The sequence below is a fragment of the Streptomyces lomondensis genome (assembly GCF_014651035.1).
GTDB classification, from domain to species: Bacteria; Actinomycetota; Actinomycetes; order Streptomycetales; family Streptomycetaceae; genus Streptomyces; species Streptomyces lomondensis.
In genome coordinates this window covers 1,134,595-1,247,928 of the sequence record NZ_BMWC01000001.1, presented here as the reverse complement: position 1 = coordinate 1,247,928, position 113,334 = coordinate 1,134,595, and the positions used below count along the sequence as shown (strand labels likewise).

At 71.8% G+C, this 113,334-nt stretch carries 104 protein-coding genes, 1 pseudogene and 2 riboswitches (2 of these 107 cut by a window edge); of the genes and pseudogenes, 49 read left to right on the top strand and 56 right to left on the bottom strand.

The features are described 5' to 3' along the window. A riboswitch (TPP riboswitch) is annotated at positions 1-71 on the top strand (it extends 41 nt beyond the left edge of the window). The 5 genes from thiO to IE255_RS05370 all read left to right on the top strand — a co-directional run bounded on the left by thiO (position 69) and on the right by IE255_RS05370 (position 5,184). Further along, positions 69-1,238, top strand: a complete 1,170-nt coding sequence (gene thiO, locus IE255_RS05390) for a glycine oxidase ThiO (RefSeq protein ID WP_190048933.1) — start codon at positions 69-71, stop codon at positions 1,236-1,238. Its footprint overlaps the riboswitch before it by 3 nt. Beyond that, positions 1,235-1,435, top strand: coding sequence for a sulfur carrier protein ThiS (thiS, locus tag IE255_RS05385; RefSeq protein ID WP_190048932.1), 201 nt, complete (start codon positions 1,235-1,237; stop codon positions 1,433-1,435). Before thiO ends, thiS begins: the two co-directional genes overlap by 4 nt. Positions 1,436-1,437: 2 nt before the next feature. Further along, complete coding sequence (locus tag IE255_RS05380) at positions 1,438-2,235, top strand: thiazole synthase (RefSeq protein WP_190048931.1); 798 nt, start codon at positions 1,438-1,440, stop codon at positions 2,233-2,235. An 85-nt stretch (positions 2,236-2,320) separates the two neighbouring features. After that, positions 2,321-4,246, top strand: a complete 1,926-nt coding sequence (pknB, locus tag IE255_RS05375; RefSeq protein ID WP_190048930.1) for a Stk1 family PASTA domain-containing Ser/Thr kinase — start codon at positions 2,321-2,323, stop codon at positions 4,244-4,246. A gap of 59 nt (positions 4,247-4,305) precedes the next feature. Then, positions 4,306-5,184 (top strand): deoxyribonuclease IV, encoded by an 879-nt coding sequence (locus IE255_RS05370; protein ID WP_190048929.1) that lies wholly within the window; start codon positions 4,306-4,308, stop codon positions 5,182-5,184. A gap of 36 nt (positions 5,185-5,220) precedes the next feature. Here IE255_RS05370 and IE255_RS05365 read toward each other — a convergent pair whose 3' ends face one another. The 6 genes from IE255_RS05365 to IE255_RS05340 all read right to left on the bottom strand — a co-directional run bounded on the left by IE255_RS05365 (position 5,221) and on the right by IE255_RS05340 (position 11,482). After that, complete coding sequence (locus IE255_RS05365; protein ID WP_229906283.1) at positions 5,221-5,724, bottom strand: Pycsar system effector family protein; 504 nt, start codon at positions 5,722-5,724, stop codon at positions 5,221-5,223. Beyond that, complete coding sequence (locus tag IE255_RS05360; RefSeq protein ID WP_190048928.1) at positions 5,721-6,818, bottom strand: SPFH domain-containing protein; 1,098 nt, start codon at positions 6,816-6,818, stop codon at positions 5,721-5,723. Before IE255_RS05360 ends, IE255_RS05365 begins: the two co-directional genes overlap by 4 nt. Continuing rightward, entirely contained in the window at positions 6,815-9,025 is a 2,211-nt protein-coding gene (locus tag IE255_RS05355; protein ID WP_190048927.1) for a hypothetical protein, read from the bottom strand. The genes IE255_RS05360 and IE255_RS05355 overlap by 4 nt, the downstream gene beginning before the upstream one ends. Beyond that, positions 9,022-9,831 carry a nucleotidyl cyclase domain-containing protein gene (locus IE255_RS05350; RefSeq protein ID WP_190048926.1) on the bottom strand — a complete coding sequence of 270 codons (810 nt, stop codon included), beginning with the start codon at positions 9,829-9,831 and terminating at the stop codon, positions 9,022-9,024. Before IE255_RS05350 ends, IE255_RS05355 begins: the two co-directional genes overlap by 4 nt. Positions 9,832-9,939: 108 nt before the next feature. Further along, complete coding sequence (locus IE255_RS05345; RefSeq protein WP_190048925.1) at positions 9,940-10,638, bottom strand: Crp/Fnr family transcriptional regulator; 699 nt, start codon at positions 10,636-10,638, stop codon at positions 9,940-9,942. 193 nt (positions 10,639-10,831) lie between these two features. Continuing rightward, positions 10,832-11,482 (bottom strand): sulfite oxidase-like oxidoreductase, encoded by a 651-nt coding sequence (locus tag IE255_RS05340; protein ID WP_190048924.1) that lies wholly within the window; start codon positions 11,480-11,482, stop codon positions 10,832-10,834. Between the two features lie 173 nt (positions 11,483-11,655). Here IE255_RS05340 and bfr point away from each other — a divergent pair, with 173 nt between their 5' ends. Continuing rightward, on the top strand, positions 11,656-12,132 hold the full coding sequence (gene bfr, locus IE255_RS05335) for a bacterioferritin (RefSeq protein WP_190048923.1): 477 nt from the start codon (positions 11,656-11,658) through the stop codon (positions 12,130-12,132). A 5-nt stretch (positions 12,133-12,137) separates the two neighbouring features. On the opposite strand, the gene IE255_RS05330 is transcribed toward bfr, so the two are convergent. Next, a complete protein-coding gene (locus tag IE255_RS05330; RefSeq protein WP_190048922.1) occupies positions 12,138-12,371 on the bottom strand; it encodes a (2Fe-2S)-binding protein in 234 nt (77 codons plus the stop codon). Positions 12,372-12,520: 149 nt separating this feature from the next. Further along, a complete protein-coding gene (locus tag IE255_RS05325) occupies positions 12,521-13,873 on the bottom strand; it encodes a class II 3-deoxy-7-phosphoheptulonate synthase (RefSeq protein WP_190048921.1) in 1,353 nt (450 codons plus the stop codon). A 96-nt stretch (positions 13,874-13,969) separates the two neighbouring features. On the opposite strand from IE255_RS05325, the gene IE255_RS40310 reads away from it, so the two are divergent. Together IE255_RS40310 and IE255_RS05315 are read left to right on the top strand one after the other, a co-directional pair. Further along, complete coding sequence (locus IE255_RS40310) at positions 13,970-14,026, top strand: trp operon leader peptide (RefSeq protein ID WP_078625594.1); 57 nt, start codon at positions 13,970-13,972, stop codon at positions 14,024-14,026. Positions 14,027-14,129: 103 nt separating this feature from the next. Then, positions 14,130-15,995 (top strand): anthranilate synthase family protein, encoded by a 1,866-nt coding sequence (locus IE255_RS05315; protein WP_190048920.1) that lies wholly within the window; start codon positions 14,130-14,132, stop codon positions 15,993-15,995. A gap of 52 nt (positions 15,996-16,047) precedes the next feature. Here the strand turns inward: IE255_RS05315 and IE255_RS05310 are convergent, their stop codons facing one another. Genes IE255_RS05310 through IE255_RS05295 form a run of 4 tightly spaced genes read right to left on the bottom strand, consistent with a single transcriptional unit; the run spans position 16,048 to position 19,837 of the window. Beyond that, positions 16,048-17,076, bottom strand: coding sequence for a 6-phosphofructokinase (locus IE255_RS05310; RefSeq protein ID WP_190048919.1), 1,029 nt, complete (start codon positions 17,074-17,076; stop codon positions 16,048-16,050). 53 nt (positions 17,077-17,129) lie between these two features. After that, complete coding sequence (locus IE255_RS05305) at positions 17,130-17,819, bottom strand: response regulator (protein WP_190048918.1); 690 nt, start codon at positions 17,817-17,819, stop codon at positions 17,130-17,132. Then, the gene (gene macS / locus IE255_RS05300) at positions 17,816-19,042 is read right to left on the bottom strand and encodes a MacS family sensor histidine kinase (protein WP_190048917.1); all 1,227 of its coding nucleotides are present in this window, start codon (positions 19,040-19,042) and stop codon (positions 17,816-17,818) included. Before macS ends, IE255_RS05305 begins: the two co-directional genes overlap by 4 nt. Positions 19,043-19,069: 27 nt before the next feature. Then, complete coding sequence (locus IE255_RS05295; RefSeq protein WP_190048916.1) at positions 19,070-19,837, bottom strand: lysophospholipid acyltransferase family protein; 768 nt, start codon at positions 19,835-19,837, stop codon at positions 19,070-19,072. A gap of 202 nt (positions 19,838-20,039) precedes the next feature. On the opposite strand from IE255_RS05295, the gene IE255_RS05290 reads away from it, so the two are divergent. Continuing rightward, complete coding sequence (locus tag IE255_RS05290) at positions 20,040-20,837, top strand: alpha/beta hydrolase (RefSeq protein WP_190048915.1); 798 nt, start codon at positions 20,040-20,042, stop codon at positions 20,835-20,837. After that, entirely contained in the window at positions 20,830-21,447 is a 618-nt protein-coding gene (locus tag IE255_RS05285; RefSeq protein ID WP_190048914.1) for a hypothetical protein, read from the top strand. Before IE255_RS05290 ends, IE255_RS05285 begins: the two co-directional genes overlap by 8 nt. A 14-nt stretch (positions 21,448-21,461) precedes the next feature. On the opposite strand, the gene IE255_RS05280 is transcribed toward IE255_RS05285, so the two are convergent. The 6 genes from IE255_RS05280 to IE255_RS05255 all read right to left on the bottom strand — a co-directional run bounded on the left by IE255_RS05280 (position 21,462) and on the right by IE255_RS05255 (position 26,578). Beyond that, positions 21,462-22,208 (bottom strand): endonuclease/exonuclease/phosphatase family protein, encoded by a 747-nt coding sequence (locus tag IE255_RS05280; RefSeq protein WP_190048913.1) that lies wholly within the window; start codon positions 22,206-22,208, stop codon positions 21,462-21,464. Between the two features lie 111 nt (positions 22,209-22,319). Beyond that, entirely contained in the window at positions 22,320-23,273 is a 954-nt protein-coding gene (locus tag IE255_RS05275) for an ROK family glucokinase (RefSeq protein ID WP_190048912.1), read from the bottom strand. 133 nt (positions 23,274-23,406) lie between these two features. Continuing rightward, complete coding sequence (locus IE255_RS05270; RefSeq protein WP_190048911.1) at positions 23,407-23,907, bottom strand: DUF5304 domain-containing protein; 501 nt, start codon at positions 23,905-23,907, stop codon at positions 23,407-23,409. 44 nt (positions 23,908-23,951) lie between these two features. After that, entirely contained in the window at positions 23,952-25,121 is a 1,170-nt protein-coding gene (locus tag IE255_RS05265) for an ArsA family ATPase (RefSeq protein WP_190048910.1), read from the bottom strand. A 109-nt stretch (positions 25,122-25,230) separates the two neighbouring features. Then, positions 25,231-25,671 carry an SRPBCC family protein gene (locus IE255_RS05260; protein ID WP_190048909.1) on the bottom strand — a complete coding sequence of 147 codons (441 nt, stop codon included), beginning with the start codon at positions 25,669-25,671 and terminating at the stop codon, positions 25,231-25,233. A gap of 109 nt (positions 25,672-25,780) precedes the next feature. Beyond that, complete coding sequence (locus IE255_RS05255; protein WP_190048908.1) at positions 25,781-26,578, bottom strand: metallophosphoesterase family protein; 798 nt, start codon at positions 26,576-26,578, stop codon at positions 25,781-25,783. 296 nt (positions 26,579-26,874) lie between these two features. On the opposite strand from IE255_RS05255, the gene IE255_RS05250 reads away from it, so the two are divergent. Then, on the top strand, positions 26,875-28,671 hold the full coding sequence (locus tag IE255_RS05250) for an AMP-dependent synthetase/ligase (protein ID WP_190048907.1): 1,797 nt from the start codon (positions 26,875-26,877) through the stop codon (positions 28,669-28,671). Between the two features lie 13 nt (positions 28,672-28,684). Here the strand turns inward: IE255_RS05250 and IE255_RS05245 are convergent, their stop codons facing one another. Then, positions 28,685-30,322: a GMC oxidoreductase gene (locus tag IE255_RS05245; RefSeq protein WP_505016474.1), complete on the bottom strand. Its 1,638-nt coding sequence runs from the start codon at positions 30,320-30,322 to the stop codon at positions 28,685-28,687. A 115-nt stretch (positions 30,323-30,437) separates the two neighbouring features. Continuing rightward, the gene (locus tag IE255_RS05240) at positions 30,438-31,580 is read right to left on the bottom strand and encodes a glycosyltransferase family 4 protein (protein ID WP_190048905.1); all 1,143 of its coding nucleotides are present in this window, start codon (positions 31,578-31,580) and stop codon (positions 30,438-30,440) included. Positions 31,581-31,699: 119 nt separating this feature from the next. On the opposite strand from IE255_RS05240, the gene IE255_RS05235 reads away from it, so the two are divergent. Beyond that, on the top strand, positions 31,700-32,938 hold the full coding sequence (locus tag IE255_RS05235) for a glycosyltransferase 87 family protein (RefSeq protein WP_190048904.1): 1,239 nt from the start codon (positions 31,700-31,702) through the stop codon (positions 32,936-32,938). Here the strand turns inward: IE255_RS05235 and IE255_RS05230 are convergent. Further along, positions 32,896-34,221 carry an MATE family efflux transporter gene (locus IE255_RS05230; RefSeq protein ID WP_190048903.1) on the bottom strand — a complete coding sequence of 442 codons (1,326 nt, stop codon included), beginning with the start codon at positions 34,219-34,221 and terminating at the stop codon, positions 32,896-32,898. The two genes, IE255_RS05235 and IE255_RS05230, sit on opposite strands and share 43 nt — an antisense overlap. 104 nt (positions 34,222-34,325) lie before the next feature. On the opposite strand from IE255_RS05230, the gene IE255_RS05225 reads away from it, so the two are divergent. Beyond that, on the top strand, positions 34,326-34,856 hold the full coding sequence (locus IE255_RS05225; protein WP_190048902.1) for a PadR family transcriptional regulator: 531 nt from the start codon (positions 34,326-34,328) through the stop codon (positions 34,854-34,856). Here IE255_RS05225 and IE255_RS05220 read toward each other — a convergent pair. From IE255_RS05220 to IE255_RS05200, 5 genes are all read right to left on the bottom strand, one after another. After that, a complete protein-coding gene (locus tag IE255_RS05220; protein WP_190048901.1) occupies positions 34,844-36,028 on the bottom strand; it encodes a hypothetical protein in 1,185 nt (394 codons plus the stop codon). The two genes, IE255_RS05225 and IE255_RS05220, sit on opposite strands and share 13 nt — an antisense overlap. 33 nt (positions 36,029-36,061) lie before the next feature. Continuing rightward, entirely contained in the window at positions 36,062-37,075 is a 1,014-nt protein-coding gene (locus IE255_RS05215; protein WP_190048900.1) for a C40 family peptidase, read from the bottom strand. A 210-nt stretch (positions 37,076-37,285) separates the two neighbouring features. After that, the gene (locus IE255_RS05210; protein WP_190048899.1) at positions 37,286-38,326 is read right to left on the bottom strand and encodes a C40 family peptidase; all 1,041 of its coding nucleotides are present in this window, start codon (positions 38,324-38,326) and stop codon (positions 37,286-37,288) included. Between the two features lie 247 nt (positions 38,327-38,573). Continuing rightward, positions 38,574-39,923, bottom strand: coding sequence for an NYN domain-containing protein (locus IE255_RS05205; protein ID WP_190048898.1), 1,350 nt, complete (start codon positions 39,921-39,923; stop codon positions 38,574-38,576). A gap of 37 nt (positions 39,924-39,960) precedes the next feature. Next, complete coding sequence (locus tag IE255_RS05200; RefSeq protein WP_190048897.1) at positions 39,961-40,200, bottom strand: hypothetical protein; 240 nt, start codon at positions 40,198-40,200, stop codon at positions 39,961-39,963. A 159-nt stretch (positions 40,201-40,359) separates the two neighbouring features. Here IE255_RS05200 and IE255_RS05195 point away from each other — a divergent pair, with 159 nt between their 5' ends. The 7 genes from IE255_RS05195 to IE255_RS05165 all read left to right on the top strand — a co-directional run bounded on the left by IE255_RS05195 (position 40,360) and on the right by IE255_RS05165 (position 46,686). Further along, entirely contained in the window at positions 40,360-41,112 is a 753-nt protein-coding gene (locus IE255_RS05195) for a rhomboid family intramembrane serine protease (RefSeq protein ID WP_190048896.1), read from the top strand. Then, a complete protein-coding gene (locus tag IE255_RS05190; RefSeq protein WP_031115814.1) occupies positions 41,109-41,390 on the top strand; it encodes an Lrp/AsnC family transcriptional regulator in 282 nt (93 codons plus the stop codon). The genes IE255_RS05195 and IE255_RS05190 overlap by 4 nt, the downstream gene beginning before the upstream one ends. A 99-nt stretch (positions 41,391-41,489) precedes the next feature. After that, complete coding sequence (locus IE255_RS05185) at positions 41,490-41,807, top strand: small secreted hydrophilic protein (RefSeq protein ID WP_190048895.1); 318 nt, start codon at positions 41,490-41,492, stop codon at positions 41,805-41,807. After that, the gene (locus IE255_RS05180) at positions 41,740-43,248 is read left to right on the top strand and encodes a sensor histidine kinase (protein WP_190048894.1); all 1,509 of its coding nucleotides are present in this window, start codon (positions 41,740-41,742) and stop codon (positions 43,246-43,248) included. Before IE255_RS05185 ends, IE255_RS05180 begins: the two co-directional genes overlap by 68 nt. Beyond that, entirely contained in the window at positions 43,245-43,910 is a 666-nt protein-coding gene (locus IE255_RS05175; RefSeq protein WP_190048893.1) for a response regulator transcription factor, read from the top strand. Before IE255_RS05180 ends, IE255_RS05175 begins: the two co-directional genes overlap by 4 nt. A gap of 57 nt (positions 43,911-43,967) precedes the next feature. After that, positions 43,968-45,383: an SLC13 family permease gene (locus tag IE255_RS05170; RefSeq protein ID WP_190048892.1), complete on the top strand. Its 1,416-nt coding sequence runs from the start codon at positions 43,968-43,970 to the stop codon at positions 45,381-45,383. A gap of 10 nt (positions 45,384-45,393) precedes the next feature. Next, a complete protein-coding gene (locus IE255_RS05165) occupies positions 45,394-46,686 on the top strand; it encodes a glycerate kinase family protein (RefSeq protein WP_190048891.1) in 1,293 nt (430 codons plus the stop codon). Here IE255_RS05165 and IE255_RS05160 read toward each other — a convergent pair. The 6 genes from IE255_RS05160 to ctaE all read right to left on the bottom strand — a co-directional run bounded on the left by IE255_RS05160 (position 46,641) and on the right by ctaE (position 53,727). Then, the gene (locus IE255_RS05160) at positions 46,641-48,008 is read right to left on the bottom strand and encodes an aminotransferase class V-fold PLP-dependent enzyme (RefSeq protein WP_190048890.1); all 1,368 of its coding nucleotides are present in this window, start codon (positions 48,006-48,008) and stop codon (positions 46,641-46,643) included. The genes IE255_RS05165 and IE255_RS05160 overlap by 46 nt on opposite strands. 131 nt (positions 48,009-48,139) lie before the next feature. Continuing rightward, positions 48,140-48,256, bottom strand: a riboswitch (SAM riboswitch). 64 nt (positions 48,257-48,320) lie between these two features. Then, a complete protein-coding gene (gene trpD, locus IE255_RS05155) occupies positions 48,321-49,385 on the bottom strand; it encodes an anthranilate phosphoribosyltransferase (protein ID WP_190048889.1) in 1,065 nt (354 codons plus the stop codon). A gap of 138 nt (positions 49,386-49,523) precedes the next feature. Next, the gene (gene qcrB, locus IE255_RS05150) at positions 49,524-51,146 is read right to left on the bottom strand and encodes a cytochrome bc1 complex cytochrome b subunit (RefSeq protein ID WP_190048888.1); all 1,623 of its coding nucleotides are present in this window, start codon (positions 51,144-51,146) and stop codon (positions 49,524-49,526) included. Beyond that, on the bottom strand, positions 51,143-52,216 hold the full coding sequence (qcrA, locus tag IE255_RS05145) for a cytochrome bc1 complex Rieske iron-sulfur subunit (protein ID WP_190048887.1): 1,074 nt from the start codon (positions 52,214-52,216) through the stop codon (positions 51,143-51,145). Before qcrA ends, qcrB begins: the two co-directional genes overlap by 4 nt. Further along, positions 52,213-53,025, bottom strand: coding sequence for a cytochrome bc1 complex diheme cytochrome c subunit (gene qcrC / locus IE255_RS05140; RefSeq protein ID WP_190048886.1), 813 nt, complete (start codon positions 53,023-53,025; stop codon positions 52,213-52,215). Before qcrC ends, qcrA begins: the two co-directional genes overlap by 4 nt. Before the next feature lie 81 nt (positions 53,026-53,106). Then, positions 53,107-53,727: an aa3-type cytochrome oxidase subunit III gene (gene ctaE / locus IE255_RS05135; protein ID WP_114251608.1), complete on the bottom strand. Its 621-nt coding sequence runs from the start codon at positions 53,725-53,727 to the stop codon at positions 53,107-53,109. 144 nt (positions 53,728-53,871) lie between these two features. On the opposite strand from ctaE, the gene IE255_RS05130 reads away from it, so the two are divergent. After that, positions 53,872-54,273, top strand: a complete 402-nt coding sequence (locus tag IE255_RS05130) for a response regulator (protein WP_190048885.1) — start codon at positions 53,872-53,874, stop codon at positions 54,271-54,273. A 77-nt stretch (positions 54,274-54,350) separates the two neighbouring features. On the opposite strand, the gene IE255_RS05125 is transcribed toward IE255_RS05130, so the two are convergent. The 4 genes from IE255_RS05125 to ctaC form a co-directional block, all read right to left on the bottom strand. Then, positions 54,351-55,607 carry a L,D-transpeptidase gene (locus IE255_RS05125; RefSeq protein ID WP_190048884.1) on the bottom strand — a complete coding sequence of 419 codons (1,257 nt, stop codon included), beginning with the start codon at positions 55,605-55,607 and terminating at the stop codon, positions 54,351-54,353. A 131-nt stretch (positions 55,608-55,738) separates the two neighbouring features. Further along, positions 55,739-56,137, bottom strand: coding sequence for a cytochrome c oxidase subunit 4 (locus IE255_RS05120; protein WP_190048883.1), 399 nt, complete (start codon positions 56,135-56,137; stop codon positions 55,739-55,741). After that, the gene (gene ctaD / locus IE255_RS05115) at positions 56,134-57,870 is read right to left on the bottom strand and encodes an aa3-type cytochrome oxidase subunit I (protein WP_190048882.1); all 1,737 of its coding nucleotides are present in this window, start codon (positions 57,868-57,870) and stop codon (positions 56,134-56,136) included. Before ctaD ends, IE255_RS05120 begins: the two co-directional genes overlap by 4 nt. Then, positions 57,867-58,832: an aa3-type cytochrome oxidase subunit II gene (gene ctaC / locus IE255_RS05110; RefSeq protein WP_190048881.1), complete on the bottom strand. Its 966-nt coding sequence runs from the start codon at positions 58,830-58,832 to the stop codon at positions 57,867-57,869. Before ctaC ends, ctaD begins: the two co-directional genes overlap by 4 nt. Before the next feature lie 264 nt (positions 58,833-59,096). Between ctaC and IE255_RS05105 the strand changes: the two genes are divergently transcribed. Further along, complete coding sequence (locus IE255_RS05105; RefSeq protein WP_190048880.1) at positions 59,097-60,476, top strand: cysteine desulfurase/sulfurtransferase TusA family protein; 1,380 nt, start codon at positions 59,097-59,099, stop codon at positions 60,474-60,476. Positions 60,477-60,532: 56 nt separating this feature from the next. On the opposite strand, the gene IE255_RS05100 is transcribed toward IE255_RS05105, so the two are convergent. Then, a complete protein-coding gene (locus tag IE255_RS05100) occupies positions 60,533-61,507 on the bottom strand; it encodes a carbohydrate kinase family protein (RefSeq protein WP_190048879.1) in 975 nt (324 codons plus the stop codon). A 132-nt stretch (positions 61,508-61,639) separates the two neighbouring features. Here IE255_RS05100 and IE255_RS05095 point away from each other — a divergent pair, with 132 nt between their 5' ends. Then, a complete protein-coding gene (locus tag IE255_RS05095; protein ID WP_190048878.1) occupies positions 61,640-61,849 on the top strand; it encodes a hypothetical protein in 210 nt (69 codons plus the stop codon). A gap of 146 nt (positions 61,850-61,995) precedes the next feature. Beyond that, complete coding sequence (locus tag IE255_RS05090) at positions 61,996-63,966, top strand: hypothetical protein (RefSeq protein WP_190048877.1); 1,971 nt, start codon at positions 61,996-61,998, stop codon at positions 63,964-63,966. 89 nt (positions 63,967-64,055) lie between these two features. Here the strand turns inward: IE255_RS05090 and IE255_RS05085 are convergent, their stop codons facing one another. Continuing rightward, positions 64,056-64,412, bottom strand: coding sequence for a HesB/IscA family protein (locus tag IE255_RS05085; protein WP_010037217.1), 357 nt, complete (start codon positions 64,410-64,412; stop codon positions 64,056-64,058). A 284-nt stretch (positions 64,413-64,696) separates the two neighbouring features. Between IE255_RS05085 and nadA the strand changes: the two genes are divergently transcribed. Continuing rightward, on the top strand, positions 64,697-65,881 hold the full coding sequence (gene nadA, locus IE255_RS05080; protein ID WP_190048876.1) for a quinolinate synthase NadA: 1,185 nt from the start codon (positions 64,697-64,699) through the stop codon (positions 65,879-65,881). 64 nt (positions 65,882-65,945) lie between these two features. Here nadA and IE255_RS05075 read toward each other — a convergent pair whose 3' ends face one another. The 5 genes from IE255_RS05075 to IE255_RS05055 form a co-directional block, all read right to left on the bottom strand. After that, positions 65,946-69,062 (bottom strand): efflux RND transporter permease subunit, encoded by a 3,117-nt coding sequence (locus IE255_RS05075; protein WP_190048875.1) that lies wholly within the window; start codon positions 69,060-69,062, stop codon positions 65,946-65,948. A 159-nt stretch (positions 69,063-69,221) separates the two neighbouring features. Next, positions 69,222-69,905: a response regulator gene (locus IE255_RS05070; RefSeq protein ID WP_190048874.1), complete on the bottom strand. Its 684-nt coding sequence runs from the start codon at positions 69,903-69,905 to the stop codon at positions 69,222-69,224. Further along, positions 69,902-71,122, bottom strand: a complete 1,221-nt coding sequence (locus IE255_RS05065) for a sensor histidine kinase (protein ID WP_190048873.1) — start codon at positions 71,120-71,122, stop codon at positions 69,902-69,904. Before IE255_RS05065 ends, IE255_RS05070 begins: the two co-directional genes overlap by 4 nt. A 115-nt stretch (positions 71,123-71,237) precedes the next feature. Next, positions 71,238-71,516, bottom strand: coding sequence for a PspA-associated protein PspAA (gene pspAA, locus IE255_RS05060; protein WP_190048872.1), 279 nt, complete (start codon positions 71,514-71,516; stop codon positions 71,238-71,240). Between the two features lie 23 nt (positions 71,517-71,539). Continuing rightward, on the bottom strand, positions 71,540-72,325 hold the full coding sequence (locus tag IE255_RS05055; RefSeq protein ID WP_190048871.1) for a PspA/IM30 family protein: 786 nt from the start codon (positions 72,323-72,325) through the stop codon (positions 71,540-71,542). A gap of 318 nt (positions 72,326-72,643) precedes the next feature. Here IE255_RS05055 and IE255_RS05050 point away from each other — a divergent pair, with 318 nt between their 5' ends. Together IE255_RS05050 and IE255_RS05045 are read left to right on the top strand one after the other, a co-directional pair. Beyond that, complete coding sequence (locus tag IE255_RS05050; protein WP_190048870.1) at positions 72,644-73,243, top strand: DUF3043 domain-containing protein; 600 nt, start codon at positions 72,644-72,646, stop codon at positions 73,241-73,243. 83 nt (positions 73,244-73,326) lie between these two features. Further along, the gene (locus IE255_RS05045) at positions 73,327-74,028 is read left to right on the top strand and encodes a class I SAM-dependent methyltransferase (protein WP_190048869.1); all 702 of its coding nucleotides are present in this window, start codon (positions 73,327-73,329) and stop codon (positions 74,026-74,028) included. 57 nt (positions 74,029-74,085) lie between these two features. Here IE255_RS05045 and IE255_RS05040 read toward each other — a convergent pair whose 3' ends face one another. Next, positions 74,086-74,298, bottom strand: coding sequence for a hypothetical protein (locus IE255_RS05040; protein ID WP_190048868.1), 213 nt, complete (start codon positions 74,296-74,298; stop codon positions 74,086-74,088). A 248-nt stretch (positions 74,299-74,546) separates the two neighbouring features. On the opposite strand from IE255_RS05040, the gene IE255_RS05035 reads away from it, so the two are divergent. Next, complete coding sequence (locus IE255_RS05035; protein WP_190048867.1) at positions 74,547-75,746, top strand: bifunctional adenosylcobinamide kinase/adenosylcobinamide-phosphate guanylyltransferase; 1,200 nt, start codon at positions 74,547-74,549, stop codon at positions 75,744-75,746. 549 nt (positions 75,747-76,295) lie between these two features. Here the strand turns inward: IE255_RS05035 and IE255_RS05030 are convergent. Then, on the bottom strand, positions 76,296-77,345 hold the full coding sequence (locus tag IE255_RS05030; RefSeq protein ID WP_190048866.1) for a class I SAM-dependent methyltransferase: 1,050 nt from the start codon (positions 77,343-77,345) through the stop codon (positions 76,296-76,298). 178 nt (positions 77,346-77,523) lie between these two features. On the opposite strand from IE255_RS05030, the gene cobT reads away from it, so the two are divergent. Continuing rightward, complete coding sequence (gene cobT, locus IE255_RS05025; protein WP_190048865.1) at positions 77,524-78,642, top strand: nicotinate-nucleotide--dimethylbenzimidazole phosphoribosyltransferase; 1,119 nt, start codon at positions 77,524-77,526, stop codon at positions 78,640-78,642. A 129-nt stretch (positions 78,643-78,771) separates the two neighbouring features. Next, a complete protein-coding gene (locus IE255_RS05020) occupies positions 78,772-79,506 on the top strand; it encodes a hypothetical protein (RefSeq protein ID WP_190048864.1) in 735 nt (244 codons plus the stop codon). On the opposite strand, the gene IE255_RS05015 is transcribed toward IE255_RS05020, so the two are convergent. Continuing rightward, positions 79,410-80,174 (bottom strand): hypothetical protein, encoded by a 765-nt coding sequence (locus IE255_RS05015; protein WP_190048863.1) that lies wholly within the window; start codon positions 80,172-80,174, stop codon positions 79,410-79,412. The two genes, IE255_RS05020 and IE255_RS05015, sit on opposite strands and share 97 nt — an antisense overlap. A 60-nt stretch (positions 80,175-80,234) precedes the next feature. On the opposite strand from IE255_RS05015, the gene IE255_RS05010 reads away from it, so the two are divergent. Next, entirely contained in the window at positions 80,235-81,017 is a 783-nt protein-coding gene (locus IE255_RS05010; protein WP_190048862.1) for an adenosylcobinamide-GDP ribazoletransferase, read from the top strand. A gap of 35 nt (positions 81,018-81,052) precedes the next feature. Here IE255_RS05010 and IE255_RS05005 read toward each other — a convergent pair whose 3' ends face one another. The 5 genes from IE255_RS05005 to IE255_RS04985 form a co-directional block, all read right to left on the bottom strand. Beyond that, positions 81,053-81,832 (bottom strand): endo alpha-1,4 polygalactosaminidase, encoded by a 780-nt coding sequence (locus IE255_RS05005; protein ID WP_190048861.1) that lies wholly within the window; start codon positions 81,830-81,832, stop codon positions 81,053-81,055. Then, entirely contained in the window at positions 81,829-82,479 is a 651-nt protein-coding gene (locus IE255_RS05000) for a spherulation-specific family 4 protein (RefSeq protein WP_190048860.1), read from the bottom strand. Before IE255_RS05000 ends, IE255_RS05005 begins: the two co-directional genes overlap by 4 nt. Then, positions 82,476-83,984 (bottom strand): hypothetical protein, encoded by a 1,509-nt coding sequence (locus IE255_RS04995; protein ID WP_190048859.1) that lies wholly within the window; start codon positions 83,982-83,984, stop codon positions 82,476-82,478. Before IE255_RS04995 ends, IE255_RS05000 begins: the two co-directional genes overlap by 4 nt. Then, a complete protein-coding gene (gene pelF, locus IE255_RS04990) occupies positions 83,981-85,504 on the bottom strand; it encodes a GT4 family glycosyltransferase PelF (protein ID WP_190048858.1) in 1,524 nt (507 codons plus the stop codon). Before pelF ends, IE255_RS04995 begins: the two co-directional genes overlap by 4 nt. Positions 85,505-85,603: 99 nt before the next feature. Next, a complete protein-coding gene (locus IE255_RS04985; RefSeq protein ID WP_190048857.1) occupies positions 85,604-87,637 on the bottom strand; it encodes a hypothetical protein in 2,034 nt (677 codons plus the stop codon). 346 nt (positions 87,638-87,983) lie between these two features. On the opposite strand from IE255_RS04985, the gene IE255_RS04980 reads away from it, so the two are divergent. The 7 genes from IE255_RS04980 (at position 87,984) to IE255_RS04950 (ending at position 98,621) form a co-directional block, all read left to right on the top strand. Continuing rightward, positions 87,984-89,510, top strand: a complete 1,527-nt coding sequence (locus tag IE255_RS04980) for a leucyl aminopeptidase (protein ID WP_190048856.1) — start codon at positions 87,984-87,986, stop codon at positions 89,508-89,510. A gap of 353 nt (positions 89,511-89,863) precedes the next feature. Further along, positions 89,864-91,252, top strand: coding sequence for a dihydrolipoyl dehydrogenase (lpdA, locus tag IE255_RS04975; RefSeq protein WP_190048855.1), 1,389 nt, complete (start codon positions 89,864-89,866; stop codon positions 91,250-91,252). A gap of 63 nt (positions 91,253-91,315) precedes the next feature. Then, a complete protein-coding gene (sucB, locus tag IE255_RS04970; RefSeq protein WP_190048854.1) occupies positions 91,316-93,145 on the top strand; it encodes a 2-oxoglutarate dehydrogenase, E2 component, dihydrolipoamide succinyltransferase in 1,830 nt (609 codons plus the stop codon). A 260-nt stretch (positions 93,146-93,405) separates the two neighbouring features. Further along, positions 93,406-94,029, top strand: a complete 624-nt coding sequence (locus IE255_RS04965; RefSeq protein WP_190048853.1) for a GntR family transcriptional regulator — start codon at positions 93,406-93,408, stop codon at positions 94,027-94,029. 268 nt (positions 94,030-94,297) lie between these two features. Then, positions 94,298-97,000 carry a pyruvate dehydrogenase (acetyl-transferring), homodimeric type gene (gene aceE / locus IE255_RS04960; protein ID WP_190048852.1) on the top strand — a complete coding sequence of 901 codons (2,703 nt, stop codon included), beginning with the start codon at positions 94,298-94,300 and terminating at the stop codon, positions 96,998-97,000. 59 nt (positions 97,001-97,059) lie between these two features. Beyond that, positions 97,060-98,046, top strand: coding sequence for a helix-turn-helix transcriptional regulator (locus tag IE255_RS04955; RefSeq protein ID WP_190048851.1), 987 nt, complete (start codon positions 97,060-97,062; stop codon positions 98,044-98,046). Between the two features lie 53 nt (positions 98,047-98,099). Then, the gene (locus IE255_RS04950; protein ID WP_190048850.1) at positions 98,100-98,621 is read left to right on the top strand and encodes a DUF4240 domain-containing protein; all 522 of its coding nucleotides are present in this window, start codon (positions 98,100-98,102) and stop codon (positions 98,619-98,621) included. Here the strand turns inward: IE255_RS04950 and IE255_RS04945 are convergent, their stop codons facing one another. Together IE255_RS04945 and IE255_RS04940 are read right to left on the bottom strand one after the other, a co-directional pair. Further along, a complete protein-coding gene (locus tag IE255_RS04945) occupies positions 98,622-98,837 on the bottom strand; it encodes a hypothetical protein (protein ID WP_190048849.1) in 216 nt (71 codons plus the stop codon). Continuing rightward, a complete protein-coding gene (locus IE255_RS04940) occupies positions 98,834-99,664 on the bottom strand; it encodes a peptidoglycan recognition protein family protein (protein WP_229906313.1) in 831 nt (276 codons plus the stop codon). The genes IE255_RS04945 and IE255_RS04940 overlap by 4 nt, the downstream gene beginning before the upstream one ends. Before the next feature lie 293 nt (positions 99,665-99,957). Here IE255_RS04940 and IE255_RS04935 point away from each other — a divergent pair, with 293 nt between their 5' ends. Next, positions 99,958-101,142 carry a MarP family serine protease gene (locus IE255_RS04935; RefSeq protein ID WP_190048848.1) on the top strand — a complete coding sequence of 395 codons (1,185 nt, stop codon included), beginning with the start codon at positions 99,958-99,960 and terminating at the stop codon, positions 101,140-101,142. A gap of 7 nt (positions 101,143-101,149) precedes the next feature. Here IE255_RS04935 and IE255_RS04930 read toward each other — a convergent pair whose 3' ends face one another. After that, entirely contained in the window at positions 101,150-101,638 is a 489-nt protein-coding gene (locus tag IE255_RS04930; RefSeq protein ID WP_190048847.1) for a GNAT family N-acetyltransferase, read from the bottom strand. Between the two features lie 71 nt (positions 101,639-101,709). Between IE255_RS04930 and IE255_RS04925 the strand changes: the two genes are divergently transcribed. Continuing rightward, a complete protein-coding gene (locus tag IE255_RS04925; RefSeq protein ID WP_190048846.1) occupies positions 101,710-102,606 on the top strand; it encodes a TIGR01777 family oxidoreductase in 897 nt (298 codons plus the stop codon). Between the two features lie 216 nt (positions 102,607-102,822). Continuing rightward, positions 102,823-104,229 carry an NAD(P)/FAD-dependent oxidoreductase gene (locus IE255_RS04920; protein ID WP_190048845.1) on the top strand — a complete coding sequence of 469 codons (1,407 nt, stop codon included), beginning with the start codon at positions 102,823-102,825 and terminating at the stop codon, positions 104,227-104,229. 63 nt (positions 104,230-104,292) lie between these two features. On the opposite strand, the gene IE255_RS04915 is transcribed toward IE255_RS04920, so the two are convergent. After that, a complete protein-coding gene (locus IE255_RS04915; RefSeq protein WP_190048844.1) occupies positions 104,293-105,765 on the bottom strand; it encodes an NsdA family TPR-like regulatory protein in 1,473 nt (490 codons plus the stop codon). A 238-nt stretch (positions 105,766-106,003) separates the two neighbouring features. On the opposite strand from IE255_RS04915, the gene lipB reads away from it, so the two are divergent. The 4 genes from lipB to IE255_RS04895 all read left to right on the top strand — a co-directional run bounded on the left by lipB (position 106,004) and on the right by IE255_RS04895 (position 109,116). Further along, on the top strand, positions 106,004-106,804 hold the full coding sequence (lipB, locus tag IE255_RS04910) for a lipoyl(octanoyl) transferase LipB (RefSeq protein WP_190048843.1): 801 nt from the start codon (positions 106,004-106,006) through the stop codon (positions 106,802-106,804). A 95-nt stretch (positions 106,805-106,899) separates the two neighbouring features. After that, positions 106,900-107,865 (top strand): lipoyl synthase, encoded by a 966-nt coding sequence (gene lipA / locus IE255_RS04905; protein ID WP_190048842.1) that lies wholly within the window; start codon positions 106,900-106,902, stop codon positions 107,863-107,865. 261 nt (positions 107,866-108,126) lie between these two features. Beyond that, a complete protein-coding gene (locus IE255_RS04900; RefSeq protein ID WP_031114009.1) occupies positions 108,127-108,339 on the top strand; it encodes an SCO2195 family GlnR-regulated protein in 213 nt (70 codons plus the stop codon). Positions 108,340-108,414: 75 nt separating this feature from the next. Then, a complete protein-coding gene (locus IE255_RS04895) occupies positions 108,415-109,116 on the top strand; it encodes a DUF4191 domain-containing protein (RefSeq protein ID WP_190048841.1) in 702 nt (233 codons plus the stop codon). A 67-nt stretch (positions 109,117-109,183) separates the two neighbouring features. Here IE255_RS04895 and IE255_RS04890 read toward each other — a convergent pair whose 3' ends face one another. Then, on the bottom strand, positions 109,184-109,651 hold the full coding sequence (locus IE255_RS04890) for an RDD family protein (protein ID WP_190048840.1): 468 nt from the start codon (positions 109,649-109,651) through the stop codon (positions 109,184-109,186). 210 nt (positions 109,652-109,861) lie between these two features. On the opposite strand from IE255_RS04890, the gene glnA reads away from it, so the two are divergent. The 4 genes and pseudogenes from glnA to htpX form a co-directional block, all read left to right on the top strand. Then, entirely contained in the window at positions 109,862-111,271 is a 1,410-nt protein-coding gene (glnA, locus tag IE255_RS04885; protein ID WP_031114004.1) for a type I glutamate--ammonia ligase, read from the top strand. Positions 111,272-111,414: 143 nt separating this feature from the next. Then, positions 111,415-111,675: an SCO2583/SCO2584 N-terminal domain-containing protein gene (locus IE255_RS04880; protein ID WP_190048839.1), complete on the top strand. Its 261-nt coding sequence runs from the start codon at positions 111,415-111,417 to the stop codon at positions 111,673-111,675. Positions 111,676-111,977: 302 nt separating this feature from the next. Beyond that, a pseudogene (locus IE255_RS04875) lies at positions 111,978-112,348 on the top strand (cupin domain-containing protein). Positions 112,349-112,446: 98 nt separating this feature from the next. Continuing rightward, on the top strand, positions 112,447-113,334 hold the 5' portion of the coding sequence (gene htpX, locus IE255_RS04870; RefSeq protein WP_190048838.1) for a zinc metalloprotease HtpX. It continues 30 nt past the right edge of the window; only the first 888 of its 918 coding nucleotides appear in the window; its start codon is at positions 112,447-112,449; its stop codon lies off the right edge, out of view.

The following is a 113,334-nucleotide window of genomic DNA, read 5'->3' as shown; positions in this document are numbered from 1 at the left end:
AGGCTGGCGGCCTCCGACCGTACGAACCTGATCCGGGTCATGCCGGCGAAGGGAGGGGCTGGACGCCCATGTCGCGTACGCGAACGTCAGACGTCCTCGTCATCGGGGGCGGGATCATCGGCCTGGTCACCGCGTGGCGGGCCGCGCAGCGCGGGTTCGCCACGGCCGTCGTGGACCCCGAGCCGGGCGGCGGAGCCGCGCAGGTGGCCGCCGGCATGCTGGCCGCCGTCACGGAGCTGCACTACGGCGAGCAGACCCTGCTCGGCCTGAACCTCGCCTCCGCACGGCGCTACCCGGACTTCGCGGCCGAGCTCACCGAGCTGACCGGCCACGACCTCGGCTACCGGCGGTGCGGCACGCTCGCCGTCGCGCTGGACGCCGACGACCGGGCCCATCTGCGCGAACTGCACGCACTTCAGCAGCAGTCGGGCCTGGAGTCGCAGTGGCTGTCGGGGCGGGAGTGCCGCCGCCTGGAGCCGATGCTCGCGCCGGGCGTGCGCGGCGGGCTGCGGGTCGACGGCGACCACCAGATCGACCCGCGGCGGCTGGCCGGGGCGCTGGTGGCCGCGTGCGAGCGGGAAGGCGTGGTCTTCCACCGCGCGTGGGCGGAGCGGCTGACCGTCGTGGCGGACCGGGCCGCCGGTGTCGTCACCGCCGACGGGACCGGGCTGGGCGCCGGGCAGGTCGTGCTGGCCGGGGGCAGCCTCAGCGGGCGGCTCGCCGGCGTCCCGGAGGACGTGCTGCCGCCCGTGCGGCCGGTGAAGGGGCAGGTCGTACGGCTGACCATGCCGCGGCGGCACGGGCCCTTCCTCAGCCGGACCGTGCGCGCGGTCGTGCGCGGCAGCCACGTCTATCTGGTGCCGCGCGAGAGCGGCGAGCTGGTCATCGGGGCGACCAGCGAGGAGCTGGGCTGGGACACCACCGTGACCGCGGGCGGCGTGTACGAGCTGCTGCGCGACGCCCACGAGCTGGTCCCGGGCATCACCGAGCTGCCCCTCACCGAGACCCGGGCCGGGCTGCGCCCCGGCTCCCCCGACAACGCGCCGCTGCTCGGCCCGACCGGGCTGGAGGGACTGCTGCTGGCCACCGGGCACTACCGCAACGGCGTCCTGCTCACGCCGGTCACCGGCGACTCCATGGCGCACGTGCTGGCGACGGGCGAACTCCCGGAGGAGGCCCGCCCCTTCACCCCGAAGCGCTTCAGCACCGCCACCGCACTCACGGAGCAGCCCGCATGATCATCTCCGTCAACGGGGAGCCCCGGGACGTCCGGCCCGGCACGGCTCTCGACGCCGTCGTGAACTCGCTGACCACCTCGCCCTCAGGAGTGGCCGCCGCCCTCAACGAAACCGTCGTCCCGCGCACGCAGTGGCCGTCCACGCCCCTCTCCGAGGGGGACCGCGTGGAGGTCCTCACCGCCGTCCAAGGAGGCTGACCATGGCCGACGATCCGTTCGTCCTCGGGGGTACGTCCTTCACGTCCCGCCTGATCATGGGCACGGGCGGGGCGCCCAGCCTCGACGTGCTGGAGCGGTCGCTGGTCGCCTCCGGGACGGAGCTGACGACCGTCGCGATGCGCCGCGTGAACCCCTCGGTGCACGGCTCGGTGCTGTCCGTCCTCGACAGGCTGGGCATTCGCGTCCTGCCCAACACGGCGGGCTGTTTCACCGCCGGCGAGGCCGTCCTCACGGCCCGCCTCGCGCGCGAGGCCCTCGGCACGGACCTGATCAAGCTGGAGGTCATCGCCGACGAGCGCACCCTGCTGCCGGACCCGATCGAGCTGCTGGAGGCGGCCGAGACGCTGGTCGACGACGGGTTCACGGTGCTGCCGTACACCAACGACGACCCGGTGCTGGCGCGCAGGCTGGAGGACGTGGGCTGCGCCGCGGTCATGCCGCTCGGCTCGCCCATCGGCTCCGGGCTCGGCATCCGCAACCCGCACAACTTCCAGCTGATCGTCGAGCACGCGCGCGTGCCGGTGATCCTGGACGCGGGCGCCGGCACGGCGTCCGACGCGGCGCTGGCGATGGAGCTGGGCTGCGCGGGTGTGATGCTCGCCTCAGCGGTGACGCGGGCGCAGGAGCCGGTGCTGATGGCCGACGCCATGCGGCATGCCGTGGAGGCGGGGCGGCTGGCGTACCGGGCGGGGCGGATTCCGCGGCGGCACTTCGCGGAGGCGTCGTCACCGGCCGAGGGCCTGGCCGTGCTGGATCCGGAGCGCCCCGCCTTCCGGTAGGGGACACGTCACAGGACGGCTGCAGTCCCACCCCGAATCCGCCGGGGGGACGGGGCTGTCGGTCACGACTCGTACACTCGCCTGCGTGGACACGACCCTTCAGGACCCCTTGGTCGGGCAGGTGCTCGACGGCCGGTACCGCATCGACGCGCGGATCGCGGTCGGCGGGATGGCCACGGTCTACCGGGCCGTGGACACCCGGCTCGACCGGGTCCTCGCGCTCAAGGTGATGCACCCCTCCCTCGCGGTCGACGCCTCGTTCGTCGAGCGGTTCATCCGCGAGGCGAAGTCGGTCGCCCGGCTGGCCCACCCGAACGTGGTGCAGGTCTTCGACCAGGGCACCGACGGCTCGTACGTGTACCTGGCCATGGAGTACGTCGCGGGCTGCACCCTCCGGGACGTGCTGCGCGAGCGCGGGGCGCTCCAGCCGCGCGCCGCCCTGGACATCCTGGAGCCGGTGCTGGCCGCCCTGGGCGCCGCCCACCGCGCCGGGTTCGTGCACCGGGACATGAAGCCCGAGAACGTCCTGATAGGGGACGACGGCCGGGTCAAGGTCGCCGACTTCGGCCTGGTCCGGGCCGTGGACACGGTGACGAACACCACGGGCACCGTGCTCGGCACGGTCTCGTACCTCGCCCCCGAGCAGATAGAGAACGGCACCGCCGACCCCCGCGTCGACGTGTACGCGTGCGGGGTGATGCTCTACGAGATGCTCACCGGCGACAAGCCGCACGACGGGGACTCCCCCGCCGTCATCCTCTACAAGCACCTGCACGAGGACGTCCCGCCGCCCTCGGCCGCCGTGCCCGGCCTGGCGTACGAGCTGGACGAGATGGTGGCCTCGGCGACGGCCCGCACCCCGGAGATCCGCCCGTACGACGCGGTCGCGCTGCTCGCGCAGGTCCGTGACGGGCGCAGCCGGCTGAGCGCGGACCAGCTGGACGTGGTGCCGCCGCAGGCGCTCACGGCGGAGCACGACAACGCCGACGACCGGACGAGCGTGATCCCGCGTGCACTGACGACACCGCGTCCGTTGCCCGTCAACGAGGACGACGAGGCGGTGCTCAACCGCACCAGCCGCTTCCGGTCGCCGCCGCCCCCGCCGTCCCGGCGCCGCCCTGGGTCCCGGCGCCGCCCGGTGGCGATCGTCGTCGCCGTCCTGCTCGTGCTCGGCCTGGGCACCGGCGTCTGGTACATCAACTCCGGCCAGTTCACCGAGGTCCCGCCGCTGCTGGCGAAGACCCAGGACCAGGCCGAGGACCGGCTGCGGGAGGCCGGTCTGGAGCTCGGCGAGGTCGAGCACGCCTACAGCGACACCGTGCGGCGCGGCCAGGTCATCAGCAGCGACCCGAAGGCCGGGACGCGCATCCGCGGCAACGACTCGGTGAGCATCACCGTCTCCGACGGCCCCGAGACGGTGCGCGTGCCCGCCCTGGAGGGCCAGCGGCTGGACCGGGCGCGGGCCCAGCTGAAGCAGGACGGGCTGGAGCCGGGCATGGTCACCCGGGAGTTCAGCGAGGACGTGCCGCGCGGCTCGGTGATCTCCGCGCAGCCGGCGGACGGCACGAAGGTGCGTGCGGGCACGGCAGTCGCGCTCGTCGTCAGCAAGGGCAGCCCCGTCGACATCCCGGACGTCACCGGCTCGGACCTGGCGGACGCGAGGTCCGAGCTCCAGGACGCCGGTCTCAAGGTGGAGATCGCCACCGAGCGGGTCACCTCCTCCGAGTTCGACAAGGGCCAGGTCGCCCGGCAGACCCCGAACGCGGGCGGTCAGGCGGCCGAAGGCGACACGGTCACGCTGACGCTGTCGAAGGGCCCGGAGATGGTCGAGGTGCCGGACGTGGTCGGCGACAGCGTCGACGACGCCAAGCGGAAGCTGGAAGGCGCCGGGTTCCAGGTCGACGAGGACCGCGGTCTGCTCGGCCTGTTCGGCGACACCGTCGAGAGCCAGTCCGTCGCCGGCGGGGAGCCGGCGCCCAAGGGCTCGACGATCACCATCAAGATCAGGTGACGGTCGCGGGCAGGGAGCCCGTGGACGGGGCAGGGCCGGACGCATGACACCCTGAACAGGTGAACCCTCAGCTGTCCGGCCCCTCCCGCAATCCCGTGGGCGGCCACGTCCCCGTGGCCGGCGGGCTCCACTCCGTCGGCCTGTCGTACGCCCGTGACCTCGAGGCGGAGACCGTCCAGGTCTTCGTCGCCAACCCGCGCGGCTGGGCCACTCCGCTCGGGAACCCGAAGCAGGACGAGGCGTTCCGCGCCGCGTGCGAGGCCGAGTCGATCCCGGCGTACGTGCACGCCCCCTACCTGATCAACTTCGGCTCGCACACCGAGGCGACCGTGGAGCGGTCGGTGGAGTCGCTGCGGCACTCGCTGCGGCGCGGGCGGGAGATCGGGGCGCTGGGCGTGGTGGTGCACACCGGCAGCGCGACCGGCGGCCGGGAGCGGTCCGTGGCGCTGAAGCAGGTCCGGGAGCACCTGCTGCCGCTGCTCGACGAGCTGACCCACGACGACGACCCGTACCTGCTGCTGGAGTCGACCGCCGGCCAGGGCGCCTCCCTGTGCTCGCGGACGTGGGACTTCGGCCCGTACTTCGAGGCGCTGGACGCCCACCCGATGCTCGGCGTCTGCCTGGACACCTGCCACATCTTCGCGGCCGGGCACGACCTGACCGGCCCCGGCGGCATGCACCGGACGCTGGACCTGCTGGTGGAAACGGTCGGCGAGGGCCGGCTGAAGCTGATCCACGCCAACGACTCCAAGGACGTGGTGGGCGCGCACAAGGACCGGCACGAGAACATCGGCGCCGGCCACATCGGCGAGGACCCGTTCCGGGCGCTGATGACGCACCCCGCCACCGAGGGCGTGCCGCTGATCATCGAGACGCCGGGCGGCAAGGAGGGGCACGCGGCGGACGTGGAGCGGCTGAAGAAGCTGCGCGACGGCTGACGCGCCGCCGGCGGGACCGGGAGACGGTCCCGCCGGTCAGCCCACGGCGACCCCGACGGCCGCCAGCAGCAGCCCCGCGCCGAGCAGGGCCATGGAGCAGCGCAGCCAGCGGTACTTCGCCGCCAGGATCGCGCTGACGTCCTGGAACTGGACCAGCAGCCAGGCCACCCGGTCCTGTCCGGCCCGGGTGACCGCGGCACGCAGCGCCTCCGCGTCCGGGGCGCCGAGCGCGTCGCCGTAGAACGTCGCACCGGGTGCCGTCCGGAGGGTGCCGGTGCGCGGGGCGATCACCGCGAGCAGCAGCAGCGTCCCGGCCGCCCACAGCGCTCCGCCGGCCACCAGGAATCCCAGAGCGGCCCCGGAGGCGGGGAGCGCCCCGCCCCGGCCGAGGACCAGCGCCGGTGCCGCCACGGCGCCCGAGAGCAGGATGGACGCCTTCACGTCCGCACGGCCCAGGTCCTCGCGTACGGTCACCAGCAGCCGTTCGGCGACGTAGTGGTCGGCCGTGTCCGACTGCGGCACGGGCTGGGCCGCCGTCACGCGCGCCCTCCGACACCGGTGTCGTCCTGAGGGGTGTCCGTCTCCTCGGCGGCGTCCGCCGGGGCGGCGGGCGGCGGGATCGGCGGGGCGTCGGACGGGGCCGCCGGGGGCAGCGGCGGATGCGGCGGCACGGGCGGGGCCGGCAGCGCGGTCGGCGCCGGCGGTACTCCGTTCTGGAACACGGTCGAGGAGGCCGTGCGGCTGAATTCGATGAGCGCCCGTACCTGGTCGTCGATCTGGTGGCGCTGGACCACGCCCTGGTTGATCAGGTTGGTCAGGTAGTCGAGCGCGCCCTGCCGCTGGGCGCGTGCCTGCCGCTGGAGCTCGGCCAGGATGTCTTGGGCGCGGCTGGGGTCCTGCGCGAGCAGATGCGCGTACTGGGTCGCCTCGCCCGCACTGATGAGTTTCTGCGCGTCCTCCATGTTCGCCATGACCCGCGCCTTCTGGGCGGTGTCCATGGCCTGCTGGACCTCGGTGCTCTTCTCCACCGCCACCATCTGGGCGTGGTGGTCGGCGGCGGCCTGGCCGAGGTCGATGCGGATGAACACCTGGGTGACCAGGCCGAGGTCGGCGCCGAAGTCGTTCCACCGGCCGCTGGCCAGCTCGTCCTGGATGGCCTCGTCCACCTGCTGCGCGGAGTCCAGGCCGTAGCGCCGGCTGACGCCGCGCAGCCGGCTCTCCAGCGGCGGGCGCAGCATGCGCTCCACGTCCACCACCCGCTTCTCGGCCGCCAGATGGAAGTCCCGCACCTCCCAGTTGACGTCCGCGCCGGCCTTGAACCGGGACCGGTCGCCGGAGGTGGGCAGTTCCAGCTGGAAGGAGACCTGGTGCTGGCCGCGGGCGATCCAGCACACGGAGGTGGGCTTGCCCATCAGCGGCTTGTTGTGGTGCTCGGCGCCGCGGACCGTGACCACGCTGTGCCCGCCGTTGCGGTAGTAGAGCACCGAGGCCACCTGGCTGTGCAGATGCCGGTAGCCGCCCTGCGGGGTGAACTCCCTGATGAAGGGCCCTCTCAGATCGTGCGGCAGGGCGAACTCCGCCTGCCAGTTCTGCGGTTGCTGGGGCCACTGCTGGCCCCATCCGTTCTGCGTCATCGTGTACCCGCTCCCTGGACCGCCGTGTGGAAGCGGCGGACCTGCTGGTCGTTCAGTGGTTGGTCGGGGTCTTCGGACAGTTCCTTGAGCAGGGCGAGCAGCCGGTCCCGGTCGTCCTGGCCGTGCACCAGCAGGGGCAGGAACGACTCCAGCCGCGACGCCCAGGGCTGGTCGGCGCTCCGGCGCAGCCAGTCCGACACCGTGTCCAGGGCCGCCTCGTAGGACCGGCCGGTCTGGAGGGCCGTCCACAGCAGCCCCGCGAGCTCCCTGGCGAGCTCGGGACGGGCCTCGGCGAGGGCCAGCATGAGGGGCCAGTCGCCGCGGTCGGCGAGGTCCGGGTGCTGGTTCCACAGGTCTGTCGCGGAGACGGAGGCGAGGAAGACGGTGCTCTGCAGGCCGAGGTCCTGCTGGGGCCGTCGCGCGTCGGACAGCCAGGCCCGGATGCGCCGGAGGACGAGCGGATCGCAGTGGGCTCCGGCGAGGTGGGCGACCTGGACCCCCGCGGCGGCCCGCAGCGTGCCGTCCTCCCAGACGCCGATGCGGCCCAGGAGGTCCAGGGTGTCGGCGACCGTGGCCGTGGCCCGTCCCCGGCCGAGCACGGCGCCCGCGGTCCAGCGCAGGTGCTCGTCGCCCTGGGTCGCCCAGTGCCGGACCAGGGCGCGGACGGCCGTACCGACCTCCGGGGTGGTGACGGCCACGTCGAGGACGGTCGCGGCGAACAGGCGGCGGCGGGCCTGCGGGGCCTGGGCCATGGGCTGCACGAGTTCCTGGACGGTGTGCGAGCAGTCGAGCCCGCACAGGAGACCGGCGGCCATGGCGGCGCGGACCCACACCTGCGGGCGGGAGTCCTCGCACAGTCCGGCCAGCCAGCGCAGGACGGGTCCGCGCACGTTGTGCCGGTGCTGCCACAGGTGGCCGAGGACGGCGGGGCCGAGCGCCTCGCCCCGGAAGCGCACGGTACGCACCGGCACGTCCTCGTCCCCGACCTGCTCCACGCCGGTGTCCGCCACCGCGCGGGCCGAGGCCAGCCGGGCGTCGACGCCGTCGCTGAAGAGCGGGCGGCCGGGGTTGGCCTCCGGGTCGGCCGTGACGGCGAGTTCCCAGGCGAGGATCTCCGCGGCCTCGGCGACGGCGCTGAGGGAGGCGCGGCCCAGCACGGCCACGGCGATGCGGTAGGCCGCGTCCCGCAAGCGCTGCGGACTCTCCGCGAGCGCACCGCCGGCGAACCAGTCGGCGGCCTGTTCCTCGGCGAACCGGCGGCAGCGGGCGAGGAGTTCGTCGTGGGTCAGGTCACCGCGCACCTGCCGGGCGAGGAGGGCGGCGAACCGCTTGGCCTCCGCGGGCAGCAACTCGTCGAGTCCGGTGGCTTCGAGCACCGCGGCGTCGGTCGCCAGTTCGCGGGCCCGCTCGTACAGGTCGCCGGGATCCTCCTCGAGTTCCGTGGCGAGGTGGCCGTCGACGACGTCGGCGGCGGACGCGGGGGTGTGCCGGCAGTAGTAGCGGCCGCGCCGGGAGAGGACGTCGCCCGGTTCGGGGGTGGCGAGCAGCACCGCGTACGACTCCTGCTTGCCGAGGAGTTCGCACAGCCGGTCGAGGCCGGTCTCGTCCGGCAGGCCCGAGTCCGCGGGCTCCAGGGCGTACCCGTGGCCCGGTTCGATCTGGCTCTCCTCCAGTTCGGCGAGGTCGGACCGGGGGTCGAGCCGGGAGACATGGCCCCGGGTCACGTCGTCCAGCAGGGACAGGGCGGTGTAGGCGCGGCCGGTGCCGGGCTGCCCGCACAGCACGATCAGCCGGTCGGACCGCAGCCGTGCCTTCCACGCGCCGTACTCCTCCGGTTCCTGGAACACCCGGCGCAGGGTGCGCAGTTCGTCGGCGGGGAGCGGGCCCGCGCGCAGCTGGCCGGCGGCCTCGGGCATGCCGAGCACGGTGATGGACTCGAAGGTGCCGCTGAAGAGGTTGCCGGATCCGTGGGAGGACGCCCGGTAGACGCGGGAGGCGGCGGCCGAGGTGCCCGGCAGCCCGTCCTCGGCGAGTGCGTCGGCGGCGGCGCCGATGACGTCGTTCTGGTCGGGGCCGGCCGCCGCCTGGTCGGGCTGGGGCGCCTGGTCGGCCCGCTGGGCGCCCGCCGCCGGCTTGACGTTGCCGGGCTGCCCGGGCTGCGCGCCGCCCGGCGCGGGACCGGCGGGTGCGGCGTTGTCCGCGCTCACCGGTCACTCCCGCCGGTCCCGGGGCGGCCGATGTTGATGTTCTCGAAGTTGCCGGACCACAACTGCCCGTTGCCGTGCTGGTGGACCTCCTGGACGACCTTCGCGTGCTGCGCCGCCGGCCCCTTGGGCGCCGCGGCGGGATCCCGGGGCGCGGGCGTGCCGCCCGGCCCGGACGGGGTGTCCTCACGACCACCCGGGCCGTCGGTCTCGTCGGCGGGCTCGGGTTCCGGCGGCTGGGGCAGCCCGGGCACGATGAACCAGGCCGAGCTGCCGCCCTCCTTCAGTTCCACGTCGTAGCGGCGGTAATGATCCGGTTCCACCCAGCGGCCGCCGGACAGCACGGCCTCCTCGTGGAGCCGGTCGGAGACCACCGCCACCAGCGGGGACTTCTGGGGAGCGGCCGCGAGGACCGCCTTCGCCGTGGCGCAGTCGCACAGCCGGCAGGCCAGGTCGACGGCGCGGCCGGAGCGGCCGTGGGCGTCGGCCCTGACCGGACCGATGTGCATGCCCACCCTCAGGCGCAGCGGGGTGCGCAGGTCGCGGTTGACCTCCCGCAGGTTCTGGTGGAGGTACTCCAGCCACTCCCCCACCACCCTGCGGCGCACACAGGTCGGCACGAAGCTGAGGACGCCGTCCCCGCGGTCCTCCTGGTACAGGCGTGGCGGGCGGAGGCCGGCCTTCTCGAAGGCCTGCCCCGTGACCTCGTAGAGTCTGGCGCGCATCCGGTCCTTCTCGGGATCGGTCAGTCTGCCCGACCCCTCGGCGTCCACGCTGATGATGACGTTGTACTCGTCTTCCGCTTCCATCGGCCTCTCCTCGTGCTCCCCGACATCCCGACGGCCGTACCCCCGATGCTGGCGGTGCCGGCGGGGCCGCGCTGTAGCCGTTTACACAGCGGGGGCAAGTCGGTGTGATCAGGTGTCTCTGCCGTGCTGCGCCCCGCCCGCGAGCAGGCGCAGGGGTTCGAGGTCGGCGACGGCGAGCGTGCCCGGGCCGGTCCGCACCAGGCCCTGCTCACGCAGCAGGCGCAGCGCCTTCGCCACGGCCTCGCGGGTGGATCCGACCGACGCGGCCAGCTCGTGCTGGGCGAGGGGCAGCCGGATGGTGACGCCCTCGCGCTCCACCCGCCCGGTGCGGTCGGCGAGTTCGACGAGCCGCTCGGACAGCCGCTGGAGGACGGTCATGGAGGCCAGGGCACGGCGCTCGTGGTCGGCGCTGCGCAGCCGCTCGGTGAGCTGGCTCATGATCAGCGCGTTGGCGCGGGGGCGGGCGGCCAGGAAGCGACGGAACCGCTCCCCCGGGACGACCAGCCCCGTCAAGGGCCCGAGGGCGCTCACCGAGGCGCTGCGCGGACGTCCGTCGAGGGCCGCCATGTCGCCCACGACCTCCCCGGCCTGGCGCAGGCCCAGCATGAGCCGTCCGCCGCGTTCGGTCGCCGTCCACACGGCGGACCAGCCCTCCAGGATCACCACGGCGAACGTCGTGCGCTCGCCCTCCGACAGGAGGGTCTCGTGAGCCGGGTAGTCGTGCCGGGTGCCTAAGCCGGCCAAGGCGTCACGATCCGCCGGCCCCAGTCCTTCCAGGAAGGTACGGCGCTCTCCGAACAGCCCCACATCGTCCCCCGACAGCGTTGGCCCGACCGACCTCAAGCGGAACACCGCGAGCCCGGCGGTACGGTCCGCACGGGACGGCGCCCACCAGGCAAGACTGAAAGGGTAGCGCCCCATGCACGGAACGTGCGCCCCCCGGGGGCCGCCCAGCGCCCCCACCGGCCGGTGACCGCCCTCGGCGTGCGCGCCGCCGGGGTCAGAGCTCGGGGCCGTCCCCGGGCCCCTCCTGGTACGAGTAGCGCTGTTCCCGCCAGGGGTCCCCGATGTTGTGGTAGCCGCGCTCCTCCCAGAAGCCGCGCCGGTCGGCGGTCATGTACTCCACGCCGCGCACCCACTTGGGGCCCTTCCAGGCGTACAGGTGGGGCACGATCAGCCGCAGCGGGAAGCCGTGCTCGGCGGTGAGCAGCTCGCCGTCCTTGTGGGTGGCGAAGAGGGTGTGGTCGGCCGTGAAATCGGTCAGGCGGAGGTTGGAGCTGAAGCCGTACTCCGCCCACACCATCACATGGGTGACGTCGTCCGCGGGCGGGGCGATGTCGAGGATCGTGCGGGCGGGGATGCCACCCCACTCGGCGCCCAGCATGCTGAACTTCGTGACGCAGTGCAGATCGGCCACGACGGTGGTGTGCGGCAGGGCCGTGAACTCCTCGTGGGACCAGCAGTGCTTGCCGCCGTCGGCGGTGGCGCCGAAGACCCGGAACTCCCACCGCTCGGGCCGGAACTTGGGGACGGGCCCGTAGTGCGTGACCGGCCAGCCGCGCTGCACCCGCTGCCCCGGCGGCAGGCCGGGCTGCGTCGCTCCTGCTGAATCGTGCCCTTCTCCCGATTCGCGTCCCACCGGCTGACCCATGACTCCATCCTGACAGACCTCGGGTGATGCCCCTGACGGGGGTCACCTCAAACGGGGCAAATAGAACTAAGCATGCCCTTACTTACTAAGTGAAGACTTACTGGACGATCTTCGCCGCCGGTGGAATCATGCGGCGCAACCTGCCAGTTCCCCCCGTGGAAGGAGCCTCTGCGATGCAGGGCGACCCCGAGGTCCTCGAATTCCTGAACGAGCAGCTGACCGGCGAGCTGACGGCGATCAACCAGTACTGGCTGCACTACCGGATCCAGGACAACAAAGGCTGGACCAAGCTCGCCAAGTACACGCGTGAAGAGTCCATCGACGAGATGAAGCACGCGGACAAGATCACCGAGCGCATTCTCATGCTGGACGGTCTGCCCAACTATCAGCGCCTGTTCCACGTCCGGGTGGGCCAGACGGTCACCGAGATGTTCCAGGCCGACCGGCAGGTCGAGGTCGAGGCGATCGACCGCCTCAGGCGCGGCATCGAGGTGATGCGCAGCAAGGGCGACATCACGTCGGCAAACCTCTTCGAGTCGATCCTCGAGGACGAGGAGCACCACATCGACTACCTGGACACACAGCTGGAGCTCATCGACAAGCTCGGCGAGGCGCTGTACCTCGCGCAGCAGATCGAGCAGCCGAGCTAGCGAGGCTAGGCGGCGTCTTCCAGTTCCGCGAGTACGGGCTGACCGCGGTCGGCCAGTTCACGGCGAGGGCAGGCACCCCTGCCCAGGATCGCCTGGATTCGGCGCACACAGGACCCGCAGTCCGTACCCGCCTTGCAGGCGGAGGCTATCTGGCGGGGGGTGCAGGCGCCACTGTCCGCATGCTGCTTGACCTGCTGCTCGGTGATCCCGAAGCAACTGCATACGTACACGCGGTCCACCTCCCGACGGGTTCGCTCTATGGTGCCGTCCCCGTTGATCGGTGAGGCTAACCTAACCTTACCCGCCGGGTGGGAGCCGCAAAAGTCGAGAGGGGCGCGGATCGTATGTGATCCGCGCCCCAGTCGATGCCCGGTAACAGGCGTACCTGTTACTGGTCCCTGTACATCTCGGCCACGAGGAACGCCAGGTCGAGCGACTGGCTGCGGTTGAGCCGCGGGTCGCAGGCCGTCTCGTAGCGCTGGTGCAGGTCGTCGACGAAGATCTCGTCGCCGCCGCCCACGCACTCGGTGACGTCGTCGCCGGTCAGCTCCACGTGGATGCCGCCCGGGTGGGTGCCGAGCTCCTTGTGGACCTCGAAGAAGCCCTTGACCTCGTCGAGCACGTCGTCGAAGCGGCGGGTCTTGTGCCCGGAGGCAGCCTCGAAGGTGTTGCCGTGCATCGGGTCGGTCACCCAGGCCACGGTGGCGCCCGAGGCGGTGACCTTCTCGACCAGCTCGGGGAGCTTGTCGCGGACCTTGTCGGCGCCCATGCGGACGATGAAGGTCAGCCGGCCCGGCTCCCGCTCCGGGTCGAGGCGCTCGATGTACTGCAGCGCGTCCTCGGCCGTGGTCGTCGGGCCCAGCTTGATGCCGATCGGGTTGCGGATCTTCGAGGCGAACTCGATGTGCGCGTGGTCCAGCTGCCGGGTGCGCTCGCCGATCCACACCATGTGCGCGGAGACGTCGTACAGCTGTCCGGTGCGCGAGTCGACGCGGGTCAGGGCCGACTCGTAGTCGAGCAGCAGCGCCTCGTGCGAGGAGTAGAACTCGACGGTCTTGAACTCCTCCGGGTCGGCCCCGCAGGCGTGCATGAAGTTGAGCGCGTTGTCGATCTCGCGAGCGAGCTGCTCGTAGCGCTGCCCCGACGGGGACGACTTCACGAAGTCCTGGTTCCAGGCGTGCACCTGGCGCAGGTCGGCGTAGCCGCCGGTGGTGAAGGCACGCACCAGGTTCAGCGTGGAGGCCGAGGCGTGGTACATCCGCTTCAGGCGCTCGGGGTCCGGGATCCGGGCCTCTTCGGTGAAGTCGAAGCCGTTGACCGAGTCGCCCCGGTACGTCGGCAGCGTCACGCCGTCGCGGGTCTCGGTCGGCTTGGAGCGCGGCTTGGAGTACTGGCCGGCGATCCGGCCGACCTTCACGACCGGCACGGACGCGGCGTACGTGAGCACGGCGCCCATCTGGAGCAGCGTCTTGAGCTTGTTGCGGATCTGGTCGGCGGACACCGCGTCGAAAGCCTCGGCGCAGTCGCCGCCCTGGAGGAGGAACGCCTCTCCCTTGGCGACGGCCGCCATCCGGGCGCGCAGCTGGTCGCACTCGCCCGCGAAGACGAGCGGCGGATACGACTCGAGGTCCGCAACGACTGCGCGCAGAGCCTCGGGGTCGGGGTACTCGGGCTGCTGCGCCGCGGGCAGGTCTCGCCAGGTGTTGCCAGCGCTCGCGCTGGTCTTAGCGTTCACGGTCACGACCTCAACATTACGGGGTCGTGTCGGGCGCCCTGACCGATGCCCAGTAATTGAGACACCGGGTACGCCCCTCGGACTTGGGGTAGGGTGCCTCGCATGTTCGCGCACTCGACCCAGACCTGGTGGTGGACCGCTCATCCGGCGGCCCGCTGACTGCGCGTACACACGACTTCGCGAAGGCCGCCCGAGGGGCGGCCTTCGGTGTTTCCCGGGTCGTTCCTCACCGACATCGACGTGATTCGACGGAAGAGGAACCATGGACCTGGCACAGCTGCTGGACGATCCCCGTCCCTTCGCCCTGCTCCGCCGCCGCACCCCCGGTCACGACCACGAGCTGGTGGAGGTCCTGATCGGCCCGGTCGCCCCGTACGACCGGCTGCGCGACCTCCCCGGCGACAGCCTCGCGCTCGTCCCCTTCCGGCAGATCCGCGAGCGCGGCTTCGACGTCCGCGACGACGGCACGCCCCTGCTGGCGCTGACGCCCGAGGAGACGTACGGCATCCCGCTGGCCGACGCGCTGGAACAGCTCCCGGCGCGGGACGTGCGCGTCGAGCGCGGCGGCTTCGACGTCGGCGACGAGGAGTACGCGGAGATCGTCGGGCGGGTGCTGCGGGAGGAGATCGGGCGGGGCGAGGGCGCGAACTTCGTGATCCGGCGGACGTACCAGGGCGAGATCCCCGGGTTCGGCCGGGCCGAGGCGCTGGCGCTGTTCCGGAGGCTGCTGGAGGGCGAGCGCGGGGCGTACTGGACGTTCGTCGTGCACACCGGGGAGCGGACCCTGGTCGGGGCGAGCCCGGAGGTGCACGTCCGGATGTCCGGCGGCACGGTCGTCATGAACCCGATCAGCGGCACCTACCGCTACCCCGCCGAGGGGCCGACGCCCGAGCACCTGCTGGACTTCCTCGCCGACGGCAAGGAGATCGAGGAGCTGTCGATGGTCGTCGACGAGGAGCTCAAGATGATGTGCACCGTCGGCGACATGGGCGGTGTGGTGATCGGACCCCGGCTGAAGGAGATGGCGCACCTCGCGCACACCGAGTACGAGCTGCGCGGCAGGTCCTCGCTGGATGTGCGGGAGGTCCTGAAGGAGACCATGTTCGCGGCGACCGTCACCGGGTCGCCGGTGCAGAACGCCTGCCGGGTCATCGAGCGGCACGAGGCCGGCGGGCGGGGCTACTACGCCGGGGCGCTGGCGCTGCTCGGCCGGAACTCGGGCGGGGCACAGACCCTCGACTCCCCCATCCTGATCCGCACCGCCGACATCGACGCGGGCGGACGGCTGCGGGTGCCGGTCGGCGCGACCCTCGTGCGCGGCTCGGACCCGGCGAGCGAGGTGGCCGAGACCCATGCGAAGGCGGCCGGTGTGCTGGCGGCCCTGGGGGTAGGGCCGTCCCGGCCGCGCCAGGAGCGGAGCCGCGCCCGCCTCGCCGACGATCCACGCGTGCGTGCCGCGCTCGACGGGCGCCGGGCCTCGCTCGCCCCGTTCTGGCTGCGGATGCAGGAGCGGTCCGCGGAACTGGCCGGGCACGCCCTGGTCGTCGACGGTGAGGACACCTTCACGGCGATGCTCGCGCACGTGCTGCGCGCCGGCGGCCTGGAGGTGACCGTGCGGCGGTACGACGAGCCGGGGCTGCGGGAGGCCGTGCTCGGGCACGAGGGGCCGGTGGTGCTGGGGCCCGGGCCGGGGGACCCGTCCGACCTGGCGGACCCGAAGATGCGGACGCTGCGCGCCCTGACCTCCGAGGTGATCCGGGGCGAACGGCAGGGGGTGCTGGGCGTCTGCCTCGGGCACGAGCTGATCGCGGCCGAGCTGGGGCTGGACATCGTACGGAAGGAAGTGCCGTACCAGGGGGCGCAGACGGAGATCGAGCTGTTCGGGCGGCGGGAGACCGTCGGGTTCTACAACAGCTTCGTGGCGCGCTGCGACGACGAGGCGGCGGCCGAGCTGGCGGCCCACGGGGTCGAGGTCTCCCACGCCGCGAACGGGGAGGTGCACGCGCTGCGCGGGCCCGGGTTCGCCGGTGTGCAGTTCCACCCCGAGTCGGTGCTCACGCTGAACGGGGCGCGGGTCGTGCGGGAACTGATCGGGCAGCTGCGGGGCACGAGCACGCCCTCGGTGTAGTCCCGTGCCGGCCGGGGCCGCGCGGCCCCGGCCGGCACCGGAAGCGGGGCGGTCAGCCGAAGAACACCCCGACCTCCTCGTACAGCTTCGGATCCACCGTCTTCAGGCGGGCCGTCGCCTCGGCGATGGGGACGCGGACGATGTCGGTGCCGCGCAGGGCGACCATCGTGCCGAAGGCGCCGTCGCGGACGCAGTCGATGGCGTGCAGGCCGAAACGGGTGGCGAGCCAGCGGTCGAAGGCGCTGGGGGTGCCGCCGCGCTGGACATGGCCCAGGACCGTCGTGCGGGCCTCCTTGCCCGTGCGCTTCTCGATCTCCTTGGCGAGCCACTCGCCGACACCGGACAGCCGGACGTGCCCGAAGGAGTCCAGCGTCTGGTCCTTGAGGACCATGTCGCCGTCCTTGGGCATGGCTCCCTCGGCGACGACCACGATCGGCGCGTACGACGCCCGGAAGCGGGAGGTCACCCAGGCGCACACCTGCTCCACGTCGAAGCGCTGCTCGGGGATGAGGATGACGTTGGCACCGCCGGCCAGGCCCGAGTGCAGGGCGATCCAGCCGGCGTGCCGGCCCATCACCTCGACGACCAGGACGCGCATATGGGACTCGGCGGTGGTGTGCAGCCGGTCGATGGCCTCGGTGGCGATGCCGACGGCGGTGTCGAAGCCGAAGGTGTAGTCGGTGGCGGACAGGTCGTTGTCTATGGTCTTCGGGACGCCCACGCAGGGCACGCCGTGCTCGTCGGAGAGCCGGGCGGCCACGCCCAGGGTGTCCTCGCCGCCGATGGCGATGAGCGCCTCGACCTCCAGCCCGGCGAGGTTCTCCTTGATCCGCCGGATGCCGTCCCGCTCCTTCAGCGGGTTGGTGCGCGAGGAGCCGAGGATGGTGCCGCCGCGGGGCAGGATGCCGCGCACGGCGGGGATGTCGAGCCGGACGGTGTCGTTCTCCAGGGGTCCTCGCCAGCCGTCCCGGAAGCCGGTGAAGTCGTAGCCGTACTCCTGTACGCCCTTGCGGACGATGGCCCGGATGACGGCGTTGAGGCCGGGGCAGTCGCCGCCTCCGGTCAGTACTCCGACGCGCATGGAACAGTCCCTTCGCCGCAGGTGCCTGACGAAGGGTCAGTGTGACGTGCGCCTCACTCGTCGTCGAGGCCGCGCTCTATCGCATACCTGACCAGCTCCACGCGGTTGTGCAACTGGAGCTTGCCGAGGGTGTTCTGCACGTGGTTCTGCACCGTGCGATGGGAGATGACCAGGCGTTCGGCGATCTGCTTGTAGCTCAGGCCCTTGGCGACCAGGCGCAGCACCTCGGTCTCGCGGTCGGTGAGCCGGGGCGCCTTCGGTTCGTCGGTGTCCTGTGCAGGGGCGGGTTCGGAGGCCAGGCGGCGGTACTCGCCGAGGACCAGCCCGGCGAGGCCGGGGGTGAAGACCGGGTCGCCGACGGCCGTACGGCGGACCGCGTCCTGGAGTTCCTCGGTGGAGGCCGACTTCAGCAGGTAGCCGGTCGCGCCGGACTTCACGGCCTCCAGGACGTCGGCGTGCTCGCCGCTCGCGGACAGCACGAGCACGCGCAGCGCGGGGTTCGCGGCGACGACCTCCTTGCACACCTGGACGCCGGGCTTGCCGGGCAGGTTCAGGTCGAGCACGAGCACCTCGGGTGCGGCGGCCTTGGCGCGGCGCACGGCCTGGTCGCCGTCGCCCGCGGTGGCGACCACCTCGAAGCCCGACTCGGCCAGGTCACGGGCGACGGCGTCGCGCCACATGGGGTGGTCGTCGACCACCATGACCTTGATCGGGTCCCGCCTGTCCTCCGTGCTCTCCATCATCGCCGCTCCGCCTTCCCCCGTACGTCCGTCAGGTCCTTCGGTACCTTCAACTCGACCTCCGTGCCCTGCCCCGGCACCGAGATCAGCTCCGCGCTGCCGCCGAGGTCGCGCAGCCGGCCGCGGATCGACAGGGCGACGCCGAGCCGCCCCTCGCCCTCGGCCTGGTCGAGCCGCCCCTCCGGGATGCCGGGCCCGTCGTCCCGGACGGTGACGATCACCTCGTCCGGCTCGTCCTCGACCAGGATCCACGCGCGCGCCTGCTCCCCGGCGTGCTTGCGGACGTTGTCCAGGGCCGCCCCGACCGCGGCGGCCACCTCCCGGGCGGCGACCGGCGCCAGCGGCACGGGCGCGCCGGGCTCGGCGAGGCTGACCCTGGCCCCGGCGTACGGCGCGAGCAGGGCGCGCAGGTCGACGGGGCCGCTCTCCTCGGGCTCCTCCTCGACGGCCCGGACGACCGCGCCCTGGGCGGCGTCCTCCGAGACCCGGGAGACCGGTACCAGCCCGCCGGAGACCAGGGTGCGCAGCGCGACCTCCTGCTCGCCGGCCATCCGGCCCAGCTCGGCCGCCTCGCCGCCGATCACCGCCCCGCGCCGCTGCACCATCGCCAGCACCTGGAGCACGCTGTCGTGGATGTCCCGGGCGAGCCGCTCCCGCTCCCGGGTCGCGGCCTCGATCTCCAGGGCGCGGGCGAGGGTGCGCTCGGAGGCGCGGGCGACCTCGACGACGTAGCCGATGGCGATGGAGGCGATGCAGACCAGGATGACGTTGTGGACGGTGTCGCGGGCCGGGCTGCCGCGCTCGACCAGGTTGGCGACGGCCACCAGGCTGGAGGCCAGGGCCGCCCAGCGCCAGCCGCCCTTGATGGCGAAGGCCAGGACGGCACCGGCGGTCCATATCGACGGCAGGGTCGGGCCGCCCGCCTGCACCCGCTCGTGCGCGTCGGCGACGGGCGTGAGCAGGATGCCGGCGATGGCGACGGTGAGGTCGGCGGCGAGGAACCGCTTGGTGCAGCGGGCGGCGCTCGCGACCCTGGGCAGGGTGGCCAGGGTCCACGCGCACAGCACGGCGAAGTAGGCGACGGCCACCCAGGGGCGGGCGAACTCGTCGTGGGCGGTGGCGAACAGGCCGACCGCGTACAGCATCGTGAGCACCCGGTAGGCGGTCAGCGCACGCCACAGCGGCTGCTCGACCGACATCCTCATCACACGCTCGCGCCTGGCCATGTCCCCCGCCCCTGGCCCGGGCCCCGACTAGGGCTCGGTCCGCCGCTGCTCCGTCTGCTTTTCCTTCTCGGCCTGTTCCTTCTCCGCCTTCGCGAGCGCGGCCCTGGCCGCCTTCTCCGCCTTCGCCGCATCCGCGAGCTGCCGCTTCATGGCCGTCGCGTAGATGTCGACGTACTCCTGGCCGGAGAGCTTCATGATCTCGTACATGACCTCGTCGGTCACCGCGCGCAGCACGAACCGGTCGTGCTCCATGCCCTGGTAGCGGCTGAAGTCCAGTGGCTTGCCGATCCGGATGCCGGGCCGCATCAGCTTCGGCATGACCTTGCCGGGCGGCTGGATCTTCTCCGTGTCGATCATGGCGACCGGGAGGACGGGCGCGCCGGTGGCGAGCGCCACGCGCGCGAGGCCGCCCGGCTTGCCGCGGTAGAGCCGGCCGTCCGGCGAGCGCGTGCCCTCCGGGTAGATGCCGAACAGCTCGCCGCGCTCCAGCACCTCGATGCCGCTCTTGATGGCGGCCTCACCCGCGCCGCGCGCACCGGAGCGGTCCACGGGGAGCTGGCCGACGCCCTTGAAGAAGGCGGCCGTCAGCCGGCCCTTCACCCCGGGCGTGGTGAAGTACTCCGCCTTCGCGATGAAGGTGACCTTGCGGTCCAGGACCGCGGGCAGGAAGAACGAGTCCGAGAAGGACAGGTGGTTGCTCGCCAGGATCGCGGGGCCCTCGGAGGGTACGTTCTCCAGGCCTTCCACCCAGGGCCTGAAGGCGACCTTCAGCGGTCCCCCAACAGCGACCTTCATCGCGCCGTACAACAACCGAGTGCCTCCTGTATGTGTCGTTCAGACCTTAACCCGGCGCGCCGTCAAAGGCGCCGACGGCCCTGGTCGGTGTCAGTGCGGTCGCGTACGGTGAAGGTCCCGCGAACGACGTGCGACCCCTTCCATGACGTTCCGTGACCATCCGTGATCGTGTCCGTCCCTTCTCACGACCAGGAGGCCGAAGGTGCCGGTCCTTGCCGGAGCCGAGCCGTTCCGCCACGAGGGCGGGGAGGTCGCCGTCCTCCTCTGCCACGGCTTCACCGGATCACCGCAGTCGCTGCGCCCCTGGGCGGAGCACCTCGCCGAGCACGGCCTGACCGTCTCCCTGCCGCTGCTGCCCGGGCACGGCACGCGCTGGGAGGACCTGCGGATCACCGGCTGGCAGGACTGGTACGCGGAGGTGGACCGCGAGCTGCGCCTCCTGTGCGAGCGCCGCGAGAAGGTCTTCGTGGCCGGTCTGTCCATGGGCGGCGCCCTGGCCCTGCGGCTGGCCGCGAAGCACGGCGACGCCGTCAGCGGCGTGGTGGTCGTCAACCCGGCGAACAAGGTGCACGGCCTGGCCGCGCACGCCCTGCCCGTGATCCGCCACCTCGTCCCGGCGACGAAGGGCATCGCCAGCGACATCGCCAAACCGGACAGCAGGGAGCTGGGCTACGACCGGGTGCCGCTGCACGCGGCGCACTCCCTGCGGCAGTTCTTCCAGGTCGTCGACGGCGAGCTGCCGCAGGTCACGCAGCCGGTGCTGCTGCTGCGCAGCCCGCAGGACCATGTGGTGCCGCCCGCCGACTCGGCCCGTATCCTCAGCCGCATCTCGTCGACCGACGTGAAAGAGGTCATCCTGGAACAGAGCTACCACGTCGCCACGTTGGACCATGACGCGGACCGGATCCACGAGGAGAGCCTCGCGTTCATCGACCGGCTCGCACCCGGCCTCGTCAAGGAGCCCGGTCTCGGCAAGGAAGGGACGACCGCAGGTGGCTGAGCACGACTCCGACCGCGAGGGCCGCGAGCCGGACGAGCAGGGCGTCCCGTTCGACGAGGAGGCCGCCTGGGCGGCGATCGTCGCCGGGTACGGCGAGGAGCCGCCGGACCCGCCGGGCGCCAAGCCGTTCAAGTCGGTCGAGGACCTGGCGCTGCTGGAGCCCGTGACCAACGACGACCGGGCGGACACGGCCGGGTCGGCCGGGGAGGCCGCGAAGCCCGCCGACCCGGAGGGGCCGGAGGCCGAGGAGTCCGGGGACGAGCCGGCCAAGCCGCTGGGCGGCTCCGTCTCCTTCGCGCCCGGCGTCGGCCCGCGTGACTACTCCGCGCCCGAGCCCACCGAGGACGACTTCGACGAGGACGACGAGGGCCATTTCGTGCCGCCGGAGCCGCCCCCGCTGCCGTCCGCCGACGTCACCGCGAAGTTCGCCTGGCTCGGGGTGCTCGGCGGGCCGGTGCTGCTCCTGCTGGCCGTGCTGCTCGGCTGGGAGATGACGTGGTGGCTGGCCACGCTGGGCATCGGAGGCTTCCTCGGCGGATTCGCGACGCTGGTGATGCGGATGCGCACGGATGACGAGGACGACGACCCGGGGCGCGGGGCGGTCGTCTAGCCGGCGGGATTCGTCTAGCCGGCGGGGATTCTGAGGGCGGCCAGGACCGGGAGGTGGTCCGTGGCCGCCCTCAGGTCTGCCTCGGTCACCCCGGGCTGTTCGAGCGGTACGCCGCAGCCCAGCACCTCGATGCCCCTGGTCGCGAAGATCGCGTCGATGCGCTGGTAGGGGTCGGCGGGGGTCCAGGTGTGCTCGCCGCCCCAGGGTGCGGCGGCCCGGCAGTCGGTCAGACCGGCGGCCAGCCGTCGGAAGGCGGGTCCGTCGGGGCGTTCGTTCAGGTCGCCGCCGGCGATCGCGTGCTCCACGCCCAGCCCGGCGAGCCGGTCCAGGAGCAGGCCGGCCTGGTCGTAGCGCTCGTCCTTCTGCAGCGACAGGTGACAGCTCAGGACGCCGAGACGGGTGCCGGCGAAGCGGACGACCGCTGTGGCGAAGCCGCGGCGGTGCAGGCCGGGGGTGAGGGGCAGGAGGACGTCCTCCGTGCGTTCGATGCCCGCCCGGAGCGAGCTGAGGATCGCCGGGCCTGTGGTGGTGGCGCCGCCGGTGACGACGACCAGGTCGGAGGCGCGGGCCAGGCGGGCGAGTTTCTTGCGCCAGCGGAAGAAGCGGGGGGCTTCTTGGATCAGGACCAGGTCGGGGGCGCAGGCGCGGATGACACGGGCCAGGGCGTCGGTGTCGTCGCGCATGGAGCGGATGTTGTAGCTGAGGACCCTGATGACCGCGGAACCGTCGGGTTCGGTACGGGAGTTGGGGAGCAGGGGCATGTGATCAATTTACGCCCACTGGCTCGGAGCGCGGGGTGTGTGCGCGAGTGCCGGTTGTCTGTGGCTTGTCGCGCAGTTCCCCGCGCCCCTGGGGCGAACCCCTCAAGTCGTTTACATGATCGGGTCGGGTTCCCTGGCCAGGTCCGCTGCTCCTACCAGGCCCGCCTTGTTGCCCAGTTCCGCTGCGCGGACCTCGGCGACCGGGCGCCAGTTGCCGCCGACCAGCCAGCGCTTGTAGGACTTGCGGATGGGGCCCAGGACCAGTTCGCCCTCGTCGGAGAGGCCGCCGCCGACGATGAAGGCGGAGGGGTCGAAGAGGGAGGCGAGGTCGGCGAGGCCCGCGCCGACCCAGCGGGCCAGTTCGCGGTAGGAGTCGACGGCCACGCGGTCGCCCTGGCGGGCGGCCATGGAGATGTGCTTGCCCTCGATGCCGTCGGGGGTGCCGTTGCCGAGACCCAGGAGGATCTCGGCGTTCTCGGGGGTGGCGTTGGCGCGCTGCTTGGCGTACCTCACCAGCGCACGACCCGACGCGTACTGCTCCCAGCAGCCCTGGGAACCGCAGCCGCACAGCAGGCCGTCCGGCACCATGCGGATGTGGCCGAACTCGGCGGCCACGCCGAAGTGCCCGCGGCGCAGCTTGTTGCCGATGATGATGCCGCCGCCGAGGCCCGTGCCGAGCGTGATGCAGATGACGTTGCGGTGGCCCTTGCCGGCGCCGAACTTGTACTCGCCCCACGCCGCGGCGTTCGCGTCGTTCTCGACGACCACCGGGAGGCCCACGCGGGCCTCGACCTTCTCCTTGAGCGGCTCGTTGCGCCAGTGGATGTTGGGTGCGAAGTAGACCTCGGAGCGCTGCCGGTTCACATAGCCGGCGGCGCCGATGCCCACGCCGACGATGTCGTGCCCGGCGCGTGCGCCTTCCACCGCCGAGGCGATGGCGTCCACGATGCCCTCGGGCGTGCCCGGGGTCGGCACCTTGTGGGTCGAGAGGATGTTGCCTTCCTCATCGACCACGCCGGCCGCGATCTTCGTGCCGCCGATGTCGACGCCGATGGTGAGTCCCATGAATCCCTCAGTTTCGGTCGAGCCCCGCTACGGCCAACGGTACCCGAGGCCCTGCCGTCGGGTTTCCCGTCGTCCGCACGCTGGGCACGCCGGGCGGCGGCGCGCCGTCCGCCGCTTCGCCGGGGCCCGGGACTCAGTCCAGGTCGATGCGCTCCCCGGGGCCGTCCTCGTCGCCCCGGTCATGGCGTTCGCCCAGGTCACGGGGGTCGTCTTGGTCGTCGCGGCCGGTCCAGCGCCGCTCCTGGGCCTGGACGGCGGAGCGGTAGGCGGCGAGCAGTTCGTTCCCGGCGGCGGCCAGGTGGTCGAAGACGTCCGGGTTGCGTTCGATGACGGGTTCCACGGCGTCCTTGGCCTGCTGGACGACCTGGCGTACGACCTGCTGGGCGGCGGGACCCGCGACCGCGCCGAACAGGGGGGACTGGATGCCGGACAGCTTGTCCGCGACGGCGTCGACGAGCTTCTTCAGTTCCTCGGCCGCCGAGCCCGGGGGCGGGCCGTACTGGGTGCGGCGGCGGGCCTTCTCCGCCTCGAGGTCCTCGGCGCACGCGGTCGCCCAGGCGTCGGCGTCGGTCGCCCGCATCTCGTCCACGGCGTCTTCGCGGGCCTCGCCGGGCGGGGGGACCTCTTCGCTCATGACGGACTCCTGACTACGGTTCGTCCCTACGACGTTACCCCCTCTCACCGCGTCTGCGGCCAGAGCTTCGGGTCGGGTGCGAAGCGGATGCGCAGCTCGTCCTCGCGCAGGGCGGCTCCGTCGACGGTGCAGCGGCGCAGCGCCGAGGGCAGCGGAACGATACGGCGGAACCGGCCCGCCGTGACGGCGAGTTCGTCGCCGCGCCGGACGAGGTCCAGCTCGTCGCGTATGGCACCGGGCAGCGGGATGTGCCAGACGAGCACGCCGTCGGCGCCGAGCCGGTCGGTCACGGGCCACTCGACGACCGGGGCGTCCCGGCCGGCGCCGGGCACGGCGAGGGCGGTGAGGTCGTCGCCGCCGCGCGGGTCGCGGCCGAGGTGGGCGACGGTGCGGACCTCGTACGACTCCCGCCACTCCTCCAGCGTCTTGCGCTGCTGGGCGACCGGGCCGGCCAGCCAGGTGTCCGGGGACGCCTCGGGCAGGACGCGGTTGGCGACCACGAGGTCGGTGCGCAGGCCGCGCAGGGCGAGGCCGAGTCCGGCGGTGCGGACGGCGTCGGCACCGGCCGGGCCGGGCTCGGCGACGAGGCGTACGACGGTGTCGCGGTCGGCGACGACCGCCTCTACGGCGGCCAGTTCCAGGTCCCAGCGGGCCGCTGTCTCGTACAGCCACTCGGCGGGCATGGGGACGCCGGCGAGCCGGCCGAGGACGGGGCGCAGGGCGCGGGCCGCCTGCCGTTCGGGCGGGAGCAGCCGGCGCAGGTAGCGGCGGAGTTCCTCGGGCAGCGCGAGCAGGGCGAGAGCCTGCGGCACCGGGGGCAGGTCGACGACGAGCAGGTCATGCCGCTCCGCCAGGGCTGCGTCGCGCAGGGCGCGCAGCAGGGCGAGTTCCTCCGCGCCGGGCAGGGGGGTGAGTTCCTCGGGGTCGAGGCGGGAGGCGCCGAGGAGGTCGAGCGCGGAGGAGGCGCGGTCCTGGAGGGCGGTGAGGTCCTTGCGGAAGTCCTCGGCCGGGTCCGGGCGCCAGGCGGTGAGGCGGGGGGCGGCCTGGACCGGGGCGGGGCCGGTCGGGACGCCGAGGGCGGCACCGAGGGTGTCCGTGGGGTCGGCGGACAGGACCAGGGTGTCCGTACCGTCGGCCGCCGCGGCCAGGGCAGTGGCGGCGGCGAGGGTGGTACGCCCGCTGCCGCCGGGGCCGGTGATCAGGAGGGTGCGCATGGGGTTGAACGGTACCCCGGGGTGGCCGACCCAGGGGCGCGGGGAACTGCGCGACCAGCCACGACGCACCCGCACCCGGCCCAGCACCGGCACCCCTACGGCGCGATCCCTACGTGCCCGACTCCACGCGCTTCTTCAGCCCCGCCAGCGCCCGGTCGATGATGACCTTCTCCGCCTTGCGCTTGATCATCCCGAGCATGGGAATCTTGACGTCGACGGTGAGCGCGTACGTGACCTCCGTACCCCCCGCCCCCGCCGACTTCAGAATGTACGTGCCGTCGAGGGACCGCAGCATCTGGGACTTCACCAGCGTCCAGGAGACCTCGTGTTCCCCGGTCCAGGTGTACGCGAGCACCTGGTCGTCCTTGATCGCACCGGCGTCCATGACGAGCCGGACCTGCTCCGCGCGGCCCTGCTCGTCGGTCTTCAGGACCTCCGCCTCCTTCACCTCGCCGGTCCAGTCCGGGTAGCGGGCGAAATCGGCGATGACCGTCATGACATCGGCCGGGGCCGCCTCGATGGTGATGCTCGAGCTGGTGTGTTCCGCCATCGCCGTGGCTCCTCCAGATGCGGGCCGGTTAAGAGATCGTGCGCACGAGTGCGCAGCGTGAAGGCTACCGCGCACAGGACCCGCCGATCTCACCCGACCTGGGACGTCCTCACCATTCCAGCGCCCACGGCGTCCCGGTCCCCGCGAAGTGCCCCACGTTCACACACTCGGTTGCCCCGATCCGCATCCGCCGCACCAGCGGCTGGTGCACGTGTCCGAAGAGGGAGTACCGGGGCCGGGTGCGGCGGATGGCGTCCAGCAGGGCCCGGCTGCCGCGCTCGAAACGGCGCGCGACGGTGTCGTAGACCAGCTCGGGGACCTCGGGCGGGATGTGCGTGCACAGCACGTCGACCTCGCCGACGGCCTCTATCTTGGCCGCGTACTCCTCGTCGCTGATCTCGTACGGCGTCCGCATCGGCGTGCGCAGGCCGCCGCCCACGAAGCCGAAGACCCGGCCGCCTATCTCGACGCGCTCGCCGTCGAGCACGGTCGTGCCGGGGCCGGCGTACTCCCGCCACAGGGGCGGCATGTCGACGTTGCCGTAGGTGGCGTACGTCGGAGTGGGGAACGCGGCGAACAGCTCGGCGTACTGCTTGCGCACCGCCTTCTCGATCACCGAGGCGCGGTCCTCGCCGACGCCGGCCCACAGCCGGGCCCCGAACTCCCGGGCCTCCTGGAAGCGGCGGGCGGTGCGCAGCGCGACGATGCGGTCGGCGTTCTCGACGCCGAACAGGTCGGGGAAGATGCCGCGCGAGTGGTCGGCGTAGTCGAGGAAGAGGACGAGGTCGCCCAGGCAGATCAGAGCGTCGGCGCCCTCGCCGGCTCTGGCCAGGTCACGGGCGTTGCCGTGCACGTCACTGACCACGTGCACGCGCGTCCGGTGATTTCCGGCTGGTGTGGGTGCCATGACGATCAAGCGTAAGCCTGTGCGGCAAACGTGAACAGTGGCGGCCGGACCTGCGGTTACTGGCCAGTCAGTTAGTGCGTGGACTACTGTGCGCGAAGGAATACCCAACTGTGTGACGCAGCGAACATCTCGACGGGACCCCCTGTCGGAGACGCCATACCGGCGGGTAACGTCCGGGCAGTCCAGTCGTGCTCTGCATTTCAACAAGTGAATGCCCGAGTACCCGCCCGAGCCTTGGACCGCACCGTCGCAGCACACACCGTCGTGGCGCCGGCGCCCTATGAGGAGCAGCAGTCTTGCGCGAGTTCAGCCTTCCGGCTTTGTACGAGGTCCCTGCGGACGGAAATCTGACCGACATCGTCCGCAGAAACGCCGCGCAGCACCCGGACGTCGCCGTGATCGCCCGCAAGGTCGGCGGCACCTGGCAGGACGTCACGGCCACCGCCTTCCTCGCCGAGGTGCGCACGGCCGCGAAGGGGCTGATCGCCGCGGGGGTCCAGCCGGGCGACCGGGTAGGCCTGATGTCCCGCACCCGCTACGAGTGGACGCTGCTGGACTTCGCGATCTGGAGCGCGGGCGCGGTGACCGTGCCGGTGTACGAGACCAGTTCGCCGGAGCAGGTGCAGTGGATCCTCGGTGACTCGGGCGCGACCGCCTGCGTCGTGGAGACGGACGGCCACACGGCCGCCGTCGAGTCGGTGCGCGACCGGCTGCCGGCGCTCAAGCACGTCTGGCAGATCGAGGGCGGCGGCCTCGACGAGCTGGGCCGGCTCGGCCAGGACGTCATGGACGAGACGGTCGAGGAGCGCAGCTCGATCGCCAAGGCCGACGACCCGGCGACCATCGTCTACACCTCGGGCACCACCGGCCGCCCCAAGGGCTGTGTGCTCACCCACCGCAGCTTCTTCGCCGAGTGCGGCAACATCGTGGAGCGGCTGCGTCCGCTGTTCCGCACGGGCGAGTGCTCGGTGCTGCTCTTCCTGCCGCTCGCGCACGTCTTCGGGCGGCTGGTGCAGATCGCGCCGATGATGGCGCCGATCAAGCTCGGCTGCGTCCCGGACATCAAGAACCTCACCGACGAGCTGGCCGCGTTCCGCCCCACCCTGATCCTGGGTGTGCCGCGCGTCTTCGAGAAGGTCTACAACTCGGCGCGTGCCAAGGCGCAGGCCGACGGCAAGGGCAAGATCTTCGACAAGGCCGCCGACACGGCAATCGCGTACAGCAAGGCGCTGGACACCCCCTCGGGCCCGTCCCTCGGCCTGCGGATCAAGCACAGGACGTTCGACAAGCTCGTCTACAGCAAGCTGCGCGCGGTCCTCGGCGGTCGGGGCGAGTACGCCATCTCCGGCGGCGCCCCGCTGGGCGAGCGGCTCGGGCACTTCTTCCGCGGGATCGGCTTCACGGTCCTGGAGGGCTACGGCCTGACCGAGTCCTGCGCTGCGACGGCGTTCAACCCCTGGGACCGGCAGAAGATCGGCACGGTCGGGCAGCCGCTGCCCGGCTCGGTGGTGCGGATCGCCGACGACGGCGAGGTGCTGCTGCACGGCGAGCACCTGTTCAAGGAGTACTGGAACAACCCCGGCGCGACCGCGGAGGCGCTGGCCGACGGCTGGTTCCACACCGGCGACATCGGCACGCTCGACGAGGACGGCTACCTCCGGATCACCGGCCGCAAGAAGGAGATCATCGTCACCGCGGGCGGCAAGAACGTCGCCCCGGCCGTGATCGAGGACCGCATCCGGGCGCACGCCCTGGTCGCGGAGTGCATGGTGGTCGGCGACGGGCGGCCGTTCGTGGGCGCGCTGGTCACCATCGACGAGGAGTTCCTGGGCCGTTGGTGCTCCGACCACGGCAAGCCGGCGGGTTCCACCGCGGCGTCGCTGTGCGAGGACCCGGACCTGCTGGCCGCGATCCAGGCGGCGGTCGACGACGGCAACGCCGCGGTGTCGAAGGCGGAATCGGTGCGGAAGTTCCGCATTCTGTCCTCCCAGTTCACGGAGGAGTCGGGCCACCTGACGCCCTCGTTGAAGCTGAAGCGGAACGTGGTGGCGAAGGACTACGCGCACGAGATCGAGGCGATCTACGCGAAGTGACCCCTGGGGTCGTCTATGGCGCGGTGTCCTCGGCGAGGACCCGCGCCATCGTGCGTTCGGCGAGCGCCGTGATGGTCACGAAGGGGTTCACGCCGAGCGACCCGGGCACGAGCGAGCCGTCCGTGACGTACAGCCTGGAATACCCCTTCACGCGCCCGTAGTCGTCGGTCGCCTTCCCGAGCACGCAGCCGCCCAGCGGGTGGTACGTGAAGTCGTCGGCGAAGACCTTGCTGGGGGAGCCGAACAGGTCGTACCGGTAGATCGTGGAGTTGGCCGCGTTGATCCGGTCGAACAGCTTCCTGGCCATGGCGGCGGAGACCGCGCTGTGGGCGGCGGTCCAGCCGAGGCGCAGCTCTCCCGAGCCGGTGTCGTAGGAGAAGGCCGCCCGCTCCGGGTTCTTGGTGATCGCCAGGTAGAGGCTCACCCAGTGCTCCAGGCCGGTCGGCAGCGGGGCGATCTCGGCGAACACGGGGTTCGCGGTGTTGGCCCAGTCGTCGATGCCCATGACCGGCATGGTCGACTGGTTCGCGCCGACCGTGTCCCACAGGTGGTTGGCCCGGCCGAGCATGACATTGCCGTTGGGGCCCCAGCCGGTGCCGACGCTCGGGGCGAGGTCGGGCAGGGTGCCGGTCTCCCGGGCGCGCAGCAGCAGTTCGGTGGTGCCGAGGCTGCCGCCGCCGAGGAAGAGGTACGTGCAGCCGTACTCCTTGGTCTCGACGACCCGGCCGGTGGCGTCGATGCGGTCGGCGGTCAGGACGTACGTGCCGTCCGGCGCCCTGCTGATCGCGCGCACCTTCTCCAGGGTGTGGACAGTGACCTTGCCGGTGCCGAGGGCGGCGGCGAGGTAGGTCTTGTCGAGGCTGCGCTTGCCGTGGTTGTTGCCGTAGATGACCTCGCCGGCGAGCGCGGACTTCGGGGCGGTGCCGGCCGCCTCGCGCCGCATGTGGCCGAAGTCGTAGACGCTCGGCACGAAGGTGGTCCGCAGGCCGGCGTTCTCGGCGTGCGCGCGGGAGACGCGGGTGAAGCGGTACCAGTCCGTCGACTCGAACCAGGCGGGGTCGACGGTGTTCACGCCGAGGGCGGTGCGGGCGCGCGGGAAGTACGTGCCGTACATCTCGTCGGCGTCGACGGTGGGGAACTGCTCGGCGAAGTACGCGCGGGGCGGGGTGACCGCCATGCTCCCGTTGACCAGGGAGCCGCCGCCGACGCCCCGGCCGACGTACACGGACATCTGCGCGAAGTGGACGCGGTCCAGGACGCCCGGGTAGCGGCTGATGTCCCGGTTGACGACGTCCAGCCAGAGGAAGGTGCCGAGCGGGGCCTCGGTGCGGGTGCGGAACCACATGGAGCGCTGGTCCGGGGTGCGGGTGGAGCAGAAGACGTTGCCGTCGGGGCCGGGGGTGTTCCAGAGGCGGCCCATCTCCAGGACGAGGGTGCGGATGCCGGCCTGGCCGAGGCGGAGGGCGGCTACGGCGCCGCCGTAGCCGGAGCCGACGACTATGGCGGGGGCCGTGTCGACTGCGTCGGGCTGGGTGGCTCGGGCGCTTTCGAGGCCGATGCGGGTGAAGCCGAGGGTGGCTGCGGTTTGCAGGGCTGCCATGCCGAGGATTTGACGTCTTGTCAGATGACGATGTGTCAGGTTTGCTGTCATGAGCGCAGCATCGGCGGTATTCGGGGTTCCGCCTAGTGGGGTGCCGCTTGATCGTTGACGGCGGGTGCGGGTTCGCTGTGGCCGGTCGCGCAGTTCCCCGCGCCCCTGAGGGCACTTACAGCAAGTCCCTCAGTTGCTCCGCCAGCAAGTCCCAGCGCCACTTCTCCTCGATCCATTCCCTGCCCCGCTCGCCCATCCTGCGGCGCAGCTCGGCGTCGCCGAGGAGGGTGGTGATGCGATCGGCCGTCTCCTCGGGGGAGCCGCCGCGTACCACCCAGCCCGTTTCGCCGTCGAGGACCGCGTCGGGGGCGCCGCCGGAGTCGCCGGCGACGACCGGGAGGCCCGTCGCGGAGGCCTCCAGGTAGACGATGCCGAGGCCCTCGACGTCCAGGCCGCCGCGGCGGGTGCGGCAGGGCATCGCGAAGACGTCGCCGGCGCCGTAGTGGGCGGGCAGCTCGGACCAGGGGACGGCGCCGGTGAAGCGTACGGCGGGGGCGACGCCGGTCTCGTGCGCGAGGCGGCGCAGGTCCTTCTCGTAGGGGCCGCCCCCGACGATCAGCAGCACGGTGTCCGGCTCGGCCGCCAGGATCCGGGGCATGGCCCGGATCAGGGTGTCCTGGCCCTTGCGCCGGACGAGGCGGGAGACGCAGACCACGACCGGGCGGTCCGTGAGGCCGAGGCGGGCCCGGATCTCGTCGCCGCCCGAGCCGGGGTGGAAGGTCTTCTCGTCGACCCCGGGCGGCAGCTGCGCCATCCGTGCGGCCGCCTCCGGGGTCAGGGCGGTGGCGATCCGGGAGCGCGTGTACTCGCCGAGGTAGGTGATCGTGTCCGTGGAGTTCCCGATGCGGCGCAGCAGCTGCCGGGCGGCGGGCAGCTGGGCCCAGCCGGCCTCGTGGCCGTGCGTGGTGGCCACCAGCCGCTCGGCGCCCGCGGCCCGCAGCGCCGGGGCCATCAGGCCGAGCGGGGCCGCCGCCCCGAACCACACCGACGTGCAGCCGTGCTCCCGCAGCAGCCCGACGGCCCGCCGGGTGGCGCCCGGGGTGGGCAGCAGCATGGTCGTACGGTCGCGTACGACGGTGAAGGGCTGCTCGGCGTCGAAGGCGCGGGTCGCCTCGACGCCCTCCCGGCCGCGCTTCCACGTGGAGGCGTAGACCACCAGCTGCCGCGGGTCCAGCCGCAGCGCCATGTTGTGCAGGAACGCCTGGATGCCGCCGGGCCGGGGCGGGAAGTCGTTGGTCACGATCAGGGTCTTGCGCACGCCGCCGACCCTACCGAACCGCCCCGCACGGCCATGCGCGGCAGCATGTATGGCACGCTCACAGCCGGTGGGCCCATCATGGCCCCATCAACACGGCACAGCGAACGGGCAGGGATCACGTGAAGACGACGGGCGCGGGGCGGTCCCTGGCATGGCTGCCGGTGATCTGGTGTCTCACGAGGCTGGTGCTGCTGCTGTTCGTGCTGAAGGTGTACGTCTTCCCGGGCCCGGACGTCACGAGCGACGTGCACGTGATCTACCAGGGCTGGTACGACGTCCTGCGCACCGGAACGTTCCCTCTCGAGGACGTCACCTGGCAGTACCCGCCCGCCGCCGCCCTGGCGATCCTCTCCCCCGCGCTGCTGCCCTTCCTGGAGTACGCGACCGCCTTCTTCGTCCTGGTCTGCGTCACCGACCTGGCCGTGCTGGCGCTGCTGACGTTCGCGGGACGCCGCCCGGGCCGGTCGCTGCGCGGCGCCTGGGTATGGGTGATCGGCGTGCCGCTGCTCGGGCCGACGGTGTACGCGCGCTACGACGTGATGGTCACGGCGGTGGCCGTGGCGGCGCTGCTCGCGGGCGCCCGGCACCCGAAGGCGATGGGGGCCCTGGCCGCCTTCGGCGCCCTGCTGAAGGTGTGGCCGGCGATGCTGCTGCTGGCCGCCCGCAGGCGCAGCGCCTGGGTGTCGGCCCTGGTGACCGGCGCCGCCGTGACCGGCGTGTTCGCCCTGGCCATGCCGGGCGCGTTCGCCTTCCTGACCTTCCAGCGCGACCGGGGCACCGAGGTGGAGTCACTGGGCGCGCTGGTCTTCCATGTCGCCCGGCACTTCGGCTGGCGGGGCGAGGTGAAGCTGAACTACGGCTCGATCGAGTTCCTCGGGCCGTATGTGAGCGAGGTGAGCACGGCCGCGCTGTTCCTGACGGGGGCGGCCTTCGGCTGGCTGGTGCTGTGGCGGCTGCTGGCCCGGCGCTTCGAGGAGCACACGGTCGCCGACGCGGCCTTCGTGGCGGTGCTGATGTTCACCACCACCAGCCGGGTGATCAGCCCGCAGTACATGGTGTGGCTGGTCGGGCTGGCGGCGGTGTGCCTGTACTTCCCGGGGAGCCGGATGCGGCTGCCGGTCGTCCTGGTGCTGGTGGCGTGCTTCGTGACGGTGCTGGAGTTCCCGCTGTACTTCGCCAACGTCGTGGCCAGCGACGGCCTCGGGCTCACCCTGCTGTTCCTGCGCAACGGCCTCCTGGTGGCCGCCGCACTCCTCGCGGCCCGCGCCCTGTGGCGTGCGACGGTCCCGCGCACCCTCCCCGCTCCCGTGCCTTCTCAGCCCGCCCGCACCGGCGACGAGACCCCCGTCTCCTCCTGAGCCGCCGCCCGCCGGAACAGCAGCCCCGCCAGCGCGCACTGCACCCCCGCCGCGAGCGCCAGCGCGAGGCACACCCCGGGCAGCCCGAGCCCGGTCAGGGCGTACGCCAGTCCCAGCTGGACGGCCGTCCCGAGGACGGTCACCCGCAGCAGCACCGAGGCTCCCCCGCTGCCCTCGAAGACCCCGCCGAGCGCGATGAGGCAGCCCAGCAGCACCAGATAGGGCCCGACGCAGCGCAGGAACAGCACACCCTCGCGCGCGACCCCGGGCCCGGCGCCGAAGGCGGCCATGATCCAGGGCGCGGTGACGGCCAGGAGCACGGCCGCGGTGAGCCCGAGGGCGCCGGAGAGGAGCACGGCCTGCCGCCCGATCGCCCGCCGCTCGTCCTTCCCCGCTCCGCGCAGGTGCGCGGTGTGGATGGAGGCGGCCTGGCGGATCGCGTAGAAGGCCATGGTCGCCAGGTACAGGACCTTGTAGGCGATCGCGTACGCGGCCACCGCCGTCACCCCGAGCCGCGCCACGATCGCGACCAGGACCAGGGCACCCGCCTGCCGCACGGTGAAGTCGGCGGACATGGGCAGGCCGGTCGACAGCGTCCGGCGCAGGGAGACGGCCAGGGACTCCCCCGGTGCCGCACCGCGGGCGCTCCGCAGCAGTGCGTTGCGCCGGACCGCGACGAGCCCGGCCCCGAGCGCGACGGACCGGCACAGCACCGTGGAGGCGGCGGCTCCTTGGACGCCGCAGAGGTGGATGAGGAACGGGTCGAGGGCCAGGATCATGCCGTTGGACAGCAGGGCGAGGCGCATCGGGGTGCGGGTGTCGCCGGTGCCCTTGAGGATGCCGTCGACGAGCTGCTGGGCGAAGAAGACGGCCATGCCGGGCATGGAGAGCGTGAAGTAGGCGACGGCGAGCGGGAGGGCGGCGCTGTCGGCCCCGCCCAGCACCAGCCGGGCCAGCGGTTCGCGCCCCAGCAGCCCGCAGGCCACCACCGCCGGTGTCACCAGTGCCCACAGCGCCCATCCGCCGCGCACGGCGGCCCGGACGGCGCCGGGATCGCGGGCGCCCCGGGCGTGTGCGACCAGCACGGTCGTGCCGGAGCCGAAGACCAGGGCGATGCCGAGCAGCACGTTCTCCGTGGTGGTCGCCACGGCCACGGCGGCCACGGCCGGGCCGCCCAGCCGGGCGACCCAGACGGTGTTGATGATCCCGGCGGCGACGGAGGCCAGGAGCGAGACGTAGACGGGGCGGGCGAGCAGGAGCAGCTGCTCGCGGTGGGCGTTCACGGTGGTGTCCCCCCGAGTCGTGACGAACCCTCGATCCGAGCTACCTCGGTTAGAGGTAGCTCGATAAGAGGTAGCATGCTCGGTACACGCCCGCAAGGAGGACCATGCTGGAGCTGTCGATCCTGGGCTTTCTGGCCGAGGAGCCCCTGCACGGCTATGAGCTGAAGGAGCGCATCAAGGCGCTGACCGGACACGTCCGGCCGGTCAGCGACGGCGCGCTCTACCCGGCGATCACGCGCCTGGTCGGGGCGGGCCTGCTCGACCAGCACACCGAACCGGGGGCGAGCGCCGCCCCGCGCCGGATCCTCGCCCTCACCGACCAGGGCCGCGCGGAGCTGCTGGAGCGGCTGCGCCGTCCGAAGCAGACCGAGATCACCGACCAGGTCCGCTTCAACACGGTCCTGGCGTTCCTGCGCCACCTGCCCGACCGGCACGAGCAGGCCGCGGTGCTGCGCCGCAGGCTGGACTTCCTGGACACACCGACGAGCTTCTTCTACGACTCCGGCAAGCCGGTCCGGGCCGAGGAGGCGGACGACCTGTTCCGCCAGGGCATGCTGCGGGTCGCCCGGGCGACGGGCGAGGCGGAACGGGCCTGGCTGCGGGAGGCCATCGAGCTGCTGGATCAGCCCAGCTGAGTCCGCAGATACTCCCGCCACTCCGCCGTGAAGGCCTCCGGCGTCGTGCCCAGCACTTCCCGCATCGCCTCCTCCACCGCCCCGGCCCGCTCCCGGTGCTCCCCGACGGCCCGGTAGAACTCGCGCAGCCGCGACTCGCCCCAGCGGTCGGCGATCAGCCGGCACGCCGTCCAGCCGCTCTCGTAGGCCCGGGCCAGGCGGCTCGCGTCGCCGGTGAAGCCGAAGTCCTCGTCGTCCGGGAGCGCGGCCGGGATCCGGCCCGTGCCCACCGCCCGGGACAGCTCGGGCGCGGCCTCGGCAGGGGTGCGGCCGGCGGCGCGGTAGCCGACCCAGTCGGCGTAGCCCTCGGACAGCCACAGCGGCGTGGCGGCGGTGGTGGCGGCGCGGGTGGCGACATGGGTCGTCTCGTGCGTGACGACGACCTGCTCGCCGAGCCCGCCGAGGAGGGCGAACGCGTCCGGGTTGACGATGATCCGGTCCGCCGCCGCCCGGTGCGGCGCGCCCGTCTCGCCGGTGGTGACGGCGGCGATCCCGCGGTAGGAGGAGGCGGGCGAGCCGAGCAGCCCCGCCATCGCCTCCAGTGACTTCGGTACGAGCACGACGACCCGCCGGCTCCAGTCCGTGCCCCACGCGTCCGACACGGCGGGCACCGCGCGGTCGGCCAGGTCCGCGAAGTCGCGCAGCGACCGGCCGGACTGCCCGACGCCGAGGACGAGGCTGTGCGCGCCCCGGACGACCTGCACCGCCCCCTGGTCCCACAGCTGCTGGACGGACTTCCTCGCGGGCCGGTCGGCGTCCACGGACCATCGCCCGGCCGCGTCCCGGCTGAGCCGCAGGGTGCGCCCGGCGGTCACCGGCGCCCGGTCGTGTCCCGCGACGCGGTAGCGCAGTTCGGCGTCGGCGGTGGCCGTGTCGCCGGTGCGGTGCAGTCCGGTCACGCGGTAGGACCAGTCGGCCAGGGGCACCGCGCGCAGCCGGGCGAAATCGCCCCCGGCGCCCGTCCGTTCGTAGGCCCGCTCGTCGCGGTCGAGGACCGCCGCGGCCCGCCGGTCCAGGAGCCGCTGGACGTCGGCCGTGGCCCTGTCGGCGGCGGACGGCCCGCCGCACCCGACCAGGGCGACGAGCAGCAGAACGAGCGCCACCACCCCGGACCCCGACCTTCGACCAGCCACGTTCCCGATCGTACGGGCGCGGGGCCGCGCCGGTCAGACCCTGGTGACCGACGAGACGGGCATCATCCCGACCGGGTCGTAGCGCACGGGCGCGCCGGGGTAAGGCGCGTGGATGACCTGGCCGTTGCCCATGTACATCCCGACATGGCTGGCGTCGGCCCGGTAGACGACCAGGTCACCGGGGCGCGCCTCGGACAGCGGGACCTGCCGGCCGGCGTACCGCTGGGCCTGCGAGGTGCGCGGCAGGGAGATCCCGGCCTGCGCGTACGACCACTGCATCAGGCCCGAACAGTCGAAGCCGGTGGGCCCGTTGGCGCCCCAGACGTAGGGCCTGCCGAGCGCGCTGCGGGCGGCGGCGACGGCGGCGGCCCCGCGGCCCGAGGCGGCGGTGGCGCTTCCGAGGTCGGGCATGCCGGTGCGGCCGGAGCGGGAGGCGCGGGCGTAGGCCTCGCGCTCGGCGTCCGGCAGGGAGTTGAGCAGCCGCCGGGCCGCGGCGAGCTTCCGCTCGACGGTCTTCTTGTGGGCGGCGACGGCCTTGCGGCTCCTCTCCAGTTCGCGCAGCTTGCCGGCGGCTTCCTCACGGTCCTGGGCGAGTTCGCGCATGGCGTCCTGGAGCTCCTTCAGCTCGCCGGCCTGGTGGGCGGTGATGCGGTCCAGCCGGGAGGCCTTGTCGAGGTAGTCGTCCGGGTCGTCGGCGAACAGCAGGGCGAGGGCCGGGTCGATGCCGCCCGAGCGGTACTGGGCGCCGGCGAGCGAACCGAGCGAGTCCCGCATGGTGTTGATGCGCTGCTGCTGCCGGGCGATCCGGTCCCGGGCGGTGCCGACCTCCTCGCGCAGTGCGTCGGCGCGCTCGTCGGCCTCGTTGTAGGCCTCGGTCGCCTTCTCGGCCTGCGTGTAGAGCCGGTCCACCCTGGCCCGGGTGTCGTCGTGCGGTGCGGCGGCGACCGGTACCGCGCCCAGGGCGGCGGCCGCGACGGACAGGAGGCTGACCGCGACACCGGCGCCCCGGTCGAACCCGGACGGTGCAAGGCGTTGATGGGACCCCACGGGAAGCCGCTCTCCTTCCGCTGGCGGACTGGAACGCGGCAGACAGTAGCCCTGCGGCAGGGGGCCGCCAACGACCATCCGTGGGTATGCGGCACGACGCCCCGCCAGTGACGCAGGTCACTGGCGGGGCGTGGGCTCACTCGGAGCTGCCGCGATTCGCCCGAACGGCGGATACGGCGTGCTGATCTTGGAGACGCCGGGGAGCGGAGGTCAGACCCGGACGCCGAACATGAAGGGGCCGCCGATGGTGTCCATCGACTCGTAGCGGACGACCGTGCCGGTGCGCGGGGCGTGGATGATCTGCCCGTTGCCGGCGTAGAGGCCGACGTGGTGCAGGTCGTTGAAGAAGAAGACCAGGTCGCCGACCTTGAGCTGGCTGACCGAGTAGATCTTGGTGCCGATCGTGGTCTGCGCCTCGGAGGTGCGCGGGATCTGCACGCCGGCGGCCGCGTAGGCCCGGGAGGTGAGGCCGGAGCAGTCGTAGGAGCTCATGCCGGTGGCGCCGTAGACGTACGGCTTGCCGAGCTGGCTCTGGGCGAAGGCGAAGGCGGCGGCGGCGCGGCCGGAGCCGGGCGGGACGTCGGCGGTGAGGGCGTCGCGCTCGCTGGCCCGGCTGGCGCGGTTCTGTTCCTCGGCCAGCTTGGCCTTCTCGGCGGCGGAGAGGCTGTTGAGCAGCTTCTGCGCGGAGGCGAGCTTGCCCTGGACTTCCTTCTTCTTCTTGCCGAGTTCGGCGCGGGTGGAGGCGAGGTCCTTGAGCTTCTCGGAGGCCTCGGCGCGCTCCTGGGCGAGTTCGCGCTGCTTCTCCTGGACCTTCTTCAGCGCCTCGACCTGCTGGCTGCTCAACTGGTCGAGCGTGGAGGCCTTGTCGAGGTAGTCGTCCGGGTCCGAGGAGAGGAAGAGCTGCACCGAGGGGTCGATGGAGCCGGTGCGGTACTGCGACGCGGCGGCGAGGCCCAGGCTGTCGCGCAGCTCGTTGAGCTCCTCCTGGCCGCGGGCGACGTTGTCCTGGATGGTGGAGATCTCCTTCTGGAGCTTCTCCTGCTTCTCCTTGGCCCCGTTGTACTTCTCGGTGGCCTGCTCGGCCTCCTCGTAGAGCTTGTCGACCTTGGCCTTGACCTCGTCCTTGCTCGGCTTCTCGCTGGGGGCGGCGTTGGCGGCCTGCGAGCTGAAGGCGACGGCAGCGGCGGCGGCGGTGGTCAGCACGGTCACACGTGCGCGGCTCGGCTGCTTCGGACGACGGTGGGACGCCACGGGTGAAAAGCTCCTTCTGGCCCCTCCGCCGTCTCTCCCGATGAGTGATCACCCGAGCGGAGGTTCGGGGCCTGACCCTAGTGACCTTCCTGTGATCAGTTCAAATCCTCAGCTGAAAATTTGCGTCACGGTAGACCATCTTTTCATCTGGACTCACAGGGGGTGAGACCCACTTGACTTAACGTGGCTCACAGGTCCCACTAATTCGGGCATCACGCCCGGAAGTTGCAGAACGGCCGTACGTCGCCTAGCCCCGCGAAAGGCGCTTGAGGAGCATCGCCGAGGCCACGGGGCGGGCGCCCGCGCGGGCCACTCCGTCGGCGACCTCGCGGTCGGTGGACGCCACGATGACCGGGCGGCCCGGAGGTTCGGCGCGCACCAGCTGGCGGATGAGCTCGTCGGCGGTGACACCCGGCTTCGAGAACAGCACGCGGACCCCGCGCGGGGGCGCGAGCAGCACCGGAGCGGCCAGTTCGGCCCCGTCGAAGACGCAGGTCACCTCGGCGCCGCTCTGCGCGGCCAGTTGGGAGAGCTGCCCGAGCAGCCTGAGGCGCTGCTTCTCCAGCGGCATCTGCGGATAGCCGGTCTTGGTGACGTTGTAGCCGTCGACGACGAGGTGGGCCTGCGGGAGCGCGAGCAGCTGGTCGAGGACCTGCGGGTCGTTCTCGGACAGGGCGCGGGCGGCGATGTCCTTGGGGGTCATCCGGCCCGGCTCGACGGCGTCGACGGTCTCGGCGGGCCGTACCGACACCGGCGGCAGGGCCAGTTCGCGGCGGAGTCCCTGGGTCGCGTCCAGCAGGGTGTCCAGCAGCAGCCGTACCCGCATGTCCTCGACGCTGCGGCCCTCGCGGGCGGCCCGGCGCGCGGCCTCCAGGGCGGCCTCGGTCTCGCCCAGCCGGGACTTGAGCCGCCGGGTCTCGCTCTCGGCCGCGGACACCTGGGCGTGCCCCTCGGCGCGGACGGCCTCGATCTCGCCGTGCGCCTTGCGCAGGGCGGCCTCGCCGCGCTTGACGTCGCTGAGGGCGGCGCGGAGCTTGCGGTGCAGCGACTCGGCTTCCTTCTTGGCCGATTCCAGCTCCGTGCGCAGCCGCTCGGTCTCGGCCTTGGTGTGCTCACGGGCCCGGGCGAGTTCGGCGCGCAGCCGCTCCAGCTCGGCCCGGTTCTCCTCGTCGACGCGCTCGGCGTCGGCCCGCTGGGCCTCCTCGCCGGCGGCGGTCACCAGCTTCACCCAGCCGGGCGGCCGCAGTACATAGGCCGCGGCCGCCACGTCGAGCGGGTCCGCGGCCGGGGGCGGGGAGCCTGAGTCGAGGGCGCCGGTCAGTTCCGGCTGGGTCTCTCTGAGCTTCTCCCCGATGCGCTGCCGGAACAGCGGGTCGGTCTCCAGCGCCGCGGCCATGGCGTTGCCGGCGAACTTGGCCCGGCGGTTCGGGGCGAACCGGGCGTACTGCCTGAGCTGCGCGGGCAGCTCGCCGACCGTCAGCGAGCCGAAGCCGTCGGAGACGATCTGGACGACCCTGCGGCGCACGCCGTCGGGCAGCGGACGGTCGAGCACCTCGGCGGCGCCGTCGCCCGGCCCCCCGCCCGTGGTCTCCGCCATCCGTCACACCCCAATGCCTGTGCGGGGCCAGCTCCCGTCAGGAGCCGGCACCCGGCCTGTCCACGAGTTCCACCTGGTCCACCGCGTTGCACCAGCGGCAGCGCACCGACTCGATGGTCCCACTGAGCACCTCGCGCTCCTCGACCTTCGGCTCTCCGGCCAGGTCCAGGTGAACGTACTCGGTGACCTTCGACGAGCGGGTCACGTCGAAGCGCGTGAGGTTGCCGCAGAGGGTGCAGCGCCACCGCGTCTCGGCGGTCGGCAGGGGAACCGTCATCGTGACCTGTTCTCTTTCCTTCTAGTGTCCGTGACGCCACCGGCATCCCCGGTGCGTGTGGCTCGTAACCCTACGGCCTGGCGGGTCCTCGTCGCCCACGCGTCTACGGCGGCGAGGCGGTCTGTGCGGTTGCGTCCGGTTACGTCATGCTCTGTGTTCATGATCAGCAAGTGGACTGCGTCGATCGTCCGGGCCGGCAGATCGGTCCGGGGGTCGTCGGCGCCGGTGACGTACTCACTGATCGCCCTGTGCTGCCTTCTCTTCCTGGCCGGGCCCGCCTCGGGCCTGAATCCGGCGTACGGCGCGGGCGACGACCTGCTCGCCGCGCAGCGGGCCTACTTCCGGCGCTGGGGCGTGATCCCCGCAGAACTGTTCGAGGGGTCGGCGGGATCCGCCCTGACCCCCGCGACAGCGCTCTTCGTCCACGGCAGCTGGGTGCACCTGCTCGGCAACATGCTCTTCCTCTACGTCTTCGGGGCGATGACCGAGGAACGGATGGGCCGGGTGCAGTTCACCCTGTTCTACGTCGGCTGCGGCTACCTGGCCCTGCTGGGCTACGCCGTCGCCAACGCGGACTCCGGGCAGTCCCTGGTCGGCGCCTCGGGGGCGATCTCGGCCGTCGTCGGCGCGTTCCTGTACCTGTTCCCCCGGGCCAGGGTGACCAGTCTCCTGCCGTTCCTCTTCTTCCTGCCGGTGCGCTTCCCGGCGTGGATCGTCCTGCCGTTCTGGGCGGCCCTGCAGTGGCTGGCCGCGGGGCGGGCCTCGGACGGGCCGGGGGTCGCCTACCTCGCCCACCTGGTCGGATTCGGGCTCGGCTTCGGCTACGCCTCGGTCCGCTACGGCCGCCCGGCCAGCCCTACTAGAGTGAAGGCCGCCCCTGCTCCGGCCCCCGAGGGAGAGAACCAGCCGTGATCACCGCGATCGTCCTCATCAAGACCAGCGTGGACCGGATCCCCGAGATCGCGGAGTCGATCGCGGCGCTGGACAACGTCAGCGAGGTCTTCTCCGTCACCGGCACCTACGACCTGATCGCGATGGTCCGGGTGAAGCAGCACGAGGACCTGGCGGAGGTCATCCCGGGCCGGATCAGCAAGATCCCCGGTGTCGAGGGGACGGATACGCACGTGGCGTTCCGCACCTACTCGCAGCACGACCTGGAGGCGGCGTTCTCGATCGGGCTGGACAACTGAGGACCCGCCCGACCGGATGCCGGACGCCGGACGCCGGATGAAGAGTTCTTCATCCGGTCCTCATCCTTCTCGCCGGGTTCCGGACGAATGATCGGGACCATGGCTTTCACACGTCGTATGGCGGCCCTGTCCGCCGTCGTTCTGATCCCGCTGGGCATCGCGGCGACCAGCTTCGCGCTCTCCGACCGCCCCGAGCCACCGAAGGCCCCCTCCGAGGTGGTACTGGACAGCGGCTCCCCCACGCCCGAGCCCACTCCCACGCCCAAGCCCGAACCGACGCCCGACCCGTCCCCGGACGACGAGGTGGTGCCGCGGCAGCCGGTGACCGACAGTCCCACGAGGGATGACGATGACGACGACAGCGGCCAGGGCCCCGGAGACGACGGGCCCGACGACGGCCCCGGCGACACCAACTGACCCGGCCCGCCGGCGGCTCACCGCCCGGGTCCGCATCCTGCTGTGGTTGCTGCTCGTCATGGCGGTCGCGCTCGTCGAGGTGACCACCACCACCCGCTCCCTGCTGATGCGCGACATGGACAACCGGATCAACCGCCTGCTCACCCAGGAGGCCGAGGAGTTCGCCGGCTTCGAGGAGCGGGGCAAGGACCCGGAGACGGGCCGTTCGTTCGCCAGTGCGGACCGCCTGCTGACCGTCTTCCTCCAGCAGCAGAACCCCGACGCCGACGAGGAACTGATCGGCCTGGTGCGCGGGGCGGACGGCGATCTCGCCCAGATCCGGCAGCAGGGCGGCATCGGCGCCGGGCTGCCCCTCTACCGGGACGCCGACGCCAAACGCCGCATCTTCGACTCGCCCGACTCCACCGGCACCCTGCACCGGCCGCAGGGCGAGATCCGGTGGGCCAAGGTCACCGTGGCCCGCGCGGGTGCCGAGCCGGACGCCGCGTTCGTCGTGGCCATCCACCCGGAGCGGGAGCGGGAGCGGGTGGACACGGTGTTCCGCAGCCTGCTCGTCATCTCCGGCGTCGCCCTGCTGCTCACCACCGGCATCGCCTGGGTGGTCGCCGGACGCATCCTCAGGCCGGTGCGGGTGGTGCGCACCGCGGCGGCGGAGATCACCGAGCAGGACCTCACCCGGAGGATCCCCGTGCACGGAACCGACGACATAGCGGCCCTCGCCGAGACGTTCAACGGCATGCTCGACCGGCTGGACCGGGCGTTCGCCGCGCAGCGCGAGTTCGTCGACGACGCCGGCCACGAGCTGCGCACCCCGATCACCATCGTGCGGGGCCATCTGGAGGTCATGGGCGACGACCCGGCCGAACGCGAGGAGACGGTCCGGCTGGTCACCGACGAACTCGACCGGATGAGCCGCATCGTCGAGGACCTGCTCGTACTCGCCAAGACCGAACGGCCCGACTTCGTGGTGCCCGAGCCGGCCCAGGTCGCCGAACTCACCGCCGACGTCTTCGTCAAGGCCCGCACCCTGGGCGAGCGCGACTGGCGGCTCGCCGAAGTCGCCGACGTGGAGGCCGAACTGGACTTCCAGCGGATCACCCAGGCCATGGTGCAGCTCGCGCAGAACGCCGTGCAGCACACCACGCCCGGCGAGACCATCCGCATCGGCTCCCGGACCGCCGGCCCGCACCTGGAGCTGTACGTCGCCGACTCGGGTCCCGGTGTGCAGCCGCAGGACGCCGAGATCATCTTCGAACGCTTCCGGCGGGGCACCTCCCGGCGCGGAGCACGCGGCTCCGGCGCCGGGCTCGGACTGGCCATCGTCAAGGCCATCGCCGAGGGGCACCACGGGCGGGTACGGCTGTCCGACACCCCCGGCGGCGGCGCCACCTTCACCCTCGTTCTGCCCGCTCCCCAGGTACCGGAAGGCCACCACACGTGAACCGCATCCTCATCGTCGAGGACGAGGAGCGCATCGCCTCCTTCGTCGAGAAAGGCCTGCGCTCGAACGGTTTCACCACGACCGTCGTCACCGACGGCGACGCCGGCTACGAGTACGCCCTGACCGGCGGCTTCGACCTCGTCGTCCTGGACATCAACCTGCCCGGCCGCGACGGCTTCACGATCCTGCGCGAGCTGCGCGAGGCGCGGGTGACCACCCCGGTGATCGTGCTGACCGCGCGGGACTCCGTCCGGGACACGGTGGCCGGCCTGGAGGGCGGCGCCGACGACTGGATGACCAAGCCGTTCCGCTTCGAGGAGCTGCTCGCCCGGGTGCGGCTGCGGCTCCGTACGGCGGCGCGGGCGCCGGAGGTGACGGTGCTCAGGTCGGGCTCGCTGAGCCTGGACCTGCGTACGCGCCGGGCCAGGGCCGACGACCGGACCGTCGATCTGACGGCCCGTGAGTTCGTGCTGCTGGAGCTGTTCCTGCGCCATCCGGGCCAGGTGCTGTCCCGCGAGCAGATCCTGTCCCACGTGTGGGGCTACGACTTCGACCCCGGCTCCAACATCGTGGACGTCTACGTCCGCACTCTGCGCAAGAAGCTCGGCGCGGAGCGGGTGGAGACCGTGCGCGGGATGGGGTACCGGCTCCCCACCGGGTGAAGTTCCTTTCATGTTCGGCTCATCGACGGCTCACCGCCCGGGTGAACCCTCGATGACGTGACATGGAACCCACGAGCTCTCACCGCCCTGTGCGCGGCGCTGTCGCTGTGCACGCTGCTGGCCATCCCCAGGAACTTCCCGGGGCTCGGCGGCGACGCCCGCTTCACCCTCGTCGTGTTCATCCTGGCGACCTGCGCCTGGATCGGGACGTCGATCGACGACACGTACATCGCGCTGGGCGCCGCACTGGCCCTCACGGTGACGGGCGTGATCAGCAACGACACCCTGTTCGGCACCCTCGGTGACTCCACGGTGTGGCTGCTGATCTGCGCGTTCGTCCTGGCGGCGGCGGTGGCCCGGACCGGGCTCGCCGGACGGGCGGCGGTCTTCCTCGTCAGCGGCGCGCGTACCGTGCGGCAACTCGTGCACCTGACGACGGCGGCCCTGGTCGTCACGGCGTTCGCGGTGCCGGCCACCTCCGGCCGGGCCGCGCTCGCACTGCCGGTGTTCCTGGCCCTCGCCAAGGTCCTCGCCGACCGGAAACGACTGGTCGTGATGCTGGCGCTGCTGTTCCCGACGGTGATCCTGCTGTCGGCGGTGGCGACCCTGATCGGCGCCGGAGCGCATCTGATCACCGTGTCGGTGCTGTTCGAGGCGACCGGGCAGCACATCGGCTTCACGGAGTGGCTGCTGGTGGGTCTGCCGCTGGCCGTCGCCTCCTCCCACCTGGCCGCCGAGCTGGTGCTGCTGACGACGACCCGCCGCGAGGACCGGCGCGGCCCCGTCCACATCACCGCCGAGCAGATCCAGGAGCACAGCGAGCAGTCGGTCACCGGCCCCTGGACGCAGGCCGAGAAGCGCTGCGCCCTGCTGCTCGCCACGGTCGTGCTGCTGTGGTGCAGTGAGCCGCTGCACCGCCTGCCGCCCGCGATCGTGGCGCTGATCGGCGCGATCGTGGCCTCCTCGCCGGCCCTCGGCACCGTACGTCTGAAGGACGCGCTGAAGACCGTCCCCTGGTCGCTGCTGCTGTTCATGGCGGCGACGATGGCGATGGGCGTCGCGCTCGCCGACTCGGGGGCGGCGAAGTGGCTGGTCGCCGGGCTGCCGACGAACGAGCCCCCGGTGGTGTTCCTGGCGATCGTGATCGTCATCAGCACGGCGGCCCATCTGGTCCTCCAGTCCCGCTCCGCCCGCTCGTCGGTCCTGGTGCCGCTGGTCGTGGCCGCCTCCGTCGGCGTCGGGGTCAACCCGGTCGCCGCCGCCCTCGCCTCCACCGCCGCCGCGGGCTTCTGCCACACGCTGCCCGCCTCCGCCAAGCCGGTCACGCTCTACTCGCAGATCCCCGGCACCCCCACCTACACCCCGCGCGACCTGCTGCGGCTGTCCGCCTTCCTGGCCCCGCTCACCGCCGCCCTCGTCCTCCTCTTCGCCGTCGCGGTCTGGCCGCTGCTCGGCGTGTCCGTCACCCGTTAAGGAGCCCACCATGCTGACCCGTGTCGTCGTAGCCCCCAGCGGTTTCAAGGAGTCCCTGTCCGCGGAGGCCGCCGCCGACGCCATCGCGGCCGGCGTACGCCGAGTCCTGCCCGACGCCGAGATCGACCTCGTGCCGCTGGTGGACGGCGGTGAGGGCACGGCCATCGCCCTGGCCGCCGCGACCGGGGGCCGGATCGTCACCGTGCCCGCGACCGGCCCGGTCGGGGAGACCATCGCCGCCCACTTCGCCCTGCTGGGCGACGGGGACACGGCCGTGGTGGAGATGGCGGCGGTCGCCGGCCTCTCCCTCGTCCCGCACGACCTGCGCGACCCTGGCGCCACCACCACGTACGGCGTCGGCGAACTGCTCCGCTCCGCGCTCGACTCGGGCGTACGGCGGATCCTCGTCGGCTGCGGCGACTCGGGCACCTCGGACGGGGGCGCGGGGGCGCTCCAGGCGCTGGGCGCCCGGCTCCTGGACGAGAGCGGGCAGGAACTCCCGTACGGCGGGCGGGAGTTGAACCGGCTGCACAGGATCGACCCGACCGGCCTGGACCCGCGTCTCGCCGACGTGGAGCTGCTCGTCGCCTGCAATCCGTACAACGTGCTGTGCGGCGAGCGCGGTGTGGCCCGGGTCTTCGGTCCGCAGAAGGGTGCCACGCCGGAGCAGGTCGAGGAGTTGTCGGACGGCCTGGAGAACTGGGCCTTCGTCCTCACCCGGGACGTCGCCGTCCCGGACACCAACCTCCGGTCCGACCCCGGAACCGGAGCCTCCGGGGGCCTGGGAGCCGGCCTCGCCGCGCTCGGCGCCCGCCTCCTCCCCCGCTTCGACGTGCTGCTGCACCACCTCGACCTGGACGCCCGCCTGGCCCGCGCCGACCTGGTCATCACCGCCGAGGGCGCCCTGGATTACCAGACGCCGCGCGGCAAGGTCCCCGCCGAGGTGGCCCGCCGCGCCAAGCTCCACGGCCGCCCGGTCCTGGCCCTGGCCGGCACGCTCGGCGAGGGCGCCCACGAGGTGCCGGGCGTGGACGCCTGCCACGGCATCCTGCCCGCCCCGATGGCCCTGTCCGAGGCCCTGCTCCGCGCCAGCGAACTGCTCACCGACGCCACGGAGCGCGCCCTGCGGATGATCGTCCTGGGCACCCGCCTGCCGGTGGTGTCCGGTGCGGCCGTCCCGACGGAGGTGCCCGGTACCGGCGTTCAAACGGAAGTACCCATCACCGGAGTTCAGGCGGAGCCCCCCGCCGCGGCCGTTCAGGCGGACGTGTCCGGCACGCAGCGCCCGTCCTCCGTGCGGTAGCTCCACCGCGCCCCGTCCGCCACCAGCTCCTTCACGGCCCGCAGGAACCGCTCGACATGCTCGTCCGGCGTACCCGCGCCGAAGCTGACCCGGATGGCGTTGAGCGACCTCTCCCCGGGCGCGGCCTCGGGCGCCCCGCACTCGCCCTGCGTCTGCGGGTCGCTGCCGAGCAGCGTGCGCACCAGCGGGTGGGCGCAGAACAGCCCGTCCCGTACGCCGATGCCGTACTCGGCGGAGAGGGCGGCGGCGAAGTGGGAGCTGTTCCAGCCGTCGACGACGAAGGAGAGGACACCGACGCGCGGGGCGTCGTCCCCGAAGAGGGAGAGGATCCGGACCTCCGGCACCTCGGCGAGCCCCGCGCGCACCTTCTCGATCAGGTACTGCTCGCGGGCGACCAGGGTGTCGAACCCGGCCTCGGTGAGGGCCTTGCAGGCGGAGGCGATGGCGTAGGCGCCGATGACGTTCGGGGAGCCGGCCTCGTGGCGGGCGGCGCTCTCGTGCCACTCCACGTCGACGCCCCCGTCCTCGCGCCGCGAGACCTTCCGCGAGGCGCCGCCGCCCGCGAGGTACGGCTCGGCCTCGCGCAGCCAGTCGGCCCGCCCGGCCAGGACGCCGGAGCCGAAGGGCGCGTACAGCTTGTGCCCGGAGAAGGCGACCCAGTCGACGTCGAGGTCGGCGACGGACACGGGGTGGTGCGGGGCGAGCTGAGCGGCGTCCAGCACGATCCGGGCGCCGTGGGCGTGCGCGGCCGCAGCGAGTTCCCGTACGGGCCACAGCTCGCCGGTGACGTTCGAGGCGCCGGTGACGCAGACCAGGGCCGGCCCGTAGGGGTCCCGGTCGGCGAGGGCGCGCTCCAGCATCTCGACGGCCTGGCGGGGGCTGCTCGGCGCATCGAGGTAGGTGACACGGGCACCCCGCCAGGGCAGCAGGGCGGCGTGGTGCTCGGTCTCGAACACGAAGACCTGGCAGCCGGCCGGGAGCGCGGCGGCGAGGAGGTTGAGTGAGTCGGTGGTGGACCGGGTGAACACCACCTGGTCGCCCGCACGGCAGTCGAGGAACTCCGCGACGGTCCGGCGGGCGTTCTCGAACAGGTCGGTCGACAGCTGGGACAGGTACCCGGCACCGCGGTGGACGCTGCCGTAGTACGGCGCGTAGGCGGCGACGTCGTCCCAGACCCGCTGGAGCGCCGGGGCGCTGGCGGCGTAGTCGAGCGCGGCGTAGGTGACCTCGCCACCGGTGACGAGCGGCACGGTGACGTCCCGGCCCAGAACGGGCAGCGGGGCACAGACGGACGGGGCGGTGGCAAGGGTGGAGACAGACATGACGGAACTCCCGTGAAGTCAGGTGGAATCCGCCCGCGAGGACGTGGCTCAAGCGGGGGTGAAGGAAAGAAGGGGTGCGGAGGCGGGGCTCTGCGGCCCTATCGCATTCGCTGGTTCACGAGAGACTCCTCGTCACGCGCTTGCCACAGACCTCGCTGCCTGCGGCCTGGTCTTCACCCGGGGCACCCCGCCACGGACGGAGGGTTGCCGGACAGTCGGCCGGGGCCTCATGACTGTCACTCATGACCTGGAAAGGAACCTACGAGAATGATCGAGGTCCCGCAACCCGCGTCCGGATTGCGGGACACCGCCCTACGCGTTGCTCGCCGCCACCCACCGCTCCAGCGTCCGCTTGGCGGCCCCGGAGTCGATCGATTCGGCGGCCTTCGCCATCCCGGCGCGGATCTGCTCGGCGAGCGGCTCGGCACCCGGCTCCAGCGCCACCAGCGCCGCCGCCGAGTTCAGCAGGACCGCGTCCCGGACCGGGCCGGTCTCGCCGTCCAGCAGCCGCCGCGCGACCTCCGCGTTGTAGGAGGCGTCCGCGCCGCGCAGCGCCTCCACGGGGACCAGTTCGATGCCCACGTCGCGCGGGTCGAAGGCCTCCTCGGTCACCTTGCCGTCCCGGACGGTCCACACCCGGGACGTGGCCGTGGTGGTCAGCTCGTCGAGTCCGTCGTCGCCCCGGAAGACCAGGGACGAGTTGCCGCGCTCGGCGAAGACGCCCGCGACGATCGGCGCCATGCGCGGGTCGGCCACGCCGACGGCCTGGGCTCTCACCTTCGCGGGGTTGGTCAGCGGACCGAGGACGTTGAAGATCGTCCGGATGCCCAACTGCCCGCGCGCCGCGCCCGCGTACCGCATCGACGGGTGGAACTTGGCGGCGAAGCAGAAGGTGATCCCCGCCTCCTCGGCCACCCCGGCCACCCGGTGCGTCGGCAGCTCCAGGTTGACGCCGAGCTTCTCCAGGACGTCCGACGCCCCGGACGCCGAGGAGGCCGCGCGGTTGCCGTGCTTGACGACCTTCGCGCCCGTGCCGGCGACGACGATCGCCGACATCGTGGAGATGTTGACGGTCTTCGCGCCGTCGCCGCCCGTGCCGACGATGTCGACCGTCGGGCCGGGCACCTCGATCACGTTGGCGTGCTCGTACATCGCCCGGACGAATCCGGCGATCTCCTCGACGGTCTCGCCCTTGGCGCGCAGCGCCACCACGAACCCGGCGATCTGCGCGTCCGTCGCCTCGCCGCGCATGATCAGGTCCATCGCCCACGCGGTGTCGTCGGCGGTCAGGTCACGGCCTTCCAGCAGGCCGTTCAACAGCAGGGGCCAGGAGCGGCCCGCCGCGGTGTCGCCTCCAGCGGGGGTCACAGCGCTCATAAGCCGCTCCAGGGTCAGGCGTCCCGCACTACGGGACGAGAGTCTCAACGAGGTCCACCCTATCCAGCCCCGGGGCATGGCGAAGGGCCCCGTCCGGTGTTCGGACGGGGCCCCTTGCGTGGCGTGGCGAAGCAGTGATCAGTGGTGGCCGTGGCCGCTCGTGATCTCCCGGTACTCCTCGACGGTGGGCTTCGGGATCTGGGCGCCCTCGCCGTAGTAGGCGTCGCTGAGCTTGGCGCGCAGCTTCTCGGAGCCCTTCACCTTGCGCTCGACACCGTTCTCGTCGACCGTCGGGCCGAGCTCGACCGGCTGGTACTGCTCGTGCGCGGTGAGCGTGTACATCTGCTCCTGGCTGAGCGGCTCGTGCACCTCGATGAACTCACCGTGCGGCAGGCGCTTGATGATGCCCGACTCGCGGCCGTGCAGCACCTTCTCCTTGTCCCGGCGCTGGAGGCCGAGGCAGATCCGCTTGGTGATGATGAACGCGATGACCGGTCCGACGAAGAACCCGATCCGGACGAACCAGGTGACCGCGTTGATCGACAGGTGGAAGTGGGTGGCGACGATGTCGTTGCCACCGCCGATCAGCATGATCATGTAGCCGGTGACCCAGGCGACACCGAAGGCGGTGCGCGTCGGGGCGTTGCGCGGCCGGTCCAGGATGTGGTGCTCGCGCTTGTCCCCGGTGACCCACGACTCGATGAACGGGTAGAGGGCGATGATCGCGAGGAACAGGCCGAAGAGGACCAGCGGGATGAACACGCCCAGGACGAGCGTGTGACCCCAGAAGTCGATCTCCCAGCCGGGCATCGCACGGACCAGACCCTCGGCGAAGCCCATGTACCAGTCGGGCTGGGCGCCGGTCGACACCTGGTCGGGACGGTAGGGGCCCAGGACCCAGATCGGGTTGACGGTCGCGATGCCGGCGAGGGCCGCGATGACACCGAAGACCAGGAAGAAGAAGCCTCCGGCCTTGGCCATGTAGACCGGCAGCAGCGGCATGCCGACGACGTTCTTGTTGGTCCGGCCGGGACCCGCGAACTGGGTGTGCTTGTGGTAGAAGACCAGGATCAGGTGGCCGACCACGAGCCCGAGCATGATGCCCGGCAGCAGCAGGATGTGGATCGAGTAGAACCGGGCGACGAAGTCGGTGCCCGGGAACTCCCCGCCGAACAGGAACATCGAGATGTACGTGCCGACGATCGGCACGGACAGGATCGCGCCCTGGGTGAAGCGGACACCGGTGCCGGAGAGCAGGTCGTCCGGGAGCGAGTAGCCGGTGAAACCGGTGAACATGCCCAGGACGAACAGCAGGAAGCCGAACAGCCAGTTGATCTCGCGCGGCTTGCGGAACGCGCCGGTGAAGAAGACGCGCATCATGTGCACGAACATGCCGGCGAGGAAGATGATCGCCGCCCAGTGGTGGATCTGCCGGATGAGCAGACCGCCGCGGACGTCGAAGCTGATGTCCAGCGTGGAGGCGAACGCCTCCGACATCAGCTGCCCCTGGAGCGGGACGTAACTGCCGTGGTACTCCACCTCGTTCATCGACGGGTGGAAGAACAGCGTCAGGTACACACCCGTGAGGATGATGATGATGAAGCTGTAGAGGCAGATCTCGCCCAGCATGAAGGACCAGTGGTCCGGGAAGATCTTGCGCATGTTGGCCTTGGCCAGGGAGTAGATCCCCAGGCGGCCGTCGGCCCAGTCGGCGACCCGCTCACCCGCGGGTGCCTTGCGGCGTTCTTGTGCAGTGCTCATCCGCGCTCCCAGAAAGCAGGGCCGACGGGCTCTTCGAAGTCGCCGAGCGCCTCGAGGTAGCCCTCGTCGTTCACGCCGATGCGGAGCTGCGGCAGGGCGTGACCAGCGGGGCCGAAGATCACTCGGGCACCGTCGGAGAGGTCGAAGGTGGACTGGTGGCAGGGGCAGAGCACGTGGTGCGTCTGCTGCTCGTACAGGGAGATCGGGCAGCCGACGTGGGTGCAGATCTTCGAGTACGCGACGATGCCCTCGTGCGACCACTCGAGCTCGCGCTTGTCCTTGATGTTCTCCGGCTGGATCCGGACGATCATCAGGGCGGCCTTGGCGATCTCGTTCTGGAACTCGTGGTCGTGCTCCTCCAGGCCCTCGGGCTTGGCGAAGGTCAGCGAACCGACCGCGACGTCGGAGGGACGCAGCGGCTCGTTCGTGTTCATGTTGACGAGCAGCTTGCCCTTGGACCACAGCGTGTGGCGGAGCTTGGTGCCGGGCAGCGGGCCGAGGTCGCGCAGCAGCACGACGCCGGAGAGCGGAACCAGCGTGAGCGCGCCGAGCATGGTGTTGCGGATCAGCTTGCGGCGGCCGAGCGCCGACTCCTTGGCGCCCTGCTTGAAGTCCGCGAAGACCTTCTCGCGGACCTCGGGCTCCGCCTCGATCGGGTGCCGCTCGTCGGCGATCTCCACGTCCGACATCAGGGTGCGGGCCCAGTGGACGGCGCCCGCGCCGATGCAGAACAGCGCGATGCCGAGCGTCATGCCCAGCGCGAAGTTCAGTGCGCTGATGTGGCCGAGCGGGAAGATGTAGACCGACTTGTCGACCGGGATCGCCACGAACGAGGCGATGAAGCCGATGGTCGCCAGCATCGACACCGTGAACATCAGGGCGACCGAGCGCTCGGACCGCTTGGCGGCCCGCTCGTCGACGTCCTGGATCCGGTGCTCGTGGGGCGGCAGGCCCGGGTCGGCGAACGGGTGCTTCTCGTCCGCGACGCTCAGCGCGCCGTGCCCCTGCTCGTCATGTCCTGCGGACTGCTGGGCAGGCAGGTTCTCTTCTGGAATGTCTTGGCTACTCATGACTTCTTGGCCTTTGCGGTCCGGGCGGCGACCCACACGGCGACGGCGATCAGCCCGCCGAGACCGAAGATCCAGCCGAACAGGCCCTCGCTGACCGGTCCGAGACCGCCCAGTTCGAGGCCGCCGGGGCTCTCGGTCTTTTCGCTGTTGACCGCGTCGAGGTACGCGATGATGTCCTTCTTGTTCTTCTCCGTCAGCGTGGTGTCGGGGAAGGACGGCATGTTCTGCGGGCCGGTCTGCATGGCCTCGTAGATGTGCTTCTGGGAGACGCCCTCGAGCGACGGCGCGTACTTGCCGTGCGTCAGCGCGCCGCCCTTGCCGGTGAAGTTGTGACACTGCGCGCAGTTGGTGCGGAACAGCTCACCGCCCTTGGCGATGTCGGCGCCCTCGGGGCTGTACTGCTCCTCCGTCGGGATGGACGGGCCGGCGCCCAGCGAGGCGATGTACGCGGCGAGCTGGTCGATCTCGGCCTGCGAGTAGATGTTCTTCTTCTCCGGGACCTGCGGGCCCTGGGAGGTGGCGGCCGGCATCCGGCCGGTGCCCACCTGGAAGTCGACGGCCGCGGCGCCCACACCCACCAGGCTCGGCCCGTCGGAGGTGCCCTGACCGCCGGTGCCGTGGCAACTGGCGCAGCCGACGGCGTAGAGCTTCTTGCCCTCCTCGATGGCGAGGGACTGGGCGGTTGTGTCGGCCTCGGCCTTGCTCGTGGGTGCGAACACGGCGTACAGCCCCCCGCTGCAGACCAGCGCGAGGAGTAGGACGACGAGTGCCGCCATCGGGTGGCGTCGTCGTGCGGAGAGCTTTTTCACGGATTACCCCGGTGTCAGGATCTTCTGCGTCGATGCTTCTGGGATGCGCGCTGCGTCGAGCGCGTGCGGATGCCGGCCCTGCTACTTGATCATGTAGATCGTGGCGAAGAGGCCGATCCAGACGACATCGACGAAGTGCCAGTAGTAGGACACGACGATCGCGGCGGTCGCCTGCTCGTGGGTGAACCTCCGGGCCGCGTAGGTCCGGCCCAGGACCAGCAGGAAGGCGATGAGTCCGCCCGTCACGTGCAGGCCGTGGAAGCCGGTGGTCAGGTAGAAGACCGAGCCGTACGGGTCGGAGGAGAGGGACAGGCCCGCCTCCTTGACCAGCTCCGTGTACTCGAAGACCTGACCGCCGATGAAGATCGCACCCATGATGAAGGTGACGATGAACCACATCCGCAGCTTCTTCACGTCACCGCGCTCGGCGGCGAAGACGCCCAGCTGGCAGGTGAGGGAGGAGAGCACCAGGATGGTGGTGTTCGTCGCCGAGAACGGGAAGTTGAGATGGCTCGCCATCTCCTTCCAGTGATCGGGACCCGTCACCGATCGCAGGGTGAAGTACATCGCGAAGAGGGCCGCGAAGAACATCAGCTCGGAACTCAACCAGATGATGGTTCCGACGCTGGTGAGGTTCGGCCGGTTGACCGACGGGTGCGCGTGCCCGGTTTCTACTGTCGTTGCTGTCGCCACGACCGACATTATGTCGGTCGCTTATCCCGCCCTCACTCCGGGGGGTGCCGTTCGGAGTGTCTTCGCCGGTCGTACCGGTGTTGACGTGGTCTTCAAGGGAGTAGCATCCGCCCATCGGGCCTGTCCTTACGACGCTGACGTCACGGAGGAACAATGCAGCCGACCGCCACGGTGCTGGTCTACAGCGACGACTCCAACACCCGCGAGCAGGTGCGGCTCGCCACGGGACGGCGGCCGGCGCCGGACGTTCCTGTGGTGGAGTTCGTGGAGTGTGCGACTCCGGGTGCGGTGGTCAAGGAGCTGGACCGGGGTGGGATCGACGTCTGTGTGCTGGACGGGGAGGCCGTGCCCATGGGGGGCATGGGGGTCTGCCGGCAGATCAAGGACGAGATCTTCGACTGTCCTCCGGTGTTGTTGCTGATCGGGCGGCCGCAGGATGCGTGGCTCGCGACCTGGAGTCGTGCGGAGTCTGCCGTGACCTTGCCGGTGGAGCCGGTGGAGTTCGCTGCGGCTCTGGCTTCGCTGTTGCGGGAGAGGGCGGCTTTGAACGCCTAGGAGCTCGGGTTCCGGGTGTTGTTCGGCGGGTGCGGGTGTGTGGGGGTTGTTCGCGCAGTTCCCCGCGCCCCTTGAGGTCAGACGCTCTGCGGGCGCAGGCGGGCTCTGTCCGCTGGTGTGGGGCCCTCGGGGGCGCCGCCTATGAGGGCGCTGCCGGTGCGCCACTTGCTCCAGTCGAGGTTCCAGTCGCCGAAGCCGTTGCCGAAGGGGGCCATCGTGTCGCCGGCGGAGTTTATGACCTTGACGATGTCGCCCTCGCGGACGTTCTCGTAGAACCAGGCGGCGTTCTCGGTGCTCATGCCGGTGCAGCCGTGGCTGACGTTGGCGTAGCCCTGGGAGCCGACGGACCAGGGGGCGGCGTGGACGTACTCGCCGCTGTTGGTGACCCGGACCGAGTGGTGCACGATCAGGTCGTAGAAGTCCGAGGCGCCGATGCTGGCGCTGGTCATCCGGACGGTGCCCTCCTTGGCCAGGACGACCTTGACGCCGTTGCGGGTGTCGTAGCCGGGCATGCCCGTGGTGACCGGGATCTGGCGGACGATCTCGTCGTTCTTGTAGACGGTCATCTGGTGGGCGGCGGCGTCGGTGACGGCGATGACCTTGTCGGCCGTGGTGATGGTCAGCGGCTTGGCCTTGCCGCCCCACATGCGGTCGCCGATCTTGATGCCCTGGAGGTTGCTGCGGACCTGGATGGTGGCGTGCGTGGGCCAGTACTCCTTGGGGCGGTAGTGGAGCTTCTTGTCGTCCACCCAGTGCCAGGCGCCGTCCGTGGCGGGTGTGGAGGAGACCTTGAGGGCGCGTTCGACGACGGCCCGCTGCGCTCTGTCCTTGACGGGCTGGCTCAGCTCGGCCGTGATGGGCTGGCCGACGCCGTAGGTGCCCTTCTTGGGGCCGAAGGTGACGTCCAGGTGCTTCTGGGTGGTGGGCTTGCCGGTGTCGAAGGTGAGGACCTTGCGGCCGGGCGCCCCGTCCTCGTCCTCGGTGCTCACGCGGACCGTGTAGCTGGCGTTGGCGGCCAGCGGTGAGGTGCTGTGCCAGCGGCCTCCGTCGGCGGCGAGTTCGCCGGCCACGTGGCGCCCTGCGGCGTCGTAGGCCGTGACGTCCGTGATGCGCCCGTCGGAGTCCTCGGCGACCACTTCGAGGGGCTTGTCCGGGTCGGCCTTCTTGCGGCCCTTCGAGGGGGCGTTGACGGAGATCTGGTCCGCCGCGTCGTAGGGGCGGGCGGCGAGCGGGTTGCCGTCCGAGCCGCAGGCGGTGACGCCCGCGCAGAGGGCTATCACCAGCAGCGTGCAGCCGACGACGGTGCGGGGGCGGGAGATCGCTGTGTGGCTCATGGCCTCACGCTAGGAAGCCACGTCAACTGCGGCACGCCGGGTGACTCGTACGAGTGACATGGATTGCGGCAAAAGCAGGGGCCCGGACCCTCCTCTCGGAGTGTCCGGGCCCCTGATGCGCGCGGCGCGTGTTACTGGGTGCGGTTCTCACCGCGGTAGTACTCGAAGACCCAGCCCCAGATGCCGATCAGGATGATCGGCAGCGAGAAGTACATCAGCCACCAGCCGATCGCGACGGACAGGAAGGCGAGGGCGCCGCCGATGGCCAGGGAGAGCGGCTGCCAGCTGTGCGGGCTGAAGAACCCGACCTCGCCGGCGTCGTCCGCGACGTCCGCCTCCTTGTCGTCCTGCGCGCCCACGTCGACCCGCTTGGCCGTGAAGCCGAGGTAGAAGCCGATCATGATGCACAGGCCGAAGGTCAGGAAGAGGGCCGTGGTGCCGGCCGGCTCCTTCGACCACACGCCATAGACGATCGCCATGACGAGCACGAAGACGCTCAGCCACATGAACATCTTGCCCTGGATCTTCACTTGCCGGCCTCCTTGCCGCCAGCGAGGGCCTTGTCGCCGTGGCCCACGTTCTCGAGCTGGTCGAGAGCGGCGATCTCCGGGTGGTGCAGGTCGAACGCCGGGGATTCGCTGCGGATCCGCGGCATGGTGATGAAGTTGTGCCGCGGCGGCGGGCAGGAGGTGGCCCACTCCAGGGAGCGGCCGTAGCCCCACGGGTCGTCGACGCCGACCGGCTTGCCGTACTTGGCCGTCTTCCACACGTTGTAGAAGAACGGCAGGATCGACATGCCGAGCAGGAACGAGCTGATCGTGGAGATCGTGTTCAGCGCGGTGAAGCCGTCGGCCGCCAGGTAGTCGGCGTAACGACGCGGCATGCCCTCGGCGCCCAGCCAGTGCTGGACCAGGAACGTGCCGTGGAAGCCGATGAACAGCGTCCAGAACGTGATCTTGCCGAGGCGCTCGTCCAGCATCTTGCCGGTCCACTTCGGCCACCAGAAGTGGAAGCCGGAGAACATCGCGAAGACGACCGTGCCGAAGACGACGTAGTGGAAGTGGGCCACCACGAAGTACGAGTCGGAGACGTGGAAGTCCATCGGCGGCGAGGCGAGGATGACACCGGTCAGACCACCGAAGGTGAAGGTGATCAGGAAGCCGGTCGCCCAGAGCATCGGCGTCTCGAAGGACAGCGAGCCCTTCCACATCGTGCCGATCCAGTTGAAGAACTTCACACCGGTCGGGACGGCGATGAGGAACGTCATGAAGGAGAAGAACGGCAGCAGCACACCGCCGGTGACGTACATGTGGTGCGCCCACACCGTCACGGACAGACCCGCGATCGCGATGGTCGCGCCGATCAGACCCGTGTAACCGAACATCGGCTTGCGGGAGAAGACCGGAATGACCTCACTGATGATGCCGAAGAACGGCAACGCGATGATGTACACCTCTGGATGGCCGAAGAACCAGAAGAGGTGTTGCCACAGCAACGCTCCGCCGTTGGCGGAGTCGAAGACGTGGGCGCCGAACTTGCGGTCCGCCTCCAGGGCGAACAGGGCCGCGGCCAGGACCGGGAAGGCGAGCAGGACCAGGACACCGGTCAGCAGCACGTTCCAGGTGAAGATCGGCATGCGGAACATCGTCATGCCCGGAGCGCGCATGCAGATGATCGTGGTGATGAAGTTGACCGAGCCGAGGATGGTGCCGAAGCCGGAGAAGGCCAGACCCATGATCCACATGTCGGCGCCGATGCCCGGGGAGCGGACCGCGTCCGAGAGCGGGCTGTAGGCGAACCAGCCGAAGTCGGCCGCGCCCTGCGGGGTCAGGAAGCCACCGACCGCGATGAGCGAGCCGAACAGGTACAGCCAGTAGGCGAACATGTTCAGCCGGGGGAAGGCCACGTCCGGCGCGCCGATCTGGAGCGGCATGATCCAGTTCGCGAAGCCGGCGAACAGCGGCGTCGCGAACATCAGCAGCATGATCGTGCCGTGCATCGTGAACGCCTGGTTGAACTGCTCGTTCGACATGATCTGCAGACCAGGCCGGGCGAGCTCGGCGCGCATGAACAGCGCCATCACGCCGCCGATGACGAAGAACGCGAACGACGTCACCAGATACAGGGTGCCGATCGTCTTGTGGTCCGTCGTCGTCAGCCACTTGACCACGACACTGCCGCGGTTCTGGCGCCTGACCGGCAGCTCGTCCTGGTAGTGGGACCCTGCTGCCGCGGCACCCTGGGGTTCGTTGAGGATGCTCACAGGTTGTTCGTCTCCCGGTTCTTCTCGTGGCTCGTCTGCGCGATGCCGGCGGGAACGTAACCGGTCTGCTGCTTGTCCACGAGGTCCTTGAGGTGCTGCTCGTAGCGCTCGGGGGAGACCACCTTCACGTTGAACAGCATCCGAGAGTGGTCGACGCCGCAGAGCTCGGCGCACTTGCCCAGGAAGGTGCCCTCCTTGTTGGGGGTCACCTCGAAGGCGTTGGTGTGGCCCGGGATGACGTCCTGCTTCATCAGGAACGGCACCACCCAGAACGAGTGGATGACGTCACGCGAGGTCAGCACGAAGCGGACCGTCTTGCCCTTGGGCAGCCACAGCGTCGGGCCCGGGTTGTTGGTCTGCGGGTTCCGGGTGCCGGGGGTACCGCAGTCGTAGACGCCGCCGGCGTTGGCCGGGAAGTCGTCCTTGAACCGGTCCGGGATCGCGTCGAGGTCCGGGGACTTCTTGGCGTCACCCGTGGAACCGGCGACCGGCTCGATGTAGTTGAAGCACCAGCTCCACTGGAAGCCGACCACGTTGACCGTGACGTCGGGCTTCTTCTTGAGGCTGAGCAGCTCGGACTCGTCACGGGCGGTGAAGTAGAACAGCACCGAGACGATGATGAGCGGGACCACGGTGTACAGCGCCTCGATGGGCATGTTGTACCGGGTCTGCGGAGGAACCTCGACCTTGGTGCGGCTGCGCCGGTGGAAGAAAGCACTCCACAGGATCAGACCCCACACCAGCACGCCGACGGCGAGCGCAGCCGCCCAGGACCCCTGCCACAGGGAGAGGATCCGCGGAGCCTCTTCCGTGGTCGGGGTGGGCATACCAAGGCGGGGGAAGTCTTCCCAGTTGTACGAGCAACCGGTGGCTGTCGCCAAGACCAGGCCCGCGGTCAGTGCCTGCAGCAGCTTCCGCCGCATCGGGCGCCGCGGCGAGCGGTCGGAGCCGTTGGGACTCACGTAGCGCCTTCCCGAGAGTCTCGCCCGCGCGGATCGGCTGCGGCCTGGCCTTCTCGCTGGTCGGTCGCCGCCCTGCGTCGGGCAGGGGTTTGGATGTTTATGCGGACCAAACCCTAGCCGACGCCCTCCGGGGGTTCTCGGGGAGGGGTGCCTACTCACCCGGGGGGTTCGCTGAATTGGCGGCTGCGAGTGGTTTGTGGTTGTTCGCGCAGTTCCCCGCGCCCCTGAGGTCCGCTGCGCTCCTGAACGTTCTAGCGTTGCTGTGTGGCCTACTTCGATGCTGCTTCCGCTGCTCCGCTTCATCCTGTTGCCCGGCAGGCCCTGCTGGCCTCGCTCGACGAAGGGTGGGCGGATCCCGCGCGCCTGTACAGGGAGGGACGGCGTGCCCGGGTGCTGCTGGACGCGGCGCGGGAGGCCGCTGCCGAGGCGGTGGGCTGCCGGCCGGACGAGCTGACCTTCACCTCGTCCGGAACCCGTGCCGTGCATACGGGGATTGCGGGGGCCCTGGCCGGGCGGAGGCGGGTCGGGCGCCACCTGATCGTGTCAGCGGTCGAACACTCCTCCGTACTGCATGCGGCGGAGCTCTTCGAGGCCGCCGGGGGGACCGTCACACAGGTCCCGGTGGACCGCGCCGGGCGGGTGCAGCCGTCGGCTTACGGCGATGCCCTGCGGGCCGACACCGCGCTGGCCTGCCTCCAGTCGGCCAATCACGAGGTGGGGACCGAGCAGCCGGTGGCCGAGGCGGCCGAGGCGTGCCGGGCGGCCGGGGTGCCGTTGCTGGTGGACGCGGCGCAGTCGCTGGGGTGGGGGCCGGTGGAAGGGGACTGGTCGCTGCTGACGGCCAGTGCGCACAAGTGGGGCGGGCCGTCCGGGGTCGGGCTGCTCGTCGTCCGCAAGGGCGTGCGGTTCGCGCCGCAAGGGCCGGTGGACGAGCGGGAGTCGGGTCGGGCGGCCGGTTTCGAGAACATCCCGGCCATCGTGGCGGCGGCCGCGTCGCTGCGGGCCGTACGGGCGGAGGCGGCCGCGGAGGCCGTGCGGCTGCGGGAGCTGACGGAGCGGATCCGGGCCCGGGTGCCGGGGCTGGTGCCCGATGCCGAGGTGGTCGGTGATCCGGCGCGCCGGCTGCCCGGTGTCGTCACCTTCTCCTGTCTCTATGTCGACGGGGAGGCGCTGCTGCACGAGCTGGACCGGGAGGGTTTCTCCGTCTCGTCCGGTTCGTCCTGCACGAGCAGCACGCTGACGCCGAGCCATGTGCTGCGGGCGATGGGTGTGCTGAGTGAGGGGAACGTGCGGGTTTCGCTGCCGGCGGGGGTGGCCGAGGAGGAGGTGGAGAGGTTCCTGGAGGTGCTGCCCCGGGTGGTGGCGGGGGTGCGGGAGAAGCTGGGGGCGCCGGCTTCCGAGGCGGTGGTGCGGGAGGCCGACGCCCTCGTCGTGGACTCGCTGGGCAAGCGGTGCCCCATTCCGGTCATCGAGCTCGCCAAGGTCATCGGCGATGTGCCGGTGGGCGGACTGGTCCGGGTCCTGTCCGACGACGAGGCGGCCCGCCTGGACATCCCGGCGTGGTGCGAGATGCGGAACCAGGAGTACGTGGGCGAGGAGCCGGCGGACCAAGGAACCGCATACTTGATCCGCCGAGCGACCTGAGTAACCCAGGGGCGCGGGGAACTGCGCGACCAGCCCCCACGCACCCGCAGCCGAAGTCAGGCCAAATGCGCCTGAACCTCCGCAGCCGCCTCGTCCCCGTACGCCTTGGTGAACCGCTCCATGAAATGCCCGCGCCGCAACTGGTACTCCTGCGTCCCCACCGTCTCGATGACGAGGGTCGCCAGCATGCACCCGACCTGCGCGGCCCGCTCCAGGGAGACGCCCCACGCCAGCCCCGAGAGGAACCCTGCGCGGAAGGCGTCGCCGACGCCGGTCGGGTCGGCCTTGCGCTCCTCGTCCGGCGTGCCGACCTCGATCGGGTCCTCGCCGACCCGCTCGATGCGCACGCCCTGCGCGCCGAGGGTGGTCACCCGGTGGCCCACCCGGGACAGGATCTCCGCGTCGCTCCAGCCGGTCTTGGACTCGATGAGGCCCTTCTCGTACTCGTTGGAGAAGAGGTACGTCGCCCCGTCCAGCAGGATGCGGATCTCCTCGCCGTCCATGCGGGCGATCTGCTGGGAGAAGTCGGCGGCGAACGGGATGTTCCGGGAGCGGCACTCCTCGGTGTGGCGGAGCATGGCCTCCGGGTCGTCCGCGCCGATGGAGACCAGGTCGAGCCCGCCGACCCGGTCGGCGACGGTCTTCAGCTCGATGAGGCGGGCCTCGCTCATGGCGCCCGTGTAGAACGAGCCGATCTGGTTGTGGTCGGCGTCGGTCGTGCACACGAAGCGGGCGGTGTGCAGCGTGTCGGAGATGCGGACGGATTCGGTGTCGACGCCGTGCCGCTCCAGCCAGGCCCGGTACTCGTCGAAGTCCGCGCCCGCGGCGCCGACCAGGATCGGCCGGGTGCCGAGCTGTCCCATGCCGAACGCGATGTTCGCGGCGACGCCGCCGCGGCGGACGTCGAGCTTGTCGACCAGGAATGACAGCGAGACCGTGTGCAGCTGGTCCGCTACGAGCTGGTCGGCGAAGCGGCCGGGGAAGGTCATGAGGTGGTCGGTGGCGATGGAGCCGGTGACTGCGATGCGCACGGCGTGGATTCTCCTGAGGGAGGCGGACCTTGACGCTTCACGCTATCGGGTGGGCGGGGCCGCTCTGAAGGCAAGCAACCTACCCGATAGTAGATCTTTCTCGGTGAGTCCCGGCGTGCATACGGTGCCGGTATGACGAACCTCAAGGTCCAGGCCCCCGTTCCCGTCGACATCGAAGGCGACCTGGCGTCGCTGCCCGGTGACGGGGCCCGGATGGCTCCGCACTGGGCGGTTCCCGACCGGGGCGCCGCCCGGCCGGTCTCCCCGGCCCTGATCCACGGCGTGACCGTACCCCCGGCGTCGGCCCGGCTGCTCGACGCCATGTCGGACTACGGGGACTGAGCGGCGCGCGCACGGGAACCGTGTGCTCCCCCGCTGCGTCCCATCGCTGTCCCCCGTAAAGGGGAGGCGGGATACGACCCATCAGCGGCCCGGTACCGACCGGGCCGGGTCCCATGGGACAGCTGTGCAGCCGAAGGAGCGATGCGGTGAACACCGAGCGACCCGACCACGACGACGACGCCAGGGAGCCGGGCAGCGCCGGCACCGCCGACGCCCCGGAGGCCGAGGCGCGGGGCTCGGCCGACGCCGGGGCTTCGGCGAAGGCCGAGGCGTCGGCGGGGGCCGCGGAGTCTGCGGGGGCTGCCGAGTCCGGCAAGGCCCGGGATTCGGAGGGTGCCGCCGCTGAGTCGGACGAGTCTGCCGAGGCCGGCGATTCCGGAGAGGCCAGCGGTTCCGGAGAGGCCGGCGATTCCGGAGAGGCTGGCGAGCCAGCAGAGGCTCAGGAGCCACCGGCCGCTGACTCCCGTGAGGCCGCAGAGGCTTCTGAGACGCCGGATGGTGACACGCGGTCTTCGGAGGCGGAGCCGACCGAGGACGACACAGCCCGAGAAGCCGGCGCCGAGCAGGCGGACCGGGCATCGGACCGCGAGTCCGCCGCGGCAAGCACCGGCGCCGAGGAAGCCCCCACCGGCCCGGCCCCGGAAACACCCCCCGCACCGGACAGCGACCTCCCCCGCGACGACGAGGACCTGGTCCGTCACGGCGGCGGGCGTTCGCGGACTCCCGCGATCATCGCCTCCGTCGCCGCCGCCGTGCTGCTGATCGGCGGTGGCGGGGCCTGGCTCGCCACCAACGCGTCCGGCGGGGCGGGCGGCGGTACGACGTCCGGTGCGCCCGGCGGGGACGACACTCCCCCGCCGCTCGCGCTCGACGGCTACTCCGAGGGCGGCCACGGCATCGCGCCCGGCGAGCCCAACCCCTACGGCGCCACCTACCGGGTCGACGGCACACTGCCGGGCGGCCCCGGCGAAGCCCCGGTGTACCGGGCGCAGGGCGAGGTCAGCAAGGAGGACGTGGCCCGGCTGGCGAAGGCCCTCGGGGTCGAGGGAACGCCGGTGGCGCAGGGCGAGGCCTGGAAGGTCGGGGCCGGCCAGGACGGTTCGGGGCCGAGTCTCCAGGTGAACAGGCAGGCCCCGGGGACCTGGACGTTCAGCCGGTACGCGCCGGGCACGGACGACTGCAAGGGCACGGACGCCTGCACCGCTCCGCAGACCGGCGGCACCCCGGTGAGCGAGGCGGCGGCGAAGCAGGCCGCGGCCCCCGTGCTGAAGGCGGTGGGTCAGGACGACGCGAAACTGGACACGAGCCAGGTCATGGGCGCCCAGCGGGTGGTGAACGCCGCTCCCGAGATCGGCGGACTGCCCACGCACGGCTGGACGACCGGGGTCACGGTCGGCTCCGACGGCGAGGTCGTCGGCGGCAGCGGCCAGCTCGCGGTCCCGGTGAAGGGGGACACGTACCCCGTGGTCAGCGCCAGCAAGGCGCTGGAGCTGATGAACGAGCGGCCGAAGACCGACCACCGCATGGGCATAGGCGGCTGCGCCAGCGCCGTGCCGGAGAAGGACCGGCTGGAGCAGCCCTGCGAGACGTCGCCGAGCGGCGCTCCGGAGCAGGATGCGGTGACGGTCGAGAACGCGGTGTTCGGGCTGGCCGCGCACTTCGTGGACGGGCGTCAGGCGCTCGTGCCGTCGTGGCTGTTCGAGGTGACGGCGCCGGGCGCGAAGGACCCGTTCACGGTGACGTACCCGGCGGTCGACCCGAAGTTCCTGGCCTCGCCCAAGCCGAGCGGGCCGAGCGACGAGCCGACGTCGGCGCCCGAGCCGCGCGACGTCAAGGTCGACGGCTACCGGGCCGAGGGCGCGGAGCTGACCGTGACCTTCACGGGCGGGGTGTGCGCCGACTACGACGTGAAGGCGAGCGAGCAGGGCGAGGAGGTGCGGGTCACGGTGACGTCGACCCCGTGGCCGGACAAGGTCTGCATCATGATCGCCAAGCAGTTCCAGGAGACCGTGCAGCTGGACGAGCCGCTCGGTGACCGGAAGGTCGTCGGCGAGGACGGCAAGGCGGTTCCGCTGGCCAAGGAGGGGGCGCGGCTGCCGGCTCCCCCGACGCGGTAGCGCCCTCAGGGACGGCGAAGGCGGCGGCCCCGTCGGAGGGGGTCGCCGCCTTCGTCATGCCCGCTGCCGCCGGGGGCGGCCCGGCAGGCTCAGCTGAAGGAGTCGCCGCAGGCGCAGGAGCCGGTCGCGTTCGGGTTGTCGATCGTGAAGCCCTGCTTCTCGATGGTGTCCACGAAGTCGATCGTGGCACCGCCCAGGTACGGGGCGCTCATGCGGTCGGTGACGACCTTCACACCGCCGAAGTCCTTCTCCACGTCGCCGTCGAGGGAACGCTCGTCGAAGAAGAGCTGGTAGCGCAGGCCGGAGCAGCCACCGGGCTGGACGGCGACGCGCAGCGCGAGGTCGTCGCGGCCTTCCTGGTCGAGCAGCGCCTTGACCTTGGACGCCGCGGCGTCGGTCAGGATGATGCCGTCGGTGACGGTGCTGGTCTCGTCCGATACGGACATCTACATCTCTCCCGGGTTGTACGGAGACTGCTTGCCGACGGTTGCAACCGGCGGGGCCGCGGATTCATTCCGGGCCGGGCGCTCGATCTCGGCTCCTCTTCATGCTCGCACACGCGCCGGGAACCGGAAAACGGCACATTCCCGGTCTTCGCGGGAATGAACGGCGGCGCGCCGGGATTCACGTCACACAGACGCTATGGCCATCGTCAAAGTGACGTGAAGCAGTTATGATAGGTAAGCGTCAATTCGACGAAAAGTCGCCGGAAACAGAAAGGGTGCGTGTCGTGACCACCGCCCAGACCCAGGAGCTCGACGTACAGCCGACGCCCCTCGCCCTGCTGCTCCTCGGCCGTGAGGCCGACCCGAAGAGCGAGCGGGGCGTGGAGTGTCCCGGCGACCTGCCCTCACCGTCCGACCCGGACCTGGTGGAGCGCGCCCGCCGGGCGAAGGAGAAGCTCGGGAACAAGGTCTTCGTGCTCGGCCACCACTACCAGCGCGACGAGGTCATCCAGTTCGCCGACGTGACCGGTGACTCGTTCAAGCTGGCCCGGGACGCGGCGGCGCGTCCGGAGGCCGAGTACATCGTCTTCTGCGGTGTGCACTTCATGGCGGAGTCCGCGGACATCCTGACGTCCGACGACCAGAAGGTCGTCCTGCCCGACCTCGCCGCCGGCTGCTCGATGGCCGACATGGCGACGGCCGAGCAGGTCGCCGAGTGCTGGGACGTGCTGACCGAGGCCGGGATAGCCGAGCAGGTCGTGCCCGTCTCGTACATGAACTCGTCCGCCGACATCAAGGCGTTCACGGGCAAGCACGGCGGCACGATCTGCACCTCGTCCAATGCGAAACGGGCCCTGGACTGGGCCTTCGAGCAGGGCGAGAAGGTGCTCTTCCTGCCCGACCAGCACCTCGGCCGCAACACCGCCGTCCGGGACATGGGCATGTCCCTGGAGGACTGCGTCGTCTACAACCCGCACAAGCCGAACGGCGGCCTGACCGCCGACGAGCTGCGCGCGGCGAAGATGATCCTGTGGCGCGGCCACTGCTCGGTGCACGGCCGCTTCAGCCTGGACTCCGTGAACGACGTGCGCGAGCGCATCCCGGGCGTGAACGTCCTGGTCCACCCCGAGTGCAAGCACGAGGTCGTGGCCGCGGCGGACTACGTCGGCTCGACGGAGTACATCATCAAGGCCCTGGAGGCCGCGCCGGCCGGCTCCAAGTGGGCCATCGGCACGGAGCTGAACCTGGTCCGCCGCCTGGCGAACCGTTTCGCGCCGGAGGGCAAGGAGATCGTCTTCCTCGACAAGACGGTCTGCTTCTGCTCGACCATGAACCGCATCGACCTCCCCCACCTGGTCTGGGCCCTGGAGTCGCTGGCCGAGGGCAACCTCGTCAACCGCATCGAGGTGGACAAGGAGACGGAGGCGTTCGCGAAGCTGGCGCTGGAGCGGATGCTGGCGCTGCCGTAGCCGGTCTCGTACAGGGCGAAGGCCCACCCGGTGTCCCGGGTGGGCCTCCGTCGTCCTACGGGAGTCAGACCTGAGCCGGCTCCGGCTCCTGCGCGGCCTTCTCCTGGGCCGGAAGGCCCTTCTTCGCCGCCCGCTTCTTCGCCCGGCGCTCCTTACGGAGTTCGACCATCGCGTACAGCGTCGGTACCAGCAGCAGCGTCAGCAGGGTCGACGTCACCAGGCCGCCGATCACCACCACGGCCAGTGGCTGGGCGATGAAGCCGCCCTCGCCGGTGATGCCGAGGGCCATCGGCAGCAGGGCGAAGATCGTCGCCAGGGCGGTCATGAGGATCGGGCGCAGCCGGTGCCGGCCGCCCTCGACCACGGCCTCGACGACGCCGTAGCCCTGCTTGCGGTACTGGTTGATCAGGTCGATCAGCACGATCGCGTTGGTCACCACGATGCCGATCAGCATCAGCATGCCGATCATCGCGGGGACGCCCATCGGGGTGCCGGTGGCGACCAGGAGGCCGATCGCGCCGGTGGCCGCGAACGGGATGGAGACGAGCAGGATCAGCGGCTGGACCAGGGACCGGAAGGTGCCGACCAGCAGCATGAAGACGATCGCGATCGCCGCGAGCATCGCCAGGCCCAGGTTGGCGAACGCCTCGTCCTGGTCCTCGGAGACACCGCCGATCGACGCCGTGGCGCCGTCCGGGAGCTTCAGCCCGTTGATCTCGGACTGGAGCTGGGTGCTGACCGCGCCGGTGTTGTCGCCGGTCGGCTTCGCGGTGATGGTGGCCGCGCGCTGGCCGTCGATGCGGGTCATGGAGACCGGGCCGTCGACCAGCTCGACCGTCGCGATGTCGCCGAGCTTCACCGCGCCCACGCGCAGGTCCTGGAGCTGCTTCAGCGTCTTGGCGGGCTTCGCCGAGCGGATGACGACGTCGCGCTCGGTGTCGTCCAGGACCGCCTTGGCCGCCGGGGTACCGCGGACGGCCTGGGCGACGACGGCGCCGAGGGTCTGGTCGTCGAAGCCGGCCGCGGCCGCCTTGTCGTTGGCCTTGACCGAGATGCGCGGCACGCTCTGCGACAGGTCGCTGGTGACGTCCGTGACGTCGTCGAGCGAGGCGACCGTCTTGCGGACCTCCTCGGCCGCCGTCCGCAGTACCTCGGCGTCGGCGGCCTTCACGACCACGCTGAGGTCCTGGGCGCCGAACCCGTCACCGGCGGCGATCGTGGTCGTGCCGATGCCCTTCAGCCCGGCCAGGCCCTTCTCGATGCTGTCCTGGACGTCCTCGGCCGACGCCGAGTCGTCCAGCATCACCTGGTACGAGGCCTGGTTGGTGTCCGTGCCGCCGCCGAAGGCGGCCATGAAGCCGGACGAGCCGACCGTGACCTGGTAGTCCTTCACGCCCTTGGTCTCGGAGAGCAGCCGCTCGACCTTCTTCGCCTGGGCGTCGGTCGCCGCGAGGCTGGTGCCGGGCTTCAGCTCCTGCTTGACGGTGAGGACCTCGACCTCGCCCTGGTCGAAGAAGTTCGTCTTCAGCAGCGGCGCCATGCCGAACGTGCCGACGAGGACGACGATCGCGAGAGCCACGCTGGTGAGGCGGCGGCGGGTCGCGAAGCGCAGGACCGGGACGTAGAGGCGCTGGAGGCGGCTCCTGGCCTCCTTCTCCTCGGCGAGGCGGCGTGCCTCGTCCGCGTCCTCGGGGGTGCCCTTCGGGGGCCGCAGGAACCAGTACGACAGGACCGGTACGACCGTCAGGGAGACGAGCAGGGACGCCAGCAGCGCGGCCGTCACGGTGAGGCTGAACGAGCCGAACAGCTCGCCCACCATGCCGCCGACCAGGCCGATCGGCAGGAACACCGCGACCGTGGTGAGCGTCGAGGACGTCACCGCGCCGGCGACCTCGCGCACCGCGTTGAGGATGGCCGAGTGGCGCTCCTCGCCGTAGCCGAGGTGCCGCTTGATGTTCTCCAGGACCACGATCGAGTCGTCGACGACCCGGCCGATGGCGATGGTCAGGGCGCCCAGCGTGAGGACGTTCAGCGACAGGTCGCGCGTCCACAGCACGATCAGGGCGAGGACCACGGACAGCGGGATGGACACCGCCGTCACGAGGGTGGAGCGGATCGAGGCGAGGAAGACCAGGATCACCAGGACGGCGAAGAGCAGACCGAGCGCGCCCTCGGTGGTCAGGCCCTTGATGGACTTGGACACGGCCGGGCCCTGGTCGCTGACGACCGTGAGGGTCGCGCCGGAGCCGAGGTCCTCGCGCAGGTCGGGCAGCTTGTCCCGGACGGCGTCGGAGATGGCGACCGCGCTGCCGTCGCGGTCCATGGTGACGGCGACGGCGAGGCTGGGCCTGCCGTCGGTGCGGGTGATGGAGTCGGCCGGGGCCTCCTGCTGCTTCACCGTGGCGACGTCGCCGAGGCGCACCGGCTTGCCCTTGCCGGGCTCGCCCGTGACCATCAGGTCCTGGATCTGCTTCAGCGAGGTGAAGCCGCCGCCGACCTGGACGGTGCGGTTGGCGCCGCCCTCGTCGAAGGAGCCGGCCGGGACGGTCGCGCCGCCCGCCTCGAGCGCCTGGGAGAGGGACAGCGAGGTCAGACCGGCCTTGGCCAGCTTCGCGTCGTCGGGCGTGACGGTGACCTGGAGGTCCCGTACGCCGTCGACGGTGACCTGGCCGACACCGTCGATGCTCTTCAGGTCCGGCACGACGGTCTTGTCGAGCTGGTCGGCCAGGGCCTGCTGGTCCCGGCCGGAGGTGACGGCGAGGACGACGGTCGGGATGTCGTCCGTGGAACCGGCGACGACCTGCGGGTCCACTTCGTCCGGGAGCTGGACGCGGGCCCGGTTGACGGCCTGCTGGACGTCCGCGACGAGTTGCTCGGTGCCGCTGCCGTAGTCGAAGGACGCCATGATCACGGCGTTGCCCTCGCTGGCGGTGGAGGTGACGCCGCTGATGCCGTCGACGGCTTCGAGACTGTCCTCGATGGGTTCGACGACCTGCTTCTCGACCACGTCCGGGGACGCGCCCTGGTACGGCGCGAGCACGGACACCATGGGCAGTTCGATGGTGGGCAGCAGCTGCTGCTTGAGCTGGGGTATCGCGATCGCCCCGAAGACGAGCGCGATGATCGACATCAGCCCTATCAGGGCCCGTTGCGCGAGGCTGAATCTCGACAGCCAGGACATGGGTGAGGGTCTCTCTTCTGTTAACGGCAGAAGCGGCAGCGAGCGCGCAGATGAGCGCCCGCCCCTACACCCTGAGCCATCGGGGAACGCGTTTTCGTAGACCGCAGGTCCATTTCCTTATACGGCGCATACTCCCGGCGCAGTACGCCCGGGTCGAACTCACTCCACCCTTGGACGGACCAGGCCGGATTCGTACGCGATGACGACCAGTTGGGCCCGGTCACGGGCGCCCAGCTTGGCCATGGCCCGGTTGACGTGCGTCTTCACCGTCAGCGGGCTGACCTCCAGCCGTTCGGCGATCTCGTCGTTGGAGTGGCCGCCGGCGACCTGGACCAGGACTTCCCGCTCCCGGACGGTGAGCGAATCCAGCCGCTCACCGCGGGCCGGGTCGCGGTCGCCGTCGGCCGGGTCCCGCTGGGCGAGGAAACGGGCGATCAGACCCGTGGTGGCCGCCGGGGAGAGCAGCGCCTGGCCGCCGGCCGCGATCCGGATGGCGTTGAGCAGTTCCTCGGGCTCGGCACCCTTGCCGAGGAAGCCGGAGGCCCCGGCGCGCAGCGACTGCACCACGTAGTCGTCGACCTCGAACGTCGTCAGGATGACCACGCGGACGTCGGCGAGGTCCGGGTCGGCGCTGATCATGCGGGTCGCCGCGAGACCGTCGGTGCCGGGCATGCGGATGTCCATGAGGACGACGTCGGCGCGCTGCTCCTTCGTCAGCCGGACCGCTTCGGCGCCGTCGGACGCCTCCCCCACCACCTCCATGTCGGGCTCGGAGTCGACGAGCACACGAAAGGCGCTGCGGAGCAGCGCCTGGTCGTCGGCGAGCAGGACACGGATCGTCATGCGGGGTCCTCCCCGGTCGGTGTGCGGTTCTTGACCGGCAGGATCGCATGGACGCGGAAACCGCCGCCGTAGCGGGGACCGGTGGTGAGGGTGCCGCGCAGCGCGGTGACGCGCTCGCGCATGCCGAGCAGCCCGTGGCCGCCGCCGCTGCCCGGGTCCGCGTCCTCGCCGTTGCCCTCGTCGAGCACGGTGATCTCGATGTTCGGTCCGACGCGTACGACGCTGACCTCGGCCTTGGCCTGCGGCCCCGCGTGCTTCTGCACGTTCGTCAGCGCCTCCTGGATGATCCGGTAGGCGGCCAGGTCGACGGCTGCGGGGAGGGTGGTGCCCTGGTCGGCGCGGGCGACCTCGATGTGCAGGCCGGCGCTGCGGAAGGTGCCGGTGAGTTCGTCGAGGCGGTCCAGGCCCGGGGCGGGTTCGGTGGGGGCCTCCGGGTCGCCGGACTGCCGGAGCAGGCCGACCGTGGCGCGCAGTTCGTTGAGCGCGGAGCGGCTGGCCTCCCGGACGTGCGCGAGAGCCTCCTTGGCCTGGTCGGGGCGCTTGTCCATGACGTGCGCGGCGACCCCGGCCTGGACGTTGACCAGGGCGATGTGGTGCGCGACGACGTCGTGCAGGTCGCGGGCGATGCGCAGGCGCTCCTCGGCGACCCGGCGGCGGGCCTCCTCCTCGCGGGTGCGTTCGGCGCGTTCGGCGCGTTCGCGGATGGCCTGGACGAAGGCCCGGCGGCTGCGGACGGCGTCGCCCGCGGTGGCGCCGATGCCGGTCCAGGCGAAGATCGCCAGGTTCTCCTGGGCGTACCAGGGCAGGCTGCCGGCGGCCATGGCGACACCGGTCAGCACGGTGATGGTGAGCAGGCCGACGCGCCAGGTGGTGGGACGGTCGGTGGTGGAGGCGACGGTGTACAGGGCGATGACCGCCGACATGGCGACCGGGGCGCGGGGGTCGCCGGTGGCGGACTCGACGACGGAGAAGGTGCCGGTGAGGGCGAGGACCGTCATGGGGGCGCGGCGGCGGAAGACCAGGGCGGCGGCGCTGAAGGCTATGAGGAGCAGGCTGAGGGAGTCGGGGGTGCGCAGGGCCCAGCTGACGCTGTCGCGGCGGTGGGGCTCCACGAAGGAGCCGGCGACCATGCAGACCAGGACGGCCGCGGCGAGTACGGCGTCCATGGCCAGGGGGTGCGCCTTGGCCTGGCATCTGGCCCGCGCGAGGGTGCTCACGGGTGTTTACGGTAGCCGGGCCGGGGGCCGCGCCCCCAGCCCCCCATCGGCCTGAACGGCCTCGTCCTCGATCGCCGGACGGGCTGGACACATGGACCACTGGCCTGAGCGGCACTCACCCCGGAATCAGGCCGTCGTCGCTCAGGAGCTCCCTGACTTCCTCCAGCGTCGCGTCCGGGGACGGCAGGATCAGTTCGGACGGCTCCAGGAAGTCGTCCGGCAGGGGTTCGCCCAGGTCGCGGACCCTGGCCAGCAGGGCCTGGAGGGTGCGGCGGAAGCCGGGGCCGTCGCCGTTCTCCATTTCCGCCAGGAGCTCGTCGTCCAGCTTGTTCAGTTCGGTGAGGTGGCCGTCGGCCAGCCTCACCTGGCCCTCCCCCATGATCCGTACGATCATGTCGCCCTCCTAGGCGTGGGCCCCTACTGCTTGTCGAAGCGCGGGGTGTCCTGCGGCTGCTGCTGGGACTGCTGCTGGCCCGTGCCGCCTTCGATGGCCTGCTTCCCGGCGCTCGGGCCGCCTGCCAGCTCGGCCTTCATGCGCTGGAGTTCCAGCTCTACATCCGTACCACCGGAGAGCCGGTCCAGCTCGGCCTGGATGTCGTCCTTGTGCATGCCGGACTGGTCGTCGAGGGCCCCGGAGGCGAGGAGCTCGTCGATCGCGCCGGCGCGGGCCTGGAGCTGGGCCGTCTTGTCCTCGGCGCGCTGGATGGCCAGGCCGACGTCGCCCATCTCCTCGGAGATGCCGGAGAAGGCCTCGCCGATCCGGGTCTGCGCCTGGGCCGCCGTGTACGTCGCCTTGATCGTCTCCTTCTTCGTACGGAAGGCGTCGACCTTGGCCTGGAGCCGCTGGGCCGCGAGGGTGAGCTTCTCCTCCTCGCCCTGGAGCGTCGCGTGCTGGGTCTCCAGGTCGGTCACCTGCTGCTGGAGGGCGGCCCGGCGCGAGAGCGCTTCCCGGGCCAGGTCCTCCCGGCCCAGCGCGAGCGCCTTGCGGCCCTGGTCCTCCAGCTTGGTGGACTGCGACTGCAACTGGTTCAGCTGGAGCTCCAGGCGCTTGCGGGAGGTCGCCACGTCGGCGACGCCCCGGCGGACCTTCTGGAGCAGCTCCAGCTGCTTCTGGTACGAGTAATCGAGGGTCTCGCGCGGGTCCTCGGCCCGGTCAAGGGCCTTGTTCGCCTTCGCGCGGAAGATCATCCCCATACGCTTCATGACACCGCTCATGGGCTTCGCGCGCCCCCTTCTGACCGACTCCGGCAGCTGCTCCTGCGACAGAACCCACAGTACGGGCCCTGCATCCATTACCGCACTGTTCGGGGACGGATGCGCTCATCCCCAAGGACGACTGCGTGCGCTCCCGCTCCGGCGTAGGGAGTAGGTGATCCCCGGGGTTACCGGAGGCGTACATCCCGGGGAACGGCCGGGTGCGTACGCAACGTCCCCTCTGTCCCCTTACAGACGACTGGTGTTGCCGGATCGTTCCCCACGGGACTGGGGTCCATGCCCGGGAAGCCCTTACCCTTGGGTTTTGTGTTCCGTAGCCGTGCGAAGGATGAGAAGTCCCAGGCAGCCGACAAGGCGCCGGTGAACTTCTCCAAGCAGCCCCGCGACCCGCAGGCCCCGAAGGGCAGGCCCACGCCCAAGCGCAGTGAGGCCCAGTCCCAGCGCCGCAGCGTCGCCAACACGTCGATGACGCGGAAGGAGGCCGCCAAGCGGCAGCGCGAGGAGCGCCGCAGCGCGCTGGAGCGCCAGCGCCAGGCGCTGGCGAGCGGCGACGAGCGGTACCTGCCCGCGCGTGACAAGGGACCGGTCCGCCGGTTCGCCCGCGACTTCGTCGACTCGCGGTTCAACATCGCGGAGTTCTTCCTGCCGATGGCCGTGGTCATCCTCGTGCTGAGCATGGTGCGGGTGGCCGCGCTCCAGAACATCGCGCTGCTGCTGTGGCTCGTGGTGATCGTGCTGATCGTGCTCGACTCGTTCGTCACCGGCTTCCGCCTGAAGAAGCAGCTGAACGAGCGCTTCGCGGGCGAGAACAAGCGCGGCGCCGTCGCCTACGCCCTGATGCGCTCCCTCCAGATGCGCCGGCTCCGGCTGCCGAAGCCCCAGGTCAAGCGCGGAGAGCGGCCCTGACCACGACGCCGTTCTCCGGGGGTGCGGCGGATGCCTGGCTGGACGAGCTGGGCGGGCTGCGCGATGTCGTCCGCCAGGAGCTGGTGACCCGCCAGCTGGACGAGCAGATAGTCGGCCGGTTCCCGGTCGGGCAGCGGCTGCGGGTGCTCGACGTGGGGATGGGCCAGGGCACGCAGGCACTGCGGCTGGCCCGGGCCGGGCACCAGGTGACCGGTCTGGAGCAGGACCCGAAGATGATCGCCGCGGCCCGGGAGTCCCTCGCCGGGGAACCGGAGGGCATCCGGGAGCGGATGCGGATCATCGAGGGCGACGGCCGCGACACCGGGGTGCACTTCCTGCCGGGCAGCTTCGACGTGGTGCTCTGCCACGGCGTGCTGATGTACGTCGAGGAGCCCGACCCGCTGCTGGCGGGCCTGGCCCGGATGCTCGCGCCGGGCGGTCTGCTGTCCCTGCTCGTGCGCAACGGGGACGCGCTCGCGATCCGGCCCGGGCTGTCCGGCGACTGGTCGGGCGCGCTGGCCGCGTTCGACACGACCGCCTACCGGAACCGGCTGGGGCTCGACGTACGGGCGGACCGGCTGAAGGACCTGACGTCGACGCTCGCCGGGATCGGGGCGCCGCTGCACGCCTGGTACGGGGTGCGGGTGTTCACGGACACGGCGGCGGACGGCGCGGAGGTCCCGGCCGACGTGGAGACGCTGCTCGCGGTGGAGGAGAAGGCCGGGCGGACGGATCCGTACCGCGGGGTGGCGGCGCTGCTGCACCTGTGCGGCGTACGGGGCTGATCACCCGGAACTGCCGGGCAGAGGGGTGGGCGAGGGCCGTCGGCCCCCGCCCCCGGCTCACGCCTCGGCCGCGTGCAGGCTCATCGGCCCGTAGATCTCCGTGGCGTCCTCGAACAGCCGCACCTGGTCGGCACCGCCCTCCTTCAGCGCCTTCCAGTGCTCCCCGATCCAGGACTCGGCGTCCCCCTGGGTGGGGAACTCCTCCGGCGGCACCGCGGGCTGGACCTCCGTCCCGTCGGTCTTCTCGAACCGCCACGTCCATGCCGCCATGTACGCCTCCCATGTGTGTGAGCACACTGCACAGCGAAAAGCCGGATCTTGGTCCGGCTCCTGACCAGAGCCTATGCGCTCCGCTGGGTTCGGCGTTATAGGCCTTGCGGGGTGCGGGTGGTCGGGCGCGTGCGGGTCGTGGTGGGCTGGTCGCGCCCGCGCGGCGGAGCCGCACATCGATACGGCCCGCGCCCCTATCGGGGCGTCTCCGCAACGCATGTCCCATGCTCGCGGGTGAGAATCGGGGCGTGGAACTGACTCTCCTCGGTACCGGTGCTCCTGCGGGACTTCCCCGCCCCGACTGTCCCTGTGCGGCCTGTGCGGCTGCTCTCGGCCCCGATGCGCGGGCGGCCACCGCGCTGCTGCTGGACGGGGCGCTGCTGCTCGACCTGACGCCCGGAGCGGCGTTCGCGGCGGCGCGGGCGGGGCGTTCCCTGACCGGCGTACGGCAGGTGCTGCTGTCGCATCCGCACGACGGGCCCGCGGTGGAGGTGCCGGCCGGGGTGCCGCAGCCCGGACGGGTGCCGGACGGCCGGGAGTTGACGCTGCTGACGGGGCACCGGGTGCGGGCCGTGGCGCTGGACGCGCCGGGCACGGGGTACGCGGTGACCGGGCCGGAGGGGCAGCGGCTGCTGTACCTGCCGCCGGGCGGGGCGCCGGCGGGTCTCGAGGAGCCGGCCGAGTCGTACGACATGGTGCTCGTGGACGTCGTGGGGCGGCCGGACGCGCTGGCGAAGCTGCGGGCGGTGGGGGCGGTGGGGCCGACGACCGATGTGGTCGCCGTCCATCTGGACCACGACGTGCCGCCGGGCCCGGAGCTGCGGCGGCGGCTCGCGGCGGCCGGGGCGCGGGCGGTGCCGGACGGGGCGACGCTGTCGGTGGGGGTCTACGAGGACGTGCCGGACGTGCCGCGGCGGACGCTGGTGCTGGGCGGGGCGCGGTCGGGGAAGTCGGTGGAGGCCGAGCGGAGGCTGGAGGCCTTTCCGGACGTGCTGTACGTGGCGACGGGCGGGTCTCGCAACGGCGACACGGAGTGGTCGGCACGAGTGGCCGCGCATCGGGAGCGGCGGCCGGGGTCGTGGCAGACGGTCGAGACGTGTGATCTGGTGCCGCTGCTGGAGGCGGAGGGGCCGCCGCTGCTCATCGACTGTCTGTCGCTTTGGCTGACGGACGCGATGGATGCGGCCGGGGCGTGGGACGACGCGGTGTGGGCGGAGCGCGGGGAGAAGGCTCTGCGGGAGCGGGTGCGGGAGCTGACGGAGGCGGTGCGCTCGACTCGGCGGACCGTTGTCGCCGTGTCGAACGAGGTGGGCTCGGGGATCGTGCCGGCGACTGCGTCGGGGCGGCGGTATCGGGATGAACTCGGGCGGTTGAACGCGGGGTTCGCGGACGAGTGTGAGCATGTGCTGCTGGTGGTGGCGGGGCAGGCGGTGGTGCTGCGGGGGTGAGCGGTGGCAGCGTTGTCGCTGGGGCCGGGGCGTTGCGCGGCTCGGCGCGGCCTCGATCGTCTTCGAGGTGACGTACGGCGCCACGACCTCGCCGTCGGAGTCGACGATGTGCAGCGTCGTGCCTGCCTCGACTGCCGCGACGCGGACGTCATCGCCAGGAAATGGCGCGGCACCTGCGACGAGGGAGACGACAGCGCTCCGCAGTACAAGGTCACCTGCAACAACAAGGTGATCGGCGCCGCCTGGTTCCGTTCCGAGGTGCCGGACCCCCAGCCGATCGACATGCCCTCGCCCCTCGACATGCACAGCCACGGCACCCACATCGGCACCACGATCGCTACACCCTGTGGACCTGGAAGGTCGGCCAGGGCCAGGCCGTCGATGCCACGGTCACTCCCGTCACCCGGCAGGTCACCGCCGGGGACAGCCCCGAACTGACGGTCACCTGGCCGGACGCCACCAGGAGCGCTACCTCGGAACGGTGGAGTACGGCGACGGTTCGACGACCCGTGGGCCGCACGACGCTGAGGGTCACACCGTAGGCGCCGGCTACGGCTGCTTGCGGGCGATGACCCGGTAGGCGTTCGCGCAGCGCGTGCGGCGGGCCACCGGGGCGATGAGGTGGTCCGCCACCGCCGCCAGGGCCACCAGGGGGACGCCGGCCCGGAGCAGGGCCGTGCGGAGGTGCTGGTGGGCCTGGGGCGGGGGGATCGCGCGCCACGGGGTGTCGGGGGCCGGGAGGGCGTGGGAGAGGGCCAGGGCCGTGGCGCCGGAGAGGTCGTGGGGGACGTGGGCGGGGCGGTGGTCCAGGGTGAGGACCGTGCAGCCCGCCGCCTCCAGTTCGGCTCTGAGGTTCTGCGGCGGGAGCAGGTGGAGGTGGCGGGGCTGGTCGTAGGGGAGCCACCAGCGGCCCAGCAGGGCGGCGAAGACGCTGCGGGGGTTCAGGGTTTCCACCAGGAGGTGGCCCCCGGGGCGCAGGACAGCCAGGGCCGCGCGGAGTTCCGCTCGGGGGTCCGCCGTGCCTTCCAGGTGGTGCAGCATGCTGACCACGTCGTAGCGGGCGCGCAGCACCGCGGCGATGCGAGGGTCCGTCAGACGGCCCACGTGGGCCTCCTCGACACGGTCGGCCGAGCGGGCCCGGACCACGCGGGGGGTCGGATCCAGGCCGTCGAACGCGGTGTAGGGGAAGAACTCCCGGGCCGTGGCCGGGAAGCGCGCATGGCCCGTTCCCACGTCCAGCCAGCTCTCCGGCTCCCCGAACCGCCGCATCGCACGGGCGGCCGAGCGGTGGCGGAGCCGGCTGCCGCGCAGCGCGAGCAGGAGGTCGGCCGCCTGGTCCCTGGGCGCTCCGCGCACGGTCCGGTGGTAGAGGGCGAGGCCCTCCACCGTGAGGCGGGGGTTCTGGAAGGTGTGGCCGCAGTCCCGGCACTCGTCGACGGTGAAACCGCCCGGCTTGTACTGCCGCAGATCACCGGTGCGCAGCCGGTTCCGCAGCCGGGCGGAGCCGCACCAGGGGCAGTCCTCGCGGCGCGGTTCGTGGACGCGCGTGGTCGCCTGGGGGGTGGGGGGTGCGGAGGGGACGACGGGATGTGCGGGCATGGGCGGCTCCCGGGCGCGAGGGCGTACGGCACGGACGTACGGCGATCCACTACCGCATACGACAATCCGCTGCAAAACGGAACGTATGGGATGCCGATCCCGGGTGCAACGACGTCGTCGTGGCGGAGTCGTGATCTGGGCTCCGTGGTGTTCGACCGGTGCCGGTACTGTTCGGCGAATGAGCTCGCTGAATCTCGACGACTTCACCGATCTGATCGAGCGGCCGGACGGCGGGATCCGCCGTGACGCCGAGGCGCGCCGGGAGCGACAGATCGTGCCGCCCGGGTCGCTGGGCCGCCTCGACGACCTGGGTGAGTGGCTGGCGGCGGCGCAGTCCGCCGTGCCGGTGCGGCCGGTCGAACGGCCTCGGGTGGTGCTCTTCGCCGGTGACCACGGCATCGCCGAGCTGGGCGTCTCGGCCCGGCCGGCGGGCGGTGCCGGGGAGCTGGTGCGCGAGGTGCTGGAGGGCGGCCGGCCCGTGTCGGTGCTGGCGCGGCGGCTGGGCGTGCCGGTGCGGATCGTCGACATGGCGCTGGACTGTGACCCCGAGTCCCTGCCCGAGGACGTCGTGCGGCACCGGGTGCGGCGCGGCAGCGGCCGGATCGACGTCGAGGACGCGCTGACCTTGGAGGAGGCCGAGGCGGCGTTCCGGGCCGGGGTCGCGGTGGCCGACGAGGAGGCCGACTCGGGGACGGATCTGGTGGTGCTCGGCGATGTCAGCGTCGGCGGGACCACGGCGGCGGGCGTGCTGGTCGCGGCGCTGTGCGGGGTCGACGCGTCGGTCGTCACCGGCCGCGGCGGGCTCGCCATCGACGACCTGGCGTGGATGCGCAAGTGCGCGGCGATCCGGGACGCGCTGCGGCGGGCCCGGCCGGTGCTCGGGGACCAGTTGCAGCTGCTGGCGACGGTGGGCGGGGCCGACCTCACGGCGATGACGGGCTTCCTGCTCCAGAGCGCGGTGCGGAAGCTGCCGGTAGTGCTGGACGGGGTCGTGACGGCCGCGTGCGCGCTGGTCGGGCAGCGGATCGCGTTCCGGGCGCCGGACTGGTGGCTGGCCGCGCACGACAGCGGGGAGCCCGGGCAGGCGAAGGCGCTGGACCGGATGGCCCTGGAGCCGCTGCTGACCCACGGGGTGACCGTCGGCGAGGGCGCCGGTGGCCTGCTGGCGCTCCCCCTGGTGCAGGCGGCGGCCGCGCTGGCGGCGGAGCTGCCCGAGAAGCCGAAGGAGTCGGAGGCCCCTGAGGAGCCGGAGGCAGCCGGGGAGCCGGACGTCTCCGAGGCTCCCGCCGAGCAGTAGCACCGGGAGAGCCAGGTCACGCACGCTTGGCTCAACTTCGTCCCGTTCCGGTCGGTCTTGGAACGTGGTGTCGGTTCGACCGAGTCGCAGACACCCTAGACGTACCGACGCACGGACGAGGACGACCGGATGACCACGCTCGCCCGCTGGGCCCGCGCCGAATGGGGGCCGCTGTACGCGGCGGTGCGCGGGCCGCTGCGCGAGCGGCGGTGGCGGGCCGCGCCGATGGCGGTCGCGGCCGTCTGCCTCACGGCCGCGCTGCACTTCGTGCACCACCAGGCGTGGGGCTACGGGTTCGTGCAGAACGTCGGTGCCGTACGGGCCGAGGACCCGCTGTGGCTCGCGCTGCTGCGGACGCCGCTGTCGCTGTTCGTGCCCGCGCTGGACCTGCCGGTGTGGGGCGCGCTGGCGCAGATCCTGCTGGTGTTCGGCATCGCCGAGCTGTGCCTGGGCTGGTGGCGGACCCTGGCCGTCGCCTACCTCGCCACGCTCGCGGGCACGCTGTACGCGCGCCTGGGCATCTGGCTGGGCCCGGACTCCCCGCTGGGCCTGCCCGCCTCGGACGCGTGGGTCGTGGACACGGGGCCGTCGGCGGCGGTGGTGGGCCTGGCCGTCTTCCTGGGCCGGCGCTGCCGCGCGTACGTCACGGCCGGTGCGGTGATCGTGGCGATGGTGGTCGAGGTCGTGCTCAAGGAGAACCTCGCGGGCAAGGAGCACCTCGCGGCGATCGCGGGGGTGCTGGTGCTGTGCGCGGCCGTCGAGCTGCGTCAGTGGCGTTCGAGGGTCCGGGCCGGCTCGGGATCGGGCCTGCCGCCGATCCAGTCCTGGAAGGCGCGCCGGGGGCCCGACCAGCGGCGGTCGTGATGGTAGGCGCGCAGCCCTGACTTGGCCCGGGCGCGGGGGCGGTGCCGGTAGAAGCGCTTGGCCCAGGGGGAGCCGGGGCGGGCCAGCCGCACGGCGCCGATCAGGGCGATGACGGGAACGATCACGCCGAAGACCGCGAGGCGGGTCTTGCCCTTGAACAGGGCGATGAGGGCGAACAGGAAGTTCACGACGACGTTCACGATGACGCCGGCGCGGTTCTCCTGCTGGTCCTCGCTGAGGTCATTGACGCCCAGCGGAGAGAAGCCGATCAGCAGCAGGCCTACGAGGGCGGCGGTGAGGACGACGACCTCGACGCTCTTGCGGCCCGCCTCGGTCCAGTAGACGTCGGCGAGATGCAGGACCAGGGCGAACTCGTCGAGGACGAGCCCCGCGCCGATGCCGAAGACCACCGCGCTCACGGCCGGGCCGACGCCTTGCGCCCCACCGGCCACCGCGCCGAAGCCGCCGATGAGCGTCAGGACGACCCCGGGGACGACGTGGTGGACGTGGACGCCGCCGCTGCCGCTGATGTTGCGGAACGGGCCCTTGCCCGCCCGGATGAGGCGGGTGATCATCCGGGTGATCAGGAACGTCAGCACGAAGGAGACGAGGGCGAGGAGCAGCGGCAGTTTGCCGGGTTCGATGATGTTCCGCTCCAGCCACTCCATATGTGAACTTTATCCTCGGCCGCCGTGTCCGCTCTCCTGACCGGCCGGTAGCCTGCGCCGGTGCCCAGATCCTCGCCCCTCGACGGTGTCCGCTTCGCCTTCGGCACGCTCACGGTGTTCCCGGTCCGGGTGACCCGGTGGGACCGGGAGGCGGCGCGCGGCGGCATGCTGTGCGCGCCGCTGGCCGGGCTGGCGGTCGGGGCCGCCGCCGCCGCGCTCGGGCTGGTACTGCTGTTCCTCGGGGCGGGTGCGCCGCTCGCCGCCGTGGCCACCGCCGCCGTCCCCGCCGTCCTCACCCGGGGGCTGCATCTCGACGGACTGGCGGACACCGCCGACGGGCTGGGCAGCGGGAAGCCCGCCGAGGACGCGCTGCGGATCATGAAGCAGTCGGACATCGGGCCGTTCGGGGTCATCGCCCTCGTCCTGGTCCTGCTCGCGCAGGTCGCCGCGCTCGCCCAGGCGTACGACACCTCCTGGGCCCGGGGCGCCTTCGCCGCCGTGGTCTCCGCGACGCTCGCGCGGCTGGCCCTGACCCTCGCGGCCCGGGCCGGGGTGCCGGCGGCGCGGCCGGAGGGGCTGGGGGCGGCGGTCGCGGGTGTGGTGCCGGTGCGCGGAGCGCTGCTCGCCGCCGTCGCCGTGGCGGTCCCGGCGGCGGCGGGGGGTGCCCTCTTCGGGGCGTACGACCTCGCCCGGACCGCGCTCGCGGTCGTCGTCGCCCTGGCGGCCGCCGAGGCCCTCCTGCGCCACTGCACGCGCCGCTTCGGCGGGGTCACCGGTGATGTGTTCGGCGGACTCGCGGAGACGGCCGCGACCACGGCGCTGGTCGTGCTGTCACTGGGCTGACTGCCACTGGGCCGAAACGATCTCCGGGATCGGTCTCAGCACGCCTGTCGCCACGCCCCCAGTTCGTACTTCTTGAGCAGCGAACTGAGCTTCAGGCGGCGGGACTCGGCGCAGAAGCGGCCGGTGGGCACCTCGTACTCGACGTGGAAGACGGCCTTGCCCGCCTCGACGAACGGCTTCAGGGCCCCGCACTCGCGGTACTGGGCGCACTGCTCGTTGACCGCGAAGTCGAAGTCCCCGACCAGGTCCGGGATCTGGTCCAGGTCGTTCTTCAGGCCGACGGCCAGGCCCCGGTCGTGGGCCAGGCGGGCGATGAGGCGGTTGTAGCGGAGCTGGTCGGTGGCGGTGAGCGGGAAGCCCGTGTCGTTGCGGTAGCCGTCCATGTTGTCGGGCTCCACCGCGTCGAAGCCCTTGTCACGGCACATGTCGAGGCGGGCCGCCATGAGCGGCTCCAGGACGTCGGTGCGGCGGATGTCGAGCCAGCGTTCGCCCTGCCAGCCGTTGCCACGCCCGAGAACCTCCTTCGGGAACTTCCCCGCGTCCGGGCGGAACTCCTCCCAGGCGCCGGTGGACAGGTAGCAGATGACCCTGCGCCCGTCGTCGTGCAGCCGGGCGACCGTCTCCTCGGAGGTGTCGAAGCCGTCGACGTCGTAGACCGGCACGTCGACGGAGGTGTCCAGGCGCCCGCTGAGCTGCCACTGCCAGGCGGTGCCGGGGCGGGGCTGCCAGCGGGGGCCGGGCTTGTCGTCGGGGCCCTGGGTGCAGCCCGCGAGCAGCAGGAGCAGCAGGGCGGCGGGCAACAGCGGGCGTCTCACGAGGTGTTCTCCAGGGTGTACGGCAGGGTGCCCCAAGGATGATCTCCGGTTCCGGGCACCGCGCAGTGCACCGCCGCACCCCGCGCCCGGGCGAGGCCCTCCGGGTCGGCGCCGGGCGGCACGCCGTACACCAGGTGGCACAGCCGTACGTCCGTGCCGCCGGGCCAGGGCCGGGGGTGCTGGGCGCGGTACGCGTCCCAGGTGCCCTCGAAGGTGACGAGGACGTCGGCGATGCGGGCGTAGCTGGGGTGCGGTGGCGTGCCGTGGTTGAGGACGAGGGTGCGGCAGCCGACGCCCCAGGCGGCCACCGCGAGCTTCTGGTAGTGCTCGAACTCCTCGGGCCCGGCGGGGACCTGGTCGAGGAAGGCGCCGTCGGTGCCGTACCAGTCGCGGTGCCGGGTGAGGTCGCGGACGACGTCGGTGGCGGCGCGGCGGCCGTAGTCGGTGTCGGCGTACCCGAGGAGCCGGACGCCCGCCTCCTTCAGCCGGCCGGCGACCTCGGCGAAGGCCGCGTCGGGCCGGTCGCCGGGGCCGCTGGCCGGGTTGAGGACCACCCCGTAGAGGCGGGGCGCCGCCGCGACGATCGCCTCCCATTCGGCGGGGCGGGCGGACGGGTGCTCGTAGTACGGGACCAGGAGAGTGCTCATCGGTGGGCGGTTGCCCTCCCCAGCAGCGCGCACACCAGGACGGCCTGGACGGCGGCCGCCGTGCCGTAGACGACCGCACCGGCCAGGTGCGGATCACCGGTGCGGGTGACGAGGAGCAGGGTCTGGGCGAGGGCGGCGGCGCAGCACACGGCCGTCGCGCCGGTCACCGCGCCGAACGACTGCAGCAGCAGGCCCGTCCACAGGACCACGCCCAGCAGGAGCAGCCCGGCCAGCCGGACGCCGCCGGGGACCGGGGCCCCGGGCCACAGGGCGGAGGCGGCCAGGCTCAGGACGAGCAGGGCGGCGAGGTAGGCGGAGAGGCACTGCGCGACGGTGAGGACCGTGGTGCGCCAGAAGTCCCGGGCGGTGCTGCTGGAGCGCAGTCCGGCGAGGCTGTCGCTGCGGAAGCGGTACAGCAGCCACTCGGCGGGCCCCATGCTGAGGGTGAGCGCCACGGCGGCGGGCGCGGCCACCGCGCTCTGCTCCTGCCCGGCGAGGACGTCGCCGAGCGCCGCGTACAGCACCAGGACGCCGGTGCCGAGCCCGAACAGGGCGTACGGCAGCGAGCTCGTGAGCCGGGGGCCGGCGGGGCGGCGGTGTGCGGGGGCGGTGCCGAACGCGCCGAACGGGAGCAGGGCGACGAGGCCGGCGGTCCAGCCGCCCTCGCTCTTCAGGGCGGGCGCGACCTCGCGCAGCCCGAGGACCGCGACCGCCGCCAGGGAGCCCAGCAGCAGCGTCAGGCTCGCGGCCTCGGGCAGCGGGTCGACAAGGGACAGGACCGCGCCCATGGCCATCGGCGCGAGGGCGACGAGCAGGTGCCGTTCGCGGCCCATCACCAGCAGGACGGTCGCCGCGGCCAGGTAGCAGGACTGACCGGCGGCGAAGGCGACCACGGTCGGGGCGGCGCCGCCCGCGAACGCCAGGGCGACCAGGGAGCCGAGCAGCGCGCCCGCCGGGGCGCCGAGCAGCAGGGCGCGCCGGGCGGCCGTCCGGTCGCCCAGCCCCAGCCACGCGTACGCCCGGTGGGCGAGCCCCTGGTTCCACGTCCAGCCGCACAGGGCACCGGCCAGGAGCGGGACCGTGCCCGCGGGGAGGCCGAAGTCGTCGGGGCCGGTGAACAGGGGCGCACCGAGGACGTAGGCGAGGCCGGGCAGGGCGAAGACGACGCCGCGCAGCAGGCAGCCGAGCAGGCCGATCCGCCAGGGGTCGGGGGCCGGGCCGTCGGGCTCGGGGTAGCGGCGTTCGACCCGTTCGTAGAGGGTCTCGGCGAGCGCGAAGGAGTTCTTCACGCCGTACCGCTCGCGTATCTGGTCGTCGGAGAGGCCGTCGGACTCCAGCAGGGCGGCTATCTCGTCCGGGTGGACGGCCGCGGCCACGAAGTCCTCCAGGCGGTCGGCGAGTTCGTCGACCGGGTCGGGCTGGGCCCAGCTGGGGGTGCGCTGCCGGGGGATGCCGGGGAGGGTGTCCGGGCGGGAGCCCGGGGGCAGCCAGACGTTTCCGCTCACCAGCCCGCTCCGTCCGTCGCGACGGCCGCGTACCAGGGGTCGCGCAGTTCCAGGGTCCAGTCGGCCACGGTCTCCAGCGTGGGTTCGTACACCTCGTCCTCGCCCGCGAGTTCCTTGTAGATGGTGCGGAAGGCGTCCACCGAGCGGCGCAGCGTGAACCGGTCGATGACGCGCTGGCGCGACAACCGGCCCAGTTCCAGGCGGCGTTCGTCGTCCTTGAGCAGGGTCAGCGCGGCGGCGGCCATCTTCTCCGGCTCGCGCGGGGGCACCACCAGGCCCGTGTCGCCGACGGCCTCACGCACTCCCCCGACGTCCGTCGACACGGTCGTACGGCCGCACGACATAGCCTCGATGATGGAGAACGGGAAGCCCTCGGAGATCGACGACAGCATGACGAGGTGCCCGGCCGCGTACGCGCGCCAGACCTCGGTGATACGGCCCTCGAAGGTCAGGCCGTCGGTGACGCCCAGTTCGGCGGCGAGTTTCTCCAGGCGGGTGCGGTAGGCCTCGCCGCCGGGCGGGACCGGGCCGAAGAGCCTCAGCCGGGTCGCCGGGATCTCGGCGCGCACCAGGGCGTAGGCGCGGATCAGGGTCTCCAGGTCCTTGATGGGGTCGATGCGGCCGCACCATGACAGGGTCGGGACCTCGGGCTCGGGGCCGGCGTGCGGGAAGGCGGCCGGGTCGACGCCGTTGTAGACCGTGCGGATCTTGTCGGCGTCGGCGCCGCCGCGCTCCTCCCAGCGGCGGTTGTACTGGTTGCACGGGGTGATCAGGTCGGCGGCGCGGTAGCCGTGGGAGTTCAGCTCGCGGTAGAAGCCGAGCATGAACGCCTTGACGGGCCAGCGCTGGGCGTCGCGGCGGTAGCCGAGGTAGCGCTCGCGCAGGTAGATGCCGTGCTCGGTGAGCAGGAACGGCACCCCGTCCAGGTGGCGGGCGGCGAGCGCGGGCAGGGTGGCGAGGCCGCTGCTGACGGCGTGCGCGACGGAGTCCTCGGGTATGCGCACGCCGAGCGGGCGCAGGGCGTGTTCCAGCAGGTCGGTGGCGGTGAGCGCGTCGTGCACGGTGGGGCGGGCGGCGGCCGTCGGCAGATGCGGCATGGTCCAGATCCACATCAGGGACCGCAGCGCCGACTCGGTGCGCAGGGCCGCCGACAGGCGTCCGTCCCGGGCGAGTTCGGCCAGCTCGTTCAGGGACTCGCCGAAGTCGGCGTGCGAGGCGGGGTCGAGGAAGGAGAGCAGGAACCGCTCGTAGGCCTCGGTGAAGCGGCGGCGGGCCCTGCCGTACGGGGGTCTTCCGCGGCCGGGGCGCGGGCCCCAGGTCGGGACCGAGGTATGCGCGTAGACGTTGGGCGGCAGTTCCCAGGTGACGGGTTCGCAGCCGTTTCCGGTGAGCGAGACGATGTGGAAGTCGACCTCGGGCATGCCCTTGACGAGCTGGTCGCACCAGGTGCTGACGCCGCCGTGGACGTGCGGGTAGGTGCCTTCGGTGAGCATGGTGACATGACGGCCTGTTCGCCTCATGCGGTGATTCCCCCTGTGATGCGGATGGTGTGCGGGGAGCTGCTGCCGGATCCCGAGTGCGGGGCCGTTGTGGCTGGTCGCGCAGTTCCCCGCGCCCCTTTAGGGCAACTTCAGCGTGAGAGCCGACTGGAGTGCTGCCGGGGTCGTCCAGGCCGAGCGGGCTCCCGCGTACGGGGTGCCGAACTCGGTGGCGCCGAGCAGGGTTTCCTTCTTCGTGCCCTCCGGCGCGGTCACCGGGATCTGGGTCCCGGACGGGGCGGTGACGGTGACCGTGCCGCCGATCCGGTACGCCGTCACGCTGCCGTTCGCCAGGGCGGTCTGCCAGGCGGCGCGGCGCCGCACCTCGGTGCCGATGGCGCTGTGCCGGGGGTTCTCCAGCGGGGTGTCGTCGGCGAACAGCGCCCGGTAGTCGTCGAGCACCCGCTCCATGACCGGGTAGAGCAGCCGGTCCTCGGCCAGGTTGGACTGGTGCGCGTAGTGCGGCCGGGGGTCGCCCGCGAGGACGTGCCCGAGGGCGGTGCGGGCCTCCTGCGGGACGATGTGCTCGGCGTAGCCGGTGTCCGGGTCGAGCGGCTCGTCCAGGCAGGTGGAGGTGGGGTTGTCCTCGCAGACGCCGCTGCCGCCGTCGGCCCGCGAGGCGTAGACCCAGTTGTACTCGTCGGCCATCTCGGCCGCCGTGCCCACGTTGTAGTAGACGTTCATCGGGTGGCGCGGCACGGTCAGCGCGGTGCCGATCGGGCGCTGCTCGGGCTCGCGGGAATTGTCCGAGGCGATCCACTTCACGCCGGTGTCGGCGAGGGCGCCGGCCAGGTTCGGGTTGTCGGCGGGCTGCTGGGGCAGGGTCTTCAGGCCCGAGTGCTCGCCGGTGACCAGTTCGGTGCGGTCGACGGGGAGGCCCTTGGCCACGGCCCAGTCGTGGTTGTCGCGGATCTGCGCGGCGATCTCGGCGCGGCTCATGTACTTCGTCGAGCCGTCGGTGTTCTTCGCACAGCTCCACGGCACGGTGGAGGTGTCCTGGACGCAGCCGAGGAAGGGGTGCGTGTAGGTGTGGTTGACCCAGCGGTACTGCGCCTTGTCGGCGAGGAGCCGGTCGGTGAGGGCGTCGGTGCCGCCGTGCTCGGCCTTCCACGCCTCGCCGGAGCCGGCGTTGTAGACCATGTCCATGGTGAAGCCGTGCTCGCGCTGCCACTGGGCGGCATAGGCGGCGTCGTCCGCGGTCATGCGGATCGGCGTGGTGCCCTCGCCGTCGCCGCCCGCGCAGTCGAAGTCGCCCGGGGTGCAGTTGCGTTCGGTGTCCCAGCGGCTGTCCGGGGCGAACACGTCGTCGATGTGCACCGCGAAGGAGTTGCGGGTCTGGCCGAGGTGCACGCCCTGGGTGAGCCACTCGACGATGCCGCGGGCCAGCAGCCGGAACTGCTGCTGGTTGCCGTTGTAGGCGAAGGTCACCACCAGCTCGCGGCGGCCGTCGTGGGCGTACTCGCCGACGAGGCTGCCGCGGCCGGTGCCGCCGGGCACCGGGATGTCGACGTAGCTGGTGAAGCCGGTGCGCGGCCGGGCGACGTAGCCGTAGCTCTCCTGGACGTCCGGCGCGTTGTCCTCGAACCGGAACGCGCCGTCGAGGTAGCCGAACCAGCCCGCCTTCCCGGCCGCGGTGACGGATGCCTCGCGCCCGTCGAGGGTGCCGGCCCAGCCGCCCTCGCTGGTGTAGTCGAGGCCGACCTCCGGGTGCGCCCAGGTGTAGGCGTCGACCTGCGGGATGCCGTACGTCCGCTCGTAGGTCTCCAGGGCGGTCTGCTCGGCGGAGCCGGCGCCGAACGGGGACTCGTTCGGCAGGACGACGCCCTGGTACCTGGCGCGGGGCCGGCCGTTCACGGTGTCGCTCAGGAACGACTCGGTGATCTTCGGGCGGCCGGTGTCGTTCAGGTCGACGGTCGTGTACGGGATGCCCGTGCTCTTCAGCTGGGCGGCGACGGCCCGGACGGAGCTGTCGCCGTTGTCCACCACCAGCACCTTCAGATCGATGCGCGGGGCTTCCGCGGCCGCCGCCCCCGGAGCCACCGCCCCCGCCGTGATCATGCCCGTCGCCGTCACCGCGGCGGCCGTGTTTCTCCATCTGCGCGCACGCTGCGCCATGGTCCCCTCCCCCAGAAGATCCCGGAATCCCCTTGCGGTCGAACAGAGGAGGATCCGTGGAAATCATGCAAAGCGGTGAGCAGAGCGCTCACCGGATCCCGACGAGTGTGACTCAGTTCACCGACATAGAGGATCAAGAAATGGCCACTACGCCACCGACAGGTGAACGCCCGCAGGAATGAGCGAACGGGGCCACGCGCGTAGTCTCGTCGTCGAGTGTTCGCCGCACCGGGGAAGGCCCCGCGGATCCCAGACCCTGAGGTCGGAATAGGGTCGGCTGTCGGGCCCGGTCGACCCACACCGTTCGACCACAGCAACTTCACATCGGAAGCGAGATTTCACCACCGTGACTGCTCTCACTCTCAGCACCGCCGCGGCGCCCGGTCTGCGGGCCGACGCGATCGTGATCGGTGTCGCCAAGGGAGCCAAGGGGCCGGTCGTCGCACCGGGCGCCGAGGCCGTGGACAAGGCGTACGACGGCAGGCTCGCCGGCGTCCTGGAGACTCTCGGCGCCTCCGGTGCCGAGGGCGAGGTGACGAAGCTGCCGGCACCGTCCGGCTTCAAGGCACCCCTCGTTCTGGCGGTGGGCCTGGGCGCGGTCCCGGAGAAGGACGCCGACTACGACACCGAGGCGCTGCGCAAGGCCGCCGGTGTCGCCGCCCGCGCCCTGGCCGGGTCCAAGAAGGCCGCCTTCGCCCTGCCGCTGACCGACGCCGCCGACGCCGCCGCGATCGGGGAGGGCGCGCTGCTCGGCGCGTACTCCTTCGACGCGTACAAGGCCAACGGCCAGGACCCCAAGGCGAAGAACGGCAAGGCCCCCCTCGCCGAGGTCACCCTGCTCGGCGGCAAGCCCCGCGACAAGGCGTACAAGGCGGCGATCGAGCGTGCCGTCGCCGTGTCCGAGGAGCTCAACCGCGCCCGCGACCTGGTCAACACCCCGCCGAACGACCTGAACCCCGAGTCGTTCGCCGCCATCGCGCAGGCGGCGGCCAAGGAGCACGGCATCAAGGTGCAGGTGCTCGACGAGAAGGCCCTCGCCAAGGGCGGCTACGGCGGCATCCTCGGCGTCGGGGCCGGCTCGGCCGCGGGACCGCGCCTGGTCAAGCTGTCGTACACCTCCTCCAAGGCGAAGAAGCACCTCGCCTTCGTCGGCAAGGGCATCACGTACGACTCGGGCGGCATCTCGCTGAAGCCGGCCGGTCACAACGAGACGATGAAGTGCGACATGAGCGGCGCGGCCGCGGTGTTCGCCGCGGTCGTCGCCGCGGCGCGCCTCGGCCTGGAGGTCAACGTCACCGGCTGGCTGGCCCTGGCCGAGAACATGCCCTCCGGCTCCGCGACCCGTCCGGGTGACGTGCTGCGGATGTACAGCGGCAAGACGGTGGAGGTGCTCAACACCGACGCGGAGGGCCGGCTGGTGCTGGCCGACGCGCTGTGGGCGGCGTCGCAGGAGAAGCCGGACGCGATCGTGGACGTGGCGACGCTGACCGGGGCGATGGTGCTGGCGCTGGGGAACCGGACGTTCGGGATCATGGGCAACGACGACTCCTTCCGCACGGCGCTGTACGAGGCGGCCGGGGAGGTCGGGGAGCCGGCGTGGCCGATGCCGCTGCCGGAGCACCTGCGCAAGGGGATGGACTCGCCCACGGCCGACATCGCGAACATGGGTGAGCGGATGGGCGGCGGGCTGGTCGCCGGTCTCTTCCTGCGCGAGTTCGTGGGCGAGGGCATCACCTGGGCGCACCTCGACATCGCCGGGCCGGCCTTCAATGAGGGCGGGCCGTTCGGGTACACGCCGAAGGGCGGCACGGGCAGCGGTGTGCGGACGCTGGTGCGGCTGGCCGAGCTGACCGCCGCGGGTGACCTTGGCTGAGTTCGCCTCTTAGCCCGGTCTCGCCGGTTGTGTGGCGAGTGCGGGGGCGTGGGGGCTGGTCGCGCAGTTCCCCGCGCCCCTTTGGGGCGTCGCCCTGGGGCTGGTCGCGCCCGCGCGGCGGAGCCGCAGATCAGACACAGCCCCGCGCCCCTTGGGCGCTCCCCCCGGGCGGCTCATGTGAACGTGGGGCGTCTCACACAGCAGCCCGGCGTCTCCTTGTGTGCTGACAAGTGCGAAGATGGGGCTCGGCAGGACAGGGCCCCACCGAAGGGCCGAAGAACGAGCGGCCGGACACCAGCCGCCTGCCGGTCAGTGAAGACCGGCTCACGGCGCACATGCATGGAGGACGTGACGTGGCGAACGACGCCAGCACCGTTTTCGACCTAGTGATCCTCGGCGGTGGCAGCGGTGGTTACGCCGCGGCCCTGCGCGGGGCGCAGCTGGGCCTGGACGTCGCCCTGATCGAGAAGGACAAGGTCGGCGGCACCTGCCTGCACCGGGGTTGCATCCCCACCAAGGCCCTGCTGCACGCGGGCGAGATCGCCGACCAGGCTCGCGAGAGCGAGCAGTTCGGTGTGAAGGCCAGCTTCGAGGGCATCGACATCGCCGGTGTCCACAAGTACAAGGACGGCGTGATCGCCGGCCTGTACAAGGGCCTGCAGGGTCTCGTCGCCTCGCGGAAGGTGACGTACATCGAGGGTGAGGGCCGCCTGTCCTCCCCGACCTCCGTCGACGTGAACGGCCGGCGCGTCCAGGGCCGCCACGTGCTCCTGGCGACCGGCTCCGTGCCGAAGTCGCTGCCGGGCCTGGAGATCGACGGCAACCGGATCATCTCCTCCGACCACGCCCTCGTCCTGGACCGCGTGCCGAAGTCCGCGATCATCCTGGGCGGCGGTGTCATCGGCGTCGAGTTCGCCTCCGCGTGGAAGTCCTTCGGTACCGACGTCACGATCGTCGAGGGCCTGAAGCACCTCGTCCCGGTCGAGGACGAGAACAGCTCGAAGCTGCTGGAGCGCGCCTTCCGCAAGCGCGGCATCAAGTTCAACCTGGGCACCTTCTTCGAGAAGGCCGAGTACACCCAGGACGGTGTCAAGGTCACCCTCGCCGACGGCAAGGAGTTCGAGGCCGAGATCCTGCTCGTCGCCATCGGCCGCGGCCCGGTCTCCCAGGGCCTGGGCTACGAGGAGGCGGGCGTCGCCATGGACCGCGGCTACGTCCTGGTCGACGAGTACATGCGCACCAACGTCCCGACCGTCTCCGCCGTCGGTGACCTCGTCCCCACCCTCCAGCTCGCGCACGTCGGCTTCGCCGAGGGCATCCTGGTGGCGGAGCGTCTGGCCGGTCTGAAGACCGTTCCGATCGACTACGACGGTGTCCCGCGGGTGACGTACTGCCACCCGGAGGTCGCCTCCGTCGGCATCACCGAGGCCAAGGCCAAGGAGATCTACGGCGCGGACAAGGTCGTCGCTCTGAAGTACAACCTCGCGGGCAACGGCAGGAGCAAGATCCTGAACACCGCGGGCGAGATCAAGCTCGTCCAGGTCAAGGACGGTGCCGTCGTCGGCGTCCACATGGTCGGCGACCGCATGGGCGAGCAGGTCGGCGAAGCCCAGCTGATCTACAACTGGGAGGCGCTGCCGGCCGAGGTCGCGCAGCTCATCCACGCCCACCCGACGCAGAGCGAGGCGCTCGGCGAGGCCCACCTGGCCCTGGCCGGCAAGCCGCTCCACTCGCACGACTGACCCCTCGGTCGACGAACGCGACGACACAGACTTCCGCACTTTCCGTAAGGAGCAACCGAAACCATGGCGGTTTCCGTAACCCTTCCGGCGCTCGGCGAGAGCGTCACCGAGGGCACTGTCACCCGCTGGCTGAAGGCCGAGGGTGAGCGCGTCGAGGCCGACGAGCCGCTGCTCGAGGTCTCCACCGACAAGGTCGACACCGAGATCCCCTCCCCCGCCGCCGGCGTCCTGGCCTCCATCAAGGTCGCCGAGGACGAGACGGTCGAGGTCGGTGCCGAGCTGGCCGTGATCGACGACGGCACGGGCGCGCCCGCTGCCGCCCCGGCCCCGCAGGCCGAGCAGGTCGCCGAGCCCGCTCCCGAGCCGGCCCCGGCCGCCCCGTCCACCGAGCAGGCCGCTCCGGCGCCCGCTCCCACCGCCGAGGCCGCCGCCGGCGGCGGCTCCGCCGAGGGCACGGACGTGGTCCTGCCCGCGCTCGGCGAGTCCGTCACCGAGGGCACCGTCACCCGCTGGCTGAAGTCGGTCGGTGACAGCGTCGAGGCCGACGAGCCGCTGCTCGAGGTCTCCACCGACAAGGTCGACACCGAGATCCCGGCGCCCGCCTCGGGCACGCTGCTGGAGATCGTGGTCGGCGAGGACGAGACCGCCGAGGTCGGCGCCAAGCTCGCCGTCATCGGCGAGGCGGGTGCCGCTCCGGCCGCCGCCCCGGCGCAGGAGGCCCCGGCCGCCCCGGCCCAGCCCGAGCCTGCCCCGGCCCCTGCCCCGGCCCCGGCCCCGGCTGCCGCTCCGGCTCCGGCCCCGGCTCCGGCGCAGCCCGCTCCGGCCCCGCAGGCTCCGTCGGCCCCGGCCCCGCAGCAGCAGGTCACCCCGGCTCCCGAGCCGGCCCCGGCCGCTCCTGCTCCCGCCCCGGCTCCGGCCCAGGCACCGGCCGCCCCGGCCGCCGCCCAGCCGGCCGACGACGGCGGCTACGTCACCCCGCTGGTGCGCAAGCTCGCCGCCGAGCACGGCGTCGACCTGTCCACCGTCAAGGGCACCGGCGTCGGCGGCCGTATCCGCAAGCAGGACGTCATGTCCGCCGCCGAGGCCGCCAAGGCCGCCGCCGCTGCCCCGGCTCCGGCCGCCGCGGCCCCGGCCGCCGCCACCAAGAAGGCCCCGGCGCTGGAGGCCTCGCCGCTGCGCGGCCAGACCATCAAGATGCCGCGGATCCGCAAGGTCATCGGCGACAACATGGTCAAGGCCCTGCACGAGCAGGCCCAGCTGTCCTCGGTCGTCGAGGTCGACGTCACGCGTCTGATGAAGCTGCGCGCCCGCGCCAAGGACGCGTTCGCGGCCCGCGAGGGCGTCAAGCTCTCCCCGATGCCGTTCTTCGTCAAGGCCGCGGCCCAGGCGCTGAAGGCCCACGCGCCGATCAACGCCAAGATCAACGAGGCCGAGGGGACCATCACCTACTTCGACACCGAGAACATCGGTATCGCGGTGGACTCCGAGAAGGGCCTGATGACCCCGGTCATCAAGAACGCCGGTGACCTCAACCTCGCCGGTATCGCCAAGGCCACGGCCGAGCTGGCGGGCAAGGTCCGCGCCAGCAAGATCACCCCGGACGAGCTGTCCGGCGCGACCTTCACCATCTCCAACACCGGGTCGCGCGGCGCGCTCTTCGACACGATCATCGTGCCGCCGGGCCAGGTCGCCATCCTCGGCATCGGCGCCACGGTCAAGCGCCCGGCCGTCATCGACACCGAGGACGGCCCCGTCATCGGCGTCCGCGACATGACGTACCTGACCCTGTCCTACGACCACCGCCTGGTGGACGGCGCCGACGCCGCCCGCTACCTGACGGCGGTCAAGGCCATCCTGGAGGCAGGCGAGTTCGAGGTCGAGCTCGGCCTCTGACCTTCCTCAACGGCTGAACGGTGCCCCTGTCCGGAAATCCCCGGGCGGGGGCACCGCCCGTTTTCAGGGGCGCGGGGCTGTATCGATGTGCGGCTCCGCCGCGTGGGCGCGAGCACCCCCCCCCACAACCGTCAGCCGAACGACAAGCCCACACCCTCGTGTAAGTCTCGTCTCACCTGCACCAAGACACCCCCACCTGCCCCACCCGCGGAGCGAACCGGCCGTATTGTCTAAACGTCAATCCCGACTGAGGAGCCCTCATGACCGCGCCCGTCATCCACTCGCTGCGCGAGCAGATCCGCGAGCACATCCTGGAGGGCATCATCAGCGGCCGCTGGCAGCCGGGCGAGCGGATCGTCGAGCGCCGGATCGCCACCGAGTTGGAGGTCAGCCAGACCCCGGTCCGCGAGGCCCTGCGCGAACTGGAGTCCCTGCGCCTGATCGAGTCCGCTCCGAACAAGGGCGTCCGCGTACGGAACCTCACCGCCGCCGACCTGGAGGAGAGCTACCCGGTCCGGGCCGGCCTGGAGGCCATCGCGGCGGAACTGGCGGCACAGGGCCTGGCGGAGGACTGCTCGGCGCTGGAACCCCACGTCACCGCGCTCTACGAGGCGGACCGCATGTCCGACGGCACGGCCCAGGTCCGCCACACCGTCGCCTTCCACCGTGAACTGGTCCGCGCCGCCGGCAACTCCGTGCTGCTGCACACCTGGGAAGGCCTCGGCATCGAGGTGTTCACGGCCCTGTCGATCCGCTGGCTGGGCACCCAGCAGCAGTCGTACGCCGAGGAGCACGAGGAGCTGGTCGCCGCCTTCAAGCGCCGCGACCCCCGGATCGCGGAGCTGGTCAAGGCGCACGTCCTGGGCTGCGCGCCCCGGGCGTGACACCCGAGCGCAACCCCGCTCAAACGCCTGCGACCTGCGAAAACCCTTCGAAAGGCCGTCACCGCGTGCCACCGCCGGAGGCACCCCGTGCCGACTTTCTCGTGATCAAGAGGTTTTCCCTCTCAACCCTTTGATCGATCATCGATCAGGGAGTTACAGTCACGGACGGGCTTGCCACCCAAGCCTCAGCCCTGTCCTGCCAAAGACAAAGGGCACCCCCGAACCCTTACCGATGAGGGAACCCCCTTCGACTGAGGAAGGCGGCGACATGACCGACCCCAACGCCATCCAGCCGAGCGAGCTCGACCAGCTCCCGGACCGGGACCCGGAGGAGACCGCCGAATGGCAGGCCTCCCTGGACGCGGTCGCCAAGGCTGCCGGGCCGCACCGTGCCGCGTACCTGATGCGCCGTACGCTGGAGCGCGCCGAGGGCGCCGGCATCGCGCTGCCGAAGCTCCTCGAGACCGACTACGTCAACACCATCCCCACCGCCGCCGAGCCCGAGGTGCCCGGTGACGCGGAGATGGAGCAGCGGATCACCGCGTGGAACCGCTGGAACGCGGCCGCGATGGTGACCCGGGGCAGCAAGTACGGCGTGGGCGGCCACATCGCCACCTTCGCCTCCGCCGCCTGGCTGTACGAGACCGGCTTCAACCACTTCTTCAAAGGCAAAGAGGCCGACGGCTCCGGCGACCAGCTCTACATCCAGGGCCACGCCTCCCCCGGCATCTACGCCCGCGCCTTCCTCGACGGCCGCCTGAACGAGGAACAGCTCGACAACTTCCGCCGCGAGTCGGGCGGCAACGGCCTGCCGTCCTACCCTCACCCGCGCCGGCTGCCCTGGCTGTGGGAGTTCCCGACCGTCTCCATGGGTCTGGGCCCGCTCTCCGCCATCTACCAGGCGCGCTTCAACCGTTACCTCACCAACCGCGGCATCAAGGACACCTCCGCCTCGCACGTGTGGGCGTTCCTCGGCGACGGCGAGATGGACGAGCCCGAGTCGACGGCGGCCCTGGCGCTCGCGGCCCGTGAGGAGCTGGACAACCTCACGTTCGTCATCAACTGCAACCTGCAGCGCCTGGACGGCCCGGTCCGCGCCAACTTCAAGATCGTGCAGGAGCTGGAGGCCCAGTTCCGCGGCGCCGGCTGGAACGTCATCAAGACGCTGTGGGGCACGGCCTGGGACGAGCTGTTCCAGCTCGACACCACGGGCGCGCTCGTACGCCGGCTGCGCCAGGTACCGGACGCGCAGATCCAGACGTACCAGACGCGCGACGCGGCCTACATCCGCCAGGACTTCTTCGGTGCCGACCCGGCGCTCGCTGAGATGGCGAAGCTGCTGAGCGACGACAAGATCCTCGAGTGCTTCCACCTCTCGCGCGGTGGTCACGAGTCCCGCAAGGTGTTCGCCGCGTACAAGGCGGCCGTCGAGCACAAGGGCGCGCCGACGGTGATCCTGGCCCAGACGGTCAAGGGCCACACCCTCGGCGAGGGCTTCGCGTCGAAGAACGCCAACCACCAGATGAAGAAGCTCTCGGTGGACGAGTTCAAGAACATGCGCGACCTGCTCGGCCTGCCGATCAAGGACAGCGACTTCGTCGACGGCGTGGTCCCCTACGGCCACCCGGGCGCCGACTCCCCCGAGGTCCGCTACCTCCAGGAGCGCCGTGCCGCCCTCGGCGGTCCGGCCCCGGCCCGCCGCGTCCACCCGGTCGCCGCGCTGCCCGCCCCGGCGGAGAAGGCGTTCGCCTCCTTCGACAAGGGCTCCGGCTCGCAGAACGTGGCCACCACCATGGCGTTCGTCCGCCTGATCAAGGACCTGGTCCGCGACAAGGAGACCGGCAAGCGCTGGGTGCCGATCGTCCCCGACGAGGCGCGCACCTTCGGCATGGAGTCGCTCTTCCCGTCGCTCGGCATCTACTCGCCCAAGGGCCAGACGTACGAGCCGGTCGACCGCGACCAGCTGATGTACTACAAGGAGGCCAAGAACGGCCAGATCCTCAACGAGGGGATCACCGAGGCCGGTTCGATGGCCGACTTCATCGCCGCTTCGACGTCGTACGCGACGCACGGCGAGGCGATGATCCCGTTCTACATCTTCTACTCGATGTTCGGCTGGCAGCGCACGGCCGACCAGATGTGGCAGCTCGGCGACCAGCTCGGCCGCGGCTTCCTCGTCGGCGCCACGGCTGGCCGTACGACCCTGACCGGTGAGGGCCTCCAGCACGCCGACGGCCACTCCCCCGTCATCGCCGCGACCAACCCGGCGGCGCTGACGTACGACCCGGCGTTCGCGTACGAAGTCGCGGCCATCGTCAAGGACGGTCTGCGCCGCATGTACGGCGAGGCGGCCCCGGGTGAGGACCAGAACGTCTTCTACTACCTGACCGTCTACAACGAGCCGCTGCCGCAGCCCGCGAAGCCGTCCGTCGACGGCATCGACGAGGGCATCGTCAAGGGCCTGTACCGCTTCAACACGGCGGAGTCGGCGGGCATCACGCCCCCGGCCAACGCCCCGCGGATCCAGCTGCTCGGCTCCGGTACGGCGATCCACTGGGCGCTGAAGGCACAGCAGTTGCTGGCCGAGGAGTGGGGCGTGGCGGCCGACGTGTGGTCGGCGACCTCCTGGAGCGAGCTGCGCCGGGACGCCCTGGAGGCCGACGAGGCGCTGCTGCGCGGCGAGGAGCGGGTGCCGTTCGTCCGGCAGGCGCTCCAGGGCGCCGAGGGCCCGGTGCTGGCGGTCTCCGACTACATGCGCCAGGTCCCGGACCAGATCGCGCAGTGGGTCGAGCAGGACTGGTCCTCGCTGGGCGCCGACGGCTTCGGCCTCTCGGACACCCGTGAGGCGGCCCGCCGCCACTTCGGCGTCGACGCCGAGTCGATCGTCGTCGCGGCCCTGGCCCAGCTCGCCAAGCGCGGCGAGGTGAAGGCGACGGCCGTGAAGGAAGCACGCGAGAAGTACGGTCTGTGAGAACGGACCGGTGATCGGCGGGCCCTCGCTTCGGCGGGGGCCTGCTGCATGATGTGGACATGCGTGCTGCCCGGCTGATCAAGATGGTGCTGCTGCTCCAGTCCCGGCCCTCCATGACGGCCGCCGAACTCGCCGGTGAGCTGGAGGTGTCGGAGCGGACCGTCACGCGGGACGCGCAGGCGCTGTCGGAGGCGGGCGTGCCGGTGTACGCGGACCGGGGCCGGGCCGGTGGCTACCGGCTGGTCGGCGGGTACCGGACGCGGCTGACCGGGCTGCACCGCGGCGAGGCCGAGGCGCTGTTCCTGTCCGGGGTGCCGGGGGCGCTGCGCGAGATGGGCCTGGAGGACGCGGCCTCGGCCGCCCGGCTGAAGGTGTCGGCGGCGCTGCTGCCCTCCCTGCGGGACGCGTCGAGGACGGCGGCGCAGCGCTTCCACCTGGACGCGCCGAACTGGTTCCGGGAGCCGGAGACGCCCGCGCTGCTGCCGGCCGTCGCCGACGCGGTGTGGGACGACCGGCGGATCACCGCCCGCTACCGGCGCGGGGAGGACGAGGTCGTCCGGGAGCTGGAGCCGTACGGGCTCGTGCTGAAGGCGGGTGTCTGGTACCTGTGCGCCCGGGTGGCCGGGAGCGCGTCCTTCCGGGTGTACCGGATCGACCGGTTCACGGCGGTGGAGCCGGGCGCGGAGCGCTTCGAGCGGGAGCCGGAGTTCGACCTGCCGGCGTTCTGGGAGGAGCGGGCGGAACAGTTCGCGCGGTCCATCCTGCGGGCGCGGGTAGTGGTGCGGCTGTCCCCCGAGGGCGTGCGCAGACTGCCGTACGCCCTCGACTCGCTGTCCGCCCGGGAGGCCCTGGCCGACGCGGACGCCCCGGACGGCGACGGCTGGGTGACGGTGGACCTGCCGGTGGAGTCCGAGGAGGTCGCCCACACCCAGCTTCTGGCGCTGGGCCCGGAGGTGGAGGTGCTGGCGCCCGACAGCCTGCGCGAGCGGTTCGCCGGGGACGCGCTGCGGCTGGCCCGGCTGTACCACCCCCAGGACGGCGTATAACGATCCCGCGCACTCCGGGTGCGCCCCCGTGCCCCAGGGCCGATGCTGGACCCGTGATGGACGAGACGGAGTTCTGGGAGCTGGTGGACGACGCCCGGGAGGCCGCCGAGGGCGACCCCGGGGAGCAGGCCGACCTGCTCGTCGAGCGACTCGCCCAGCTGGACCCGGACTCGGTCCTGGACTTCGCCCGGCACTTCGAGTCCCGCTACAACCGCGCCTACCGCTGGGATCTGTGGGGCGCCGCCTGGGTGCTGCTCGACGGGGCGAGCGACGACGCCTTCGACTTCTTCCGCTGCTGGCTGATCGGCCAGGGCCGCCATGTCTTCGAGGGCGCCGTGCACGACCCGGACTCGCTCGCCGAGCTGCTGGACGACTTCGACGAGGAGATCGACGGCGACGGCGAGGAGCTCGGCTACGCGGCCGACGAGGCCTACGAGCAGCTCACCGGCGTGGTCGCCCCCGACCTGGAGATCCCGCCCGCGCCCCCCGAACCGGAGGGCACGCCGCTGGACTTCGAGAACGAGGAGCTGCTCGCCGAGCGCTATCCCCGGTTGTGGGAGCGCTTCAGGGGCTGATCAGGCGGCCCGGCGGCGGCTGGTGTCGGCCGGGAGGTACGCGTGTGTCCGATCGGCCCGCACCGCGTGGTGCAGCGGGGCCGCGTTGGCCTGGTCGAGGGCGGACGCGGTGGCCGCGGCCGGGCCCAGGACGACCGTCGCGACCGCGCAGAGCACCGCCCAGGGGCCGCGCGTGGCCCACGTTCCCGGGTTCGTCGTACGTCCGTCGTCGTTCATGGTTCCCACCTCCGGTCGGCTTCCTGTGGTGGTGACCGTAGGGCGCCGGGATCTGAGGACACCGCGTGTTCGCTGTGGCCTTCCTGTGGACCTGCCGGCCGGCCCTGGAGCCGGGCCGCGAGCCGTCTGATCTCGGGCAGGCGGGCGTGCAGGGCGGCGCCCGGGCAGCTGGTCATGTAGCCGTCGTTGTGACCGGCCAGGGCGGGCAGTTCGGCGGTGCTGCCGGCCGCGTACCGGCTCAGGCCGTTGCTGGACACCAGGCGGACACGGGCCCGCGGGTCGGTGCCGGTCAGGCCCAGCTTCCAGGCGGACAGCGCGGCGATGGCGTGCAGCATGGGCCGGGGCACGGACATGCCCGCGGTGAAGGTGCCGAGGGCGGCGATGCCCGTGGTGCGGTGGTTGAAGCCCTGCGTGTGGGCGCCGGTGACGGCCCGCTCGACGCCGCCGGCGCGGCCCTCGTAGACGGTGCCGCAGCGGTCGACGACGAAGTTGTAGCCGATGTCGTCCCAGTCCCGGGTGCCGGTCTGGCCGGTGTACAGGTCCCGGATGATGCGGGGCGCGTCGGCGCAGTCGTAGTCGTTGGGCGAGTCGGTGTGGTGGAGGAAGACGGCGACGACCCGGTCGTCGTAGCGCGGGCGGGGCTGCTTGCGGGCGGCGTCGCCCAGCCACTGGGCTCTCGGCACGATGTGCGGGCGCGGGGCGGCGTAGGGCGTGGCGATGGGGCGGGACGGGGCCGGTCGGGCGGTCTCGGCGGCGTGCTCGACGCCGTGGGCGCACAGCACCAGCGCGGCGACGGCGGCGCAGCCCGGCAGGCAGCCGAGCGCCACCCGGGCGGCGCGCGGCAGGCCGGCTATGCCGGGCGTCCGGCTGCCGGGTGTCCGGGCGGCGCGGTGGCCGCGCGTACCCCGCCGTCTTCGCAAGACACGCATGATCCCACTGTCGGCTCGATCCGGTCCGTCCGCGATGTGTGATGTGCCACCCGGTGGAACCATCGTCACGGTCCGCGACGTTTTTCCGAGTGCACGCGCGCGTGGCCGGTTCCGATCAACCCGCGCGCGTGTGACTGATCAACGGGCCCTTCCCCCACGTACTAAGGGGTTCCGAGAGAAAGGCGGCGTGCGTGGACCTGCTCGACATCCTGCTGTTGCTGGTCGTCCTCGCCTACGCGGCGTCGGGGTACCGGCGCGGTCTGGTGGCCGGCTGTGTGTCGCTGGCGGGCTTCGTGGGCGGCGCGGTCATCGGCGTGTGGATCCTGCCGTGGGTGATGGGCCTGGTGGAGCCGGGGACGACGCGCGCGACGGTGACGGCGGTGTTCACGGTGCTGCTCCCGGCGGTGGTGGGGCACGAGCTGGCGGGGCGTATCGCGCTGCGGCTGCGGCGGGAGCTGGACAGAGGCCCGCTCCGCGTGGCGGACGGGATCGGCGGGGCCGTGGCCAACGCGGTGGCCGTGCTGATCGTGGCGTGGGTGGCCGCGAGCGTGCTGGGCGTGTCCTCGTCGCCGCTGATCACCTCGGCGATCCGGGACTCCCGGCTGCTCGGCGCCGTGCAGCAGACGATGCCGGACACCACCCCGGCCTGGTTCTCGCGGGCCACGTCCGCGCTGACCCAGGCGGGCTTCCCGCAGGTCTTCAACCCGTTCGAGAACGAGTCGACGGCCGAGGTCGCCCGGCCCTCCGGCGACAGCGTCACGGCGGCCGCCACGAACGCCGCGAAGCTGAGCACGGTCAAGGTCGAGGGCGTCGCGGGCACCCAGGGCCGCGAGGGCAGCGGGTTCGTGTACGCGCGCGAGCACGTGATGACCAACGCCCATGTGGTGGCCGGCATCGACGAGCCGACCGTGCAGGTCGGCGGGGTCGGGCGGACGTACCAGGCGCGGGTGGTGCTCTTCGACCCGCAGAAGGACGTGGCCGTGCTGTACGTGCCGGGCCTGCGGGCACCCGTGCTGCGCTTCGACGACGACGCCGAGCGCGGCGACTCGGCGGTCGTCGCGGGCTACCCGGAGGACGGCGACCTGAACCTCCAGGCGGCGACGGTCGCGAACCGGGTCCGGGCGACGGGCCAGAACATCTACAACGACGGGACGGCCACCCGCGAGATCTACTCGATCCGCTCCACGGTCCGCCCCGGCAACTCGGGCGGCCCCCTGCTCACCACGGACGGCCGGGTGTTCGGCGTGGTCTTCGCCCGCTCCACCTCGGACGCCGAGACGGGCTATGTGCTGACGGCGGCCGAGGTCGCCCCGGACGCGGAGCGGGCGGCGAGCGCGACGGCGCCGGTGGACACGGGCGAGCTCGCCGCGTCGTAGGCCCGGCTCACAGGGAGCGGCCCATGGACACGTCGTCGACGTACGCGCCGTCGAGGAAGAACTCCTCGGGCAGGATCCCCTCCACCACGAACCCCTCGGACTCGTAGAGCCCCCGGGCCGGTGTGTTGTGCGCGAGGACGCGCAGGGTGAGGCGCCGCGCTCCCTGCCGCCGCGCCTCCTCCGCCGCCGCCCGCAGCAGGGCCCGTGCGACGCCGTGGCCGCGCGCCTCCTCCGCGACGGCGAGCCCCCGGACCATCCGGACATGGGAGTTGCAGGCGAGCGGCGTGGCGTTCCCCAGCCGGAGGTAGCCGGCGACGACCCCGTCGAGTTCGGCGACGAGGGAGTCCCGCAGCGGGTGCTGCTCGCTGAAGAACGGGGCGTACGGCGGCTCGGGGCGGGGCGTGACGGCGTGCAGCGGCGACCAGGTGGCGCGGTCGAGCCGCCCCAGCGCCTCCTCGTCGTCGAGCCGTGCGGGTCGTATGTGCGGAGTCGGCATGGCGGTCACGTTACGTCGGCGACGGCATCCGCCAACGGGGGTTTTATCCGTTCGACCGGCAAGATTGAGCCATGCGACGCATCGCGGTGACCGGCGCATCCGGTCTCATCGGCAGCGCCCTGGTGCGGTCCCTGACCGCGGACGGGCACGAGGTGGTGCGCCTGGTGCGCCATGCGCCCCGGGCGGCGGACGAGCTCCGCTGGGATCCGGAGCGAGGGGAGGTGGACGCGGCCGGGCTCGCCGGGTGTCACGCGGTGGTCAATCTGGCGGGGGCGGGGGTCGGCAACCGCCGCTGGACGGAGGCCTACAAGCAGCGGATCCGGGCCGGGCGGGTGCACGGCACGGCGGCGCTCGCCCGGGCGGTCGCCTCGCTGGCGGAGCAGGACCGGCCGCGGGTCTTCGTGAACGGCAGCGCCATCGGCTACTACGGCGAGACCGGGGACCGCACCGTCGACGAGAGCGCGCCCGCGGGCGCGGGCTTCCTGCCCGAGCTGTGCGTGGAGTGGGAGGGAGCCACGGCCCCCGCCCAGGAGGCCGGCGTCCGCACGGTGCTGACCCGGACCGGGCTGGTGGTGTCCCGCGAGGGCGGGGCCTGGGGGCGGCTGTTCCCGTTGTTCCGGGCGGGGTTGGGCGGGCGCATGGGCGACGGGCGGCAGTACTGGTCGTTCGTCGCGCTGCACGACGAGGTCGCCGCGATCCGGCATCTCATCGACACCGACGGCCTGTCCGGGCCGTTCAACCTCACCGCCCCGAACCCCCTGACGAACCGTGAGATCACGGCGGTGATGGGGCGCGTGCTGCACCGCCCGACGCTGTTCACCGTGCCCGCGCCCGCCCTGCGGACCGTGCTCGGCGAGATGGCAGGGGAGGTGCTCGGCAGCGCCCGGGTGCTGCCGACGCGGCTGCTGGAGTCGGGATTCCGGTTCGCGTTCCCGGAGATCGAGGGGGCGATCCGGGCGGCGCTGTGAGGCGGGCCGAGAAAGCCCCTCGCCCCGCACACCAGCCCTCTGCGACCACTTCATGCCCACAAGACGTCCGTATGCGACCGCTGTGCGACCGTGCCCTGCCGATGCGCGACTCCCCCTGACCGATCACGGCCCTACCCTCGACCAGAACTCGCGTATCCCTGCGGCCTGTTGAGGGCATGACGTCTCCAGCGCCCGCGCAACCTCGAGGAGGGGCACGTGCTTGAGCCCGCGTACCAGGCGGACGTGGTCGTCGTGGGGGCCGGGGTCGCCGGACTCTCGGCCGCGCACCGGCTGACCAGCGCTGGAGTGACGACCATGGTCCTGGAGGCCGCCCACGGCGTCGGCGGCCGCATGGCGACGGAGAAGATCGACGGCTTCCGGCTCGACCGGATCGGCCAGTTGCTGTCCACGGCGTATCCCGAACTACGGCTGACACCCGGTCTGGGCGGCCTGGTGCTGCGCCCGTTCGCGCCCGGTGTCCTGCTGCACGGCGACGGCCGCCACCACCGCGCGGGCGTCCAGCCCGGCACAGGGGGCGCACGGGGCGCACTGCACGCGGTGCGCGCGCTGGCGAGTGCTCCCCGGTCGCCGTCCGCGCCCCGGCTGCCCAGGAGGCCGGTGGCCGTGCCCGGCCGGCAGGTCTCCGCGCCCCGGAGCCGGTCCGGCGCCCCGCTGGGCACGGCCGTCGACCAGGCCCGGCTCGGTGCCGCCCTGACCCGGCTGGCGGGCACCCCGGCCGAACGGCTGCTGGCCCGCCCGGAGCTGCCCGCCGGTGAGGCCCTGGCGGCGCGCGGGTTGCCCGCCCGTACGATCGACGGCTTCCTGCGCCCGCTGCTCGCCGCCCTGCTGTGCGACCCGGACCTGACGACGTCCAGCCGGTGCGCGGACCTCGCGCTGCGTGCCTTCGCGAGCGGCCGGCTGTGCGTGCCGGAGGGCGGCGCGGAGGCCCTGCCGGAGCTGCTGGCCCGGACGCTGCCGGCGGGCACGGTGCACACGGGCGTGCGCGTCACCTCCGTCTCCACGACCTCGGTGACCACCGCGGAGCACGGTGAGATCCGTTGCCGTGCGGTGCTGGTGGCCACGGACGCCCGGGCCGCGGCCGAGCTGCTGCCCGGGTTGCGGGTGCCGGAGTTCCATCCGGTGACGGTGGTGCATCACACGACCGACGAGCCGCCCGGGACGGGGGCGTCCCTGCTGCTCGACGCGGACCTCGGCGGGCCGGTCGCGCACACGGCCGTGATCAGCCGGGTCGATCCGTCCCGGGCCCCGGCCGGGAGGGCGCTGGTGTCCTCGACGGTGCTGGGACGGCCGCCGGGGGGTGTCGACACGGCCGTGCGGATGCATCTGGCGCGGTTGTACGGGGTGTCGACCGCGCGGTGGGAGACGTTGGCTGTGCACCACACGGCGGAGGCGGTGCCGGCGATGCGGCCGCCGCATGATCTGCGGCGGCCGGTGCGGTTGATCGCCGGGCTGTATGTGTGTGGGGATCACCGGGACACCAGTACGGTGCAGGGTGCTCTGCACTCCGGGCATCGGGCGTCGGCGGCGATTTTGGCGGACCTTGGGGCCGGGCGGTCCCTGCATGTCGCCGACCCTGTGCCGACTGTGCCGCGGGCTGCTTAGGTGGTTCGTCGGGTGCGGGTGCGTGGGGGCTGTTCGCGCAGTTCCCCGCGCCCCTAGGTCTCCTCACCCAAGGGCCGCTACTTTGTCGCGGTAGGTACGCACTGGAGCCGCGTCCTTGTACGGCTCCAGTCGTCGCTCGAAGTCCCTCACGTACTCCACTGCCCGTACCGAGCGCATCTCGGCTGCCTGGCCTGCCGCTTCCGCGGCCAGCTGGCAGGCCTGGTCGAGTTCGCCGAGGCCCAGGCGGGCGGTGGCGAGGACCACGCGGCAGAAGAGGCGGCTGCGGGCGTAGGACGGGGAGCGGAGCTGGAGTGAGCGTTCCGCGTGCTGGGCGGCGGCGCGGAACTGCTGCAGGTCGCGGTGGCAGTGGCCGAACTCGTCGGCGAGCTGGGCCTCGTCGAAGAACTTCGCCCAGTGCGGGACGTCGTCCCCGGGCCGGGCGGTCTCCAGGGCTCGTTCGGCGCGGACCAGCGCGGCCGTGCAGGCCCGCACCTCGCCGAGCACCCCGTGCCCGCGCGCCTCGGAGGCGTGCAGCAGGGCCTGGACGACGGGCGGGCCGGAGGTGCCGACGCCCTGCTGGGCCACCCGCGCGAGCTGCACGGCCTCCCGCCCGTGCCCGAGGTAGACGGCCTGCCGGCTCATGGTGACCAGGACGAACGCCCCGTACATCCGGTCCCCGGCCGCCTGGGCGAGGCGGAGCGCCTGGACGAAGTAGCGCTGGGCGAGGCCGTGCGCGGCGATGTCGTACGACGTCCAGCCGGCGAGCCGGGTCAGGTCGGCGGCGGCCGCGAACAGGCGGCGGCCGGTCTGCTCGCCGTAGGTGCCGCGCAGCATCGGCTCGCACTCGTGCTCCAGGTAGCGCACGAGGGCCTGGCGGGCGTGGCCGCCGCCGTAGGCGTCGTCGAGGGTGCGGAACAGCTCGCCGACCGAGCGCAGCGCGGCGATGTCGCCGGCGGTGACCTTCTGGCCCGGTCCGCGCTCGGCCTGGCCGCGCTGGCGGGGCAGGGACGGCACGCCCTGCCCGTCCGGCGGTCGGAGGGCGGGGCGGCCCTGCGCCGGGATGCGGGCGGCGGCCGGTTCGCCCCGGGCCACCTTCTCGTCGGCCCGGCCGATCAGCCAGTCCCGGCTGGGCACGACGAGCCCGGCCGGGGTGAAGGCGATCTTCCGCAGCTCGGCGTGGCTGCCGGAGTCCTTGCGCCACAGCCCGCTGACGATGTCGACGGCCTCCTCGGGGGTGGCGGCGAACTCCAGCCCCGCGTAGACGGGGGCGCAGGCGTCCAGGCCGAGGTCCTGGGCGGTGAGGCGGCGGCCCAGGCGCCGGGTGAAGACCTCGGCGATCAGGGCGGGCGTGGTCCCCCGGGGCTGCTGGCCGCGCAGCCACCGGGTGACGGAGGTCTTGTCGTATCTCAGATCAAGCCCGTGTTCGAGACCGAGCTGGTCCACGCGACGGGCGAGTCCCGCGTTGGAGAACCCCGCTTCTGCGATGAGCGCGGCGAGCTGTCGGTTGGGGGTGCGCTGCGCGGGTCGTTCCGTCATCTGCGGTGCGGTCTCCTGCCTTCCGGCCTAAGTGATGTGCGCGGATTGCCTGTGAGCAGGCCTTATGCCTTGCTGGACGGCGCGAATGTAGCGGAGAGTAAGCACCCCATCACATATTTTCCCGGACATTCATCCGATCGTGTGAGGATTGGCCTCGGGACTGACGGGTTCGGGCCGGACGTACAGTGGCTTGGGCGCGTTACGTGCCTGACACACCCGTCCGAGGGAGGCGCTTGCCGTGAGTGAGTTGCGGTTCGTCCGCATGGGGTTCGGTGACGAGGCCGTCGAGTACCAGGAGGCCTGGGACGAGCAGCGCCGGGTGCACGCGGCGCGCTTCGCCGACGAGGTCCCCGACACCGTACTGCTCCTGGAGCACCCTCCGGTCTACACGGCCGGCCGGCGCACGGCGGACAATGAGCGGCCCCTCGACGGCACGCCGGTCATCGACGTGGACCGCGGCGGCAAGATCACCTGGCACGGCCCCGGCCAGCTGGTGGGCTACCCGATCCAGAAGCTCCCGCGCCCGGTGGACGTCGTGGCCCACGTACGTCGCCTCGAAGAGGCCCTGATCCGCACGTGCGCGGAGTTCGGCCTGGAGACCAGCCGGGTCGAGGGCCGCAGCGGGGTGTGGGTGCTGGGCGACCCGGTCGAGCAGCGGCCGGGGCTCGGCGGGCTGTCCCTGGACTTCGACCCGCGCCTCCAGGACGAGGAGTTCGACCCGCGCCTGAACGGCCCCGAGTACGCCCCCTCCAACGCGGGCCAGCGCCGCGAGGACCGCAAGATCGCGGCGATCGGCATCCGCGTGGCCAAGGGCGTCACCATGCACGGCTTCGCGCTCAACGTGAACCCCGACAACAAGTGGTTCGACCGGATCATCCCCTGCGGCATCCGCGACGCGGGCGTGGCCTCGCTGGCCGGCGAGCTCGGCCGGGACGTCACGATCGAGGAGGTCCTGCCGGTGGTGGAGCGCCATCTGCGGGACGTGCTGGAGAGCGCGGAGCTGAAGCCGAGGGAGATCGAGAGGACGCCGGCGGCATAAAGGCGCGCGGGGAGGGGCTGACACCAGACACAGGCATTCAAATCCACGGGCGTACCCTTGAGGGCGCCGAAGAATCAATCGCTAGGGAGCCGGTCGTGTCCGCAGTCGCACCCGACGGACGCAAGATGCTGCGCCTGGAGGTCCGCAACAGCCAGACCCCCATCGAGCGCAAGCCCGAGTGGATCAAGACCCGGGCGAAAATGGGTCCCGAGTACACGAAGATGCAGAACCTCGTGAAGAGCGAGGGCCTGCACACGGTCTGCCAGGAAGCCGGCTGCCCGAACATCTACGAGTGCTGGGAGGACCGCGAGGCGACCTTCCTCATCGGCGGCGACCAGTGCACCCGGCGCTGCGACTTCTGCCAGATCGACACCGGCAAGCCCGAGGCGCTCGACCGCGACGAGCCCCGCCGCGTGGGCGAGTCCGTGGTCACCATGGACCTGAACTACGCCACGATCACCGGCGTCGCCCGCGACGACCTGGAGGACGGCGGCGCCTGGCTGTACGCGGAGACGGTCCGCCAGATCCACCAGCAGACGGCGCACCGCGAGGCCGGCCGGACGAAGGTCGAGCTCCTCGCCCCCGACTTCAACGCCGTCCCGGAGCAGCTGGAGGAGGTCTTCTCCTCGCGCCCCGAGGTCTTCGCGCACAACGTCGAGACGGTCCCGCGGATCTTCAAGCGCATCCGCCCCGGCTTCCGCTACGACCGCTCCCTGAAGGTCATCACCGCCGCCCGCGACTACGGCCTCGTCACCAAGTCGAACCTCATCCTCGGCATGGGCGAGACCCGCGAGGAGGTCGGCGAGGCGCTGAAGCAGCTGCACGACGCGGGCTGCGAGCTGGTCACCATCACGCAGTACCTGCGGCCCTCCGTGCGCCACCACCCGGTGGAACGCTGGGTGAAGCCGCAGGAGTTCGTGGAGCTGAAGGAGGAGGCCGAGCAGATCGGCTTCTCCGGCGTGATGTCCGGTCCGCTGGTGCGCTCCTCGTACCGTGCCGGGCGGCTCTACCGGATGGCCATGGAGCAGCGGGACGCGAGCGTCGCGGCCCAGGCCGTCTGACGAACCGTCATCGCCCCTGCCCGCCAAAGGGCGAGACAAGCGTGTGAATTCGCGCACTAGACGCTACCCGCGGGTAGCGACCGATATGACGCGGTCCTGACCGTCCTCGCAGATGAGGGCACATGTCAGGACCGCGTCGGCGTTCCACGGCTGCCCGCCGGGGCTTCATGGGTGTTTGACCGGTCGGACACGCCCTGGTAACACCAATCAGTGACGCTGAACTCACAGCACGTACACCCGTACCGAGGGGGGACCTCACCCATGCAGGCCGCGCCCGTTCGCGCCACCGCGATTCCGTCCTTCACGACCGCCCTGCGTGCCGTCGAGTCGCTGCTGCTGAGCAGCGGTCAGCGCACCGCCCGCCGCAACGCCTGGACCTCCGTGCTGGAGGACCGCCGTCGCGCCAAGGACCGGGTCGAGGCGCAGCGCGTTCTCGAGCAGTCCGTCTCCCGGTCCGTCTCCGTCCGTCCCTGAGCCCCGGCCCCTCCCCCGCGAGCCCCGTGGACACTGCCGTCGTCGGCGCTTGTGGGGCCACGTAGACTTCGGGGCATGGCGAGGAAGGAAAGTGCAGCGGACGCTGCGAACCCCGGGCGACTGAAGCAGATCGCCCTGACCTACAAGATGACCCGCAAGGCCGACAAGAAGATCGGTCTTGTACTCGCGGCAGTCGGAATCGTCACCTTCGGTGTCTTCCTCGCGATCGGTTTCTTGATCGGTCACCCCATCTATGCCGGCATCCTGGGCCTCCTGCTCGCCTTCCTCGCGACGGCGATCGTGTTCGGGCGCCGGGCCGAGCGGGCCGCCTTCGGGCAGATGGAGGGACAGCCCGGCGCCGCGGCGGCGGTGCTCGACAACATCGGCCGGGGGTGGACGACGACCCCCGCGGTGGCGATGAACCGCAACCAGGACGTGGTGCACCGCGCGGTCGGCAAGGCAGGCATCGTGCTGGTCGCCGAGGGCAACCCGAACCGGGTGAAGTCCCTGCTGGCCGCCGAGAAGAAGAAGATGAACCGCATCGTCGCGGACGTCCCGGTACACGACCTGCTCGTGGGCACCGGCGAGGGCCAGGTCGAGCTGAAGAAGCTGCGCACGACCATGCTGAAGCTGCCGCGCGTGCTGACCGGCCCGCAGGTGACCGCCACCAACGACCGGCTGCGCGCCCTCGGGGACCTGATGAGCAACATGCCGCTACCGAAGGGGCCGATGCCGAAGGGCATGCGGCTGCCGAAGGGCGGGCCGAAGGCCCGCTGACCCCGCACATGACAGAAGGAGGGGTGCCCGGATCATTCCGGGCACCCCTCCTTCATGTCCATACGCGTCAGATGCGGACCTCGACCGTGCCCGCCAGCCGGTCGTGCAGACCCCGGCCGTCGCGGTCCCAGATCAGGGCGGGGATCGCCAGGAAGAGCAGGACCGTGCGCAGCGCGGCGCGCCAGGGGCTGACGCGGCCGGTCTCCAGGGCGAGCACGCGCAGACCGAGGAGCCGCTTGCCCGGGGTGAAGCCGACCGTACCGACCGTGAGGACCATCAGCGCGAACATGATGAGCGGCGCCCAGATCTGCGCGGCCTCGTTGTAGCTCTGGGTGATGAGACCGTATGCGATCAGGAGGCTCAGGCCCCAGTCCACGGCCAGGGCACCGAGCCGGCGGCCCGGGCGGGCGATCGAGCCGGGTCCCTCCTCGGGCAGACCGAGCTGCTCGCCCCGGTATCCGAAGTCGACACCGGCCTCTTCCGCGGCCGCGCGGGGCCCGGAGAGCCAGGATCCGAGTGCTTGCCTGTTGTCCACCCGTCCACGGTACTGCGCCCGTAATTGACCAGGGCACGGCGGGGTGTGTCCGGGCTACCGTGAAAGGGGAGCCGGTTAACTTGTGCGAAACAAATGGGTCACGCCAGAGAAATCACCCGTCCCTAGGGTCGAGGTCAGCGTGTGCCACCCGCACTGGCCGCACGAACGAACTACCACCCCGGCGGGACGGTCGGGAGTAGGAGGAGCTGGATGTTCCAGAACGCCGACGAGGCCAAGAAGTTCATCGCGGACGAGGACGTCAAGTTCATCGACGTCCGCTTCTGCGACCTCCCGGGCGTGATGCAGCACTTCACGGTGCCTGTCGACGCGTTCGACCCGGACGACGAGCTCGCCTTCGACGGATCCTCGATCCGGGGTTTCCAGGCCATTCACGAGTCCGACATGGCGCTGCGCGCGGACCTGTCGACCGCCCGGGTCGACCCGTTCCGCCGTGACAAGACGCTGAACATCAACTTCTTCATCCACGACCCGATCACGGGCGAGCAGTACTCCCGTGACCCGCGCAACGTGGCGAAGAAGGCCGAGGCCTACCTCGCCTCCACCGGGATCGCCGACACGGCGTACTTCGGCCCCGAGGCCGAGTTCTACGTGTTCGACAGCGTCCGCTTCGCGACCAGCGCGAACGAGTCCTTCTACCACATCGACTCCGAGGCGGGTGCCTGGAACACCGGTGCCCTCGAGGACAACCGTGGTTACAAGGTCCGCTACAAGGGCGGCTACTTCCCGGTCCCGCCGGTCGACCACTTCGCCGACCTGCGTGCCGAGATCTCCCTGGAGCTGGAGCGGGCCGGCCTGAAGGTGGAGCGCCAGCACCACGAGGTGGGCACCGCCGGCCAGGCCGAGATCAACTACAAGTTCAACACGCTGCTCGCCGCCGCCGACGACCTCCAGCTCTTCAAGTACATCGTGAAGAACGTGGCGTGGAAGAACGGCAAGACCGCGACCTTCATGCCGAAGCCGATCTTCGGTGACAACGGCTCGGGCATGCACGTCCACCAGTCCCTGTGGTCGGGCGGCTCCCCGCTCTTCTACGACGAGGCCGGTTACGCGGGCCTGTCGGACACCGCCCGCTACTACATCGGCGGCATCCTCAAGCACGCCCCGTCGCTGCTGGCCTTCACCAACCCGACGGTGAACTCGTACCACCGCCTGGTCCCCGGCTTCGAGGCCCCGGTCAACCTGGTCTACTCGCAGCGCAACCGCTCCGCCGCGATGCGTATCCCGATCACGGGCTCGAACCCGAAGGCCAAGCGCGTCGAGTTCCGCGCGCCCGACTCCTCCGGCAACCCGTACCTGGCCTTCTCGGCGCTGCTGCTGGCCGGCCTGGACGGCATCAAGAACAAGATCGAGCCGGCCGAGCCGATCGACAAGGACCTGTACGAGCTGGCTCCCGAGGAGCACGCCGGCGTCCCGCAGGTCCCGACCTCGCTCCCGGCCGTCCTCGACTCCCTCGAGGCCGACCACGAGTTCCTCCTCCAGGGCGACGTGTTCACGCCGGACCTGATCGAGACGTGGATCGACTACAAGCGCACGAACGAGATCGCTCCGCTGCAGCTGCGTCCGCACCCGCACGAGTTCGAGCTGTACTTCGACGTGTGATCGACGCCCCCGTCGTACCCGCGGTGCCCCCGTCTCCTTCCCGGAGGCGGGGGCACCGTCGTATGCCCGGATCCCGCTTCACAGACGGAGGCGGACAGGGGATTATCGACAGTGACACTGTTGTTCGAGAGAGGTTGACGGGGATGTCCGAACGGCACGACGGCGAGCGGGAGTTCGACCTCAGATGGGCGGACAGCGCCGAGCACAAGGAGCCCTCCGCCCGGGCCCGGATGCTCGCCGCCCGCTGGAAGCACAACCCGCCCGGACCCGTGCCGTTCCGCGCCGACCCGGAGCACGTGGGGTCGCGTCGCCGCTCCTCGTGGGTGTCCACGGCCGTGGTGCTCGGCTGTGTGGCGGCGGTGATCGTGCTGCTGGGGTACATCAACTTCCGGGCCCCGTACTAGGGCAGCTGACTCGGCGCGGCTGCTAGGGGCTGTCGCTTGGATCAGGTCGCAGGGAAGTGACGGTGCTGTTCAGTGCCGGTGAGCGGGGTCATGGGGGTACCTCCCTGCTCGAGCGCAGCCGAGAGCTTGGGGGAGCGTGCAGCTGCAAGGCGGAGGAGGGCGTCGACGCGATGGGGGTCCCCCCTGCTCGAGCGAAGTCGAGAGCTTGGGGGAGTCGGCAACCGACGACAACGCGGCAGATGCGCGTGCCAGACCCCGCGTCTGCGGCGTGATCCAAACGACAGGCCCTAGCCTCCGGGCCCGTGAGTGACAGCGTGTACACGGGCAACGCGGGCGAGGACGCCGCCCTGGACCGGGGGTGGATCCTCGGGCACTTCAAGGACGTGGGGGATCCGCGGCGCAGTGACGCCGTGGAGGTGAAGTGGGGGGTTCATCCCCGGGGGACGAGCGGGCCGAGTGGGTGCGGGGTGAGGTACGTACCGCGCTGCTCGTGCTGATCAGCGGGCGTTTCCGGGTCGAGCTGCCGGGGCGCAGCGTGCTGCTGGAGCGGCAGGGGGACTACGTGGTGTGGGGGCGCGGCGTCGATCACTCGTGGTATGCGGAGGAGGAGTCGGTCGTGCTGACCGTGCGGTGGCCGTCCGTGCCCGGCTATGCCGTGGCCGCCGGGGGCTGATGGCTTTGCCGGGACTGGGGATGATCGCGACCCGTTCATGGGTGGGCCCGGGTGCACACTGGCAGTGGGACGAGTGCGTGAGCTGCGGGGTGATGCAAATGCACAGCCGCTTTCGGAGTGATCGGCGGTTGACCACCCGTATGGGGATCACACTGTTCCTGCTCGGGTTGCTGTACGTGGGGTTCGTCGCCGCGTTGGTCGTGCTGCTGAAGTCGTGGGTGCTGGTCGTGGTGGTCGCGGCGGCGCTGCTCGGCGCGCAGTACTGGTTCTCGGACCGGATCGCGCTGTACGCCATGCGCGGCCGGGTCGTGGAGCGGGAGGAGTTTCCCGAGCTGCACGCGGTGATCGACCGGATGTGCGCCCTCGCGGACATGCCCAAGCCGGTGGTCGCCGTGTCCGATATGGACATGCCGAACGCGTTCGCGACCGGCCGGAACCCCGACCACGCCGTGGTCTGTGTGACGACCGGGCTGCTCAGGCGGCTGGAGCCGGCCGAGCTGGAGGGCGTGCTCGCGCACGAGCTGTCGCACGTGGCGCACAAGGACGTCGCCGTGATCACGGTCGCGTCGTTCCTCGGCGTGATCGCGGGGCTGATCGTCCGGTTCGCCTTCTACTCGCAGCTGTTCGGCGGGGGCCGGCGGGACCAGAACACGGCTGCCGTCTTCGCCGCGGTGATGGGCGTGTCGGCCGCCGTGTACGCGATCAGCTTCCTGCTGATCCGCGCTCTGTCCCGGTACCGGGAACTGGCCGCGGACCGGGCGGCGGCGCTGCTCACCGGCCGGCCCTCGGCGCTGGCCTCCGCGCTCACCAAGGTCTCCGGCGACATCGCCCGCATCCCGACCAAGGACCTGCGCACGGCCCAGGCCTTCAACGCGTTCTACTTCACGCCGGCGCTGGGCCGCGAGCCCGGTGTCGCGCGGCTCTTCTCGACCCACCCGAGCCTGGAGGAACGGCTCGACCAGCTGGGCCGGATCTCCGCCGAGCTG

What these genes read in the sequence shown, in the direction of transcription:
- thiO (WP_190048933.1), top strand. Translation starts at nt 69, where the DNA reads ATGTCGCGTACGCGAACGTCAGACGTCCTCGTCATCGGGGGCGGGATC.
- thiS (WP_190048932.1), top strand. Translation starts at nt 1,235, where the DNA reads ATGATCATCTCCGTCAACGGGGAGCCCCGGGACGTCCGGCCCGGCACG.
- IE255_RS05380 (WP_190048931.1), top strand. Translation starts at nt 1,438, where the DNA reads ATGGCCGACGATCCGTTCGTCCTCGGGGGTACGTCCTTCACGTCCCGC.
- IE255_RS05360 (WP_190048928.1), bottom strand. Translation starts at nt 6,818, where the DNA reads ATGACGCAGAACGGATGGGGCCAGCAGTGGCCCCAGCAACCGCAGAAC.
- IE255_RS05350 (WP_190048926.1), bottom strand. Translation starts at nt 9,831, where the DNA reads ATGGAAGCGGAAGACGAGTACAACGTCATCATCAGCGTGGACGCCGAG.
- IE255_RS05340 (WP_190048924.1), bottom strand. Translation starts at nt 11,482, where the DNA reads ATGGGTCAGCCGGTGGGACGCGAATCGGGAGAAGGGCACGATTCAGCA.
- bfr (WP_190048923.1), top strand. Translation starts at nt 11,656, where the DNA reads ATGCAGGGCGACCCCGAGGTCCTCGAATTCCTGAACGAGCAGCTGACC.
- IE255_RS05315 (WP_190048920.1), top strand. Translation starts at nt 14,130, where the DNA reads ATGGACCTGGCACAGCTGCTGGACGATCCCCGTCCCTTCGCCCTGCTC.
- IE255_RS05310 (WP_190048919.1), bottom strand. Translation starts at nt 17,076, where the DNA reads ATGCGCGTCGGAGTACTGACCGGAGGCGGCGACTGCCCCGGCCTCAAC.
- IE255_RS05305 (WP_190048918.1), bottom strand. Translation starts at nt 17,819, where the DNA reads ATGATGGAGAGCACGGAGGACAGGCGGGACCCGATCAAGGTCATGGTG.
- macS (WP_190048917.1), bottom strand. Translation starts at nt 19,042, where the DNA reads ATGGCCAGGCGCGAGCGTGTGATGAGGATGTCGGTCGAGCAGCCGCTG.
- IE255_RS05295 (WP_190048916.1), bottom strand. Translation starts at nt 19,837, where the DNA reads ATGAAGGTCGCTGTTGGGGGACCGCTGAAGGTCGCCTTCAGGCCCTGG.
- IE255_RS05280 (WP_190048913.1), bottom strand. Translation starts at nt 22,208, where the DNA reads ATGCCCCTGCTCCCCAACTCCCGTACCGAACCCGACGGTTCCGCGGTC.
- IE255_RS05275 (WP_190048912.1), bottom strand. Translation starts at nt 23,273, where the DNA reads ATGGGACTCACCATCGGCGTCGACATCGGCGGCACGAAGATCGCGGCC.
- IE255_RS05270 (WP_190048911.1), bottom strand. Translation starts at nt 23,907, where the DNA reads ATGAGCGAAGAGGTCCCCCCGCCCGGCGAGGCCCGCGAAGACGCCGTG.
- IE255_RS05265 (WP_190048910.1), bottom strand. Translation starts at nt 25,121, where the DNA reads ATGCGCACCCTCCTGATCACCGGCCCCGGCGGCAGCGGGCGTACCACC.
- IE255_RS05260 (WP_190048909.1), bottom strand. Translation starts at nt 25,671, where the DNA reads ATGGCGGAACACACCAGCTCGAGCATCACCATCGAGGCGGCCCCGGCC.
- IE255_RS05255 (WP_190048908.1), bottom strand. Translation starts at nt 26,578, where the DNA reads ATGGCACCCACACCAGCCGGAAATCACCGGACGCGCGTGCACGTGGTC.
- IE255_RS05245 (WP_505016474.1), bottom strand. Translation starts at nt 30,322, where the DNA reads ATGACAGCAAACCTGACACATCGTCATCTGACAAGACGTCAAATCCTC.
- IE255_RS05225 (WP_190048902.1), top strand. Translation starts at nt 34,326, where the DNA reads ATGCTGGAGCTGTCGATCCTGGGCTTTCTGGCCGAGGAGCCCCTGCAC.
- IE255_RS05205 (WP_190048898.1), bottom strand. Translation starts at nt 39,923, where the DNA reads ATGGCGGAGACCACGGGCGGGGGGCCGGGCGACGGCGCCGCCGAGGTG.
- IE255_RS05200 (WP_190048897.1), bottom strand. Translation starts at nt 40,200, where the DNA reads ATGACGGTTCCCCTGCCGACCGCCGAGACGCGGTGGCGCTGCACCCTC.
- IE255_RS05195 (WP_190048896.1), top strand. Translation starts at nt 40,360, where the DNA reads ATGATCAGCAAGTGGACTGCGTCGATCGTCCGGGCCGGCAGATCGGTC.
- IE255_RS05185 (WP_190048895.1), top strand. Translation starts at nt 41,490, where the DNA reads ATGGCTTTCACACGTCGTATGGCGGCCCTGTCCGCCGTCGTTCTGATC.
- IE255_RS05180 (WP_190048894.1), top strand. Translation starts at nt 41,740, where the DNA reads ATGACGACGACAGCGGCCAGGGCCCCGGAGACGACGGGCCCGACGACG.
- IE255_RS05165 (WP_190048891.1), top strand. Translation starts at nt 45,394, where the DNA reads ATGCTGACCCGTGTCGTCGTAGCCCCCAGCGGTTTCAAGGAGTCCCTG.
- IE255_RS05160 (WP_190048890.1), bottom strand. Translation starts at nt 48,008, where the DNA reads ATGTCTGTCTCCACCCTTGCCACCGCCCCGTCCGTCTGTGCCCCGCTG.
- trpD (WP_190048889.1), bottom strand. Translation starts at nt 49,385, where the DNA reads ATGAGCGCTGTGACCCCCGCTGGAGGCGACACCGCGGCGGGCCGCTCC.
- qcrB (WP_190048888.1), bottom strand. Translation starts at nt 51,146, where the DNA reads ATGAGCACTGCACAAGAACGCCGCAAGGCACCCGCGGGTGAGCGGGTC.
- qcrA (WP_190048887.1), bottom strand. Translation starts at nt 52,216, where the DNA reads ATGAGTAGCCAAGACATTCCAGAAGAGAACCTGCCTGCCCAGCAGTCC.
- ctaE (WP_114251608.1), bottom strand. Translation starts at nt 53,727, where the DNA reads ATGTCGGTCGTGGCGACAGCAACGACAGTAGAAACCGGGCACGCGCAC.
- IE255_RS05130 (WP_190048885.1), top strand. Translation starts at nt 53,872, where the DNA reads ATGCAGCCGACCGCCACGGTGCTGGTCTACAGCGACGACTCCAACACC.
- IE255_RS05125 (WP_190048884.1), bottom strand. Translation starts at nt 55,607, where the DNA reads ATGAGCCACACAGCGATCTCCCGCCCCCGCACCGTCGTCGGCTGCACG.
- IE255_RS05095 (WP_190048878.1), top strand. Translation starts at nt 61,640, where the DNA reads ATGACGAACCTCAAGGTCCAGGCCCCCGTTCCCGTCGACATCGAAGGC.
- IE255_RS05085 (WP_010037217.1), bottom strand. Translation starts at nt 64,412, where the DNA reads ATGTCCGTATCGGACGAGACCAGCACCGTCACCGACGGCATCATCCTG.
- IE255_RS05075 (WP_190048875.1), bottom strand. Translation starts at nt 69,062, where the DNA reads ATGTCCTGGCTGTCGAGATTCAGCCTCGCGCAACGGGCCCTGATAGGG.
- IE255_RS05070 (WP_190048874.1), bottom strand. Translation starts at nt 69,905, where the DNA reads ATGACGATCCGTGTCCTGCTCGCCGACGACCAGGCGCTGCTCCGCAGC.
- pspAA (WP_190048872.1), bottom strand. Translation starts at nt 71,516, where the DNA reads ATGATCGTACGGATCATGGGGGAGGGCCAGGTGAGGCTGGCCGACGGC.
- IE255_RS05055 (WP_190048871.1), bottom strand. Translation starts at nt 72,325, where the DNA reads ATGAAGCGTATGGGGATGATCTTCCGCGCGAAGGCGAACAAGGCCCTT.
- IE255_RS05040 (WP_190048868.1), bottom strand. Translation starts at nt 74,298, where the DNA reads ATGGCGGCATGGACGTGGCGGTTCGAGAAGACCGACGGGACGGAGGTC.
- IE255_RS05030 (WP_190048866.1), bottom strand. Translation starts at nt 77,345, where the DNA reads ATGCCCGCACATCCCGTCGTCCCCTCCGCACCCCCCACCCCCCAGGCG.
- cobT (WP_190048865.1), top strand. Translation starts at nt 77,524, where the DNA reads ATGAGCTCGCTGAATCTCGACGACTTCACCGATCTGATCGAGCGGCCG.
- IE255_RS05020 (WP_190048864.1), top strand. Translation starts at nt 78,772, where the DNA reads ATGACCACGCTCGCCCGCTGGGCCCGCGCCGAATGGGGGCCGCTGTAC.
- IE255_RS05015 (WP_190048863.1), bottom strand. Translation starts at nt 80,174, where the DNA reads ATGGAGTGGCTGGAGCGGAACATCATCGAACCCGGCAAACTGCCGCTG.
- IE255_RS05000 (WP_190048860.1), bottom strand. Translation starts at nt 82,479, where the DNA reads ATGAGCACTCTCCTGGTCCCGTACTACGAGCACCCGTCCGCCCGCCCC.
- pelF (WP_190048858.1), bottom strand. Translation starts at nt 85,504, where the DNA reads ATGAGGCGAACAGGCCGTCATGTCACCATGCTCACCGAAGGCACCTAC.
- IE255_RS04985 (WP_190048857.1), bottom strand. Translation starts at nt 87,637, where the DNA reads ATGGCGCAGCGTGCGCGCAGATGGAGAAACACGGCCGCCGCGGTGACG.
- sucB (WP_190048854.1), top strand. Translation starts at nt 91,316, where the DNA reads ATGGCGGTTTCCGTAACCCTTCCGGCGCTCGGCGAGAGCGTCACCGAG.
- IE255_RS04965 (WP_190048853.1), top strand. Translation starts at nt 93,406, where the DNA reads ATGACCGCGCCCGTCATCCACTCGCTGCGCGAGCAGATCCGCGAGCAC.
- aceE (WP_190048852.1), top strand. Translation starts at nt 94,298, where the DNA reads ATGACCGACCCCAACGCCATCCAGCCGAGCGAGCTCGACCAGCTCCCG.
- IE255_RS04955 (WP_190048851.1), top strand. Translation starts at nt 97,060, where the DNA reads ATGCGTGCTGCCCGGCTGATCAAGATGGTGCTGCTGCTCCAGTCCCGG.
- IE255_RS04945 (WP_190048849.1), bottom strand. Translation starts at nt 98,837, where the DNA reads ATGAACGACGACGGACGTACGACGAACCCGGGAACGTGGGCCACGCGC.
- IE255_RS04930 (WP_190048847.1), bottom strand. Translation starts at nt 101,638, where the DNA reads ATGCCGACTCCGCACATACGACCCGCACGGCTCGACGACGAGGAGGCG.
- IE255_RS04925 (WP_190048846.1), top strand. Translation starts at nt 101,710, where the DNA reads ATGCGACGCATCGCGGTGACCGGCGCATCCGGTCTCATCGGCAGCGCC.
- IE255_RS04915 (WP_190048844.1), bottom strand. Translation starts at nt 105,765, where the DNA reads ATGACGGAACGACCCGCGCAGCGCACCCCCAACCGACAGCTCGCCGCG.
- IE255_RS04900 (WP_031114009.1), top strand. Translation starts at nt 108,127, where the DNA reads ATGCAGGCCGCGCCCGTTCGCGCCACCGCGATTCCGTCCTTCACGACC.
- IE255_RS04895 (WP_190048841.1), top strand. Translation starts at nt 108,415, where the DNA reads ATGGCGAGGAAGGAAAGTGCAGCGGACGCTGCGAACCCCGGGCGACTG.
- glnA (WP_031114004.1), top strand. Translation starts at nt 109,862, where the DNA reads ATGTTCCAGAACGCCGACGAGGCCAAGAAGTTCATCGCGGACGAGGAC.
- IE255_RS04880 (WP_190048839.1), top strand. Translation starts at nt 111,415, where the DNA reads ATGTCCGAACGGCACGACGGCGAGCGGGAGTTCGACCTCAGATGGGCG.